This is a genomic window from Streptomyces sp. NPDC085937, assembly GCF_044540535.1.
In the GTDB taxonomy this organism is placed as follows: domain Bacteria; phylum Actinomycetota; class Actinomycetes; order Streptomycetales; family Streptomycetaceae; genus Streptomyces.
The window spans coordinates 1-93392 of sequence record NZ_JBITSH010000022.1; the positions used below are offsets into that span (position 1 = coordinate 1).

The 93392-nt window shown below is 72.9% G+C and carries 79 protein-coding genes and 6 pseudogenes; 38 read left to right on the top strand and 47 right to left on the bottom strand.

Translation table 11 applies throughout. The features are described 5' to 3' along the window. The 6 genes and pseudogenes from ACIF8S_RS31215 to ACIF8S_RS31240 all read right to left on the bottom strand — a co-directional run. A pseudogene (locus ACIF8S_RS31215) lies at positions 1–227 on the bottom strand (ABC transporter permease); the annotation flags it as partial. 93 nt (positions 228–320) lie between these two features. Continuing rightward, entirely contained in the window at positions 321–1193 is an 873-nt protein-coding gene (locus tag ACIF8S_RS31220; protein ID WP_400003774.1) for a glycosyltransferase family 2 protein, read from the bottom strand. An 8-nt stretch (positions 1194–1201) separates the two neighbouring features. Further along, entirely contained in the window at positions 1202–1981 is a 780-nt protein-coding gene (locus tag ACIF8S_RS31225; protein WP_215215677.1) for a CDP-alcohol phosphatidyltransferase family protein, read from the bottom strand. Next, entirely contained in the window at positions 1959–3020 is a 1062-nt protein-coding gene (locus ACIF8S_RS31230; RefSeq protein ID WP_400003656.1) for an iron-containing alcohol dehydrogenase family protein, read from the bottom strand. The genes ACIF8S_RS31225 and ACIF8S_RS31230 overlap by 23 nt, the downstream gene beginning before the upstream one ends. Further along, a complete protein-coding gene (locus ACIF8S_RS31235) occupies positions 3008–3760 on the bottom strand; it encodes a sugar phosphate nucleotidyltransferase (RefSeq protein ID WP_400003658.1) in 753 nt (250 codons plus the stop codon). Before ACIF8S_RS31235 ends, ACIF8S_RS31230 begins: the two co-directional genes overlap by 13 nt. Next, positions 3757–5577 (bottom strand): DUF5941 domain-containing protein, encoded by a 1821-nt coding sequence (locus ACIF8S_RS31240; protein ID WP_400003660.1) that lies wholly within the window; start codon positions 5575–5577, stop codon positions 3757–3759. The genes ACIF8S_RS31235 and ACIF8S_RS31240 overlap by 4 nt, the downstream gene beginning before the upstream one ends. A 241-nt stretch (positions 5578–5818) precedes the next feature. Between ACIF8S_RS31240 and galE the strand changes: the two genes are divergently transcribed. The 3 genes from galE to idi all read left to right on the top strand — a co-directional run bounded on the left by galE (position 5819) and on the right by idi (position 8799). Next, positions 5819–6790: a UDP-glucose 4-epimerase GalE gene (galE, locus tag ACIF8S_RS31245; RefSeq protein WP_400003662.1), complete on the top strand. Its 972-nt coding sequence runs from the start codon at positions 5819–5821 to the stop codon at positions 6788–6790. Positions 6791–6920: 130 nt separating this feature from the next. Then, positions 6921–7859 carry a cation diffusion facilitator family transporter gene (locus ACIF8S_RS31250; RefSeq protein WP_400003664.1) on the top strand — a complete coding sequence of 313 codons (939 nt, stop codon included), beginning with the start codon at positions 6921–6923 and terminating at the stop codon, positions 7857–7859. Between the two features lie 346 nt (positions 7860–8205). Beyond that, positions 8206–8799: an isopentenyl-diphosphate Delta-isomerase gene (idi, locus tag ACIF8S_RS31255; protein WP_400003666.1), complete on the top strand. Its 594-nt coding sequence runs from the start codon at positions 8206–8208 to the stop codon at positions 8797–8799. A gap of 60 nt (positions 8800–8859) precedes the next feature. Here the strand turns inward: idi and ACIF8S_RS31260 are convergent, their stop codons facing one another. Together ACIF8S_RS31260 and ACIF8S_RS31265 are read right to left on the bottom strand one after the other, a co-directional pair. Further along, positions 8860–9321 carry an ATP-binding protein gene (locus ACIF8S_RS31260; protein WP_349791980.1) on the bottom strand — a complete coding sequence of 154 codons (462 nt, stop codon included), beginning with the start codon at positions 9319–9321 and terminating at the stop codon, positions 8860–8862. Positions 9322–9506: 185 nt separating this feature from the next. Beyond that, the gene (locus ACIF8S_RS31265; protein WP_400003668.1) at positions 9507–10097 is read right to left on the bottom strand and encodes an HdeD family acid-resistance protein; all 591 of its coding nucleotides are present in this window, start codon (positions 10095–10097) and stop codon (positions 9507–9509) included. A gap of 119 nt (positions 10098–10216) precedes the next feature. Between ACIF8S_RS31265 and ACIF8S_RS31270 the strand changes: the two genes are divergently transcribed. The 4 genes from ACIF8S_RS31270 (at position 10217) to ACIF8S_RS31285 (ending at position 14472) form a co-directional block, all read left to right on the top strand. Further along, the gene (locus ACIF8S_RS31270) at positions 10217–10972 is read left to right on the top strand and encodes an enoyl-CoA hydratase/isomerase family protein (RefSeq protein ID WP_400003670.1); all 756 of its coding nucleotides are present in this window, start codon (positions 10217–10219) and stop codon (positions 10970–10972) included. A gap of 242 nt (positions 10973–11214) precedes the next feature. After that, positions 11215–11346 (top strand): LPFR motif small protein, encoded by a 132-nt coding sequence (locus ACIF8S_RS31275; protein WP_252542052.1) that lies wholly within the window; start codon positions 11215–11217, stop codon positions 11344–11346. A gap of 106 nt (positions 11347–11452) precedes the next feature. Continuing rightward, positions 11453–13828, top strand: a complete 2376-nt coding sequence (locus tag ACIF8S_RS31280; protein ID WP_400003672.1) for a Tex family protein — start codon at positions 11453–11455, stop codon at positions 13826–13828. Between the two features lie 86 nt (positions 13829–13914). Next, positions 13915–14472 (top strand): putative glycolipid-binding domain-containing protein, encoded by a 558-nt coding sequence (locus ACIF8S_RS31285; RefSeq protein ID WP_400003674.1) that lies wholly within the window; start codon positions 13915–13917, stop codon positions 14470–14472. A 40-nt stretch (positions 14473–14512) separates the two neighbouring features. Here ACIF8S_RS31285 and ACIF8S_RS31290 read toward each other — a convergent pair whose 3' ends face one another. Next, on the bottom strand, positions 14513–16153 hold the full coding sequence (locus ACIF8S_RS31290) for an ABC-F family ATP-binding cassette domain-containing protein (RefSeq protein ID WP_400003676.1): 1641 nt from the start codon (positions 16151–16153) through the stop codon (positions 14513–14515). 51 nt (positions 16154–16204) lie between these two features. Then, the gene (locus tag ACIF8S_RS31295) at positions 16205–17227 is read right to left on the bottom strand and encodes an oxidoreductase (RefSeq protein ID WP_400003678.1); all 1023 of its coding nucleotides are present in this window, start codon (positions 17225–17227) and stop codon (positions 16205–16207) included. Positions 17228–17293: 66 nt separating this feature from the next. On the opposite strand from ACIF8S_RS31295, the gene ACIF8S_RS31300 reads away from it, so the two are divergent. Continuing rightward, positions 17294–18247 (top strand): FAD-dependent oxidoreductase, encoded by a 954-nt coding sequence (locus tag ACIF8S_RS31300; RefSeq protein WP_400003680.1) that lies wholly within the window; start codon positions 17294–17296, stop codon positions 18245–18247. A gap of 47 nt (positions 18248–18294) precedes the next feature. On the opposite strand, the gene ACIF8S_RS31305 is transcribed toward ACIF8S_RS31300, so the two are convergent. The 5 genes and pseudogenes from ACIF8S_RS31305 to ACIF8S_RS31325 form a co-directional block, all read right to left on the bottom strand. Beyond that, positions 18295–20016 (bottom strand): BCCT family transporter, encoded by a 1722-nt coding sequence (locus ACIF8S_RS31305; protein WP_400003682.1) that lies wholly within the window; start codon positions 20014–20016, stop codon positions 18295–18297. An 82-nt stretch (positions 20017–20098) separates the two neighbouring features. After that, on the bottom strand, positions 20099–21385 hold the full coding sequence (locus ACIF8S_RS31310; protein WP_400003684.1) for a M14 family metallocarboxypeptidase: 1287 nt from the start codon (positions 21383–21385) through the stop codon (positions 20099–20101). After that, on the bottom strand, positions 21382–23337 hold the full coding sequence (locus tag ACIF8S_RS31315) for a Xaa-Pro dipeptidyl-peptidase (protein ID WP_400003686.1): 1956 nt from the start codon (positions 23335–23337) through the stop codon (positions 21382–21384). The genes ACIF8S_RS31310 and ACIF8S_RS31315 overlap by 4 nt, the downstream gene beginning before the upstream one ends. Before the next feature lie 98 nt (positions 23338–23435). After that, a pseudogene (locus tag ACIF8S_RS31320) lies at positions 23436–23549 on the bottom strand (Appr-1-p processing protein); the annotation flags it as partial. 59 nt (positions 23550–23608) lie between these two features. Continuing rightward, entirely contained in the window at positions 23609–25048 is a 1440-nt protein-coding gene (locus tag ACIF8S_RS31325; protein WP_400003688.1) for an amino acid permease, read from the bottom strand. 250 nt (positions 25049–25298) lie between these two features. Between ACIF8S_RS31325 and ACIF8S_RS31330 the strand changes: the two genes are divergently transcribed. Further along, on the top strand, positions 25299–26015 hold the full coding sequence (locus ACIF8S_RS31330) for a MerR family transcriptional regulator (RefSeq protein ID WP_400003690.1): 717 nt from the start codon (positions 25299–25301) through the stop codon (positions 26013–26015). Positions 26016–26054: 39 nt separating this feature from the next. Here ACIF8S_RS31330 and ACIF8S_RS31335 read toward each other — a convergent pair whose 3' ends face one another. From ACIF8S_RS31335 to ACIF8S_RS31350, 4 genes and pseudogenes are all read right to left on the bottom strand, one after another. Continuing rightward, the gene (locus ACIF8S_RS31335; RefSeq protein WP_400003692.1) at positions 26055–28235 is read right to left on the bottom strand and encodes a 3-hydroxyacyl-CoA dehydrogenase NAD-binding domain-containing protein; all 2181 of its coding nucleotides are present in this window, start codon (positions 28233–28235) and stop codon (positions 26055–26057) included. Positions 28236–28269: 34 nt separating this feature from the next. Beyond that, positions 28270–29484, bottom strand: coding sequence for an acetyl-CoA C-acetyltransferase (locus ACIF8S_RS31340; RefSeq protein ID WP_400003693.1), 1215 nt, complete (start codon positions 29482–29484; stop codon positions 28270–28272). 15 nt (positions 29485–29499) lie between these two features. Further along, positions 29500–30642 carry a CaiB/BaiF CoA transferase family protein gene (locus tag ACIF8S_RS31345; protein ID WP_400003695.1) on the bottom strand — a complete coding sequence of 381 codons (1143 nt, stop codon included), beginning with the start codon at positions 30640–30642 and terminating at the stop codon, positions 29500–29502. A gap of 247 nt (positions 30643–30889) precedes the next feature. After that, positions 30890–31270, bottom strand: a pseudogene (locus tag ACIF8S_RS31350) (MmcQ/YjbR family DNA-binding protein); the annotation flags it as partial. Positions 31271–31360: 90 nt separating this feature from the next. Here ACIF8S_RS31350 and ACIF8S_RS31355 point away from each other — a divergent pair. Further along, entirely contained in the window at positions 31361–32539 is a 1179-nt protein-coding gene (locus tag ACIF8S_RS31355; protein WP_400003698.1) for a saccharopine dehydrogenase family protein, read from the top strand. Positions 32540–32569: 30 nt separating this feature from the next. Here the strand turns inward: ACIF8S_RS31355 and mmpA are convergent, their stop codons facing one another. The 4 genes from mmpA to ACIF8S_RS31375 form a co-directional block, all read right to left on the bottom strand. Further along, on the bottom strand, positions 32570–32752 hold the full coding sequence (gene mmpA / locus ACIF8S_RS31360; RefSeq protein WP_400003700.1) for a morphogenic membrane protein MmpA: 183 nt from the start codon (positions 32750–32752) through the stop codon (positions 32570–32572). 12 nt (positions 32753–32764) lie between these two features. After that, complete coding sequence (locus ACIF8S_RS31365) at positions 32765–33469, bottom strand: endonuclease V (protein ID WP_400003701.1); 705 nt, start codon at positions 33467–33469, stop codon at positions 32765–32767. A 79-nt stretch (positions 33470–33548) separates the two neighbouring features. Then, positions 33549–33872, bottom strand: a complete 324-nt coding sequence (locus ACIF8S_RS31370; protein ID WP_024888125.1) for a hypothetical protein — start codon at positions 33870–33872, stop codon at positions 33549–33551. 92 nt (positions 33873–33964) lie between these two features. After that, positions 33965–35020: a WD40/YVTN/BNR-like repeat-containing protein gene (locus tag ACIF8S_RS31375; RefSeq protein ID WP_400003703.1), complete on the bottom strand. Its 1056-nt coding sequence runs from the start codon at positions 35018–35020 to the stop codon at positions 33965–33967. 343 nt (positions 35021–35363) lie between these two features. Between ACIF8S_RS31375 and ACIF8S_RS31380 the strand changes: the two genes are divergently transcribed. Next, complete coding sequence (locus tag ACIF8S_RS31380) at positions 35364–35777, top strand: SsgA family sporulation/cell division regulator (RefSeq protein ID WP_400003705.1); 414 nt, start codon at positions 35364–35366, stop codon at positions 35775–35777. Between the two features lie 99 nt (positions 35778–35876). Here the strand turns inward: ACIF8S_RS31380 and ACIF8S_RS31385 are convergent, their stop codons facing one another. After that, a complete protein-coding gene (locus tag ACIF8S_RS31385) occupies positions 35877–36512 on the bottom strand; it encodes a GPP34 family phosphoprotein (RefSeq protein WP_400003707.1) in 636 nt (211 codons plus the stop codon). Positions 36513–36836: 324 nt separating this feature from the next. Here ACIF8S_RS31385 and ACIF8S_RS31390 point away from each other — a divergent pair, with 324 nt between their 5' ends. From ACIF8S_RS31390 to ACIF8S_RS31400, 3 genes are all read left to right on the top strand, one after another. Continuing rightward, a complete protein-coding gene (locus ACIF8S_RS31390; RefSeq protein ID WP_400003709.1) occupies positions 36837–38462 on the top strand; it encodes an ABC-F family ATP-binding cassette domain-containing protein in 1626 nt (541 codons plus the stop codon). A gap of 228 nt (positions 38463–38690) precedes the next feature. Beyond that, complete coding sequence (ddaH, locus tag ACIF8S_RS31395) at positions 38691–39467, top strand: dimethylargininase (RefSeq protein WP_400003711.1); 777 nt, start codon at positions 38691–38693, stop codon at positions 39465–39467. Positions 39468–39678: 211 nt separating this feature from the next. Beyond that, the gene (locus ACIF8S_RS31400; protein WP_349792029.1) at positions 39679–40653 is read left to right on the top strand and encodes an acyl-ACP desaturase; all 975 of its coding nucleotides are present in this window, start codon (positions 39679–39681) and stop codon (positions 40651–40653) included. Between the two features lie 18 nt (positions 40654–40671). On the opposite strand, the gene ACIF8S_RS31405 is transcribed toward ACIF8S_RS31400, so the two are convergent. The 4 genes from ACIF8S_RS31405 to ACIF8S_RS31420 all read right to left on the bottom strand — a co-directional run bounded on the left by ACIF8S_RS31405 (position 40672) and on the right by ACIF8S_RS31420 (position 44083). Continuing rightward, on the bottom strand, positions 40672–40920 hold the full coding sequence (locus ACIF8S_RS31405; protein WP_024888134.1) for a WhiB family transcriptional regulator: 249 nt from the start codon (positions 40918–40920) through the stop codon (positions 40672–40674). 144 nt (positions 40921–41064) lie between these two features. After that, positions 41065–41859 carry a VOC family protein gene (locus ACIF8S_RS31410; RefSeq protein WP_400003713.1) on the bottom strand — a complete coding sequence of 265 codons (795 nt, stop codon included), beginning with the start codon at positions 41857–41859 and terminating at the stop codon, positions 41065–41067. Between the two features lie 109 nt (positions 41860–41968). Further along, positions 41969–43009, bottom strand: coding sequence for a LacI family DNA-binding transcriptional regulator (locus ACIF8S_RS31415; RefSeq protein WP_400003714.1), 1041 nt, complete (start codon positions 43007–43009; stop codon positions 41969–41971). A gap of 87 nt (positions 43010–43096) precedes the next feature. Further along, entirely contained in the window at positions 43097–44083 is a 987-nt protein-coding gene (locus ACIF8S_RS31420) for a multicopper oxidase domain-containing protein (protein WP_400003715.1), read from the bottom strand. Between the two features lie 201 nt (positions 44084–44284). On the opposite strand from ACIF8S_RS31420, the gene ACIF8S_RS31425 reads away from it, so the two are divergent. Together ACIF8S_RS31425 and ACIF8S_RS31430 are read left to right on the top strand one after the other, a co-directional pair. After that, on the top strand, positions 44285–46792 hold the full coding sequence (locus tag ACIF8S_RS31425) for a ThuA domain-containing protein (protein WP_400003717.1): 2508 nt from the start codon (positions 44285–44287) through the stop codon (positions 46790–46792). Positions 46793–46806: 14 nt separating this feature from the next. Next, on the top strand, positions 46807–48993 hold the full coding sequence (locus ACIF8S_RS31430) for an OmpL47-type beta-barrel domain-containing protein (RefSeq protein WP_400003776.1): 2187 nt from the start codon (positions 46807–46809) through the stop codon (positions 48991–48993). Positions 48994–49020: 27 nt separating this feature from the next. Here the strand turns inward: ACIF8S_RS31430 and ligD are convergent, their stop codons facing one another. Beyond that, a complete protein-coding gene (gene ligD, locus ACIF8S_RS31435; RefSeq protein ID WP_024888140.1) occupies positions 49021–50043 on the bottom strand; it encodes a non-homologous end-joining DNA ligase in 1023 nt (340 codons plus the stop codon). Positions 50044–50364: 321 nt separating this feature from the next. On the opposite strand from ligD, the gene ACIF8S_RS31440 reads away from it, so the two are divergent. Then, positions 50365–51432 (top strand): ATP-dependent DNA ligase, encoded by a 1068-nt coding sequence (locus ACIF8S_RS31440; protein ID WP_400003719.1) that lies wholly within the window; start codon positions 50365–50367, stop codon positions 51430–51432. Positions 51433–51448: 16 nt separating this feature from the next. Here the strand turns inward: ACIF8S_RS31440 and ACIF8S_RS31445 are convergent, their stop codons facing one another. Next, positions 51449–52639 carry a zinc-dependent alcohol dehydrogenase gene (locus ACIF8S_RS31445; protein WP_349792041.1) on the bottom strand — a complete coding sequence of 397 codons (1191 nt, stop codon included), beginning with the start codon at positions 52637–52639 and terminating at the stop codon, positions 51449–51451. A gap of 200 nt (positions 52640–52839) precedes the next feature. Between ACIF8S_RS31445 and ACIF8S_RS31450 the strand changes: the two genes are divergently transcribed. Next, positions 52840–53856, top strand: coding sequence for a DUF3048 domain-containing protein (locus ACIF8S_RS31450; protein ID WP_400003721.1), 1017 nt, complete (start codon positions 52840–52842; stop codon positions 53854–53856). Between the two features lie 188 nt (positions 53857–54044). On the opposite strand, the gene ACIF8S_RS31455 is transcribed toward ACIF8S_RS31450, so the two are convergent. Further along, on the bottom strand, positions 54045–56732 hold the full coding sequence (locus tag ACIF8S_RS31455; RefSeq protein WP_400003722.1) for an ATP-binding protein: 2688 nt from the start codon (positions 56730–56732) through the stop codon (positions 54045–54047). 274 nt (positions 56733–57006) lie between these two features. Between ACIF8S_RS31455 and ACIF8S_RS31460 the strand changes: the two genes are divergently transcribed. Next, positions 57007–57987: a DUF2510 domain-containing protein gene (locus tag ACIF8S_RS31460; protein WP_400003723.1), complete on the top strand. Its 981-nt coding sequence runs from the start codon at positions 57007–57009 to the stop codon at positions 57985–57987. Positions 57988–58131: 144 nt separating this feature from the next. Here ACIF8S_RS31460 and ACIF8S_RS31465 read toward each other — a convergent pair whose 3' ends face one another. After that, a complete protein-coding gene (locus tag ACIF8S_RS31465) occupies positions 58132–58746 on the bottom strand; it encodes a TetR/AcrR family transcriptional regulator C-terminal ligand-binding domain-containing protein (protein WP_400003725.1) in 615 nt (204 codons plus the stop codon). Between the two features lie 246 nt (positions 58747–58992). Between ACIF8S_RS31465 and ACIF8S_RS31470 the strand changes: the two genes are divergently transcribed. Both ACIF8S_RS31470 and ACIF8S_RS31475 read left to right on the top strand, forming a co-directional pair. After that, positions 58993–59784 carry a phosphatase PAP2 family protein gene (locus ACIF8S_RS31470; protein WP_400003726.1) on the top strand — a complete coding sequence of 264 codons (792 nt, stop codon included), beginning with the start codon at positions 58993–58995 and terminating at the stop codon, positions 59782–59784. Continuing rightward, positions 59781–60686, top strand: a pseudogene (locus tag ACIF8S_RS31475) (hypothetical protein); the annotation flags it as partial. The gene ACIF8S_RS31470 and the pseudogene ACIF8S_RS31475, both read left to right, overlap by 4 nt. A gap of 557 nt (positions 60687–61243) precedes the next feature. Here ACIF8S_RS31475 and ACIF8S_RS31480 read toward each other — a convergent pair. The 3 genes from ACIF8S_RS31480 to ACIF8S_RS31490 form a co-directional block, all read right to left on the bottom strand. Continuing rightward, positions 61244–62119, bottom strand: a complete 876-nt coding sequence (locus tag ACIF8S_RS31480; RefSeq protein WP_400003727.1) for a glutathione S-transferase C-terminal domain-containing protein — start codon at positions 62117–62119, stop codon at positions 61244–61246. A gap of 123 nt (positions 62120–62242) precedes the next feature. Next, positions 62243–62392 carry a putative leader peptide gene (locus ACIF8S_RS31485; RefSeq protein WP_400003729.1) on the bottom strand — a complete coding sequence of 50 codons (150 nt, stop codon included), beginning with the start codon at positions 62390–62392 and terminating at the stop codon, positions 62243–62245. A gap of 154 nt (positions 62393–62546) precedes the next feature. Next, a complete protein-coding gene (locus tag ACIF8S_RS31490) occupies positions 62547–63827 on the bottom strand; it encodes a sulfite oxidase (protein ID WP_400003731.1) in 1281 nt (426 codons plus the stop codon). A gap of 664 nt (positions 63828–64491) precedes the next feature. Here ACIF8S_RS31490 and ACIF8S_RS31495 point away from each other — a divergent pair. The 8 genes from ACIF8S_RS31495 (at position 64492) to ACIF8S_RS31530 (ending at position 70931) form a co-directional block, all read left to right on the top strand. Beyond that, on the top strand, positions 64492–65061 hold the full coding sequence (locus tag ACIF8S_RS31495) for a winged helix-turn-helix domain-containing protein (protein WP_400003733.1): 570 nt from the start codon (positions 64492–64494) through the stop codon (positions 65059–65061). A gap of 13 nt (positions 65062–65074) precedes the next feature. Beyond that, positions 65075–66304, top strand: a complete 1230-nt coding sequence (locus ACIF8S_RS31500) for an acyl-CoA dehydrogenase family protein (protein WP_400003735.1) — start codon at positions 65075–65077, stop codon at positions 66302–66304. A 40-nt stretch (positions 66305–66344) separates the two neighbouring features. Then, entirely contained in the window at positions 66345–67127 is a 783-nt protein-coding gene (locus ACIF8S_RS31505; protein ID WP_400003737.1) for a TSUP family transporter, read from the top strand. Between the two features lie 65 nt (positions 67128–67192). Next, positions 67193–67651, top strand: a complete 459-nt coding sequence (locus ACIF8S_RS31510; protein WP_400003739.1) for an RrF2 family transcriptional regulator — start codon at positions 67193–67195, stop codon at positions 67649–67651. Between the two features lie 139 nt (positions 67652–67790). Next, positions 67791–67892, top strand: coding sequence for a putative leader peptide (locus tag ACIF8S_RS31515; RefSeq protein ID WP_400003741.1), 102 nt, complete (start codon positions 67791–67793; stop codon positions 67890–67892). A 198-nt stretch (positions 67893–68090) separates the two neighbouring features. Beyond that, on the top strand, positions 68091–69197 hold the full coding sequence (locus tag ACIF8S_RS31520) for an aliphatic sulfonate ABC transporter substrate-binding protein (protein WP_400003742.1): 1107 nt from the start codon (positions 68091–68093) through the stop codon (positions 69195–69197). A gap of 38 nt (positions 69198–69235) precedes the next feature. Next, complete coding sequence (locus ACIF8S_RS31525) at positions 69236–70033, top strand: ABC transporter ATP-binding protein (protein WP_400003744.1); 798 nt, start codon at positions 69236–69238, stop codon at positions 70031–70033. After that, positions 70020–70931: an ABC transporter permease gene (locus ACIF8S_RS31530; protein WP_400003745.1), complete on the top strand. Its 912-nt coding sequence runs from the start codon at positions 70020–70022 to the stop codon at positions 70929–70931. The genes ACIF8S_RS31525 and ACIF8S_RS31530 overlap by 14 nt, the downstream gene beginning before the upstream one ends. A 22-nt stretch (positions 70932–70953) precedes the next feature. Here the strand turns inward: ACIF8S_RS31530 and ACIF8S_RS31535 are convergent, their stop codons facing one another. The 8 genes from ACIF8S_RS31535 to ACIF8S_RS31570 form a co-directional block, all read right to left on the bottom strand. After that, a complete protein-coding gene (locus tag ACIF8S_RS31535; RefSeq protein ID WP_400003747.1) occupies positions 70954–73116 on the bottom strand; it encodes a discoidin domain-containing protein in 2163 nt (720 codons plus the stop codon). Positions 73117–73163: 47 nt separating this feature from the next. After that, the gene (locus tag ACIF8S_RS31540) at positions 73164–74741 is read right to left on the bottom strand and encodes a glycoside hydrolase family 13 protein (protein WP_400003749.1); all 1578 of its coding nucleotides are present in this window, start codon (positions 74739–74741) and stop codon (positions 73164–73166) included. 39 nt (positions 74742–74780) lie between these two features. Beyond that, the gene (locus ACIF8S_RS31545) at positions 74781–75647 is read right to left on the bottom strand and encodes a carbohydrate ABC transporter permease (RefSeq protein ID WP_400003751.1); all 867 of its coding nucleotides are present in this window, start codon (positions 75645–75647) and stop codon (positions 74781–74783) included. Beyond that, positions 75644–76594 (bottom strand): carbohydrate ABC transporter permease, encoded by a 951-nt coding sequence (locus ACIF8S_RS31550; protein ID WP_400003753.1) that lies wholly within the window; start codon positions 76592–76594, stop codon positions 75644–75646. The genes ACIF8S_RS31545 and ACIF8S_RS31550 overlap by 4 nt, the downstream gene beginning before the upstream one ends. Before the next feature lie 3 nt (positions 76595–76597). Next, entirely contained in the window at positions 76598–77941 is a 1344-nt protein-coding gene (locus tag ACIF8S_RS31555) for an ABC transporter substrate-binding protein (RefSeq protein WP_400003755.1), read from the bottom strand. Between the two features lie 136 nt (positions 77942–78077). Next, positions 78078–79076: a LacI family DNA-binding transcriptional regulator gene (locus ACIF8S_RS31560; RefSeq protein ID WP_199785306.1), complete on the bottom strand. Its 999-nt coding sequence runs from the start codon at positions 79074–79076 to the stop codon at positions 78078–78080. A 41-nt stretch (positions 79077–79117) separates the two neighbouring features. Then, positions 79118–79894 (bottom strand): GntR family transcriptional regulator, encoded by a 777-nt coding sequence (locus tag ACIF8S_RS31565; protein WP_400003756.1) that lies wholly within the window; start codon positions 79892–79894, stop codon positions 79118–79120. 49 nt (positions 79895–79943) lie between these two features. Further along, on the bottom strand, positions 79944–80603 hold the full coding sequence (locus tag ACIF8S_RS31570; protein ID WP_400003758.1) for a hypothetical protein: 660 nt from the start codon (positions 80601–80603) through the stop codon (positions 79944–79946). 223 nt (positions 80604–80826) lie between these two features. On the opposite strand from ACIF8S_RS31570, the gene ACIF8S_RS31575 reads away from it, so the two are divergent. From ACIF8S_RS31575 to ACIF8S_RS31585, 3 genes are all read left to right on the top strand, one after another. Further along, positions 80827–81477: a helix-turn-helix domain-containing protein gene (locus ACIF8S_RS31575; RefSeq protein ID WP_400003759.1), complete on the top strand. Its 651-nt coding sequence runs from the start codon at positions 80827–80829 to the stop codon at positions 81475–81477. Between the two features lie 31 nt (positions 81478–81508). Beyond that, positions 81509–82048 carry a toxin-antitoxin system, toxin component gene (locus ACIF8S_RS31580; RefSeq protein ID WP_400003761.1) on the top strand — a complete coding sequence of 180 codons (540 nt, stop codon included), beginning with the start codon at positions 81509–81511 and terminating at the stop codon, positions 82046–82048. Between the two features lie 149 nt (positions 82049–82197). Next, entirely contained in the window at positions 82198–82437 is a 240-nt protein-coding gene (locus ACIF8S_RS31585; RefSeq protein WP_349792086.1) for a hypothetical protein, read from the top strand. A gap of 259 nt (positions 82438–82696) precedes the next feature. On the opposite strand, the gene ACIF8S_RS31590 is transcribed toward ACIF8S_RS31585, so the two are convergent. Both ACIF8S_RS31590 and ACIF8S_RS31595 read right to left on the bottom strand, forming a co-directional pair. Then, on the bottom strand, positions 82697–83356 hold the full coding sequence (locus ACIF8S_RS31590) for a 4'-phosphopantetheinyl transferase (protein ID WP_400003762.1): 660 nt from the start codon (positions 83354–83356) through the stop codon (positions 82697–82699). Further along, the gene (locus tag ACIF8S_RS31595) at positions 83353–84213 is read right to left on the bottom strand and encodes a metallophosphoesterase family protein (RefSeq protein ID WP_400003764.1); all 861 of its coding nucleotides are present in this window, start codon (positions 84211–84213) and stop codon (positions 83353–83355) included. The genes ACIF8S_RS31590 and ACIF8S_RS31595 overlap by 4 nt, the downstream gene beginning before the upstream one ends. 234 nt (positions 84214–84447) lie before the next feature. On the opposite strand from ACIF8S_RS31595, the gene ACIF8S_RS31600 reads away from it, so the two are divergent. Then, positions 84448–85581, top strand: coding sequence for an ATP-grasp domain-containing protein (locus ACIF8S_RS31600; RefSeq protein ID WP_400003765.1), 1134 nt, complete (start codon positions 84448–84450; stop codon positions 85579–85581). Between the two features lie 209 nt (positions 85582–85790). Here ACIF8S_RS31600 and ACIF8S_RS31605 read toward each other — a convergent pair whose 3' ends face one another. After that, entirely contained in the window at positions 85791–87128 is a 1338-nt protein-coding gene (locus tag ACIF8S_RS31605; protein WP_400003767.1) for a 6-phospho-beta-glucosidase, read from the bottom strand. Positions 87129–87713: 585 nt separating this feature from the next. Between ACIF8S_RS31605 and ACIF8S_RS31610 the strand changes: the two are divergent. Next, positions 87714–88707, top strand: a pseudogene (locus tag ACIF8S_RS31610) (glycoside hydrolase family 16 protein); the annotation flags it as partial. Positions 88708–88775: 68 nt separating this feature from the next. Here the strand turns inward: ACIF8S_RS31610 and ACIF8S_RS31615 are convergent. Next, positions 88776–89699 (bottom strand): helix-turn-helix domain-containing protein, encoded by a 924-nt coding sequence (locus tag ACIF8S_RS31615; RefSeq protein WP_400003768.1) that lies wholly within the window; start codon positions 89697–89699, stop codon positions 88776–88778. 263 nt (positions 89700–89962) lie between these two features. Here ACIF8S_RS31615 and ACIF8S_RS31620 point away from each other — a divergent pair, with 263 nt between their 5' ends. The 4 genes and pseudogenes from ACIF8S_RS31620 to ACIF8S_RS31635 all read left to right on the top strand — a co-directional run. Next, entirely contained in the window at positions 89963–90280 is a 318-nt protein-coding gene (locus tag ACIF8S_RS31620; protein ID WP_400003769.1) for a hypothetical protein, read from the top strand. After that, on the top strand, positions 90277–91893 hold the full coding sequence (zwf, locus tag ACIF8S_RS31625; RefSeq protein ID WP_400003771.1) for a glucose-6-phosphate dehydrogenase: 1617 nt from the start codon (positions 90277–90279) through the stop codon (positions 91891–91893). Before ACIF8S_RS31620 ends, zwf begins: the two co-directional genes overlap by 4 nt. Next, positions 91890–92825 (top strand): glucose-6-phosphate dehydrogenase assembly protein OpcA, encoded by a 936-nt coding sequence (gene opcA / locus ACIF8S_RS31630; RefSeq protein ID WP_400003773.1) that lies wholly within the window; start codon positions 91890–91892, stop codon positions 92823–92825. Before zwf ends, opcA begins: the two co-directional genes overlap by 4 nt. Beyond that, a pseudogene (locus tag ACIF8S_RS31635) lies at positions 92818–93392 on the top strand (glucose-6-phosphate isomerase); the annotation flags it as partial. The gene opcA and the pseudogene ACIF8S_RS31635, both read left to right, overlap by 8 nt.

Genomic DNA, 93392 nt, shown 5'->3' on the forward strand with positions numbered 1-93392 from the left:
AGCTGGCCCAGCTTGGCCCTGCTGTACTGGGCGGTGAGCTTGGCCTGCGAGAAGGCCAGGATGAAGTGCCGCCTGCCCCACAGCTGACGGACATACGCGCCGAGAGGCGGCCGGGCACCGCTGACGGACAGCCCGTACTTGGCGGCCAGCTCGGCCGCCGAAAGGCCCTCGTCGGGCGACACGGGCCCGGTCACCGCGACCGTGCCGTCGTGCGTTGTCTCACTCACTGGTGGATAACTTCCGTCCTTGATGTGCGTGGCCCGAGCGGGCCTGCCAGCAGCCTGGACCGGGGTGGGGCCCGGTCCCCGACTCGCAGCTTGTCAGATCACCGGGGGCCGGCCCAGCCGGGTCAGCCGCCACACCGTACGCCACTTCATGGGCCGACGGGGGCCGCAGGGGGTGCTCCACCCCTCGCGGAAGCCGCCGAACCACGCCTTGAGGGCGGGGCCCGAGGGACGGCGCAGCAGGGTCAGCAGCAGCCAGACGCCCAGGTACACCGGGACGAGCGGGGCGGGCAGGTTGCGCCGGGCGAGCCAGACGCGGTTGCGGGCCACCATCCGGTGGTAGACCGCGTGCCGCGAGGGGGCGGTCGTCGGGTGGTACAGCACCATGTCGGACCGGTAGTCGATCATCCAGCCGGCGTCGAGGGCGCGCCAGGCCAGGTCGGTCTCCTCGTGCGCGTAGAAGAACTCGCCGGGCAGACCGCCGACCTCGGCGATGACCTGGGTGCGCACCGCGTTGGCGCCGCCGAGGAAGGTGGTCACGCGGGAGGAGCGCATCGGGTCGGAGGCACGCAACCGCGGCACGTGCCGGCGCTGGGTGACACCGGTGTCCGGGTCGGCGATGCGGAAGCTGATGATGCCGAGCGACGGGTCCTCCGTGAACGCCTTCCGGCACAGCTCGGCGGTGTCGGTGTGGGCGAGCAGGCCGTCGTCGTCGAGGAAGAGCAGGATGTCGACGTCCCGGCCGCTGGGCCCGAAGGCCTCGATGCCGACGTTGCGTCCGCCGGGGATGCCCAGGTTCTCGGGCAGCTCGACGGTCCGTACGCCCTCGGGGACGTCGGGCACGGGTGCGCCGTTGCCGACGACGACGACCTGGACGGGGTCGCCGTCCTGCTTGGCGACCGAGTCGAGCAGGGCACGCAGTTCGTCGGGGCGGTTGCCCATGGTGATGATCACCGCGCCGACCTTCATGCCGGCGCTCACTTCAGCCTGCTGGAGACGAGGATGGACACGAGGTGCAGCACGGTCTGCAGCAGGGCGATGCCGGCCAGGACGGCGGTGCCCAGGCGGGTGAAGAACAGGTCGCCCCGGGCGGAGTCCACGATCGCGAGGACCAGGATCAGCAGGGACGCCTCTATGCCGAGGATCAGCCGGTGGAACTTCAGGGCGGCGGCGGCCCGGCGGGCGAGCGCCATGCCGGAGGAGCGCGGCTCGGCGGCGGACTCCTTCACCGGAGGCAGGCCGTTCTGGTGGCGGGCGACCCCGACCAGGTCGGTCTCCGCCTTCACGAGTATCGCGCCGAGCGCGGCGAGGGTGCCGAGGAAGGCCCACAGCCAGTCGATGCGGCCGGTGCCCCACAGGTCGGCGGCGCGCAGGCCGAGGCCGACCAGCACGGCCGCGTCGGTCAGGTAGGCCCCGACCCGGTCCAGGTAGACCCCGCCGAGCGAGTACTGCTTCCGCCAGCGCGCGATCTCGCCGTCGACACAGTCCAGCAGCAGGTACAGCTGGACCGCGACCACCCCGAGGACCGCGCCCGTGATGCCGGGCACCAGCAGGGCGGGAGCCGCGAGGACGCCGCAGACGGTCATCAGATACGTGAGCTGGTTGGGGGTGACCCGGGTGTTCACCAGGTAGCGGTCCACCCGCAGGGACACCTCACGCATGTAGAGGCGTCCCATCCAGTGCTCACCGCTGCGCCGGTCCTTGACCCCCGCGGGGTGCACGACCGGACGGAGTTCAGCTACCGATGGCCTTGACATAGTCGGCGTAGACGTCCTTGATCTGTTCGGTGGTCAGGGCGAGATGTTCGAGGATGGTGAAGCGGCCGGGGCGGGTCTCGGGGGCGTACTCGACGACGCGGACGAACTCGTCGACGGAGAACCCGATCTCCTCGGGCAGCACCGGCAGCCCGTGCCGGCGCAGGACCCCGGCCATGGCCGCCGACTCCTCGTGCGCGCCGCGCAGGTACATCGCGAAGGCGGCGCCCAGTCCGCACTGCTCGCCGTGGGCGGCGGCGCGCTGCGGGTAGAGCAGGTCGAAGGCGTGGTTGATCTCGTGGCAGGCGCCGGAGGAGGGCCGGGAGTCGCCCGAGACGGACATGGAGATGCCGGTGAGGACCAGCGCCTCGGCCAGTACCTGGAGGAAGCTGTCGTCGTCGACGCCGCCGGGGTGCCGGAGCACGGCCTCGCCGGCCTGGCGGGCCATGGCGGCGGCGAGTCCGTCGACCTTCTCGCCGGTGACGCGGTGGGACAGTTCCCAGTCCGCGACGGCGGAGATGTTGGAGACGACGTCGCCGATGCCGGAGCGCACGAAGCGGACCGGGGCCTCGCGGATGACGTTGAGGTCGATCACGACCGCGATCGGGTTCGGCACGCCGTAGGAGCCGCGGCCGGCGTCGTTGTCGAGGGTCGCCACCGGCGAGCACAGGCCGTCGTGCGCCAGGTTGGTGGCGACCGCGACCAGCGGCAGGCCGACGCGCGCCGAGGCGAACTTGGCGCAGTCGATGATCTTTCCGCCACCGAGGCCGACCACCGCGTCGTAGCGGCCGCCCTGGATGGCGCCCGCCAGCCGGACCGCGTCGTCGATGGTGCCGCCGCCGACCTCGAACCAGTCGGCGCCGGGCAGCGACGGCGCGACGCGGTCGCGCAGCCGGGCGCCGGACCCGCCGCTGACGGCGATGGCGAGCCGGCCGGACTGCGAGATGCGCTCGTCGGCGAGGACGCAGGCCAGGTCGTCGAGGGCGCCGGGGCGGATGTCGACGACGACCGGCGACGGGATGAGCCGGGTCAGTACTGGCACGCGATCTCCCGTCCACGGGCGAGGTCGTCGTGGTTGTCGATCTCGACCCACCGGACGTCACCGATCGGCGCCACGTCGATCCGGAAGCCCCGGTTCACCAGCTCCTGGTAGCCGTCCTCGTAGTACAGCTGGGGATCCCGCTCGAACGTCGTCTTCAGCGCGTCCGCCAGCTCGGCCGCCGCCCCGCCCTCGATCAGCGTCACGCCGATGTACTCACCCGTCGCCTCCGCCGGGTCCATCAGCTTCGTGATCCGCGTCATCCCCTTCTCCGGGTCGACGACGACCTTCATCTCCTCGTCGGCGAGCTTCTTCACCGTGTCCAGCGCCAGGATGATCTTCTTGCCGTCACCCCGCGCGTCCAGCAGCGTCCGCTCCACCGACACCGGGTGCACCGTGTCACCGTTGGCCAGGATCACGCCGTCCTTCAGGGCGTCTCGCGCACACCACAGCGAGTAGGCGTTGTTCCACTCCTCCGCCTTGTCGTTGTCGATCAGCGTCAGCTTCAGCCCGTACGTCGCCTCCAGCGCCGCCCGCCGTTCGTACACGGCCTCCTTGCGGTAGCCGACGACGACACCCACCTCGGTCAGCCCGATCTCCGCGAAGTTCGCCAGCGTGAGGTCGAGGACCGTCGGCTCCCCTTCTATGCCCTCGGGCCCCACCGGCACCAATGCCTTGGGCAGGGTGTCGGTGTACGGGCGCAGACGCCTTCCGGCGCCGGCAGCGAGCACGAGGCCGATCATGCGGGTTCTCCTTCGTCGTGTACGGCGGGCGCGCCACCCTGATGGGCGGCCACCCAGAAGCGGATGCTCTCGGTGAGCACCACGAGAGCCACGGCCACGGCGAGCGCCGTGAGCGCGACGGTGAATCCGGACGCGGTGAGCACGGCCGCCAGCACGGCGACCGCCAGCGTGCGCCCTTCGTGCCCCCCGATCGCCCGCACCAGAAGGCGCGGGGGCGCGCCCGCGTTGCCGCGGATGCGGTAGACCGTGTCGTAGTGATGGTAGGCGACCGCTGACACCAGTCCGTAAGCCGCCGGAAGGGCTCCGTTCACGTCCGCCCGGGCCGCCAGCAGCAGGACCGTGCCGTACTCGGCGGCGCGGAAGAGCGGCGGGACCAGCCAGTCGAGGGGGCCGGTGAGGGGCCGGCGGACGGCGGCGGCCGAGCAGACCACGTAGGCGGCGGCGCCGAGCACGGTCTGCCAGCCGGGGCCCCACACGGCGGCGGTGCCCGTCACCAGGGCCGCGCCGAGGACGGCGGCGACCACGCCGCCGCCGGACCAGGAGACCTTCAGCAGGGTGGCCGCCGGTCCGCTGTCGGCGAGGTCGGCCAGCGCACGCGCCGACCGGACCCTCTCCCGCTCCGGTCCGGCGCCGGCCAGGTCCGCGGCCGGACGGGGCCGCAGCGAGCGCAGGACGCGTCCCGTGGTGGTGTACGCGGCGGCGAAGGCACAGCCCACGAGCAGTGCGTAGAAGGTGATGCGCGGGGTCGTGAAGGCCGTCAGGACGGCGATCAGCGCCCAGCGCTCGCCGATCGGCAGGACGATCATGCGGCGGGCCCAGACGGTCCACCCGACGCGGTCGAGGCGGCCGGACAGGGCGGCGGCGGGGCCGGCCGCGGCGGGTGAGCCGGTCCGGGACTCGGCGAAGGAGAAGTCGACGACGTGCCGGCAGGACTGGAGGATTATGGCGCCGAGCGCCAGGGCCCACACGTCGTCGCCGCCGCGGGCGGCGCCCAGGGCGAGGCCCGCGTAGTAGGCGTACTCCTTGGCCCGGTCGAAGGTCGCGTCGAGCCAGGCGCCCAGCGTGGAGTACCGGAGCGAGTACCGGGCGAGCTGGCCGTCGGCGCAGTCCAGGACGAACGAGGCGAGCAGCAGCACCCCCGCGGCGACGAAACCGGCGCGGGTGCCGGTGGCGGCGCAGCCGGCCGCGACCAGCGCGGTGAGCAGCGAGGCGGTGGTGACCTGATTGGGGGTCAGCCCCCGGCGGGCGCACCAGCGGGCGACGTAGCGCGAGTAGGGGCTGACGCAGTGGGTGGTGAAGAAGCCGTCGCGGGCCTTGACGGCGGAGCGGAGGCGGACGGCCTCCTCGTCCACGGCGGCGACGGCCTGCCGGGCCTCGTTGCGGGCCTGGGGGTCGACGGGCACGAGGGCGACGAGGCTGCCCAGCTCGGGACGGTGCACGTCGGTGTCGAGGGCGGCGACGACCCGGTCCGGGAGGCCCTCCAGGAGGGTGGTGCCGCTGCCCGTCCCCTGGGCGGCGGAGTTCTCCCGGGCCACGGCACGGGTCAGGGTCTGCCGGCCGGGCCCCTGGGCGGTGACGGCGCCCGGGACCGCGGAGACGGGGAAACGGGGGTCGGTCAGGCCGAGGCGCAGGGCGTGCACGTGGCCCACGAACCGGGTGTCCACCAGGGCGACCCGCTGCTCCCCCGGCACCCCGGCGAGCAGCGTCTCGGCCTCGGCCGCGCCGGACGCGGTCCGTACGTCGAAGCCGAGGGAGCGCAGGTCCGCCTCGAGGGGCGAACCGGGGACCGGGGGGCCGGTGAGGATGGCGGTCGGCAACCGAATCTCACTCCCTGGGGGGGCGACGCGTCCACGCCGGTCATGTACATGGTTATGCACCCGTTCGGAGGCATCCGGGCGGCATGTCGGCAGAGGCTATCGGATACACGGAAGCCCGCGTTCACCGACCGTTCGCCGGTCGGATCGACGCGGTTGGCCGACGCCGGTGCCGGGCTCATCATCGTGGATACGGGCCCCGGCTCACAAACCGCGCCGGTCGCTCGCCTTAGGGTGGTCCACCATGACGTGGCTGATCACCGGCGGAGCCGGATACATCGGGGCCCATGTGGTGCGGGCCATGACGGACGCCGGGGAGCGTGTCGTCGTGCTGGACGACCTCTCGGCCGGGGTTCCGGCGCGGCTGCCCGACGGCGTCCCGCTGGTCAAGGGCTCCGCGCTGGACGGTGACCTGTTGACGAAGGCCCTGGCCGAGCACCAGGTGACCGGCGTGCTGCACCTCGCCGCGCGCAAGCAGCCCGGCGAGTCGGTGGCCCAGCCGACCCGGTACTACCGGGAGAACCTGGGCGGCCTCGCCACCCTGCTGGACGCCGTCGCCGAGGCGGGTGTCGCACGCTTCGTCTTCTCCTCGTCCGCGGCCGTGTACGGCGACCCCCACGTGGACCTCATCACCGAGGACACGCCCTGCGTCCCCGTGAACCCCTACGGCGAGACCAAGCTCGCCGGGGAGTGGCTGGTCCGGGCCGCGGGCCGGGCGCACGGCATCGACACGGTGTGCCTGCGCTACTTCAACGTCGCGGGGGCGGCCGTGCCGGAGCTGGCCGACACCGGCGTGTACAACATCGTGCCGATGGTCTTCGACCGGCTCACCCGTGACGAGGCCCCGCGCGTCTTCGGCGACGACTACCCGACCCCGGACGGCACCTGCGTCCGGGACTACATCCACGTGGCCGACCTGGCCGAGGCACACCTCGCGGCGGTCCGCCGGCTGTCCGAGGGCGGGGTGCGGGGCGACCTGACGCTGAACATCGGCCGCGGCGAGGGCGTCTCCGTGCGCGAGCTGATCACGGTCATCGGGGAGGTCACCGGCGACACCCGGAGTGCCGTCGTCGAGCCCCGGCGTCCCGGCGACCCGCCCCGCGCGGTGGCCTCGGCGGCCCTCGCGGCCGAGCGCCTCGGCTGGTCCGCGCGCCGTTCGGTGCGGGAGATGGTCGAGTCCGCCTGGCAGGGCTGGCAGCTTCTGCAGCACGCCTGAGGCGCCTGACCTGCGGATCGTTTCCGCAGGTCAGGGCACATGACAACGGTGTTCAGTGCCGCGTTGCCCCACCCCCCTGCCGCGTAGTTCACTGTGGTCCGGACGGCAGCGACGAAGGGCGGCGGAGGGCATGGGGGCAGGCCACGATCACGGGCACGCGCACGGCGTCCCGGCCGGCGGTACGGCATCCGCGGCCTACCGCGGCAGGCTGCGGGTCGCGCTGGGGATCACGATCGGCGTCATGGTGGTCCAGATCGTCGGCGGTCTGCTCGCCGACTCGCTCGCGCTGGTCGCGGACTCGGCCCACATGGCGACCGACGCCCTGGGCCTGGGGATGGCCCTGCTCGCCATCCATTTCGCGAGCCGCCCGCCCAGCGAGCGGCGCACGTTCGGGCTGGCCCGCGCGGAGATCCTCGCGGCGCTGGCCAACTGCGTGCTGCTGCTCGGCGTGGGCGGCTACGTGCTCTACGAGGCGATCCAGCGGTTCGTCACCCCGGCGGCCACCGAGGGCGGCCTGGCGGCGGTGTTCGGCGCGATCGGCCTGGCCGCCAACCTGGTGTCGCTGTCCCTGCTGATGCGGGGCCAGAAGGAAAGCCTGAACGTGCGCGGCGCCTTCCTGGAGGTGGCGGCGGACGCGCTCGGCTCGGTCACGGTGATCCTGTCGTCCCTGGTGATCGTCACCACCGGCTGGACGGCCGCCGACCCGATCGCCTCTCTGGTGATCGCACTGATGATCGTGCCCCGCACCCTGAAGCTGCTGCGCGAGACCCTCGACGTGCTGCTGGAGGCGGCGCCCAAGGGCGTGGACATGGCGCAGGTGCGGGCGCACATCCTGGACACGCCGGGCGTGGAGGACGTGCACGACCTGCACGCCTGGACGATCACCTCGGGGATGCCCGTGCTCTCCGCGCACGTGGTGGTCAGCGCAGACACCCTGAACGCCATCGGGCACGAGAAGATGCTGCACGAGCTGCAGGGGTGTCTGGGCGACCACTTCGACGTGCAGCACTGCACCTTCCAGCTGGAGCCCAGCGGGCACGCCGAGCACGAGGCGCGCCTGTGCCATTGAGGACGCGTGCGGGAGACCGAAGGCGCGTGCGGGAGATCGACGGCGCGTCCGAGCCGCTGGAGGCGCGTCCGCGCTCTTGAAGGGGCGTGAAAGCTCCCGGACGCGCCAATGCGCCGGGGAACGCAGCCTTCCGCCCCCGTGCCGGCGTCCGCTCCCTTCGACCGGCGCGCGGGACGCGCATGTCCGCCGCCCGGCACGGGCACGATCAGCCCGGGTCCGGTGGCGCCCGGCAGCCGGTACGACCGTCCGTGCCGCCGGGGGCGGGACATGCGGGGGAGGACCGGAGTGCCGGGAGTGCCGGATTCGTGCGGCAGACTTGGGCATGAACACCGAGTGAAGGATGGGTATGCCGATCACACCTGCCACCGCGACGAACAGCCCGTCGAGCGGCACCGCCGAGCCGATTTTGCTGGAACTGGTCGACGAGGACGGCGCGACGATCGGCACCGCGGAGAAGCTCGCCGCCCATCAGCCGCCGGGACGGCTGCACCGGGCGTTCTCGGTGTTCCTGTTCGACGAGCGCGGACGGCTGCTGCTGCAGCAGCGGGCGCTCGGCAAGTACCACTCCCCCGGTGTGTGGTCCAACACCTGCTGCGGCCACCCCTACCCCGGTGAGGCGCCGTTCGCGGCGGCGGCCCGGCGGACGTACGAGGAGCTCGGGGTGTCGCCCTCGCTGATGGCCGAGGCGGGCACGGTCCGCTACAACCACCCGGACCCGGCCTCGGGCCTGGTGGAGCAGGAGTTCAACCACCTCTTCGTCGGCATGGTGCAGGCGCCGGTGCAGCCCGAGGAGCAGGAAGTGGCCGCCACCGTGTTCGTGACGCCGCAGGAGCTGGCGGAGCGGCACGCGAAGGACACCTTCTCGGCCTGGTTCATGACCGTGCTGGACGCGGCCCGCCCGGCGGTACGGGAGCTGACGGGGCCGTCGGCCGGCTGGTGACGGCGGCGCGGTGCCGCGTTCCCGTCCTCTCCGGGCGAGGCGCCGCGCGCCCGGCGCGCGCTAGTAGGTCTGCGCGGGCTTGAGCGGGAGGGCGGCCCAGATGACCTTGCCGCCGGTCGCCGTGTGCTCCACCTCGCAGGCCCCGCCGGCCTCCCGGGCGATCTCCCGTACAAGGAGCAGTCCGCGGCCGCCGAGGCGGCCGTAGTCGTTCTCCAGGGCGGTGGGGCGGTAGGGGTGGTTGTCCTCCACGGACACCCGGACCCACTCGGCGCCCACCGCGACCTCGACGGCGAGCATCGGGGACAGCAGCGCCGCGTGTTTCACGGCGTTGGTGACCAGCTCGGAGACGATCAGCAGCAGTCCCTGCACCACGTCGTCCGCGACCGGCACCCCCTGCCGCAGCAGCAGGTCCCGCACGGCGTGCCGGGCCTGTGGCACCGAGGCGTCCACGGCAGGGGCGGTGAACCGCCAGACACCTTCGTACGGCAGCGGGTCGCCACCCTCACGCTCGATTGTCACCACACGTCGAGTGTTGGGACCGAGTGCCTCCGACCCTCCCCGCTGAACACAAGTCAGCGGATATCGAACGTTTCCGACCGTTCACGCTCGGCGCGGTCGGGTGCAGGATCGTTCCGGCCCGGTTCGTGCCGGGTTTGGGGCACTCTTCCGTCCGTACCGGGCCGAGGGCGCCGTCGGCCCGCGTACGGCTAGCGGCCGGCGACCATGCCGACGACGCGGCGGCCGCCGTAGCCGGTGGCGATCAGACCCAGCCCGTCGAACAGCAGGGACAGCGAGAAGAACGTACCGATGACGTACTGGCTGCTGCTCGGCCAGGTGGCCAGCACCAGGATGCCGAGGAGCAGCCCGAAGGCGCCCTGCACCAGGGTCCAGCCGAACTGCGGACCGCGTACCACCAGGCTGCCGACCAGCCGGAACACCCCGCCGGTGAGGAACAGCAGTGCCGCGAACATGGTCAGCGCCTCGGCCGCCGCCTCCGGGGTCTTGATGACCACCACCCCGGCCGCGATGTTCAGGGCCGCGACGACGACGCCCAGCCAGAAGAAGCTCGTCTGCCGCGCCTGCACCGCGTGCAGCAGTCCGACGAGGCCGCCGACCAGCAGCAGCCAGCCGAACAGCAGCATCGTGGTCAGCGTGGCCACGGCGGTGTACACCAGGCCGATCAGCCCGGCGACGACCAGGATCACTCCCAGCACGGCGATCCAGCCGAAGCCACGGTTCAGCTTGGCCGCGTCACCCTGCCGCCCTGCGGTCCCGGCGGACCTGGCCGACCTGGCCATACCTGCCTCCCGGAGTCGGTCCCCCTTCCCGTCCCCGTGTCCCCCTCCCGCGCCGGTCGTAACCGGTCGCGAGGCGCCCGGCGACGGGGGCCGTGACCGGGGCGGATAGCATCCGGCGCATGGAGCCGCAGCTGCTGCACAGCGTCACCGACCCGGTCGCCACGGTCGTCATCAGCCACCCCGCGAAACGCAACGCGATGACGGCCGCGATGTGGGCGGCCCTGCCGCCGCTGCTCGGTTCCCTGGCCGCCGACCCGCGGGTGCGGGCGCTGGTGCTGACCGGGGACGGCGGCACCTTCTGCGCCGGGGCGGACATCTCCACGCTCCAGGGCTCCCAGCTGGAGGCGCAGCGGCTGGCCGTGGAGGCGGAGGAGGCGCTCGCCGCCTTCCCCAAGCCGACCCTGGCCGCCGTGCGCGGCCACTGCGTGGGCGGCGGCGCGCAGCTGGCGGCTGCCTGCGACCTGCGGTTCGCCGAGGAAGGGACGCGGTTCGGGGTGACCCCGGCGAAGCTCGGCATCGTCTACCCGTCCTCCGCCACCCGGCGGCTGGTGTCGCTGGTGGGTCCGGCCACCGCGAAGTACCTCCTGTTCTCCGGCGAGCTGATCGGCACGGAACGGGCGCTGCGCACCGGCCTGGTGGACGAGGTGCTGCCCGCGGGCGCCCTGGACGCGCGGGTCGCGGAGTTCACCGCGGTGCTGGCGTCCCGCTCGCAGCTGACGCAGGCCGCGGCGAAGGAGTTCGCCGACGGCCGCACCGACCGGGACGACCACTGGCACAAGGTGGCCTCCGCGAGCGACGACACCGCGGAGGGCGTCACGGCGTTCCTGGAGCGCCGGGCGCCACGGTTCACGTGGAGCCCGTCCACGTCGGGCTGAACCCGGCTGACGGGCGCGGAACTCCTCGACGAGGTACGCGGGGGCCTCGTGCGGGAGCCCGCGTGGTGTGCCGCTCGCCCCCCCCCGCGTGCGGCTCCCCTGACGACCGCGAACGACGGGTTTCCCGCCTTCTCCGCCATGCGAGAGCGCGCGGCGTTCTTGCGGCGGGTGCATGTTGAAGCGTGGACGAGGTACCCGCAGGGGGTCCGGCCGGACGGGTCGGAGTACGAAAGGGGAGAAACGTGTTCCGTGCCATCGCAGACGTCCTGCGCCAGATCGGCGGCGCCGTCGCCACCGTCGTGACCCTGCCGTTCCGGGCGCTCGCCCGGCTGTTCGGCGGTGCCTCGTCCTCCGCGCACGGCCGTCGCGCCTGAGTGACGCCCGTGGGGTGTCCGGGCGCGTCGCCGCCCTGATCCCCGATTGTCGTCGTCACCTGCCACAATTGCCGCGCAACCTCAGTGGAGAAGGCGGTACGGGAACGTGACGACACCCTTCGCAGGGTCCATCGAAGGCAGGATCGCCGAGGAACTCGGCGTACGGGAGCGGCAGGTCAAGGCCGCCGTGGAACTGCTCGACGGCGGTTCGACGGTGCCCTTCATCGCCCGCTACCGCAAGGAAGCGACCGAGATGCTCGACGACGCGCAGCTGCGCACGCTCGAGGAGCGGCTGCGCTACCTGCGGGAGCTGGAGGAGCGTCGCACCGCGATCCTCGACTCGGTGCGCGAGCAGGGCAAGCTGACCGAGGAGCTCGAGGCCCGGATCCGGGGCGCGGAGACCAAGGCGCGCCTGGAGGACATCTACCTCCCCTTCAAGCCCAAGCGGCGCACCAAGGCGCAGATCGCCCGCGAGGCCGGGCTGGAGCCGCTGGCGGAGGGGCTGCTCGCCGATCCCGGTGTCGAGCCCCTCGCCGCGGCCGCCGCCTTCGTGGACGCGGAGAAGGGCGTGGCCGATCCGCAGGCCGCGCTGGACGGCGCGCGGGCCATCCTGACCGAGCGGTTCTCCGAGGACGCCGACCTGATCGGCGAGCTGCGCGAGCGCATGTGGGTGCGCGGGCGGCTGGCGGCCAAGGTGCGGGAGGGCAAGGAGGAGGCGGGCGCCAAGTTCGCCGACTACTTCGACTTCGCCGAGCCGTTCACCGCGCTGCCCTCGCACCGGATCCTGGCCATGCTGCGGGGTGAGAAGGAGGAGGTCCTCGACCTCGTCCTGGAGCCCGAGGAGCCCACCGACGGCCCCTCGTCGTACGAGGGCGTCGTCGCGCACCGGTTCGGGATCGCCGACCGTGGGCGTCCGGGCGACAAGTGGCTGCGGGACACCGTGCGCTGGGCCTGGCGGACCCGCATCCTGGTGCACCTGGGCATCGACATCCGGCTCCGGCTGCGCACCGAGGCCGAGGACGAGGCGGTGCGGGTGTTCGCGGCGAACCTGCGCGACCTGCTGCTGGCCGCCCCGGCGGGCACCCGCGCGACGCTCGGCCTGGACCCCGGTTTCCGTACGGGCGTGAAGGTCGCCGTGGTCGACGCGACCGGCAAGGTCGTCGCCACGGACGTGATCCACCCGCACGTCCCGGCGAACCGGTGGGACGAGGCGATCGCCAAGCTGGCCCGGCTGGCGAAGGAGCACGCGGTCGAGCTGATCGCCATCGGCAACGGCACCGCGTCCCGTGAGACCGACAAGCTCGCCGGGGAACTCATCGCCAAGCATCCCGAGCTGAAGCTGACCAAGGTGATGGTGTCCGAGGCGGGCGCCTCCGTGTACTCGGCGTCCGCGTTCGCCTCGCAGGAGCTTCCCGGCATGGACGTGTCGCTGCGCGGCGCGGTGTCCATCGCGCGCCGGCTGCAGGACCCGCTGGCCGAGCTGGTGAAGATCGACCCCAAGTCGATCGGAGTCGGTCAGTACCAGCACGACCTGTCCGAGGTGAAGCTGTCGCGTTCGCTGGACGCGGTGGTGGAGGACTGCGTGAACGGCGTGGGCGTGGACGTCAACACCGCGTCGGCGCCGCTGCTCGCCCGGGTCTCCGGCATCTCCTCCGGGCTGGCCGAGAACATCGTGGCGCACCGCGACTCCAACGGGCCGTTCAAGAGCCGCTCCCAGCTGAAGAAGGTGGCCCGGCTCGGCCCCAAGGCGTACGAGCAGTGCGCGGGCTTCCTGCGCATCCGCGGCGGCGACGACCCGCTGGACGCGTCCAGCGTGCACCCCGAGGCGTACCCGGTGGTGCGGCGGATGGTGAAGACCACCGGCCAGGAGGTCGCCTCGCTGGTCGGCAACACGGCGGTGCTGCGCTCGCTCAGGCCGCAGGAGTTCGTGGACGACACGTTCGGTCTGCCGACGGTGTCGGACATCCTCAAGGAGCTGGAGAAGCCGGGCCGCGACCCGCGTCCGGCGTTCAGGACCGCCGCCTTCAAGGAGGGCGTGGAGAAGATCTCCGACCTGTCCTCCGGGATGGTGCTGGAGGGCGTGGTCACCAACGTCGCCGCGTTCGGCGCGTTCGTCGACGTCGGTGTCCACCAGGACGGCCTGGTGCACGTCTCCGCGATGTCGAAGACGTACGTCAAGGATCCGCGGGACGTTGTCAAGCCGGGCGACATCGTCAAGGTCAAGGTGCTGGACGTCGACATCCCGCGCAAGCGGATCTCGCTGACGCTGCGGCTGGACGACGAGGCCGCGCCGCAGGGCCAGGCGCCCGGCGGCGACCGTGAGCGCAGGCAGCGCGGCGGCCGTCCGCCGCAGCAGCGCCAGGCCCGCGGGGGCGGCGGCGGGGGCGGCGGTTCCCGCCAGGCGTCCGCTCCGGCCAACAGCGCGATGGCCGACGCGCTGCGCCGGGCCGGCCTGGTCGACCCGAAGAGCGGCCGCCGCTGAACCGTACGCCGGGCCCGTGTCCCCCCTTTCCCGGGGACGACACGGGCCCGGTGTGTTTCTCGCGGCCGGCCCGTGCCGCTCGTAGGGTGCCGGCATCGCGGGTCATCACGTGGGAGGTCACGGCGAGCGGCGGGTACGAGACCGCCTGGGCCGAGCTCGACGGGGACGGCCTGCGGGCCCGCGGGCGGGCCGTCGGGACGCTTCCGGAGCCGTACTGGATCACCTACGAGCTCGTGACCGGGGACGCGTACGTCACCCGTCGGCTGACGGTGACGGCCGAGGACGCGTCCGGCGGCCGCTCGCTGGACCTGCGGCACGACGGCCGGGGCGGCTGGACCGCAGACGGGGAGCCGATCGGCGCCCTGGACGGTGCCCTCGACTGCGACCTGGGCCTGTGCCCGCTCACGAACACCATGCCGGTGCCGCGGCACGGCCTGCACCGCGCCCCTGGCGGACGGGAGTTCCTGATGGCGTGGGTGTCCGTGCCCGGCCTGGAGGTCGTGCCGTCGCGGCAGACGTACACGCACCTCGGGCCCCGGCGCGTGCGGTACGCCTCCGGGGACTTCCGCAGCGATCTGATCTTCGACGAGGACGGCTGTGTCGTCGACCACCCGCACCTGGCGCGGCGGGTGGCGGCCCGCTGAGTCCCGTCCGCCGCGGGGCACGGAGGCCGCCCGACGGGCTCTAGTGTTCGGTCACCTTGCCGTCGGTGACGTGCAGGCGGCGGGTGACGTGGACGGCGTCCAGCATCCGCCGGTCGTGGGTGACCAGCAGCAAGGTGCCCCGGTAGGCGTCGAGGGCGGCCTCCAGCTGTTCGATGGCCGGCAGGTCCAGGTGGTTGGTGGGCTCGTCGAGGACCAGGAGGTTGACGCCGCGGCCCTGGAGCAGGGCGAGGGCCGCGCGGGTGCGCTCGCCCGGTGACAGGGTGGCCGCGGGCCGCAGGACGTGGCCGGCCTTGAGGCCGAACTTGGCGAGCAGCGTGCGGATGTCGGCCGGTTCGAGGTCCGGGACCGCCGGGCGGAAGGCGTCCAGCAGGGTTTCCGGTCCGTGGAACAGCGCGCGGGCCTGGTCGACCTCGCCGAGCAGCACGCCCGATCCCAGGGCGGCGTGTCCGGCGTCGAGCGGTACGCGGCCCAGCAGGGCGCCGAGCAGCGTCGACTTGCCCGCGCCGTTCGCGCCGGTCACCGCGACCCGGTCCGCCCAGTCGATCTGCAGCGACACCGGCCCGAGGGTGAAGCCGCTACGGCGCACCTCGGCGTCGCGCAGGGCGGCGACCACCGCGCCGGAGCGCGGGGCGGCCGCGATCTCCATGCGCAGTTCCCACTCCTTGCGCGGCTCGTCGACGACCTCCAGGCGCTCGATCATGCGCTGCGTCTGGCGGGCCTTGGCGGCCTGCTTCTCGCCGGCCTCGCTGCGGAACTTGCGGCCGATCTTGTCGTTGTCGTTGCCCGCCTTGCGGCGCGCGTTCTTCACGCCCTTGTCCATCCAGGCGCGCTGCGTCTGCGCCCGGTCCTGCAGGGCGGCCCGCTTGTCGGCGTACTCCTCGTACTCGTCGCGCGCGTGCCGGCGGGCCACGTCACGCTCCTCCAGGTAGGCCTCGTAGCCGCCCCCGTAGAGGTTGATCTCGTTCTGGGCGAGGTCGAGTTCGAGGACCTTGGTGACCGTGCGGGTGAGGAACTCGCGGTCGTGGCTGACGACGACGGTCCCGGCGCGCAGCCCGCCCACGAACCGTTCCAGGCGTTCCAGCCCGTCGAGGTCGAGGTCGTTGGTCGGCTCGTCGAGCAGGAAGACGTCGTAGCGGGACAGCAGGAGGGAGGCGAGTCCGGCGCGGGCCGCCTGGCCGCCGGAGAGCGCGGTCATCGGCCGGTCGAGGCCGACGTCCAGGCCGAGGTCCGCGGCGACCTCCTCGGCGCGGTCGTCCAGGTCGGCGCCGCCCAGCGCCAGCCAGCGTTCGAGGGCGGTCGCATAGGCGTCGTCCGCGCCGGGGGCGCCGTCGACCAGCGCCTGGGTCGCCTCGTCCATGGCGCGCTGGGCCTCGGTGACGCCGGTGCGGCGGGCGAGGAACGCCCGTACGGTCTCGTCGGGGCGCCGCTCCGGTTCCTGCGGGAGGTGGCCGACGGTGGCGGTGGGCGGGGAGAGGCGCAGCTCGCCCTCCTCGGGGGCGGTCAGGCCGGCGAGCAGGCGCAGCAGGGTGGACTTGCCGGCGCCGTTGGCGCCGACCAGGCCGATCACGTCACCGGGCGCGACGACCAGGTCGAGCCCGGTGAACAGGGAGCGGTCGCCGTGCCCGGCGGCGAGGTTCTTGGCGACGAGGGTGGCAGTCATCAGACCGCCGATAGTAGGGCCTGCCCCGGGCGCCGGGCCGCGAGGGTGCGGTCAGGGGCGGGCCGTTGCGACCAGCACCGTTCCCGCGGTGCGCGCCACGACGTACGCCTCCCCCTTGACCGCCGGGGCGTCCAGCGGGACGCGGTGCCGGCCCGGTGCGAGGACCCCGTCGAAGAGGTCCCGGCTGCGGGCGCGGGAGAGGCGGTCGATCCGGTGGGCGGTGAGCCGGACGCGGCAGGCGGAGACGACCTCGAACTCCGCGGTGGAGCCGGTCACGGTGAGGCCGGTGAGGCGCCGGCGGTCGCCCCGGCCGGCCTCCAGGGCCTGTTCGGTCTGGGCGACCAGCAGCGGTACGACGGGGGCGAGTGCGTCGACGCAGGGCACCTCGGCCCCGGCGCCGGCCAGGACGCGGCGCACGGTGTCGCGTTCGCGGGCGGGGACCGCCCGGCCGAACAGCACGGCGCCGTACGCGCGCAGTTCGTCGGCGGGGACGCCGTCGGCGCTCTGGGTGATGTCGGCGCCGATGCCGATGGTGCGCAGCGCTGCGGCCAGCCGGGCGAGCAGGGCGGCGCGGGCGCCGATGAGCAGGACGCGGCGGCGGCTGCCCGGGAGGTCGCCGTCCAGGAGGGCGGAGAGGGCCGCGCGGTACTCGGGCCCGCGGAAGCGGAACGGGCCCATGCCGTGGTAGCCGTTGCGTTCCAGGTCGGCGTCCTGTGCGGTCTGCCAGGCGAAGTCCCGCCAGATGACGTCCTCGCCGTCGCGCTCGATCACCGCGGTCACGGCGCCGCAGGCGATGTCCTCGCACTCGGGGCAGCCGTAGACGACGTACCGGCCGCCGGGCAGGGGTGCCCCGGTCTCCAGCAGCAGCGCCCGGACCTGAGCGGTGAACAGGGACGGCGGGACGTCGGAGGCGAGCGGGGAGACGGCGTCGAGGTCGGACAGGCGGTACAGCAGCGGGCGTCCGTCGACGACGAAGTCGACGAAGTCGCGGTGCACCTGGTAGTCACCGCCGGCGAGGAGGCCCCCGGCCCGGGTCGCCGGCGCCAGGCCGAAGGTCGCGTACTCGGCAGACATGCCGTGAGTATTCCCACCCGGGAGCGGACCCGAGCACGGCCGGGCACATCCGCTAACGTCCGCCGGATGGGAAGCGAAGCGAACAGCGGTGTCGTGGTGGTCGGCGGCGGGGTCGTCGGGCTGAGCACGGCGGTGGTCCTCGCCGAGCGGGGCGTACGGGTACGGCTGTGGACGCGGGACCCGGTCGAGGGCACCACCTCGGCGGTCGCGGGCGCCCTGTGGTGGCCGTACCGCATCGATCCCCCGGAGTCGGCGCGGGCGTGGGCGCTGCGGTCGCTGGAGGTGTACGAGGAGCTGGCGCTGCGCCCGGAGGCCACGGGCGTACGGATGGTCGAGGGAGTACTCGGCGAGATGCCGATGGACGAGGTGGGCCCGTGGGCCGCCGCGCGGCTGCCGGGGCTGCGTCCGGTGACGGAGGCGGAGTACCCGGGCGGGTGGGGGCTGTGGGCCCGGCTGCCGCTGCTCGACATGGCGGCCCATCTGCCGTATCTGCGCGAACGGTTGACGGCGGCGGGCGGCACGGTGGAGACGCGCGCGGTGACGGACCTGGCGGAGGCGGACGCCCCGGTGGTGGTCAACTGCACGGGCCTGGCCGCCCGGGAGCTGGTGCCGGATGCCTCGGTGCGGCCGGTGCGGGGGCAGTTGGTGGTCGTGGAGAACCCGGGCATCCGCACCTGGATGGTCACCGAGGGCAAGGACGGCTCGATGGCGTACTTCTTCCCGCAGCCCGGCCGGCTGGTGCTGGGCGGGACGGCCGAGGAGGACGTGTGGTCCGACAGTCCGGACCCGGCGGTGGCCGAGGCGATCGTGCGGCGGTGCGCGGCGTTGCGTCCGGAGATCGCCGACGCCCGGGTGCTGGAACATCGGGTGGGCCTGCGCCCCGCGCGGGACGCGGTCCGTCTCGAACGCACCCGGCTGCCCGACGGGCGGACGCTGGTGCACAACTACGGCCACGGCGGCGCGGGCGTCACCGTGGCCTGGGGGTGTGCGCGTCGGGCGGCGGAGCTGGCGACGGAGTGAAGTGCGCGGGGCGGGCTTCCCGTCAGGGTCCGCCCCGCGCGGGCGGGTCAGTGCTTGCCGATGGGGTCGCCCTCGACGTCCGGGCCGCGGCCCGGACCGACGCGCAGTTCGAACTCTCCGTCGTACTTCTTGTGGCCCTCGATGACCGCGAGTTCGACCGCCTCGCTGCCCATCCGGTCGCGCACGATGAGCGGGTCGCGCCGCAGGTCGCGCATGAGGGCCACGCACATGAGGAGCATCACGACGACGAACGGCGCCGCCGCGAGGATGGTGAGGTTCTGCAGACCGGTCAGCGCGTCGCCCTGGCCGCTGCCGACCAGCAGCATGATGGCGGCCACCGCCCCGGTCACCACGCCCCAGAACACCACCGCCCAACGGCTCGGTTCCAGGGAGCCCTTCTGCGACAGGGTGCCCATCACCACGGAGGCCGCGTCGGCGCCGGAGACGAAGAAGATGCCCACGAGGACCATCACCAGCAGGCTGGTGGCGGTGGCGATCGGGTACTCCTGCAGCACCGCGAACAGGCGGCCCTCGGGGGTCGTCTCGTCACCGAGCCGGTTCTGCTCCTGCAGGCGCATGGCCGAGCCGCCGAAGATCGCGAACCAGACGAGGCTGACCGCGCTGGGCACGAGGATGACGCCGCCGATGAACTGACGGATGGTCCGGCCCCGGCTGATGCGGGCGATGAACATGCCGACGAAGGGCGTCCAGGAGATCCACCACGCCCAGTAGAAGACGGTCCAGCTGCCCAGCCAGTCGGCGACGCCCTCGCCGCCGCTGATCTCGGTGCGGCCGGCCAGTTCGGGCAGATCGCCCAGGTAGGCGAAGATCGACGTCGGCACCAGGTCCAGGATGAGGACGGTGGGGCCCGCGACGAACACGAACACCGCGAGGATCACCGCCAGCACCATGTTGATGTTGGACAGCCACTGGATGCCCTTCTCCACGCCGGACACCGCGGAAGCCACGAACGCCACGGTCAGCACCGCGATGATGCTGACCAGCAGTCCGGTGCCGACCTTTTCCAGCCAGCCGAGCTTCTCCACGCCGGAGCCGATCTGCAGCGCGCCCAGGCCGAGGGAGGCCGCGGAGCCGAAAATCGTCGCGATGATGGCGAGCACGTCGATGACCCGGCCGCCGGCGCCGTTCGCGTGCTTCTCGCCGATGAGCGGGGTGAACACGGCGCTGACGGTCTGCCGGCGGCGCCGGCGGAAGGTGCTGTAGGCGATGGCGAGGCCCACCACGGCGTAGATCGCCCACGGGTGGAGCGTCCAGTGGAACAGGGTGGTGGCCATGGCGGTCGCCATGCGGTCCCCGTCGTCGGCCGGGCTGGTGCCGGGCGGGGGCGTCACGAAGTGCGCGAGGGGTTCGCTCACGCCCCAGAACATCAGGCCGATGCCCATGCCGGCGCTGAACATCATGGCGATCCAGGAGACCGTGCGGAACTCCGGCTCCTCGCCCTCGGCGCCGAGGTGGATGCGCCCGTACCGGCTGGCCGCGAGCCACAGCGCGAAGACCACGAAGCCGGAGGCGGCCAGCATGAAGCCCCAGCCGCCGTTGTGCATCAGTCCGCCCAGCATGCTGGCGGACGCGCTCTCCAGGGAGTCCGTCCCGATGGCTCCCCAGAGGACGAAGGCCAGGGTGAGTACGGCGGTGACACCGAACACCACCCGGTCGGTGCTGGGACGCGTCCGCCCGGGCAGGCCCGCCTCGGAGCCGGGCAGCGGGCCTGCCGTGGAGTCCTTGTCGCTGTGGTGGTCCTGCGTCACAGGCGGCACCCTTTCGTCCGAGCCGTCGGGCGGAGATCCCTCCTCCCGATAGGCCCTTACCACCGATGGCGCAAAACTCACCTCATCGGCAAGATGTGACTGCCTGTCCTTCGGCCAGGTGGTAGGCGGCACGGCCGTCCAAGAGCAGCGGGACGAGCGCCCGCAGCGACTGCCGCAGCGGCACGAGCACCCCGTCCCCGTCCTCGCGGACGCGCACGCCGTGCAGCGCCAGCTCGTCGCCCACGTCGGCGTACTGAGCGGCCGTGAGGCGGTAGGCGCAGGGCGGGTCGGCGATCACCTCGGCGGGCTCCGCCGGGTCGTTGTCGGCGCCGCCGAGGTACACCGGACCGCGGTCGGCGTGACCGGCCGCGCGGGCCCGGGTGGTGACCTTCTCGACCGTGGCGCGGTGGTCCCCCGCGAACCGGATCAGGCCGTCCAGCGCGGCGAGGTGGGAGTCCACCCTGCGCCGGTTGTTGAGTGCCTCGTCGGCCTTCTCCGCCTCGGTGAGGGGGTCGACGCGGCTCTCGATGAGCAGGCCCACGCCGTGCTTGACGCCGGACATGTTGCGCAGGATGCGTTCCTGGCCGTCGCCCGCGGTCTGGCGGACCGGGTCGCCGGTGACGGGGTCGGTCCAGATGCCGTAGGTGCCGGTGGAGTACCCGGCGGCCCCGGCGGCGGGACGGACGTGGTCCTCGGACAGGGACCGGGCGGTGTCGTGGACGGCCGGGTCGGTGTTGAGGTTGCGCGGCCAGAGGTCGAACAGGTCCTTGTCGTAGTACGGCGGGGTGGCGCCGTACTCGTGCAGGTCGTAGATCACGTCGGGCCGCCGGTCCCGGATGACGGCGGCCAGGGCGCGGCCCTCGGCGGTCGCGAGGGCGACGTGGTCGCGGTTGATGTCGACGCCGTCGCTGTTGCCCCGGGTGTCGGCGGCCCGGCCGTCGGGGTTGGCGGTGGGGACGACGAGCACCGTGGTGCGCTCCAGGAAGCGCCGGGTCTCCCTGTCCTTGGCGTACGCCAGGTCGCGGATCGTGGTGAGGCACGCCTCGCGGCCGGAGGGTTCGTCGCCGTGCTGGCTGCACACCAGGAGGATGGTGTTCGGGGCCCGGTCCGCGCCGACGCGCACGAGCCGCAGGGGGCGGTCCTGGGCGGTCGTGCCGATGCGGCTGACGTGGACCCGGCCGCTCGCGCGGTCCACGGCCTCGAGGAAGCGCCGTTCCTCGGGCTGGGTGGTCCAGCGGGCCCCGTCGCTCTGTTCGAAGCCGGTGCGCGGCGGGGCGGCGGTGTCGTGGGCCCCGGCCGCGGGCGCGGCGACGAGGGAGGCGGCGAGGCCCGTGAGGGCGGTGGCGGTGAGGACGACGGCGCGTTTCATCGGGTCTCCCCCGGGACGCGGTGGGCGGTGGCGGCGGGCGGGCGGACGCCGTCCGGGACGGCGTGCGGTGTCGTGACGGGTGGTCCGGACGTGGCGCGGACGAAGGCGGCCGTGCCACCGGCGAACGGGACCCGGGCGGTGGTGCGGGCCAGGTCGAGGGTGAGTGACGGGGTGTCGGCCGGCGGGTCGATCAGGCCGCGGTCGGTGCCGGCGACGATCAGTGCGAGCCGGTGGCCGCGCGGGACGACGTGGTCGGTGGCGGCCAGGTCGAGGGTGAGGGTGTAGCGCTTGCCGGGGACCAGGGGTTCGCCCCGGCCGGTGCCGGCGTGTTCGCCGAGGTCGGCCCAGCCGCGGCTGACGACGGTGTGGCCGACGTCGGCGGTCCTCGCGCGGGTCTCCCGGTAGCAGGAGCTGTCGCCCTCGGTGCTCGGTCCCCAGCAGGTGCGCTCGGGCAGGGTGGTGATGCCTTCCCCGGCGTCGGCGTAGTCGCGGATCGTGTCGGGGCCGAGGTCGACCAGGACGGCGGAGAGATGGGCCGTGGGCGTGCTGGGCGTGACGGCGACGGTGACCTCGGAGGAGCCGGCCAGGCGCAGGTCACGGGTGAGCGGGCGGGTGACGAAGCCCGCCTTGTCGGGGGTCTGGGTGTCGATCCGGGCGGCCCAGTCGGTCTCGCTCAGCCTCGGGTCGTCGGTGAAGGACGCGGTGCCGCCGTCCCGGCGCAGACCGAGGGTGCCGACGCCGTCCTGGGTGCCGCGCGCGGGGCGCAGAGTGACGGGGTGCGTGCCGCGCGGGGGCCAGGCGGTGGAGGTGACCCACTGGTCGGGGCCGCGTTCGATGTCGGCGACGGGTTCGCGGTCGATGCCGTTGTCGATGCCCTTGAGTTCGTGGTCGAACCAGCGGTGCAGGGTGCGCACCCACTCCGCGCGGCGGAAGTCGAAGGGGTCGACGTGCCCGGTCTGCGACAGCCAGATCTTGCGCCGTACGCCGTTCTTGCCGAGGGCGTCCCACCAGGGGCCGACGTGCTGCATGCGGACGTTGAGGTCCTGCATGCCGTGCACCAGGAAGACGCTGGCGCGCACCTTCTTCGCGGCGCGGACGTAGTCGCGTTCGGTCCACAGCGGGGTGCGGTCGCCGGTGCGCGGGGCGCCGTCGGTGAGCTTCCGGGCGACCTCGGTGCAGTTCTCGCGGGCCTCGGGGGTCTGGACGTAGCGGGCGAGCCAGTCGGGGCCCGAGTCGTAGAGCGGGGCGCCCTGGGAGAAGTAGTAGTCGTACCAGGTGGAGATGGCGGCGATCGGGACGATGGTCTTCAGTCCCTTGACGCCGGTGGCGGCGACGCCGTTGGCGACGGTGCCGTCCCAGCTCTTGCCGATCATGCCGGTGCTGCCGTCGGTCCAGTCGGCCCGGACCCGTTCGCCTCCGGTACGGCTGCTGTACGCCTTCGCGCGGCCGTTCAGCCAGTCGACGACGGCTTTGGCCGACTGGACGTCGGAGCGGCCGCCGACGTCCACGCAGCCGTCGGAACGGCTGGTGCCGGCGAGGTCGACGCCGACGACGGCGTAGCCGCGCGGCACGAACCAGTTGTCGTAGAACAGCGGCATCCGCACGATGTCGCCGTGTCCGTCGTAGGTCTTGGTCTGGCTCTCGTTGCCCCGCCCGCAGCAGGAGTAGTACGGGCTGGCGTCCATGATGACGGGGACCTTGCGGCCCTTCCGGTCGGCCTCGCGGGGCCGGACGATGTCGACGGCGACCCGGTCGGTGCGTCCGTCGCGGTCCTCGTCGAGGCCGGTGTCCACCCAGACGGCCTCGCGGATCGCGTCGGCGTAGGAGTGGACGGGGCGGCTCTCCCGGGGTGCGGCGTCGGCCGCGGCGGGGGTGAGCAGGGTGGCCGTCAGGGCGGCGGTGGCCGCCGTCGCGAGCGTTCTCCAGGTCGTGGGGCGCGTGCGTATCGGCATGCGCGGGACGGTACCCCGGTGAACTCCGGTGCAGAAGAGGGCGTCTGACGGTGTGTGGGGTCGCGGGGGCGTCAGTCGTGGTCGTACACGGTGACCGGGCCGATCATGTTGGCCACCCACACGTGACGCTCGGCCTGGACGAGCTGCACCGCGCCCAGGCCGAAGTCGTTCGCGGCGCGGTCGGGGTGCCAGGCGCGGTACGCCGCCTCCGGTACCTGGTCTCGGCCATGGCGGCACCGTACCGGCGAGCACCGGTAGTGCCGCCCGTCACCTACCGCCCGGCCGCGACCTTGCGGCGGACGCCGCCGTACCAGCCGGCGACCAGCGCCACGGCGATCAGCGGCACCAGCAGCAGCGTCTTGCGGCCCACCTCCGGGTCGTTCCACATCAGCACGATGACGGACGCCAGGAAGGCGATGGTGACGATCTCGGTGACGGGGCTGCCGGGCAGCCGGAACGCCGGCCGGGTGAGCAGGCCCGCGCGGGCGCGGCGGACGAACACCAGGTGGCAGACCATGATGATCACCCAGGTGCTGATGATGCCGAGGGAGGCGACGTTCAGCACGATCTCGAAGGCCTGGGCCGGGACGAGGAAGTTGAGGCCGACGCCGAGCACGCACACCGCGCAGGTCAGCAGGATGCCGCCGTAGGGCACCTGGCTGCGGTTCATGCGGGCGGTGAACTTCGGCGCGGAGCCCGCCGAGGCCATGGAGCGCAGGATGCGGCCGGTGGAGTACAGGCCGGAGTTCAGCGACGACATGGCGGCCGTGAGCACCACCAGGTTCATCACGTCGCCGGCGGCCGGGACGCCGATCTTCGACAGCACGGTGACGAAGGGGCTCTCGCCGGCCGAGTACATCGAGCCGGGCAGCAGCAGCGCCAGCAGGACGACGGAACCGACGTAGAAGAGGGCGACGCGCCACATGATGGAGTTCACCGCGCGGGGGACGACCTTCTCCGGCTCGGCGGTCTCGCCCGCGGCCACGCCGACGAGTTCCAGGGCCGCGTAGGCGAAGATCACGCCCTGCATGACCAGGACGACGGGCATCACGCCGTGCGGCAGGACTCCGCCGTGGTCGGTGATCATGCCGATGCCGGGGGTGCCGCCGCCCACCTCGTGGCGTGTGGCGAGCAGGAAGACGCCGATCAGCATGAAGGCGACGAGGGTGGCGACCTTGACGATCGCGAACCAGAACTCCATCTCGCCGAAGATCTTCACGGAGATCAGGTTCACGGCCAGCACCACCGCCAGCGCGACCAGTGCGAGCACCCACTGCGGGATGTCTGTGAACGCGCTCCAGTAGTGCGTGTAGAGCGCGATCGCGGTGATGTCGGCGATGCCGGTGGTCGACCAGTTCAGGAAGTACATCCAGCCGGCGACGTACGCGCCCTTCTCGCCGAGGAACTCGCGCGCGTACGACACGAAGGATCCGGACGACGGCCGGTACAGGACCAGCTCGCCCAGGGCGCGGACGACGAAGAAGGCGAAGACGCCGGCGACCAGGTAGGCCAGCGCCAGGGCGGGTCCCGCGTCGCGCAGGCGTCCTCCGGCGCCCAGGAAGAGGCCGGTGCCGATCGCCCCGCCGATGGCGATCATGTTGACGTGGCGGGCCTTGAGGTCCTTGCTGTAGCCGGCGTCGCCCGCGTCCGCGGGCGTTCCGGCCGCGGTGGGGGGTGCGGCCGTTGCCGTGGTGACGGCGTCCTTGCTCACGCGTGGTTCCACTTTCTGGTGCGCCGGGGCTGCTCGCGCCCGGCTGTCCGGTTGGCCTGGGCCGGCGCGCTCGATCACGGCACGGACCGAGGTGGCGCCTTTCCGGATGCGGGCCCGCGCATGCGGTGGTCTGCGTCACAGGGCCGATCCGCTCGGGGTGGGGACGGGAACACCGCAGGGCCGTCGCGCGCCGCGACGGGATCGACAGCGGAGGTGTCACAGCACCGGTGGGACAGCGATACTGCTGCACATGACGACCGAAGCCGAGGCCCTGACGATCGATGAGCTGGCGGCCCGGGCGGGGGTCACCGTGCGCACGGTCCGCTTCTACGGCACGAAGGGCCTGCTGCCGCCTCCGGTGCTCGGTCCCCGGCGGGTCGGCCGCTACGGCCGGGAGCACCTGGCCCGGCTGGAACTGATCGAGGAACTGCAGAGCCGGGGCATGACCCTGGCCGCGATCGAACGCTACCTCGCCCAGCTCCCGCCGGATCTGAGCGTGCGCGACCTGGCCGTGCAGCGCGCGGTGGTGGCGTCCTGGGCGCCGGGCACCGTGGAGACGGTCTCCCGCACGGAGCTGGAGCGCCGGGCGGGGCGTGCGCTGGGCGAGGAGGAGCTGAAGCGGCTGGCGGCGATGGACGTCGTCGAGCGGGCCGGCGGGTCCGGCGGCGGCCCGGACGACGAGGTCTTCCGGGTCGACGCCGGTCTGCTGCGGCTCGGTGTCGAGCTGCTGGACGTGCCGCTGTCGCACGAGTCGGTCCTGGCCGCCCGCGCGGTCCTCACCGAGCACTCCCGCGCGGCCGCCCGCGAGCTGTCGCGGCTGCTGCGCGACGCGGTGGCGGACCAGGGCACGCGGGACGTGCGGTCCCTGTCCGCCCGCATGCATCCGCTCGTGGTGCAGGCGCTGCTCACCACCTTCCAGCGGTCGCTGAAGGAGGAGCTGCGGGAGTGGCTCGACGAGGAGGGGTGACCCGGCGGGGCCGTCCGTCACGGAAGGCCCCGCCGGTGATCAGCGGGCGTCCTTGAACACCTCGCCCTTCTCCGCCTTCTCCACCAGCAGGGCGGGCGGGGTGAACCGATCGCCGTAGCGCTCGGCGAGTTCCCGGGCGCGGGCCACGAAGCCGGGCAGACCGCCGTCGTAGCCGTTGATGTACTGCAGGACGCCGCCGGTCCAGCCGGGGAAGCCGATGCCGAGGATGGAGCCGATGTTGGCGTCGGCGACAGAGGTCAGCACGCCCTCCTCCAGCAGCCGGACGGTGTCCAGCGCCTCGGAGAACAGCATCCGCTCCTGCATGTCGCGGAACGGGACGGTGTGCCCGGGCTTGGTGAAGTGCTCGCGCAGCCCCGGCCACAGCAGGCCGCGCTTGCCCGTCTCGTCGTAGTCGTAGAAGCCGGCGCCGCCGGAGCGGCCGGTGCGGCCGAACTCGTCGACCATGCGGTCCACGACCGCCTCGGCCGGGTGCGGGGTCCAGGTGCCGCCCGCCTCCTCGACCGCCCGCTGGGTCTCGCGGCGGATCTTGCGCGGGAGGGTGAGGGTGAGCTCGTCCATGAGGGCGAGCACCTTGGCCGGGTAACCGGCCTGGGCGGCCGCCTGCTCGACCGACGCGGGCTCGACGCCCTCGCCGACCATCGCCACGCCCTCGTTGATGAAGTGGCCGATGACGCGGGAGGTGAAGAAGCCGCGCGAGTCGTTCACCACGATCGGTGTCTTGCTGATCTGGCGGACCAGGTCGAAGGCGCGGGCGAGTGCCTCGTCGCCGGTGCGCTCCCCCTTGATGATCTCGACGAGCGGCATCTTGTCGACGGGCGAGAAGAAGTGCAGCCCGATGAAGTCCTCCTGCCGCTCGACGCCCTCGGCGAGCGCGGTGATGGGCAGGGTGGAGGTGTTGGAGCAGAGCAGCGCGTCCGGCGCGACGACGTTCTGCACCTCCTGGAACACCTTGTGCTTGAGCGAGGTGTCCTCGAAGACGGCCTCGATGACCGCGTCGCAGCCGGCGAGGTCGGACACCTCGGCGGTGGGCGTGATCCGCGCGAGCAGCGCGTCGGCCTTCTCCCGGCTGGTGCGGCCGCGCGAGACGGCCTTGGCGCACAGCTTCTCGGAGTAGGCCTTGCCCTTGAGCGCGGATTCGAGGGTGACGTCCTTGAGGACGACGTCGATGCCGGCGCGGGCGCAGGAGTAGGCGATGCCGGCGCCCATCATGCCGGCGCCGAGGACGGCCACCTTGGTGACCTTGCGGGCGGGCACGTCCTTGGGACGCCCGGCACCGGAGTTGACGGCCTGGAGGTCGAAGAAGAACGCCTGGATCATGTTCTTCGACGTCTGTCCGGCGGCCAGCTCCACGAAGTAGCGGGCCTCGATGACCTGCGCGGTCTCGAAGTCGACCTGGGCGCCCTCGACGGCGGCGGCCATGATGTTGCGCAGGGCCGGGTAGGGGGCGCCGCCGGTCTGCTTGCGCAGGCTCGCCGGGAAGGCGGGCAGGTTGGCGGCGAACTTCGGATGCGACGGGGTGCCGCCGGGGATGCGGTAGCCGGGGCGGTCCCAGGGCTGCGCCGACTCGGGATGGGCGTCGATGAAGGCGCGGGCCTTGGCGAGCATCTCCTCGCGGGTCTCGGCGACCTCGTCGACCAGGCCGTTCTCCAGGGCGCGGCGCGGGTTGTACTGCGTGCCCTGCAGGAGCACCTTCAGCAGCGCGTCGGTGATGCCGAGCAGGCGCACGGTGCGGACCACTCCGCCGCCGCCGGGCAGCAGGCCGAGGGTGACCTCGGGGCAGCCGATCTTGGAACCGGGGGCGTCCAGCGCGATGCGGTGGTGGCAGGCGAGGGCCAGCTCGTAACCGCCGCCGAGGGCCGCGCCGTTGATGGCGGCGACGACCGGCTTGCCGAGGGTCTCCATACGGCGCAGCCGGCGCTTGAAGGCCAGGCCGCCGTCGAACAGGTCCTGGGCGGTGTCGGGGGTGACGCGGATCAGGTCGCGCAGGTCGCCGCCGGCGAAGAAGGTCTTCTTGGCGGAGGTGAGGATGACGCCGCGAATGGAGTCCTTCTCCGCCTCCAGGCGGTCGGTGATCGCGGCGAAGGAGTCGCGGAACGCCTTGTTGACGGTGTTCGCGGACTGGCTCGGGTCGTCGAGGACGAGGGTGACGACGCCGGTGTCGTCCTGCTCCCAGCGGATGGTGGTGGACTCGCTGCTCATGAGGGTGTGCTCCAGGTGATCCGTCGGGAGGGGGTCAGATGCGCTCGACGATGGTGGCGATGCCCATGCCGCCGCCCACGCAGAGCGTGGCGAGCCCATAGCGCTTGTCCTGGCGCTCCAGTTCGTCGACGAGGGTGCCGAGGATCATCGCGCCGGTGGCGCCGAGCGGGTGGCCCAGGGCGATGGCGCCGCCGTTGACGTTGACCTTGTCCAGCGACAGGCCCATGTCCTTGACGAAGCGGAGCACGACGGCCGCGAACGCCTCGTTGATCTCGACGAGGTCGATGTCGTCGATGGTCAGTCCGGACTTGGCGAGTGCCTTGCGGGTGGCGGGCGCGGGGCCGGTGAGCATGATGGTCGGCTCGGAGCCGGAGACGGCGGCGGAGACGATGCGGGCGCGCGGAGTGAGGCCGTACCGCTCGCCGACCTCCTTGGAGCCGATCGCGACGAGGGCGGCGCCGTCGACGATGCCGGAGGAGTTGCCCGCGTGGTGGACGTGGTCGATCTTCTCCACCCAGTGGTACTCCTGGAGCGCGACGGCGTCGAAACCGCCCAGCTCGCCGATGTCCGCGAAGGACGGCTTGAGCTTCCCGAGCGAGTCGGCGGTGGTGCCGGGGCGCAGGTGCTCGTCGTGGTCGAGGACGACGAGGCCGCTGCGGTCCTTCACCGGGACGACGGACCGCTCGAAGCGGTTCTCCTTCCAGGCGTTGGCGGCGCGCTCCTGGGAGAGCGCGGCGTACTCGTCGACGTCGCGGCGGGAGAAGCCCTCGATGGTGGCGATGAGGTCGGCGCCGATGCCCTGCGGCACGAAGTTGACGTCGAGGTTGGTCATCGGGTCGTTGAACCAGGCGCCGCCGTCCGAGGCCATCGGCACGCGGGACATGGACTCCACGCCGCCCGCGAGGACCAGGTCCTCCCAGCCGGAACGGACCTTCATCGCGGCCATGTTGACCGCTTCGAGCCCGGAGGCGCAGAAGCGGTTCTCCTGGACGCCGGCCACCGTGTCGGGCAGACCGGCGGCGATGGCGGCGATGCGGGCGATGTCGGAGCCCTGGTCGCCGACCGGGCCGACGACGCCGAGCACGATGTCGTCGACGGCGGCGGGGTCGAGTCCGGGGAACCGGGCGCGGATCTCGTGGATCAGGCCGACGACCAGGTCGATGGGCTTGGTGCCGTGCAGGGCGCCGTTGGCCTTGCCGCGCCCGCGCGGGGTGCGGATCGCGTCGTACACATACGCTTCGGTGCTCACGAGGAGGCCTTTCGCTTAAGGGTTCGAGGGCGGGGACACCAGGCCGGGTACGTCCCAGTCGCGGGCCACGTCCTCGGTGTCGGCGCCCGGCCGGGCGGGCCCGGTGCGGACGGTGGTGGGCGTCGCGGAGAACCGCGGTGCCGGGGCGGGCTGGGTGATGCCCGCGTGGTCGGTGAAGGTGCCGCGGGCGGCGAGGTGCGGGTGGTGCGGGGCCTCGCGCAGCGACAGCACCGGCGCCACGCACGCGTCGGTGCCCTCGAACAGGGTTGTCCAGGCGTCGCGGGTGCGGGAGGCGAACCGCTCGGCGACCCGGGTGCGCAGTTCGGGCCAGCGGGTGACGTCGGCGTGCGCCCCGGCGAGGTCGTCCAGGTCCATGAGGCGCAGGAACTCGGCGTAGAAGCGCGGCTCCAGGGCGCCGACGGCCATGTGCCCGCCGTCGGCGGTCCCGTAGGTGCCGTAGTAGGGGCAGCCGCCGTCGAGGAGGTTGGCGCCGCGGCGGTCCTGCCAGGCGCCGGCGGCGAGCATGCCGTGGATCATCGAGGTGAGGTGGGCGGTGCCGTCCACGATGGCGGCGTCGACGACCTGTCCGGTGCCGGTGGCGCGGGCGTGGTGGAGGGCGGCGAGGACGCCCACGACCAGGTAGAGGGAGCCGCCCGCGTAGTCGCCGAGGAGGTTGGCGGGGGCGACCGGGGGCCTGCCGGGCTCGCCGGTCATGCCGAGGGCGCCGGTGACGGCGATGTAGCCGATGTCGTGTCCGGCGCGGTCGGCGAGGGGGCCTTCCTGGCCCCAGCCGGTCATCCGGCCGTAGACCAGGCGGGGGTTGCGGGCCCGGCAGTCCTCGGGGCCGACGCCGAGGCGTTCGGCGACGCCGGGGCGGTATCCCTCGATGAGGACGTCGGCGCGTCCGGCGAGGTCGAGGACCTGCTGCACGCCGTCGGACGTCTTGAGGTCGACGACCACCGAGCGCTTGTTGCGGTTCGTGATGTCGCGGGCGGGGTCGATGCCGAGTCCGGGGCCGCCGGGCCGGTCGACGCGTACGACGTCGGCGCCGAGGTCGGCGAGGAGCATGGCCGCGAACGGGCCGGGGCCGATGCCGGCCAGCTCGACCACGCGCACGCCGGTGAGCGGGCCGTTCCCCGGCGCCGTCGCCTCCGTCATCGAGCCCCCATCGGCTGTGACACTCCTGGTGTAACACCTGCGATGTTAGGAACACCGTCCACCCGGCACAAGGGCGGGCGAGCAAGCGCTTGGCCACTCTACGGTCGTGACCCCCGCCCCGGCGTCGGCCGGGGTCGCCTCAGCGGGCCTCGACGCGCGCCGTCCGCGCCTTGGGTCCCGCCGTCCGCGCCTTGGGCTCCCGCGCCTGCGCCTGAGGCTCCGGCGCCTGTGCCCGGGGCCGCGCCGTCCGCGCGTCCAGCTCCGCCGCCCGCCGCTTCGTCGCGACCGTGCGGTAGCTCTCCTCCACCCAGTCGCACAGCAGCTCGGCCGCCGGGGCGCCCGCGGGCTCCAGCGGGACGCGCACCCAGCCGGCCCGGCCCAGGCCGTACCCGGCGGGCTCGGCGCCGGGACAGGCGAGCGCGTGGGCGTGCGCGGTCTCGTCGGTGAGCTTCACGGTCACCGCGACCGGATGGCCGCCGTCACCGCCGCCACCGAGGAAGACGAACACCTTCTTGTCGACCTTGGCGACGGTGTCGCCCCAGGGATGCTCCTCGGTGGCCCCGGGCAGACCAAGTGCCCAGTCGCGCACTTTCTCCCACTTCCTCAGGGCGTTGCGTGGCACGGCCATCGCTTTCCTCCGGGCTCGTCGTCGGGCTCCGCACCCTTCACGCTAGCCTCGGCCACCGACAGCGGCGCGGCTGCACGACCAAGGGGTGTCATGAGCAGGCTGAGCAGGACGGACCGTCCGTACGACATCGTGCTCTTCGGGGCGACCGGTTTCGCGGGGACGCTGACCGCGGAGTACCTGGCCGCGCACGCGCCGGAGGGGCTGCGCTGGGCGGTCGCCGGCCGCAGCGGGCGGAAGCTGGAGGAGCTGCGGGAGCGGCTGCCGGGCGGCGAGAAGGTGGGCGTGCTGCGGGCGGACGTGTCCGACCCGGCCTCGCTGCGCGCCCTCGCCGAGCAGGCACGCGTGGTGGCCACCACCGTGGGGCCGTACGTGGAGTACGGCGAGGAGCTCGTCGCCGCCTGCGCGGACACCGGAGCGGACTACGTCGACCTGACGGGTGAACCGGAGTTCGTGGACCTGATGTACGTCCGGCACGACGCCCGCGCGCGGGAGACCGGGGCGCGGCTGGTGCACGCCTGCGGTTTCGACTCGGTGCCGCACGACCTGGGCGTGTACTACACGGTGCGGCAGCTGCCGGAGGGCGTGCCGCTGACGGTCGACGGGTACGTCACCGCCGACGCGGCCTTCTCGGGCGGCACGTTCGCCTCGGCCATGAACCAGTTCGCCCGGCCGGGCCGGCTGCGGGCCGCCGCCCGGGACCGCCGGCGTCACGAACCCCGGCTGGTGGGCCGCCGTACCTCCGCCCCGACGGGCACCCCGCGCTACGCGCCCGAGGTCGACGCCTGGGCGCTGCCCCTGCCGACGCTCGACGGCCAGGTCGTGCGCCGCTCGGCCAAGGCGCTGGCCCGGTACGGCCCCGACTTCCGCTACCGGCACTACGCCGCCGTGCGCAGTCTGCCGGTCGCCCTGGGCGGGGTGGCCGCGGTCGGCGCGCTGGTCACGGCGGCCCAGATCCCGCCGCTGCGCCGCGCGTTGTCCGGCCGGCTGAAGCCCGGCGAGGGGCCGAGCGCCGAGAAGCGGGCGCGCAGCTGGTTCACGGTCCGCTTCGTCGGCGAGGGCGGCGGACGGCGGGTCTGCACGGAGGTGTCGGGCGGCGACCCGGGTTACGACGAGACGGCGAAGATGCTGGCCGAGAGCGCCCTGTGCCTGGCGCTCGACGACCTTCCCCCGACGTCGGGCCAGGTCACGACGGCGGTGGCGATGGGCGACACACTGATCACCCGCCTCCAGGCGGCGGGCATCCGCTTCCGGGTGGCGGCGGTGCGCTGACGGCCGCCGAGTCCCTGGCGGGTGCCGGGGTCAGAGCTGCCAGGCGATCAGGGTGCAGATCATGCCCGTCACCCAGCCAAGACCCGCCAGGATGGCGAGGGTCAGGCCCAGCGTGACGGCTCGGCCCGTGGGGCGTGCGGGCGGGCGGCGGGGTCCGGCGGTGCGGTGTGTCGGCATGGCGATCACCCTGCCGCCGGGCGGGAGTTCGGACATCCGTACGCGTACTCACTCCCGTGTGAGTGCCGGTGCGGCCTCGCGCAGGGTGCGGCGGCAGAGGGCGTCCGCCCTGCGGGTCGTCTCGGGGAGGCGGTAGGCGGGGGTCAGGGCGAGCGTGTGGGCGCAGGCGTTGTCCAGGCTCACCCGGTGGCCGACCGACACGAACACCGGCTTGACGCCGGCCCTGGTGCGCAGGGCGCGGCCGACCTCCTCGGAGCCGGACAGCAGCGGGGACGTGCTGCCGCGTGGGGCGGCGGGTTCGTCGTAGCTGAAGGTGAAGGGGTTCTTGGCAACGCCGATCGTGGGCAGCCCGGTGAGGACCCCCAGGTGGCTGGCGAGGCCGAAACGGCGGGGGTGGGCGAGGCCGTAGCCGTCGCAGACCACCAGACCGGGCTCGCAGGGCAGGGCGTCGAGGGCGGCCAGCACGGTGGGGATCTCACGGAAGGCCAGCAGCCCGGGGACGTACGGGAAGGAGATCCGGCCGACGGCCGTGGACTCGGCGACGACGTCCAGGGTGGCCGCGTCCAACACGACGGCCGCCGCGGCGACGACGTCCCGCACGTCGTCGTAGGCCACGTCGACCCCGGTGACCCGTCCGGTGCCGGGCGGCGGCCCCGCTTCGTCGCGCACCACCCGCTCGCGCAGGGCGTCCTGGACCGCGCGGGCCTCTTCCTCGGTGACGGGCCGGCCGGCCGGTGTGCGTACGGTCGTCATGGTGCCCAGAGCTTACGGGGCGGGGCGCTCCGCGCGGAGGGGGGCCTGCCGGCCCGCGGCCCTCCGCGCGGAGGGGGAGTCACTTGCCGAGCGCCCGCTGCAGCTGGCTCTTGTTCATGCTCGAACGGCCCTCGACGTTCCGCTTCTTGGCCTCTTCGTACAGCTGGTCGCGGGTGGGGCCCTGGGAGCCCTTGCCGGACCGCTGGCCACCGCGCTTGCCGGACGACATGTCCTGCGTCGACGTCCTGCTGGCGGTCTTGGACTCGCCGGACCGGGCGCGTTCCTTGTTCACCGTCCGGGCGGCGATCTCCTCGGCGCGCCCGGTGCTCTCGCCCCGGTCCTTCGCGCTCTCCTTGATGTGCTCGTACTGACGCTCCCGCTTGGGGCTGGAACCGCGTGGCATGTCCGCTCACTTTCTCTCGCGCTTCGCGAGCGCTCGGTCGCGTACAGCGGTCGGGTACCCCGGCCGGCGGGATGTAGGGCCCTCGGCCCGGGTCACTGCTCCAGTCGGGCGACCCGCCCCCGCTCCCCCGCCGCCCAGCAGGACCGGTCGGGCGCGCAGTCGACGGTGTCGTACGAGCCGGTGTCGACGGTCCGCCAGGTGCGGCCGCCGTCGGTGGTCAGGTCGGTGCCGGTGGGGCCGACGGCGAGGGCGTCGGTGCGGCTGTGCGGGAGCCAGGCGACTCCGGAGCGGTAGGCGGGCGGGGAGCCGGCGGCGGGCCGCCAGGTGCGGCCGCCGTCCGAGGTGCGCGCGGCGGCGTCGGGCGAGGCCTGGCCGGGGTTGAAGTCGCCGCCCACGGCGAGACCGTGGTGGCGGTCGCGGAAGGCGAGGGCGAAGACGCCGCGCGCCGGGTCGCCGGCCGGGATCGTCGTGTCGGTGACCGTCCAGGTGCGGCCGCGGTCGGCGGAGTGCAGCACGCGCGCACGGGCCGCTCCGCCGGTGGCCAGCCAGACGTCCTTCGGCCCGGACGACACGAGGCACTGGCCGCTCGCCGCGAAGCCGGCCTCGCCGTCGAGCGCCGGGGGCATGCCCGTGTCGGGGAGCACCGCCCAGGAGCGGCCGCCGTCGCGGGTCGACAGGATGCGGAACTTCCCGTCCACGGGGTCGCTCATGGCGAGTCCGTGGCGGGGGTCGAAGAAGGTGAGGCAGTCGTAGAAGGCGCGGGGGTCGGGGTTGCGGAAGGCTTCCGTCCAGGTCGCCCCGCCGTCGTCGGTGCGGTAGACCCGGGAGTCCTCGCCCTCCCCGATGGCCAGCACCACGGCCCGCCGCGCGTCGAACGCCTCGATGTCCCGGAACTGCAGCGCCTCCGCGCCGGGCGGCGAGACGTCCCGCCAGGTCCGGCCGCCGTCCGTGGTGCGCAGCACGGTGCCGAGGGTCCCGGCCGCCCAGGCGGTGGTCCGGCTGACGGCGGCCAGGCCGCGGAACCGGACGTCCGGTGCGCCGGTGTCCTTGAGCGACCACTGCGGGGTGCCGCCCTTCGGGCCGTGCGCCTGTGCCGGTACGGCCGTGAGGGCGGCCAGGGCCGCCGCGCACACGGCGGCCGCCGTCACCCGGCGGAGGTGGCGTCCCGCCCGCCCTGTCCGTGCCGTCCGACTCGTCCGTCCCGTCGGTCCCGTACGTCGCGTGCTTCCCGAGCGCCTCATGGCGGGGGAAGCTAGTCCACCGGCCCGGTGCCGTCCAGAGCGCCTCGACCCGGGGGCCTCCTCGCGGCGCCCCGCCCAAGTGGCCCGGGAATCACGGGAGGAGAGACGTGTCACTCGGGGGCATGAAGGCGGTGACAGAGGTCACTCGCTCTCCATGCGCACGGAATGGCCGATTCCAGCGTCTCTTCCTGTAGCCCGACCGACACGATCCGCCCGGAAGCCCGCCCAGCCGTCACGAGGGAGCAAGGCGTTGTCCACCGTCATCGAGCAGCCCGTAGAGGCCCGCCTGGTCGCCGCCGCCCCGCGGATGGCCGACATCCCCGCCACGCTGCACTACGACGGCGACGACCCGTTCGCCGTCCGCATGACCTTCCCCGCTCCCTCGACGCTCGAAGGCGTCGACGTGTGCTGGACGTTCGCCCGTGACCTGCTCGCCGCGGGCATGGAGGCCCCGGAGGGCCAAGGCGACGTACGGGTGCGCCCGTACGGCTACGACCGCACGGTGCTGGAGTTCCACGCCCCGGAGGGGACGGCCGTGGTGCACGTCCGGTCGGGCGAACTGCGCCGCTTCCTGGAGGCGACGAGCGAACTGGTCCCGGCCGGCCTCGAACACCTCCGCCTCGACCTGGACCACGACCTGGCGGAACTGATGCGGGACGCGTGAACGGTTCCGCGGGGCGGGAGCGCCCCGCGGGAACGGAGGGTGCGCGCAGAAGGAGGGGGGCCGGGAGCCGGCCCCCCCTCAGGGAAGTGACCGAGGCTTTCAGCGCCCCCTGGACAGCGAGGCCGTCGGGGCCGTGTCGCGCAGGGCCGTACGGAGTTCGTCGAGGACGGCGGCGAAGGCCGGGGACGTCTCCGAGGCGCGGGCGGACAGGAAGTCCGTGGGCGGCGTGTCGTCGGCGCCGAGCGGAAGACCGGCCGCGGTCGCCAGGGTCAGGGCGGTCGCGGTCGTCCAGGAGACCTCCTCCGCTCCGGCGGTGCCGGACAGGATCCGCCGGGCTTGCTCGCGCAGGGCGTCCGAGCGGGCGGTGTCGGCCAGGACGTGGTCCACGGACGGGAAGACGCCAAGGATCCGGTGCTTCTCGGCCCGCACGACGCCTTCGGCCACCAGGTGCTCGCGGACCGCGTCCAGGGTGTACCGCGCGTGCAGCGTCACCCAGGTGCGCCAGCGGTGCGGGAAGGACTCGCTGACCAGCTCCAGGAGCCCGTCCAGCGCCGGGTCGCCGGTGCGCGAGTCGAGGTCGCGCGGGGTCGTGATGCCCTCGTCGTCGACGAGCAGCCCGCGCCGGGCGAGGTCGGCGAGCGCTCCGGCCCGCACCACGGGGGCCGCCCGGGTGGGGTCGGTGTCCCAGGTCAGCAGGCACAGGCGGGCCGGCAGGGAGAGCGGGCCGTTGGCCACGGGGCCTCCTCGGTGCGGGGACGCAAGGTGCGTCGATGGGTGAAAAACGCGTTGACGGCCGGTGCGGCCGCCCCTAACGTTTCTCTCGGTTCTGTTGCCGTCGATGGGAGAAGGACGTTGCTCGTCTGAGGTTCTGAGACACCGCGTCACACCGTTCTCAGGTGTGTGCGCAGCGTGCGACCTCGGCGTTCGAGCCGTCCTCGCGGACCCTCCGCGACAGGGCTTTTCTTATGCCACGGATCCCTTCCCGGCTGCCGGTCGTCGTCCCGCGGTGTCTCGATACGCGTGTGCCCCTGATCGCCCTCAGCAACCGCGGAGGCCCGCATGTCCGCTTCTCTCACCTGTATCTCCCTCTCCTTCATCTGGCCCGACGGCACCGTCGTCTTCGAGGACCTCGACGTGGCCTTCGGCCCCGGCCGCACCGGTCTCGTCGGCGTCAACGGGTCGGGCAAGTCCACCCTGCTGAAGCTGATCGCCGGCGAGCTCACCCCGACGGACGGCTCCGTCCGGGTGGCCGGCGAGGTCGGCTGGCTGCCGCAGAACGTCACGCTGGACACCGCGCTGAAGGTCGACGAGGCCCTCGGCATCGCCGGCAAGCGCGCCGCGCTGCACGCCATCGAGGCGGGCGACGTGGCCGAGGAGCACTTCGAGACCGTCGGCGACGACTGGGACGTGGAGGAACGCGCCCTGGCCACGCTCGGCGAGCTCGGCCTCGGCCACATCGGCCTCGACCGCACCGTCGGCGAGGTGTCGGGCGGCGAGTCGGTGCTGCTGCGGCTGGCGGCGCTGCTGCTACGCCGTCCCGACGTGCTGCTGCTCGACGAGCCCACCAACAACCTCGATCTGTACGCCCGTCGGCGGCTCTACGCGGCCGTCGAGAGCTGGCCCGGCGTCATGGTCGTGGTCAGTCACGACCGGGACCTGCTCGACCTGGTCGACCAGATCGCGGACCTGCGCGCGGGCGGGATCACCTGGTACGGCGGCAACTTCACCGCGTACGAGGAGGCCCTGGCCGTCGAGCAGGAGGCGGCCGAGCGCATGGTGCGGGTCGCCGAGGCCGATCTGCGCAAGCAGAAGCGCGAACTGGCCGACGCGCAGGTCAAGCTGGCCCGCCGCAAGCGGTACGGCCAGAAGATGTGGGAGCAGAAACGCGAGCCGAAGATTGTCATGGGTGCGCGCAAGCGGGCGGCGCAGGAGTCCGCCGGGAAGCACCGCATCATGCACGAGGAGAAGCTCGCCGAGGCCAAGGAGCGGCTCGACGACGCGGTGGAGGCGGTGCGGGACGACGACGTGATCCGGGTCGACCTGCCGTTCACCGCCGTGCCGCCGGGCCGGGAGGTCCTCACCCTCATGGACCTGGAGCTGGCGTACGGCGCCCGGGTGACCGGCGGATTCGACCTGCGGGGCCCCGAGCGGGTGGCGCTGATCGGGCGCAACGGCGCGGGCAAGACGACGCTGCTGCGGACGATCGCCGGGGAGCTGGAGCCGGTCTCCGGCGAGACCCGGGCGCACGTGCCGCTGCGCTTCCTGCCGCAGCGGCTCGACGTCCTCGACCCGGGGCTGAGCGTCGCCGAGAACGTGGCGCGGTTCGCCCCGGGCGCCACCAACAACCGGATCAGGGCGCGGCTCGCCCGCTTCCTGTTCCGGGGCGGCCGTGCCGACCAGCGGGCGGACACCCTGTCCGGCGGCGAACGCTTCCGCGCGACCCTCGCCGCGCTGATGCTGGCGGAGCCGGCGCCGCAGCTGCTGATGCTGGACGAGCCGACGAACAACCTGGACATGGCGAGCGTCCGGCAGCTGACCACGGCCCTGGAGTCGTACGAGGGGGCGCTGGTCGTGGCCAGTCACGACCTGCCGTTCCTGGAGTCGCTCGGCATCACCCGCTGGCTGCTGATGGAAGGAGGAGAGCTGAGGGAAATCACGCCGGAGGCGGTCGGGTTTCCCGCCTAGCGTCGGCGGCATGACCCGGCCGGACGACTACCTCACCCTCACCGGGGAGCAACTGCGGCGGGCCGTCGGCCGAGGCCCGGCCTGCCGTGGCCCATCTCATCGCGGCCGGGGGTGGTCCCCGTACGGCGGGGGCCTGCATGATGGCTGCGCCGGGGCCCCGCGGGCGCCCGGCCCGTACGGGCTCCCGAGCCCCGCCCACCCGCACCGTCCGATCCGAAAGGCGTACCCGTGCCCAGCAGGAAGGCCCTCGTCCGCCGTCCCGCCCCCTGCCTCGCAGAGGGGCTGGTGACCCACGTCGAACGGGACGAGGTCGACGTCGACCTCGCCGTGCGGCAGTGGGAGGGGTACACGGAGGCGCTGCGGACGCACGGCTGGGAGACCGTCGAGGTGGCCCCGGCCGACGACTGCCCGGACTCCGTGTTCGTGGAGGACACGGTGGTGATGTTCCGCAACGTGGCGCTGATCGCCCGTTCCGGCGCGGAGTCCCGGCGGGCGGAGACCTTCGGGGTCGAGGAGGCCGTGGCGTCTCTGGGCTGCTCGGTGAACTGGGTGTGGGAACCGGGCACGCTGGACGGCGGCGACGTCCTGAAGGTCGGCGACACGGTGTACGTGGGCCGGGGCGGGCGCACCAACGCGGCCGGCGTGCAGCAGGTGCGGGCCGCGTTCGAGCCGCTCGGGGCGCGGGTGGTCGCGGTGCCGGTGGCCAAGGTGCTGCACCTGAAGTCGGCGGTCACCGCCCTGCCCGACGGGACGGTCGTCGGGCACATCCCGCACATGGACGCGCCGTCGCTGTTCCCCCGTTTCCTGCCGGTGCCGGAGCCGTCCGGGGCGCACGTGGTGTGTCTCGGCGGCGACAAGCTGCTGATGGCGGCGAGCGCGCCGAAGACCGCCGAGCTGTTCGCGGACCTCGGGTACGAGCCGGTGCCGGTGGAGATCGGTGAGTTCGAGAAACTTGAGGGCTGCGTGACGTGTCTGTCGGTGCGTCTGCGGGACCTGTATGCCTGACCGGCGGCCGCCTCACCCGGACGGCGCAACGACCTCTGCCATCCGGCGTACGCGCCAGGGCGAACGTCCAGGTGAACCCCGCTGATCAGCGGCCTTTACGGGCTCTTAACCTACGGCTACGTAACCTACGGCTACGTAGCCTACGATTCCGTAGGTTACCCGGCACCGCTCGCCGGCACGTCCGTATGTCCCCGTCCCCCTGGAGTTACCCGTGACGACCACTCCTGCCCACCTCGGCAGCCCTTCCGTCTGGACCGACGCGCGGCTGCTGTACGCCTTGGAGGAAGTGGTGGAGACGGAGCTGAACCGGCATCTGAAGGTCGCGAAGGACTGGATGCCGCACGAGTACGTGCCGTGGAGCGACGGCCGCAACTTCCCCGGTTTCTTCGAGGACGGCGAGGCCTGGGAGAAGGGGCAGTCGAAGGTCACCGAGGTCGGCCGGATCGCCCTCGTGGTCAACCTGCTGACGGAGGACAACCTCCCCAGCTACCACCACGAGATCGCCTCGCTGTTCGGCCGGGACGGCGCCTGGGGCACCTGGGTGCACCGCTGGACCGCCGAGGAGGGCCGGCACGGCATCGTGATGCGGGACTACCTGCTCGCCTCGCGCGCCGTCGACCCGGACAAGCTCGAAGAGTTCCGCATGTCGCACATGAGCGAGGGCTTCGAGTCGGACAACCGGCACTCGATGCTGCACTCGGTCGCCTACGTCGCGTTCCAGGAGCTGGCCACCCGCATCTCGCACCGCAACACCGGTCACCAGTCCGGCGACCCGGTCTGCGACCGCATGCTGGCGCGCATCGCGACCGACGAGAACCTGCACATGGTGTTCTACCGCAACCTGCTGAAGGCGGCCTTCGAGCTCGCCCCGGACCTGACCATGCAGGCGGTCCGCGACGTGGTGGTGAACTTCCGCATGCCCGGTCACGGCATCCCCGGCTTCGAGCGGGCGGCCGCGCAGATGGCCATCGGCGAGGTCTACAACCTGCGTATCCACCACGACGACGTGCTCCAGCCGGTGCTGCGCCACCTGAAGGTCATGCAGATCGACGGGCTGGGTCCGGAGGGCGCCAAGGCGCAGGAGGAACTGGGTCTGTTCCTCGGCGGTCTCGACTCCGAGGCGAGCAAGTTCGACGAGAAGCTGGCCGCGCGCAAGGCGCGCATGGCGGCCCGCGCCGCCGGCTGACCCCTCACCGGGCGCCGGTCACCGCCGTCCGGCACGCCGCAGCTCGAGGCGTTCCTTCTCCGAGAGCCCGCCCCAGACGCCGAAGCGCATGTCGTGGGTCAGGGCGTACTCCAGGCAGGTCGCGCGGATCGGGCACAGGCCGCAGATGCGCTTGGCCTCACGGACCGAGCTGCCGGGTTCGGGGAAGAAGAAGTCTCCCCCCGTCTGCGCGCACAGCGCCTCCTCCTGCCAGGTCAGGTCGGGTGGCGTCAACGTGTCGGTGTGCATGGCCGGAAGCGTGCCCGAGGGTGAAAAACGTTCGATCAACGCGGCATCAACGCCCGGGCCCCGGTGCGGGCCCGCCCGGTCCGGCGGGGGCGGGCTCGATGATGACGTCGGTCGGCCCGGCGCGCACGGCGGCGCGCCGGGCCGTCAGGTCTCGCGGGGGTCGCCCCGGAGCACCGCGAGGCGGGCGCCGTAGGGGTCCTCCAGGCGGGCCATCCGGCCCACGCCGGGGACCGAGGTGGGGGGCATCCGCACCCGGCCACCCAGTTCGGCCGCCCGGTCGGCCACGGCGTCCGGGTCCTCGGCTCCGATGTACGGCAGCCAGTGCGGCCGGCCCTCGGCCGCCTCGACGGGGTCGTCGGCCAGCGGCACCATCCCGCCGAACGTGCCCTCCTCCCCCGTCTCCCGGGAGCTGACGGCGGTGTAGACACCGCCCGGGAAGGTCACGGCGGCGGTCTCCCAGCCGAGGACCGCGTGGTAGAAGGCGGCGGCCCGCGCGATGTCCGGGGTGTACAGCTCGGCCCAGCACAGGCAGCCGGTCTCCCCCGCCGCCTCCAGGCCCGCGCGCCGGCCGGGCTGCCAGACGCCGAAGGCGGCGCCCATCTGGTCGGCGAGCAGCGCCGACCTGCCCTGCTCCCCGACGGCGGCCGGCGGCACGGGAACGCTGCCCCGCGCCGCGCGGACCGCCTCGGCGGTGGCGTCGGCGTCCGGACTGCGGAAGTACACGGTCCAGGCCGCCGCGCCTTGGTCACCGCCGAGCGGGGCGCAGCCCGCGACGATCCGGCCCGCGCGCTCGAAGAAGCCGTACCCTCCGCCGTCGGACCCCGCGGAGCGGTACGTCCAGCCGAACAGGGCGCGGTAGAAGGACGCGGCGCCTTCCGCGTCGGGCGTGCCGACGTCGATCCAGCAGGGTGCGCCGTCGACGAAGCGGGTGGTGAGCATGGTGCCTCCTTCGAGGAGTCCCGACGCCTGCTCCGCCGAGTCTTCCACTCCCCACCGACAATCGCCGGTACGGCACCCGGACGGGCCGCGGCCGATCGGGGCGGGGCGGTCAGGCGGACGCCCTGCGGACCAGGGTGGTCGGCAGCACCACCCCGGACGGTCCGGCGCCCGCGGCCCCGTCCGGCGCGGTGGTGCGGTCCAGGTCGCGCAGCAGCAGGCGGGCCATCAGGCGGCCCATCTCCTCGATGTCCTGACGGACCGTGGTGAGCGGCGGCTCGGCCTGCTCGGCGATCGGCAGCATGTCGTCGAAGCCGACCACCGCGACGTCCTCGGGCACCCGCCGTCCGTGTTCGCGCAGCGCCCGCAGGGCGCCGGCCGCCATGAGGTCGTTGCCCGCGAACACGGCGTCGAGGTCGGGGCGGTGGCGCAGCAGTTCCCGCATCGCCCGCTCGCCGCTGGCGGCGGTGAAGTCGCCCTCCACGACGAGGCGGGGGTCGGGGTCGGCCATGACGTCCCGGAAGCCGTCGAGCCGGTCCACCGCCGAGGTCTGGTCGAGGGCGCCGGTGATGTGGGCGACGCTGCGGCGGCCGAGTCCGAGCAGATGGCGTACGGCGTCGCGGGCGCCGCCCCGGTTGTCGGTGTCGACGTAACGGACGGCGTCGCCGCCGCCGTTCCAGTGCGGCCGGCCGCCGAACACGGCCGGCAGTCCGGCCCGCTGGATCAGTCCGGGCAGCGGGTCGTCGATGTGCAGGGAGAACACCAGGGCGCCGTCGACGTGGCCGCCGGCCAGGTAGCGGCCGACGCGCGCGTGGTCGTCGCGGTCCTCGGTGAGCAGCAGCACCAGCTGGTTGTCGTGGGCGGTCAGCTCCTTGCTGATGCCGCGCAGCTGCCGGGCGAAGAAGGGGTCGGCGAAGACCCGGGTCTCGGGTTCGGCCACGATGACGGCGACGGCGTCGTGGCGCCGGGTGACCAGGCTGCGGGCGGCCTGGTTGGGGACGTAGCCGAGTTCGTCCACCGCGCGCCGGACCCGCTCGGCCAGGGGTTCGCGGACCCCGTCGAAGCCGTTGACCACGCGGGACACCGTGGCCCGGGAGACCCCTGCCCGTGCGGCCACGGCCTCCAGCGTCGGTCGTGGCGCTGTCTCGCTCACTTCGGGGCTCCTCCCTGCGGTTGGCCGAAAGGATAGCCCTGGCCGGCCCGGCCGCCGAGAGCGCTCTCGGATCACCCGGGCCGCCCGTCAGTGCTCGTGCGCCGGCTCCTTCGTCCCGGTGGCGGTGTGGGCGTGTTCGTGGGGGTCGTAGCCGGGAATGGTGCCGTCCGGCTTCTTCACCAGGAACAGGCCGACCATGCCCATGTCGGAGTGGCTCTGGACGTGGCAGTGGTACATCCAGGCGCCCGCTCCCACCCCCTCCCCCGCGATCACCTGGAAGCCGAAGGAGTCGGCGGGGCCGCAGATCTTGGTGTCGACGACCCGGGTGGGGTCGTCGGGGCCGGTGAGCATGCCGGTGCGGTTGTCGGCCCAGCGGTGCCCGTGCATGTGGAAGGTGTGGTAGTACTCGCCGTGCGTGATCATGACGATCTCGACCCGGTCGCCCACGGTGGCCTCGAAGTCGGGGCCCGTGTGCGCCGGCTTGTTGTTGATCGTCATGTCGTTGAAGACGATGGTGTGCGTGGCGTCGGGGAGGATGTCGCCCTTGCGGCGCACGATCACGGGGCCGTACAGGCCGTTCCGGATGCCGCCGGTGCCGTGCACGGTGCCGACGACGTGGTCGTGGTAGTGCCAGTATCCGGCGCTGCCCGCCCGCCAGGTGCCGTCCGCGCGCCGCCCGGGGGCGTGGGTGCGCCAGGTGTAGGTGCGGCTGCCGCCGGGCTCGACGGCGCTCTTGTTCTGCTGGGTGCCGTCGCTGGAGATCTCGTAGTCGACGCCGTGGACGTGCAGGCTGACCGGCACGTCCATGGTGTTCTCGAACTCGATGTGCAGCGTGTCGCCCTCGTTGAGCTCGATCGGCGGGCCGGGGATCGTCGCCCTGCCCTTCTCGAAGCCGTAGCCCATCTGTCCGCCGGCGAGGCGCTCGGCGTACATCTTGATCCTGCGTACCTCGCCCCCGGCCGGCGCGGTTCTCGCCGTCGCGGTCGCGCTTACCGCCTCGGGCCCCACCGACAACGATGTCGCCACGGCCGCGCCGCCCAGAAGTACCCGTCGGTTGAAACCGCGTCTGTCCATGCCGAACTCCCCATGTGGCTGTCATGAACCTGTGAAACCGTAGCGGCGACCCCAGCGTTTATCCACACTCAGGACAAAGTTCGTTTCTTTGCTGCGATAGGTATTGGCGTGTGACGCAAAGAGGTCTAGCTTCCTTGACGCTGCTGTCGCGACCGAGGAGGGGTGGGTGGCCACGTGCGGTCCACATCGCATCACGAACCCATGGGATTAAGAGGGTTGGACACGTCCAGCACCTCGAACGCGCGAAGGACGAGAACCGGGCGACGCGCCTGGGCGGCCACCGTCGCCGCCACTGTCGTCGCCGCCGGCCTGCTGTCGGGTCCCGCCGCCAGCGCCCGCCCGGCCCCGGATCCGTCCCTGACAACGATGTCCATCACCTCGCCCCCGGGCGGCGCGAACGTACGGGTGCTGCTGTTCTACGGCTCCGCGGCCGGCGGTGAGGAGTCGCCGCTGGTGAACGCCGGGATCGCGGCGATCGAGCGGATCGGGCAGACCGGGCCGGAGGACCAGCGCTTCACGGTCACCGCCACCGGCGACGCCTCGGTCTTCACCAACGACAAGAAGCTGAGCCGGTTCAACACGATCGTGTTCCTCACCGGCGGCGGTGACGTCCTCGACCCGGAGCAGGAGGCGGGCCTGGAGGCGTACATGGAGGCCGGCGGCGGTTTCGTCGGCCTGCACGACGCGGCCCGCGCGGAGCCCTACTCGGACTGGTTCACCGGTCTGATCGGCGCCCGGCCGGCCGCGGGAGCGGCCACGGTGCAGCGCGCGACCGTCGAGGTCGGCGACCGGGCGCACCCGGCGACCAAGAGCCTGCCGATGGAATGGAAGCGCCCCGACAAGTGGCTCAACTGGGTGAAGAACCCGTCCGGCGACGTCCACACCGTCGCCCGGGTGCGCGAGGCCACCTACAAGCCGGGCGCCGGTGCCAACGGCTGGGACCACCCGGTCAGCTGGTGCCGTGACTACGACGGCGGACGCTCCTTCTACACCGGCATGGGCGGCACGGTGTCGTCGTACGACGAGACCGACTTCCGCGAGCACCTGCGCGGCGCCCTGCTGTGGACCACCCGCCTGGTCCGGGCCGACTGCAAGGCGACCATCACCGGCAACTACAAGGCGGAGCGGCTCACGCAGCCCAACCAGCCCGGGCAGAACGACCAGATCGGCGAACCGCACGGCCTGGTCACCGCGCCCGACGGCCGCGTGTTCTACATCGGCCGGGGCGGCGCCGACGCCTCGCAGCCCGTGGTCACCGACTGGAACGACCCCGATGTCGGCAAGGGCACGGGCGAGATCCACGTCTACGACCCGGAGACCGAGAAGGTCACCCTCGCCGGGGCGCTCACCGTCTTCGGCAACAAGGGCGGCGGCGACGAGCTGGTCAAGGTCGAGGAGGGCCTGCTCGGCATCGAACTGGACCCCGGGTTCGCCCGGAACGGGTGGGTGTACCTGCACTGGACGCCTCACTCGGGAATCGACCGGGACAAGCGCATGGCCGAGCGGCGGGTCTCCCGCTTCACCCTCGACCACGCCACGAACAAGCTGGACCTGAGCAGCGAGAAGGTGCTGCTGGAGTGGCCGGTGCAGATCCACAGCTGCTGCCACGCGGGTGGCGGGATGGCCTGGGACTCCAAGGGCAACCTGTACATCGCCACCGGTGACAACAACTCCAGCGGCTTCAGCGACGGTTACTCCGGCAACAACCCCCAGCCCAACTACAAGGGCGTGTCCTTCGCCGACGCGCGCCGCACCGCGGGCAACACCAACAACCTCAACGGCAAGATCCTGCGCATCCACCCGGAGCCGGACGGCACGTACACCCTCCCCGAGGGCAACCTGTTCACCGGCAGGGAGACCGACGAGGGCGGCGGCAAGACCCGCGGCGAGATCTACGTGATGGGCGTGCGCAACCCGGCGCGGATCTCGGTCGACCAGGAGACCGACGTCCTCTACGCCGGCTGGGTCGGCCCGGACGCCGGCGCCCCGTCGACGACCTGGGGACCGGCGAAGTACGACACGTTCGCCGTCATCACGAAGGCGTCCAACCGCGGCTGGCCGTACTGCATGGGCAACAAGCAGCCCTACCGGGACCGCAATCTGCCCGACCCGTCCAAGCCGCTGGGCTGGTACGACTGCGACCACCCGAAGAACGAGTCGCCGAACAACGACGGTCTGGTCAACCTGCCGCCGGTCACCGGCAACAACATCTGGTACTCCCCGCAGGGCGGCGGACCGGACTTCCCGCGCGACGAGAACGGCGTCCCGTCCTACAAGCAGGACGAGGCGACGTACCGGCTGCCCTGGCTCAAGGGCGGCGGGCAGGCAGCGATGAACGGCCCGGTCTACCGCTACGACGACGCGAACAGCAGTGACGTCAAGTGGCCCGCGTACTGGGACGGCAAGTGGTTCGTCGGCGACTTCTACGACGCCGACCAGCCGCGCAACGCGGTGCTGATGGATCCGAGGACCCAAGGAGACGGCGGACTGCCGGTCCACTCGGAGTCCCTGAAGAAGATCGTGCCCATCGGCAACGACGGCATCAAGAACCTGATGGGCTGGACGTTCGGTCCGGACGGCGCGCTCTATGTGCTGGACTACGGGCGCGGGTTCTTCACCTCCGACGCCAAGTCCGCGCTGTGGCGGGTCACCTACACGGGCGGCGGGCCGACCCCGGCCGCCGGTCAGCTGGCGAGGGGGACGCGGTGATACGACGACCAGGAGTGTGGGCCGTACTGCTGGCCTGCCTGATGACGGTGCTCGGCCTGCAGGCGCTCCCCGCGGCGGGACAGCCGAAGGCCGACACCGGCCGCGCGGCGGCACAGGTGCTGACCTGGACCGCGGGCGACAGCATCACCGAGTACACGTCCGCGCCGGCCACCGCGGCGGCCGGTCCGGCGACGATCGTCTTCGAGAACAGCGCGGCCACCGGCAACACCACCGGCATGCCGCACACCCTGACGTTCGTCACCTCCGACCCGGAGTACAACAGCGACGTCCAGCTGAACATCCTGGCCAACCCGGCCGACGCACAGGGCGGTCGGCACACCGCGGAGGTGACGCTCACCCCGGGCCGCTACTTCTATCACTGCACCATCCCCGGCCACGGGGAGATGAAGGGCGTCCTGACGGTCACCGAGGGCGGCGGCGAGGACACCACCGCCCCCGAGGCCACGGCCGAGGTCGCCGGCACGCGGAACGGCCAGGGCGAGTACGTCGGCTCCGCGAGCGTCACCCTCGCGGCCACGGACGAGGGTTCGGGCGTCGACCGGATCGAGTACGCGCTCGGTGACGACGACGTCTGGCAGCCGTACACCGCCCCGGTGGTGGTCGACCAGGTCGGCACACACACCGTCCGCTACCGCGCACTGGACAAGGCGGGCAACGTGTCGGAGGAGCGGAGCGTCGAGTTCACCGTCGTCGCGCCGCCCACCGACGACACCACGGCGCCGGAGACCTCGGCGACCGTGGACGGCGAGAAGAACGCCGACGGTCACTACATCGACATGGCGACGGTGACCGTCACCGCGTCCGACACCGGCTCCGGCGTCAACACCATCGAGTACGCCATCGGCGCGGACGGTGCCTGGCAGACCTACGGCGGTCCGGTGATGGTGCACGAGGCGGGCACGCACGCCGTCCGCTACCGGGCCACCGACAAGGCGGGCAACGCGGCGGCGGAGAAGAGCGTGGAGTTCACCGTCGTCGCCGCTCCCCCGCAGGACACCACCCCGCCCGCCACCGGCGTCACCGTGCAGGGCACGAAGAACTCCGACGGCGCCTACGTCGGCCGCGCCACCGTCACGGTCAGCGCGGACGACGGGCACGACGGGTCCGGTGTGGCACGCGTCGAGTACTCCCTCGACGCCGGGCCGTACCTGGCCTACACGGCGCCCGTGGTCGTGGACCGGGCGGGCCGGCACACGGTGGCCTACCGGGCCACCGACCAGGCCGGAAACACCTCCGAGCCGCTCACGGTGAGCTTCACGGTGGTGTCCGGCGGGGTGCCCGCGCCCCCCTGCCCCGAGTACGACGAGCGGTTGACGGTGATCGTCGGGACGGTCGACTCGGGCGTGCCCAACCGCGTCACCAACAACCGGTGCCGGATCGGCGAGCTGATCGAGGACGAGAAGGAGTGGACCTCGCAGGCGCTGTTCCTGAAGCACGTCACCACCGTGCTGGACGCGCTGCGGAAGGAAGGCGTCGTCGACAAGCGGGAGTACCGGGCGGTCAACAAGGCGGCCAAGCAGTCCGGCATCGGCACGCCCGGCCAGACCGAGGGCTACCGCACGATCCTCGACGGCACCCCGGAGTCGTTCGCCAAGTGGGAGCAGGTGGGCGGTGGTTCGTTCGCGCTGAACCCGGACGGATCGATCACCTCGGGCACCGCCCGGGACGGGCTCGGCATGCTGTGGTTCCCCGGGCGCACGTACGGCGACTTCTCGCTGAAGCTCCAGTGGCGTGACGACGCGCCGGGCACCGCCAACGCCAACGGCGGTGTGTTCGTGCGGTTCCCGCAGATCCACGACCACCCCGAGGAGTCCCGGCCGGAGTGGGCCGCGATCAAGTTCGGCCACGAGATCCAGGTGTTCGACTCACCCACCGGCGACATGTACAAGACGGGCTCGGTCTACGGCTTCGACCGGGTGGGCCTGGCCGGTGCCGGTGTGACGCAGAAGGGCACCTGGAACGACTACGAGATCCGGGTGGTGGACCAGCACTACGAGGTCTACCGCAACGGCGTGCTGATCAACGAGTTCGACAACATCGGCGGCCAGGACTTCACCCCGCCGCGCTCGGACGACCCGGGCACGGACGGGCGGCGGTTCGCCTCCGGTTACCTCGGGCTGCAGGTGCACAGCACGACGGACGTCATCTCCTACCGCGACGTCCGGATCAAGGAGTTGTAGCCCGCGCGAAGTCGGCGGGGAGCCGGGTCAGGAGGTCGTGGGTTTCGGCTTCCTGGCCCGGCTCGGCTGCACCCGGCTGGGCTCCCCGGGCATCTTCGGGTACTCGGGCGGATAGGGCAGGTCGCCGAGGCCGTGGTCCTGCTCGTCGCGCCGGGCGAGTTCCAGCAGGGGTTCCAGGGAGAAGGCGTGGTCGTCCATGTCCGCGTGCACGTCGCCGAGTTCGGCGAAGCGCGCGGGCATGGTCGTGATGTCGAAGTCCTGCGGGTGGGCGACGCCGACCTCGTCCCAGCGCAGCGGTGCGGAGACGGGAGCGTGCGGGCGGGGCCGCACCGAGTAGGCGGAGGCGATGGTGCGGTCGCGGGCGGTCTGGTTGTAGTCGACGAAGATGCGCTCCCCGCGCTCCTCCTTCCACCACTTGATGGTGACCTGCTCGGGCATCCGGCGTTCCATCTCGCGGCCCACGGCGATGGCGGCGCGGCGGACCTGGGTGAAGGTCCAGCGGGGTTCGATCGGCACGAAGACGTGCAGGCCCCGGCCGCCGGAGGTCTTGGGCCAGCCGCGCAGTCCGTACTCGCCGAGGACGGCGCGCAGTTCGTGGGCCGCGCGGGCGGCGTCGTCGTAGTCGGTGCCGGGCTGGGGGTCGAGGTCGATGCGCAGTTCGTCGGGGTGGTCGACGTCCGTGCGGCGCACCGGCCAGGGATGGAAGACGAGCGTGCCGTACTGGGCCGCCCACACCACGGCGGCCTCCTCGGTGGGGCACATCTCGTCGGCGCTTCGGCCGCTGGGGAAGGTGATGTGCGCGGTGGGAATCCAGTCCGGCATGCTCTTGGGCGCGCGCTTCTGGTAGAACCACTCGCCCGTGATGCCGTCGGGGTAGCGCTGCAGGGTGGTGGGCCGGTCACGGAGGGCGCGCAGGATGCCGGGGGCGACGGCCTGGTAGTAGCGGGCGACGTCCAGCTTGGTGTAGCCACGCTCCGGGAAGAAGACCTTGTCCGGGCTGGACAGCCGTACGGTCCGGCCGCCGACCTCCAGTTCCACCGCATCACCCATGCGGCCACGGTAGGCGCGGGCGCCGCTCCCCGCACACCGGCCGCACCCGCCGCGGCGGCCGCACGCCCCCAGGGGCGCGGGGAACTGCGCGACCAGCCCCCGCCGGGCCGCACTCGGCGTACGACAACGCGGGGAACCCCGTTAGCCGCAGGTACGGCGCTGACGGCGAGGCCCGCCGAGAGGGTGACGCCTGCGCCCACCCGTGCCGCCCCTGGGGGTACCTCCCAGGCCCTTGAGGCACTGGGGGAAGCACGAATGCCCGCAGGCTGCGGGAGCCTTCCTCGAAGCGCGGAGCACCGCCGGCGTCCTTACAGTCGTGCCATGGACCTCCCGGTGATGCCGCCCGTCAAGCCGATGCTCGCCAAGTCGGTGGCGAGGATCCCGCCGGACATGCAGTACGAGGCGAAGTGGGACGGCTTCCGGGCGATCGTGTTCCGTGACGGCGACGAGGTGGAGCTGGGCAGCCGCACCGGCAAGCCGCTCACCCGGTACTTCCCCGAGCTGGTCGAGGCGCTGCGGGAGCGGCTGCCCGGGCGGTGCGTGGTGGACGGGGAGATCGTCATCGCCCGGGACGGGCACCTCGACTTCGACGCGCTGACCGAACGCATCCATCCGGCGGACTCCCGGGTGCGGACGCTCGCCGAGCGGACCCCGGCCTCCTTCGTCGCCTTCGACCTGCTGGCGCTGGCGGACGAGTCGCTGCTGGACGTGCCGCTGACCGACCGCCGGGAGCTGCTCGTACGGGCGCTGCGCGACGTCACCCCGCCGGTGCACGTGGCGCCGGCGACCACCGACATCGAGGTGGCCCGGGGCTGGTTCGAGCAGTACGAGGGCGCCGGTCTGGACGGTGTGATCGCCAAGCCGCCGAACCTGCGCTACCACCAGGACGAGCGGGCCATGTTCAAGATCAAGCACGAGCGCACGGCGGACGTGGTGGTCGCCGGGTACCGGCTGCACAAGAGCGGGCCGGTGGTCGGGTCGCTGCTGCTCGGCCTGTACGACCGGAGCGGCGCCCTCCAGCACGTCGGGGTGTCGGCCGCGTTCAGCATGAAGCGGCGGGCGGAGCTGATCGAGGAGCTGGAGCCGCTGCGGATGGACGACGTGTCGGACCACCCGTGGGGGGCCTGGGCGGACGAGGCGGCGCACGCCTCGGCGCGGCTGCCCGGGGCGCCCAGCCGCTGGTCGGGGAAGAAGGACCTGTCGTGGGTACCGCTCAGACCGGAGCGGGTGGCCGAGGTCGCCTACGACCACATGGAGAACGGGCAGCGCTTCCGGCACACCGCCCGTTTCCGCCGGTGGCGCCCCGACCGCACCCCGGAGAGCTGCACGTACGGGCAGCTGGAGGAGCCCGTGCGCTACGACCTCGCGGAGATCCTCGGCGGGCCGTGATCCCCGGCGGCCCGGGTCATGGCTTGATCAGCACCTTGACCGAGCCGTCCCGCTTGTTCTGGAACATGTCGTACGCCTGCGGTGCCTCGTCGAGCGGTACGCGGTGGGTGGCGAAGTCGTCGACGCCGAGCGGGTCCTCGTCGGTGAGGAACGGGATGATCTCGTCGCTCCAGCGGCGCACGTTCGCCTGCCCCATGCGCATCTGGATCTGCTTGTCGAACAGGGTCAGCATGGGCATCGGGTCGGCCATGCCGCCGTAGACGCCGCTGATCGAGATGGTGCCGCCGCGGCGCACCAGGTCGATGGCGGTGTAGAGGGCGGCGAGCCGGTCGACGCTGAAGCGTTCGGCCATCGGTCCGCTGATCTTGCGGGGGAGCATCGCCGAGGCGTTCTGCACCATGCGGGCCGCCGCGCTGCCGTGTGCCTCGGTGCCGACGGCGTCGATCACCGCGTCGGGGCCGCGGCCGTCGGTCTGGTCGCGGATCGCCGCGACGAGTTCCTTCTCGTCGTCGAAGGAGCGCAGGTCGAAGGTCTCCACGCCGCGTTCCTTCGCCCGGCGCAGCCGTTCGGGGACGAGGTCCACGCCGAACACCCGTCCGGCGCCCTTGGCCTGGGCGACCCGGCAGGCCATGTCACCGATCGGGCCGAGGCCGAGCACGGCGACGCTGCCGCCCTTGGGGACGTCCGCGTAGGCGACGGCCTGCCAGGCGGTCGGCAGGACGTCGGAGAGGTAGACGAAGCGGTCGTCCGCCGGGCCCTCGGGCACCTTGATCGGGCCGTACTGGGCCTGCGGCACCCGCAGGTACTCGGCCTGCGCGCCGGGGACCGCGCCGTACAGCCGGGTGTAGCCGAACAGGGCGGCGCCCATGCCCTCGGAGCTGACCTGGGTGGTCTCGCACTGGGTGGGCAGCCCGGTCAGGCACATCCAGCAGTTGCCGCAGGCGATCTGGAAGGGCACCACGACCCGGTCGCCGACCTGGAGGTCGGGGACCGCCGCGCCGACCTCCTCCACGATGCCCATCGGCTCGTGCCCGAGGATGTCGCCCGGGGTCATGAACGGGGTGAGCACCTCGTACAGGTGGAGGTCGGATCCGCACAGTCCGGTGGAGGTGACGCGGATGATCGCGTCCGTCGGCTCCTCGATCCTGGGATCCGGCACGTTCTCGATCCGTACGTCCCGCTTCCCCTGCCAGGTCAAAGCCTTCATCGCCGCCTGCTCCCTCCGTGCCGACCGGTGTGTGACGCCGTACGCGCCCGTGTGTCGCTCGTGCGGTCGGCTCCGGGTACCCGAGTGGCCGGACGCCGAACCGCCGATCGCTGGGCCGATCGGCGGAACCCACCGCGCGGGACGCCGTCTGACCGGACAGGGGCGGAGACGATCGGAAAAGCGCACAATCGAAACAGCGGATGACACGAGGATGGCCGGTGGCGACGGTGGGCACAGAACGAGGGACGCGCCGGCGGCGCGGCGGCAGGAGGGCCGGAGTGCTCGTCGCCGCCCTGCTGGCGGCAGGTCTGGCGGCGGGCTGCACGTCGGGCGGGTCCGGTGACGACGGACGCGGCTCACCCCAGGAGTCGCCGACCGCGACGGGTCCGGACGGCCGGCCGCTGCCTCCCGTCCTCGCCGTGAAGATCGACAACGCGCCCGAGGCCCGGCCCCAGACGGGTCTCGACGAGGCCGACGTGGTGTACGTCGAGCAGGTGGAGGGCGGGCTGAGCCGGCTGATGGCCGTGTACGCCACAGAGCTCCCCGAGTCGGTCGGCCCGGTGCGCAGCGCCCGCGAGTCCGACCTGGAACTGCTGCGCCAGTTCGACCAGCCGCTGCTCGCCTTCTCCGGGGCCCAGAGCAAGCTGCTGCCGCTGATCGACCGGGCGCCGCTCACGCCCGTGGAGCCCGGGTCGGAGGACGACGCCTTCACCCGGGACTCCGCACGCGCGGCACCGCACAACCTTTACGTCCGCCCGCACCGGCTGCTGGACGACGCGCCCGGCGAGGACGCGCTGTCCACCGGCTTCCGGCACGGCCCGGCGCCCGCGGGCGGCACGCCCGAGGACGAGGTCACCGTGCGCTTCCCGGCGGCCCGCTTCACCTTCACCTGGTCGGACGCCGACCGGGCCTGGAAGGTGTCGATGGACGGCACCCCCGCGACCGACAGCGACGGCGACCGGCTGACGGCGTCCACGGTGGTCGTGCAGGACGTGACCGTGCGCCGCTCGGGTTTCCGGGACTTCCTCGGCAACAACACCCCGTACACCGAGACGGTCGGCTCGGGGAAGGCCACCGTGCTGCGTGACGGGCGTGCCTACCCGGCCGCCTGGGACCGGGCGGCCGCCGAGGACGGCACGTCGTTCACCACCGGGGACGGCGAGCCGCTGAACTTCGCGTCCGGTCCGGTGTGGGTGGTGTTGGCATCGGGACGCTGAGCGAGCGCGCTCACCGGGTGACGGACGTCCGCTCCGGGTCGCTCGGGGTCCCCCGGCGCGAGGAGCGTGCTGGTGGCGCACGGCCACCACGACGATCCGGCCCTCTACGCAGGGGCGGCCCGGCGGCCGACTCGGCCTGCACCACGGCCCGTCGGGCGCCGGCGGGGAAGGACGCGAGGGATGGACGGTTACCGGAGGCCGGCGTACGTGGCCAGTTCGGTGCGGGCCTGTTCCACCAGGCCGTCCGCGCCGCAGGAGCGGGCCAGTGCCAGGCCCCGCTCCAGGTCGGGCACGGAGCGGGCGAGGGTGCCGTGCTCGATGCGGGCCGCGGCGTGTTCGTACTGGCAGGGCGAGGACTCCAGGTAGGTGACCGCCCGGGCGGCGAGCCGCACCGCGCGCTGGCCGGTCTCCAGGGCGGCGGCGACCCGCAGGGCCTCCCCTATCGCGGTGTCGGTGCCGAGGCGTTCGGCGCGGCGGCGTACGTCGACGGCGAGCCGGGCCGCCCGGGCGGGGTCCTCGGCGGCGAGCGCGCGGGCGAGGTCGGCGGCGCCGAAGACGTGCACCGGGTTCTGGTGGCCGCGCGCGGCGGCGGCCTTCTCCGCCGCCTCCAGTTCGTTGACGCCGTCCTTGGTGCGGCCCACGGCCAGCAGCAGCCTGCCGCGCACCGAGCGCGGGTCGGGCAGTACGACGGTGGACGGGTAGGGCGGCGCGAAGCCGTGCCGTTCCGCCACGGCCCATGCCTCGTCGACGTGGCCGCGGGCGAGCAGGGTGTCGACCAGGTTGCAGGTGGCCGTCCAGTACAACGGCAGTCCGCGGCCGACGCGTTCGGCGTGGCGCAGCGATTCGCGCAGGGAGGTCTCCGCGGCCTCCAGCCGGCCCCGCCTGCGGTGCGCGAGACCCACGTAGGCGTGGGCGAGGACCAGGTGGCCGCCGCTCCAGCCCGCCGTGTCGTAGGCCTGCAGGGCCTCGCTGAAGAAGCTCTCGGCGCGGTCGAGGCGGTCGGTGTAGGCGTAGCTGCTGGCCAGCATCAGCAGCAGTTCGACGCCCCACTCGGAGTCGGTCCAGCCGAGGCCCGGTGCGAGCCGGCCGTTGACCAGGGCTCGGTCACAGATCTCGACGATCTCCTCGGCGTTCTCCCCGCGCATCATGCCGTCGAAGCCGCGCAGGATCAGCAGCGCGCGCTCGGAGTTGTCGCGGCCGGTGCAGGTGGCGGCGAGCTCGGCCAGGCGTTCGGAGCGGCCCGGTGTGATGGTCTCGCCCGCGTGCACCCCTTCCCACATGAACTGCACGGCCTGGAGCCGCATCCGGGCGGGTCCGGCGGGCAGCCGGGCGGCCTCCGCCTCGACGGTGCGGACGGCCTCCTCCATCTGGTCGTTGTGGAGCAGGGCCTGGGAGAGGCGGATCACGGCGTCCAGCCGGCGGTCGCCGTCCAGGCCGGGCATGCCGAGGGCGGTGCGCAGATGGCCGATGGTGCGGGCGGGTGCGGTCAGGAAGGTGGCGCTGCCCAGTTCGTACAGGACGTGCGCGTGCACCTCGGGCCGGGGCGGCTCCTCCAGGGCGCGCTCCAGGCAGCGGCGGGCGGCGTCCGGGGCGCCGACGGCGAGGTGCTCGCGGGCTGCCTCACGCAACTGCCAGACGAGTTCCTCGTCGTCGTCCGGGTGCACTTCGAGGAGGTGGCGGGCGGCCGCTGCGGCGCCGCGCCCGGAGTCGGTGACGATCCGGGCGGCGATGCCGTGCATGGCCCGGCGCAGGGCGTCGGGGATGGAGTTGTAGACGGCGGTGGCGATCAGCGGGTGCACGAACTCCAGCTCGGCCTGCCCGGTGCGGCCGGCGGCGGCCGGGTCGGGGACGGTGAGGATGCGGGCGCTGCGCAGACGTTCGGCGCAGCGGACGGCGTCGTCGGGGACGAGGGTGGCGAGCCGGGCCACCAGGTCGACGGTGATGCCGTCGCCGAGGATCGCGGCGGCCCAGGCGAACCGGGTGGCGTCTATGCCGAGTTCCTCCAGGCGGGCGACGAGGCCGCCGCCGCGGGCGGAGCGGTTGAGTTCGCGCAGCTCGCCCGCGTGCGCCTCGACCGGCTCCAGCTCGCTGTCCTGGACCTTGGCGAGGAGTTCGACGGTCTCGTAGGGGTTGCCGCCGGTGACGGCCCACACCTCGCGGCAGAACGCGGCGTCGGCGTTCTCCCCCAGGGTGGCGCGGGTGAGTCCGGCCGCCGCCTCGGGGGTGAGGGCGCTGAGGTTGGTGACCGGGCGGTCGGCCGCGGCGGCGACCGCGTCCAGGTGACGGGCGCTGACGCCGGAGATCTCGCCGGGCCTGCGGGCCACCACCACGAGCACGGACAGGTCGGCGAGGCGCTCGGCGAAGGCGGCGAGCCAGTACAGGGTCTCCTGGTCGGCCCAGTGGGCGTCGTCGACGAGGAGGACCAGCGGCCAGTCCCGGCGCGCGAGCCGGCGCACGGCGGCGACCAGACCCTCGCACACGCCCTGCGGGTCGGCGTGCCCGTCGCCCGGGTCCGTGATGCCGAGGGCGGGGCCGGCTATGCCGTACCAGTCGCCGAGGTACTCGCGGGCCTCCTCGGGCAGCAGCGACACCAGTGCGGGCTGCAGGAGTTGGCGCACCACGTTGAACGGCACCGTGCGCAGGGTCTCGCCGCCGCGGGCGGACCAGACGGTGCAGCCGCGCCGTTCGGCGATGCGCCGGGTCTCGGCGAGCAGGGCGGTCTTGCCGAGTCCCGCCTCGCCGCGCAGCACCATCAGCGTGCCCGGCGAGGAGCGGTCGGCGCACAGGACGTCGACGGCCTCCGCGATGGCGGCGAGTTCCTCGTCCCGCTCCCACAGGGCGGCCGAGGGTGCCGCCGGGGGCCGTACCTCCGTCATCCCGCTACCTCCCCGAGTCGCCCGAATGACGTACGGGACCCGAGCGTAGTCCTCCGTCCGGCCGAGCGGAGCCCGCTCGACGCACGTGTTGCCGTGACGAGTGACACCGGGTACGGGGAGTCGACGCGGGCAGCCTCTCACCAGGGACCCGTCGGTCAACAGCTGTTCCCGGACGGCCCGTTGACGCGGGCGGCGCCGAACGGGTAAGGGGGCGGCGCCGGGCGCGCGGGGACTCTCTCATCCGGCTTTCACCGTCGCCTCATACGGTGGGGGCATGACGCAGGTGACTCCTCCCGGGTGGTATCCCGACCCCGGGCAGACGCAAGACGGACCGGCCACCGAGCGCTGGTGGGACGGCGCGGCCTGGACGGACCGGATCCGGCCGGCGGCCCGTGACGACGCGGCGGACGAGACCACCGCCTGGGCTCCGCCGGGGCCGGGGGCCGAGGCCACCGCGGGGTATCCCCCCTACCCGGCGTACCCGGCCGCGCCGCCGCCCGGGCGGGGGCGCGGGGTGCGCACCGGGATAGCCGTCGTGGTGGCCGCCGCCGTCCTGGCGAGCATCGGTGTCGGCGTGTACGCGCTGACCGACGACGGCGGGGACCGGACCACCTCCACCTCGCAGCAGCGCGGACAGGACGGCGACCGGGGCGCGCCGCCCGAGGGTGCCCCGGACGGCCCCGAGGGCGACGAGCCGGGGGCGGACGGCGACGAGCCGCCGCGGGTCGAGAGCGGGTCGGTGACCGACGCGCTGAGCGGGATCAGCCTGCCCGTCCCCGAGGGCTGGTACGGCGAGGAGCTCCAGGTGGGCGCGGCGGTGACGTCGAAGGACACCTACGACTGCCCCGGCGACACGTCGAGCACCTGCACGAAGGGCGGGGCGTACTCGGCGCCGGCCGTGGCGCTGGGCACCCGCGGTGCCGGCGCCGAGGAGGTCGCCAAGGCGGACATCGCGGCGAACGCCGAGGAGAGCTACGGCGGCGACTCGTACGGGCGGATCGCCTCGCACGACGTCCTCGCCTCCAAGGCGGTGACGGTGGCCGGGCAGAAGGGGTACCTGGTCCGCTGGAAGGCGGTCACCAGCAAGGGCTCCGACGGCTACGTGCAGTCCCTCGCCTTCCCGTCCCCGGCCCAACCGCGGCAGATCGTCGTGGTGCGTTGCGGCGTCGACACCGATCAGGGGCAGAAGGTCCTCGACGAGATCACCGAGGGCATCGCGGTGTCGAAGGGCGGCGGCAGCGGCCAGGACGTCTGACCGTCCCTCACAACGACGGCCGGGTGGGGCACCCCTCCGCTCAAGAGGTGTCCCACCCGGCCGGGTGGCGCCGCCCCCGTCCCCACGGTGCGGCGCGTCTCGGGCCTCCGTCCGGTCGTCCCCTTGACCGGCGGGGCCCGGGTCTCATTCCAGCCCGAGGGCCGGCAGCACGGCGGCTTCGACGAAGCGCACCACGTACTCCGGGTCGGCGTTGCGGCCCTCCAGCATGGGCCGGACCCGCAGCACCCCGAAGATCTGCGCCGGGATGTACTCCAGCGCCGCGTTGTCCGCGGCGACCTCGCCGCGCTCGACCCCGCGCCCGAGGATCTCCCGCAGCGCGGCGATCTCCGGGTCGACCAGCGCCTCCCGCAGCGCCTGCGCCAGCTCCCGGTCCTGGACGACCGCGTGGCCGAGGGCCTGGAGCAGCGTGGCGTCCTTCGGTGACCACTCCCCCGCGCGGCGGGCCGTCTCCCGCAGGTCCCCGGCGAGGCTGCCGGTGTCGATCCGGGCGAACCGCGCCTGCCGGCTGGAGCGCAGGGCGGCGGCGACGAACTGCGGCTTGGTCCGCCACTGCCGGTAGAGCGTCGACTTGCTGCAGCGTGTGCTGGCGGCGACGCCCTCCATGGTGACCGCGTCGTAGCCGCACTCGCGGATCTGGTTCAGCACGGCGTCGAAGAACTCCCGCTCACGCTCGGGCGTGATCTTGGAGCGGCGCGAGGTTCCGACCGGTCCGGGCCGGTCCGCGTCCTGCGACGTCATCGGCTCCCTCTCCCTCGACGGAGTGTGTCGTGCCTCGGGGTGTGTCGTACGTCGGGGTGTGTCGTACGCGATCGGAACACGAGTGTACCGGTACGCGAACGTATCGGTACACTGGCGTATCGGTACTCAGCCGTATCGGTACGTTCGCGTCTCGATACGGTCGGCACCGATGAGCTGGACCCGGTCCCCGAGTCAGCAGCTCCGACTGCACCAGACAGCACCACCGTCAGCGAAGGGGCCGGGGGAATGCACGCGCGCGAGGAGTCCGAACCGCCGGAACCGGGTACCCGCGGGCGCCCGCCCGTGATCCGTGAACTGCTGCTGGTGGCGGGGTTGTTCCTCGTCTACAAGCTCGGCCGGCAGCTGGCGGCGGGCCACACCGCCGAAGCCTTCCGCAACGGCCGTGAGGTCTGGGACCTGGAGCGCGCCCTCGGCCTGCCCGGCGAGGGGGCCCTCCAGTCCCCGCTGCTGCACGGCGACACCCTCGCGCAGATCGCGAACACCTACTACGCGGCCGTGCACTTCCCCGCCACGGTGGCCTTCCTGGTGTGGCTCTATCTGCGCCGGCCCGGCCACTACGTCTGGGCCCGGCGGGTGCTGGCGGCGCTCACCGCGGCGGCGCTGGCGCTGCACCTGACGTATCCGCTGGCGCCGCCGCGCATGCTCCCGGCCACCGGTCTCGTGGACACCGCGCGGCTGTACGGGCCGTCGGTCTACGGCCCGCCGGGCGCGGACCAGGTGTCGAACCAGTTCGCCGCGATGCCCTCGCTGCACTTCGGCTGGGCGCTGATGGTGGCCGTCGGACTGATCGCCGCCACCCGGTCGGTGTGGCGGTGGCTGTGGCTGCTGCACCCGCTGCTGACCCTGCTGGTGATCGTGGGCACCGCCAACCACTTCTGGCTGGACGCGCTCGCGGCGGCGGCGCTGCTGGGCCTCGCCCTCGCGGTGCTGCGCCGTCCGCGGCCCGTCCTCGCCGCGACCCGGATCCGGCCCCGCCGGCCGGTACGCCGCCACTCCTTGGTGGGAGCGGGCCGATGAGCGCCCTGTTGGTGGCCGTTCTGCTGTCCCTCGTCTCCGCCGTCGCCTACGCCGTCGCCGCCGTGGCCCAGGTCCGGCTGGCCTCGCGCAGCGCCGGCGCCGGCGCCTTGCGGCTGCTGGGCAGCGGCGCCTGGTGGGGCGCGGTCACGCTGAACGCCCTGGCCGCGCTGCTGCACGTCGTCGCCCTCAAGTACGGCCCGCTGACCGTGGTGCAGCCGCTCGGCGCGCTCACCCTGGTCGCCGCGGTGCCGCTGGGGGCGCGGATGGCGGGGCGGCGGGTGAGCGTCGCTGAGTGGCGGGGCACGGCCCTCACCCTGGCCGGACTCGCGGCGATCCTGGCCACGGCGTCCGGTCCCGCGCCCGACGACGTGCTGAGCGTGCCGGAGGCGCTGGCCGTCGCGGGCGGTACGACGTCGTTGATCGGCCTGCTGTCCTGGCCGGGCACCCGGCCAGGCCTGCGTCACGCGACCGCGTCCGGCATCGCGTCGGGGGTCGCGTCCGCGCTGACCCAGACGGTGACGGTCGCGGCGACCGACCGGACCGGACCGCTCCTCGACGTCCGCGTGATCGGCGTGGCCCTGCTGGTGGCCGTGTTCGCGGCGGGCGGCCTGCTGCTCGCCCAGACCGCCTACCGGGGCGGCCTCGGAGCGCCGCTCGCGGTGGTCACCCTGGCCAACCCCCTCGCGGCGGCGGTCATCGGCCTCGGCCTCCTCGGCGAACAGCTGCGCGGCGGCGCGACGGGCATCCTTCTGGGGCTGACCGGGGCGGGGTTCGCTTCGTGGGGAGTGGTGGTGCTGTCACGTGTGACCCAGGAGCCGGCGGACCGGGCCGAGGCGGCTGCCGCTGACACGGCGGGCCCGCAGACGGCGGTCGCGGCGGATGCGTGGACGGCGGCCCCGGCCGACTCGCGGGTGACGGCGCCCGGACGGACGCCGGCGGCCGGCTCGGTGGACGTGCGGAAGCGGGAGTCGGCAGGAGCGCGGGTCGGTGTGGCGGTGGGGTCGCGGGTGCCGGGTGCCGCGGCGGCGCAGGTGCGGGAGTCGGCTCGGGTTGTGGTGGGTGCGCAGGCGTCCGAGGCCGTGAGGGTGCAGGCGCCGGGTCCCGGGGGGACGGGAGCGACAGTCGCCGTGCGGCGGGCGCGGGAGTCGGCGGCCGGTGCCGCCGACGGGACGGGACGACGGTTTCCGCGTCGGCGGGTCGGGCGGCCGTCGGGGCGCGCGGTCACCGCCCCCGTGGTCGGTCCGGCCGGTGATCTGCCCGGCTCGGGCGAACCGGCACCGTCTTCCCCCGAGCCGGCCGAAGGCGGGGTCCGGAGGCGGGACCGCCGTCGGCTGCGGGGCGGGCGGCGGATGCGGCACGCGTGCCGGGGGCGGGACGCCGGGCGGCGCCGGGCCGCCTGAAGGGCCGGGCCGCCGAGGGTCCGGGCCCCGGCCGGCGCGGCGACCCCGGCCGACCGGTGTCAGCCGGACCTGCGCGTCGGCTCCGCCGCCTCCAGACAGACGTACGCCGCCCAGTCCATGATCGGCACCGCCGCGCCGGCCGCCTCCGTGCCCCGGCAGTGGGCGTGGTGCCTGCGGGCGATGCCGTCCAGGTCGAGGTGGCGGCCGAAGGCGGGGTGTGCGGTCAGTCGCCGGGCGTACGCCCACAGACGCGGGTGTTCGGTGATCCGGTGCACCGCCGCCGCGTCGAGGTGGTGACGGTGCACGGTGTCCAGCTGCACCAGCGTCACCCACAGCCGGACGTCGGCGAGCGTGAGGTCGTCGCCGAGGACGTACCGCCGGGAGGTGAGCCGCAGCTCCAGCACGTCCAGCGCCCGCAGCAGGGTGGCCGACGCGGTGTCACGCTCCGCCCGGTCGCCGCCGTGCAGGCCGGCCCGCTGGGCGGTCGCGTCCACGCCCCGCTCGCAGAGCCGTTCGACGGCCGCCAGGGCCTCGTCGGTGCCCCGCGGGTACAGCGCGGGTCCGTGACCGCCGAACCGCCGGGCCAGGTCGCGCAGGATGTCGGGGGCGTGGGTGCTGACGATCGTGCCGGTCCAGTTGTCGTGGAGGACCGGCGCCAGCGCAGGGCCCGGGTACAGGTGCGCACCGGCCTCGTACAGCGGCCGCAGCGCCCGGTGTCCGCCGTCGGGCGTGTCGGGCACGGCGGGCAGCGGCGTCACGGGAAGGACGTCGTCGAGGCCGAGCAGGCTGTGGGTGACCGCGATCTGCAGACAGTGCGGGCAGGCGGGCGAAAGGTGGAGCCGGTAGCGGTACGGAGCGGCGTAGTACCCGCTGTGCGGGTCGTCGCCGATCCGGCCCCGGAACGGCGGCACGGCGGTCGGGGATGTGGCGGACATGCGTCTCCCAGGGTGCTCGGTGACGGGGCGTACGGGCGTGGCGTGGCGCACGCGGGGGCCGTCGGGCCCGGCCGGGATGCGGTGTCGGAGCGTGAGGGCGGGAAGGGCGCGAGGAAAGGGGGCTCAGCGGCGCGCGGGGGCGGTGTCGTCCGGGGCGCCCGTCGCGCCGCACACCCGCACGAGGTCGATGTGGCGACGGGACGTCAGCAGGGGCAGCTGCCCGAGGGCGACACGCACGGTGTCCCCGCCGAGGTCCGGAGCAGCATGACCCATCGCGATTCCCTACTGATTCACTAGGATTCCCGTACAGGAGTCTCGGGGCGGACACCGCCCGCGTCAAGAGGGCCGCAGGCCCCCGCACCGGACGTCTCAACACGTGAGAGGGGGTGCGGGGGCCCGCATCGGGAAGGCGCGCGCGGCGCGCGGGTCAGACCACGGTCACCTCGTGCCGTACCACCGCGTCGAACAGGTAGCCCTCGGTGTTGAACACGGAGACGTCCGGCTGGGTGCGGCCGGCCGTGTCGGTGGCGCGGGCCAGCAGCTGGGTCGTCCCCCGGGTGCGGGGCTTCCAGTCGACGGACCACCGAGTCCAGGTGTCGGGACGCGGCCGTTCGTCCAGCCGGGCCGGCCGCCAGCTCGCCCCGCCGTCGGTACTGACGTCGACCCGCGCGACGGGACCGGCTCCCGACCACGAGCGGCCGCGCAGCACCTGGCTCCGGCCCGCCGGGAACGTGGCGCCGCTCGCCAGTTCGAAGGCACTCTTGAGGGTCTGCCGGGTCAGCGGCGCGCTGCCGCCCTCGGGGTGGGCGGGGCCGAACAGCCGGTAGAAGGTGGTGTTCCAGGGCGAGAAGAGCGGCTGCCGGGACACCTCGATGTCGCCGACCCACTTGATCGACGCGATCCCCACCCAGGAGGGCACCAGCACCCGCACCGGGTGGCCGTGGTCCGGTGGCAGCGGCTCGCCGTTCATCTCGTAGGCGAGCAGGACGTCGTGCAGCGCCTTGGACAGCGGCAGCGGCCGGCGCACCCGGCCGAGGTTCTCCCCGCCGCTGACGTACTCGGCGTCCAGTCCGCGCGGCTGCACGTCCACGGCGTACGGCGACAGGCCCGCCCGGCGCAGGACGGTCGACAGGGGCACGCCCCGCCAGCGGGCGACACCGATCGCGCCCTGTGTCCAGGCCGTGCCGCCGACCGTCTCACCCTGCTGGGTGGTGTAGCCGCTGCGTCCGTTGCCGGCGCACTCGACGAACGCGGTGCGGGTGACGGACGGCAGCCTGCGCAGGTCGTCGTACCCGAACTCGATCGCCCTGTCCTCGGCGGGCCCGCCTCGCAGCCCGCTCCCCCACAGCCGCAGCCGCCAGTCGTGCGCCCGAAGGGCGGGCGTGGCCGTGTGGTTGCGTACGAAGAACAGGTCGTTGGGGGTGTGGTGGCCGGTTCCGCGCAGGGCCTCCCAGCGGGTCTCGGCGTTGGTGCCGCGGCGGACGAACTTCTCGGGCGGCAGCGGCTTGACGATGGTGTCGCCGGCGGCGGCGTGGGCCGGCGCGGACAGGGGCTGCGCGCCGGCGGCACCGGTGGCGGCGAGCAGGGTGAGCAGACGGCGTCGGCTCACCCCGTCCGCCCTCGCCTCCCCGGCGAGCCACTGGCGCAGCCGGTGCCGGTCGTAGGCGGTTTCGTCGGGGTGGGAGGAAGACGCGGCGGATGTGGGCATGGCGGGGTCCTGGTCGTCGTAGGGCCGGGAGGTGACGGGGCGTGGCGGGCCGGAGCAGCGGGAGGCGCCCGCCGAGTCCGGCGGACCGGCGGGAGCAGGTGACGGCCCAGCCCGGCGGACCGGCGGGAGCAGGCGTCCGCCGACCCCGACGCAACGGCGGGAGCGGCAGGGACGAGGGATGCGGGAGCGCGCCGGTTCAGCCGGGGAGCCGACAGAGCGCCGAGGCCACGCGGACCAGGTCCACGGTGCGGCGGCGCGTCAGGGGTTCCAGCGGTGGCATGGCGGGATGCAAACACGCACCGTTCGACAGTGTCAACGGACCGTCAGGTCCACTCGGCCGCCGCTCGGACCGGACTCGGGGTCCCGGGGAGCGGGCTCGTCCGCTCAGCATGTGAGACGTTCCCCCCTTTTCCTACAGAATTACTAGGGAAAGCTTGACGGTGTCCTCGGGGGGTGCGCAGCATGAGGACCATGTCCCTCACGCAGCTACGACTCGTACGTCGTCGGCATGTCGACTTCGGTCACGTCGTCAGCGCCGCCTGCTGTCGCGCGTAAGGCACGGCCCGCACCGCCGCCCGTGCCCTCCGGCCCACCCCTCCCCGGCCGCACGCACCACCCCCCGCGTCCACCGGGGCCCCGACACCTTCTCCGAGGGACCACCGCCATGACCACGGCTCTTCCGCACCCGACCGCCCCGCTCCGCGCCTCGCTGCCCGACGCGCGCCACCTCCACCTGGTGGCCGACGCCGTGCGGCAGGACGTCGAGGAGACCGCGTCCGCCCCGCTCGTCGGCTACCTCCTGCTGGTCCCCCGGGGCACCGACCCCACCGAACTCTTCGTCAAGGACCGGCCGCGTCCGGAGTTCCGCCTCGTGGCCGCCGACGACGCGACGCCCGTGCGGCAGCCGGCCGACGACGCCGTCCGCGTCGACACCGCTCGCCGCGTCGCCGAGGTCGACGGACGCGAACTCGACCTGACATACCTGGAGTTCGAGCTGCTGGCGCACCTGGTGCGGCGCCCCCACCTGGTGCAGTCGCGGGAGCGGCTGGTCGCGGCCGTCTGGGGCTACGACCACGTCGGCGACGGCCGGACGGTGGACGTCCACGTCGCGCGGCTGCGCCGCAAGCTGGGCGCGGCGCACCGGCGCCGCATCGTCACCGTCCGGAGCATCGGCTACAAGTACGTCCCCGATCAGCAGGAAAGCCCCCACGCCGCATCCCGCGGCCGATCCTGAGGAGAGCACCGCCATGTGCCCTGCCGCCGCGCCGACCCGCCCCGCACCCCCGGCCGAACCCGCCCCGACCGGACGGGCGCACTGGCTGCGTGTGGCGCGCGAGGCGGCGGACGACCTGGCCACGGACACCGTGATCAGGGAACAGGCAGGCAAGGCACCCCTCGACGAGGTGTCCCGGCTGCGGGAGGCGGGGCTGCTGACCCTGCCGGCGCCGGCCGGGCCGGGCGGGGGCGGCGCGGACTGGGCCACGGCGTACGCGGTCGTCCGGGAGATCTCCACGGCCGACGGCGCCATAGGGCAGCTCCTCGGCTCGCACTACTTCCTGTCATGGAGCGCCCGGTTCTTCGCGGACCCCGAGGTGGCCCTGCGGACGGCGGAGCGTTCCGCGGCCGAGCAGTGGTGCTGGGGCGGCGGGTTCGCCCCGCAGGAGCCGCCGCTGACGCTGTCCCGGACGTCCCGGGGCCTCGTGCTCGGCGGCCGTCAGAGCTACCCGACCGGGGTGCTGGTGGCCGACCGCGTCGCCGTGCGCGCGGTGCGCGGGGACACGGGTGAGCCGCTGGCCGTCGTGGTGGACCCGGCCCGCCCGGGTGTCGTGGTCGACGCGGCCGGTGACACCTTCGGGCAGCGGCTCGCGGCCGGCGGCAGCGTGGAGTTCGACGACGTGCCGGTGGGCGGCGACGACATCCTCGGCTCGCTGTCCGCGGACGAGGACCACCTGGTCCCCCGGGCCGCCCTGGCCGCGCCCGTCGGCCGGCTCTTCTCCGCGCAGTTGCTGCTCGGCATGGCCGAAGGGGTGCTGGCAGAGGTGCGTGACTACAGCAGGGCCGGCCACCGGCCCTGGCAGCCCGTCCCGTCGGCCGGTTCGCCCGACGACCCGCAGGTGCTGACCGCGTACGGCGAGCTCACCGTCCTCACCCGCTCCGCGTCCGCGCTGTGCGACCAGGCGCTGGACGCCGTACGGCACGGGCTGGAGCGCGGCGAGGAGCTGACCTACGACGAGTACGCGGACGTGTCCGCGCTGGTGTCCATGGCCGAGACCGCGGCCTCCCGGGCGGCGCAGGAGTCGACCACCCGCGCGCTGGACATCATCGGTCCGCGCTCCGCGTCCGCCCGGCTGGGCTTCGACCGCTTCTGGCGCAACGCCCGCACGCATACGCTGTACGAGCCCGTCGCCCACCGGCTGCGCGACGTCGGGGACTACTTCCTCAACGGCGCCCACCCTCCGTTCGTGCTGCCCGCCTGACCCCCCCGGGTGAGCCGGGGGCCCTGCTCCAGGACGTCTCGTGAACTGGTCCACCGGACTCGCCGGGCTGGCCGCGGGCCTGGTCATCTCGGTGATGACCACGCCGGCGGGCGTGTCGGGCGCGGTGTTCCTGCTGCCGGTGCAGCTGAGCGTGCTCGGCGTGCCGAGTCCGGCGGTCACCCCCACCAATCTGCTGTTCAACGTGGTGGCCGGGCCGGGGGCGCTGCTGCGGCACCACCGGGCGGGGCTGCTGCGCGACCCGCTGACCCGCCGTCTGGTGAGCGGCACCCTGCCCGGTGTGGCGGCCGGCGCAGCCGTACGGGTGTTCGCGGTCCCGGGGGCCACCGTGTTCCGGCTGCTGATCGCCGTGCTGCTGGTGCCGCTGGGCCTCTGGCTCGTGCGGCGCACCCTCCGCCCCTCCCGTCCGGTGGCGGAGGCGGAGCCCTCGCCGCGGACGGTGACCGGACTGGCCCTGGCGGTCGGGGTGGTCGGCGGGATCTACGGCATCGGCGGCGGCTCACTGCTCGGGCCCCTGCTGGTGGGGCGGGGCATGTCCGTGGCGCGGGTGGCGCCGGCCGCGCTGGCCTCGACGTTCGTCACCTCCGTGGCCGGCGCCGCCGTGTTCGCCCTGCTGTCCCTGGCGGGCACGGGCGACGTGGCGCCGGACTGGTACCTCGGCCTGGCCTGCGGGCTCGGGGGCCTGGCCGGCGGGTACCTGGGGGCCGTTCTGCAGCCGCGGCTGCCCGAGACCGGCCTGCGCCTGCTGCTGGGCGGGCTGGCCACCGCCGTGGGCACCCTGTACGCAGTGCAGGCGCTCGGCTGACGTCCCGGCCGCGCGCGGCGGACGGCGGGTGGAGTGCGGCGGAGGCCGTACGGGATAATGACCGCATGCGGATCTCAGCCAGGGCGGACTACGCGGTACGTGCCGCGCTGCAACTCGCGTCGTCCGGGGACGACGGGCCGCTCAAGGCCGAGGCGATCGCCGACGCGCAGGAGATTCCGCACAAGTTCCTCGAGAGCATCCTGAACGACATGCGCCGGGGCGGCCTCGTGGTCAGCCAGCGCGGCGGCAACGGCGGGTACCGGCTGGCGAAGCCCGCGGACTCGATCAGCATCGCCGACGTCATCCGCGTCGTGGAGGGGCCGCTGGTCTCGGTGCGCGGTGTCCGTCCGCCGGAGCTGTCCTATACGGGTCCCGCCGAGTCGCTGCTCCCGCTGTGGATCGCGCTGCGGTCCAATGTGCGCCAGATCCTGGAAGGCGTGTCCCTCGCCGATGTGGCGTCCGCGCAGCTTCCCGCCGGGGTCGCCGAGTTGGCGGACGCTCCCACGGCCTGGGTGAACCCCTGACCCAGCCGTCCGACCAGGAGTTTCTCGCCATGTGAGAAGCCGGCGTCCGTCATATGAGCTGCCTCTTGGGGTGGGGACTGCTTTCTGCCACGATCCCTATCAGCCAGGTAGGAAAACTAGGGTTCCGTAGGGGGAGGCCATGACCACGCGTCCGTACGCCGTCGTCGCGCTGCTCCTGCTGACCTCCCGCCGCCACATCGACTTCGGCCGCACGTCCAGCGCCATCTGTCGGCCGGCCTGAGGCCGCGCCGGTACCGCATCCGCGACCGGCTCCGCCCCTCCACCCGCTCCCTGCGCCCGCACCGGCACCCGCACACCGAACCCGCGCCCGCCTCCCCCGTCCGGAGGCCGGCCCGACGGTCGCGCGGGCGCACGCCCCTGGGCCCACGCCCGTACGCCGGCAACGTCCCGATCCTTCTTCCTCCGAGAGGACACCTCCGTGTCTGCCGCACGACCGCTCACCATCCTGCGCACCGTCGCCGCCGCAGCGGCCCTCCCGCTCCTGCTCACCGCCTGCGGCTACGGATCCGACGCCGCCGACGACGCCCCGAAGGCGGAGGTCGCGGCCGGCGCCGAGAAGCTGTCCGCCTCCGAGGTGAAGATCGGCTACTTCCCCAACCTCACGCACGCCACCGCCCTGGTCGGCGTCCAGGAGGGCCTGCTCCAGAAGGAGCTGGGCGGCACCAAGATCAAGGCGTCGACGTTCAACGCCGGGCCGTCCGAGATCGAGGCGCTGAACGCCGGGTCCATCGACATCGGCTGGATCGGCCCCTCGCCGTCCATCAACGGCTACACCAAGTCCCAGGGCAAGAACCTGCGCATCATCAGCGGTTCCGCGTCCGGCGGCGTGAAGCTCGTGGTGAACCCGGACAAGATCAAGACCCTGGACGACCTCAAGGGCAAGAAGATCGCCACCCCGCAGCTCGGCAACACCCAGGACGTCGCGTTCCTGCACTGGATCGCCGAGAAGGGCTGGAAGGTCGACGCGCAGAGCGGCAAGGGTGACGTCTCCGTCGTCCGCAGCGACAACAAGATCACCCCGGACGCCTACAAGTCCGGCTCCCTCGACGGCGCCTGGGTGCCCGAGCCCACCGCGTCCAAGCTCGTCGCGGACGGCGCGAAGGTGTTGCTCGACGAGTCCGACATCTGGCCGGACAAGAAGTTCGTGATCACCAACATCATCGTGTCGCAGACCTTCCTGAAGGAGCACCCGGACGTCGTCGAGGCCGTGCTGCGCGGCTCGGTGAAGACCAACGAGTGGATCAACGCCCATCCGGACCAGGCCAAGGCCTCCGCGAACAAGGCGCTGGAGAAGCTGTCCGGCAAGGCCCTGCCGGCCGAGGTGATCGACCCGGCGTGGAAGTCCATCGCCTTCCTCGACGACCCGCTGGCCTCGACCCTCGACGCCCAGGCGGAGCACGCGGTGTCGGCCGGTCTGCTGGAGAAGCCCGACCTGAAGGGCATCTACGACCTCGCGCCGCTCAACAAGGTCCTCAGGGCCGAGGGCAGGCCCGCGGTCGACGACGCCGGGCTCGGCGTCCGCTGACGACCCCGCACCCGACGAGACCCCAGGAGGTGACGACCATGGCCACCACGATGGCCGGGACGGCCGAGGACATCAAGGCGGCGCGGTACGCCGCACGGGTCGAGCACGTCTCGAAGTCCTTTCCCGCACCGGGCACGCCCGGCGGACGGCAGCTCGTGCTGGACGACATCACCCTCGATGTCGCCCCCGGCGAGTTCGTCACCCTCCTGGGTGCCTCCGGCTGCGGCAAGTCCACCCTGCTCAACCTGGTCGCGGGACTGGACCGGCCGTCCGCCGGCACCATCGGCACCGACGGCAGGCCGGCCCTGATGTTCCAGGAGCACGCCCTGTTCCCGTGGCTGACCGCGGGCAAGAACATCGAACTCGCCCTGAAACTGCGCGGGGTGGGCAAGCCGGAGCGCCGTCAGGAGGCGGAGCGGCTGCTGGAGCTGGTGCGCCTGAAGGACGCGCACGGCAAACGGGTGCACGAGCTGTCCGGCGGCATGCGCCAGCGCGTGGCGCTGGCCCGCGCGCTCGCCCAGGACAGCCGGCTGCTGCTGATGGACGAGCCGTTCGCCGCGCTCGACGCCATCACCCGGGACGTCCTGCACGACGAACTCACCCGGATCTGGCGCGAGACGGGCCTGTCGGTGCTGTTCGTCACCCACAACGTGCGCGAGGCGGTGCGGCTCGCCCAGCGCGTCGTGCTGCTGTCGTCGCGGCCGGGCCGCATCGCCCGGCAGTGGACGGTGGACCTGCCGCAGCCGCGCCGCCTCGAGGACGGCGCCGTCGCCGAGCTGTCCGCCGAGATCACCGAAGAACTGCGTGGGGAGATCCGCCGCCATGGCCAGCACTGAGAAGACCGGCCTCACCAAGGACGCCGCCGCACCCCAGGACCCGGACGACCTCGCGGGTCTCGAGGCCGGTCTCGACGCGCTGGACTCCGCTCGGACCGTCCGCACACCGCTGCGCCAGACCCTGCTCCGCAAGGTGCTGCCGCCGGTCACCGCCGTCCTCCTGGTGCTGGTGGTGTGGCAGGTCCTGGTGTGGGCGGAGGTCGCGCCCGCGTACAAACTCGCCTCCCCCTCCGACGTGTGGGCCGAGCTGCGCACCGCCTGGCTGCGGGGGAAGCTGCTCGACTACATCTGGACGTCCGTCTCACGCGGCCTGCTCGGCTTCCTGCTGGCGCTGGCCATCGGCACCCCGCTGGGGCTGCTGGTGGCCCGGGTGAGTTTCGTCCGGGCGGCCATCGGCCCAGTCCTGTCGGGGCTGCAGTCGCTGCCCTCGGTCGCCTGGGTGCCGCCCGCGGTGATCTGGCTGGGCCTGAACGACTCGATGATGTTCGCCGTCATCCTGCTCGGCGCCGTCCCGTCCATCGCCAACGGCCTGGTGGCGGGCATCGACCAGATCCCGCCGCTGTTCCTGCGCGCCGGTCGCACCCTGGGCGCGACCGGGCTGCGCGGGGCCCGGTACATCGTGATGCCCGCCGCGCTCCCCGGTTACCTGGCCGGACTCAAACAGGGCTGGGCGTTCTCCTGGCGCTCGCTGATGGCCGCCGAGATCATCGCCTCCTCCCCCGATCTCGGCGTGGGTCTCGGGCAGTTGCTGGAGAACGGGCGCAACAACAGCAGCATGCCGCAGGTGTTCCTGGCCATCCTGCTGATCCTGCTCGTCGGCATCGCCATCGACCTGCTGATCTTCAGCCCGCTGGAGCGGCGGGTGCTGCGCGGGCGGGGGTTGCTGGTCAGCCGCTGACCCCGCCCGCCTGCCCCGGGGGTCAGGACACGTAGACCTCCACCTCGCCGAACTGGGCGGCCGGCCAGCCGCTGTTGCCGGTGACGTGCAGCCGCAGGTGGCGCAGGGTGCCGTCGACCGGGACGGTCACCGTGTTGCCGGTCGCGGGGTCGAAGCGGTACTCGCGCGCGGCGGCCAGCGTCGTGTACGCGGAGCCGTCCGTGCTGCCCTGCACGGACAGGGTCTGGGTGCGGGCCTGCCACGCGGCCTGCGGCGGCAGCTTCAGCACCACCCGCCGCACGGTCCGGGCGGCGCCGAGGTCGACCGTCAGGGACTGCGGGAAGGCGTGGTTGGCCGACTCCCAGTACGTGTTCGCGTCCCCGTCGACCGCCTTGCCGGGGGTGTACACGTCCTGGGAGCCGGTGGCGGTCGCCGGGCGGCCCAGGGCGAGGTTGCGGTCCGGGTCGGGCTGGGGGTTCTGCTCGCCGGGGCGCGGCCAGCTCGCGCAGTCCGACCAGGTGCTGTTCCACCCGGAGTTGCCGCCGCCGTCGGTGACGGTGAAGATGCCGGAGCCGGCCGGGTAGGGGCAGTTGTAGATCCCGGCCGAGCCGACGCCGGTCGCGGTGACGTTCCGGAAGGTGGCCGCGCCCTGCGTCTCCGCCTGCACGACGACCGTCCCCACCCGGTTCACGGTGGCGCCGTCGACGGTGATGTTCCGCGCCGCGAGACCGCGCCCGCCGCCGGAGACGAACTCGAAGGCGCTGTAAGGGCTGTCGGTGATCGTGGTGTTCGTGATCCGCACCTGCGCGTCGATGGCGCTGTCGTAGGAGTCGACGCGCAGGGCGCCCATCGGGTGGTTCCAGTTGGGGTTCATCGCGCCCGTGCGCACCAGGGTGTTGCCGTCGACGGTGATGGTGCCGGACAGCGGGTGGAAGGGGTCGAGGAACTTCTGGTTGGAGATCGCGATGCCGCTGCCGAGGGCGTTGGTGTCGGAGATGAGGTTGTCGCGGACGGTGATGTCGGTGCCGCCGTAGATCGCGATGCCGTTGGCGAGGTTCGGCTGGGTGATCGTGTTGTTCTCGAAGCTGCTGCCGACGTCCGGCGCGTTGAGCGACCACATGGCGAGGGCGTCGTCGCCCTGGTTGCGCAGGAAGTTGTTGCGGACCTTCACACCGCGGGCGTTGCCGTTGAGGTTGAGGCCGTCGGCGGTCATGTCGAGGAAGCGGTTGTTCTCGACGACCAGGTTGTCGTTGTTCCCGGTCAGCCAGAGGCCCACCTTGAGGTGCTGGAGCCACATGCCGGAGACGGTGGAGTTCGGGCCGAGCGAGCCGTTGACGAAGTTGTCGGGGCTGGAGTCGACGCGTTCGGTGACCTCGCCGATGACCGCGAAGTTCCTGATGTGCACGTTACCGGCCGAGGAGCCCTGGTCGACGAAGCGGGAGGTGCGCACCACCGAGTGCCAGTGGCCGGCGCCCTGGAGGGTGACGTTCTGGACGCCGCTCAGCGAGGAGGTCAGCCGGTACTCCCCCGGCGGGATCCACACGGTCCCGCCCTGCGCGGTGGCTATGGCCTCGCGGAACGCCTGGGTGGAGTCGCCCTGCCCGGTCGGGTCGGCGCCCTTGTCGGTCACGGAGACGGAACCGGAGGGGCGGGCGGCTGCGCCGGGCGCCTGCTCGAAGTCGGCCACGTCCACGGTGACAGGGACGTTCGTGGCCTGGAAGGCGACGGTGTCGCCGGCCCGGATGTCCCGGCCGAGCAGCATGCGCGCGTTGGCGTAGAGGTGGTGGGTGCGGGCGCCCGGGATCCACGGGGTGTCGACGTAGCTGTACTTGGAGGTGACGGGCAGGGCCCGGTCGAGCCGCTGCCCGTTGACGTACACGTCGAGCGAGCCGGCCCGGCCGTCGGGGACGCTGTACGCCACGGTCACGGCGTTGGCCGCGCGCGGCACGGTGAACTCCACCCGCTGTCCCGCGTCGAGCCGCACCGCCTGGCGGCCGGACGCCTCGGAGGCGAGGGTGCCCTGTGTGTGATCGGGGCCGATGCGAGCGCCGGTGTGGGTGGCGGACTCGGCCTCGACGGAGGTGAACGGGAGGGTGGCGCCGGCCGCGGCGTGGGCGGGCGCGGGGGCGAGGGCGACGAGCAGGCCGGCGGCGAGGGCGACGGCCGTGGCCGCCGCCGGCACGCTTCTGACGGTGGGGGTGGTCATGGTGCTGGTCCCTTCATGGTGGGGGCGGGGAACAGACGGGGCGCGGTTCAGGCGCGCAGCCAGACCGCGGTGTCGCGGGGCAGCCTCCCGGCGGTGTCGAGCGGGCCGCTGGCCAGGAGCAGCGCGGTGTGGGCGGGGAGGCCGACGGACCGGGCGGAGAGGTTGACGACGCACAAGGCGCCGGAGCGGGCGAAGGCGAGCACGCCGTCCGGTGCGGGGAGCCAGGTCAGGGGCTCGTCGCCGAACCCGGGCCGCAGGCGGATCGCCTCGCGGTAGAGGCTGAGCACGGAGCCGGGGTCGTGGGCCTGCCGGTCGGCCGCGTACGCGGGCCAGCCGGCGGGCTGCGGCAGCCAGGGCTCGCCGCCGAACCCGGCGTGCGGGGCGTCGGCGGTCCAGGGCAGTGGCACCCTGCATCCGTCGCGTCCGGGGTCGGTGCCGCCGGAGCGGGCGTGCATGGGGTCCTCGATGCGGTCGAGCGGGATGTCGGCCTCGGGCAGCCCCAGTTCCTCGCCCTGGTAGACGTAGACCGCGCCGGGCAGGGCGAGGGACAGCAGGGCGGCCGCCCGGGCGCGGCGGGTGCCCAGAGTCAGGTCGGTGGGGGTGCCGAAGGCCTTGGTGGCGAAGTCGAAACCGGTGTCGGCGCGGCCGTAGCGGGTGACGGTGCGGGTGACGTCGTGGTTGCACAGCACCCAGGTGGCGGGGGCGCCGATCGGGGCGTGCTCGGCCAGCGTCTCGTCGATGGAGGCGCGCAGCCGGGGGGCGTCCCAGGGGCAGGTCATGAAGGAGAAGTTGAACGCGGTGTGCAGTTCGTCGGGGCGCAGATAGCGGGCGAAGCGTTCGGTGTCGGGGAGCCAGACCTCGCCGACGAAGACGGCTCCGTACTCGTCGGCGACGGCCCGCCAGGCGCGGTAGACGTCGTGGAGCTCGTCGCGGTCGACGTAGGGGTGCGGGTCGCGGCCCTCGGTGAAGTCGGGCAGCTCGGGGTCCTTGGCGAGCAGCGCGGCGGAGTCGATGCGGACGCCGGCGACGCCCCGCTCGAACCAGAAGCGCAGGATGTCCTCGTGCTCCTGGCGGACGGCGGGGTGCGCCCAGTTGAGGTCGGGCTGCTCGGGGGCGAACAGGTGCAGGTACCAGTCACCGTCGGGCAGCCTGGTCCAGGCGGGGCCGCCGAACTCGGACTGCCAGTCGTTGGGCGGGAGTTCGCCGTGGGCGCCACGGCCGGGGCGGAAGTGGAACAGTTCCCGTTCGGGGCCGCCCGCGAGGGCCGCACGGAACCAGGGGTGCTGGTCGGAGACGTGGTTGGGGACGATGTCGACGATGGTGCGGATGCCCAGTTCCCGTGCCTCGGCGATGAGTTTCTCCGCCTCGGCCAGGGTGCCGAAGGCGGGGTCGATCGCGCGGTAGTCGGCGACGTCGTAGCCGCCGTCCTTCATCGGGGACCGGTACCAGGGGTTGAACCACAGGGCGTCGATGCCCAGTTCGGCGAGGTACGGCAGCCGGGCGCGGACGCCGGCCAGGTCGCCGGTGCCGTCGCCGTCACCGTCGGCGAAGCTGCGGACGTACACCTGGTAGATGACGGCGGAGCGCCACCAGGCGTCGGCGGTGGCAGGGGTGGGCTGTCCCACGTGGGTGCCTTTCTCTCTTCTGTGGACGGGGGTGCGGCGTCAGCCCTTGGTGCTGCCCGCGCTGATCCCGGCGATGATGTGCCGCTGGAAGACGAGGAACAGCGCGACCATGGGGATGCTGGCGATCACCATCGCGGCGATCAGCACGGTCAGCTGGATGTTCTGCGACAGCTGCACCAGGGCCACGCTGATGGGCTGCTTGTCGGTGTCGGAGAACACCATCAGCGGCCACAGGAAGTCCTGCCAGACGGCGACCAGCGCGAAGATCGACACCACGCCGAGCACCGGTCGGGACATGGGCAGCACGATCGACCACAGGGTGCGCAGCTTGCCCGCGCCGTCGATCTCGGCGGCCTCCAGGACGTCCCTGGGCAGTTGGTCGAAGAACCGCTTGAGCAGGTACAGGTTGAAGGCGTTGGCGACGGCCGGCAGCCAGATGGCGAGCGGGTCGTTGAGCAGGCCGAGGTCCGCGACGGTCAGGTACTTCGGTACGACCAGGGCCTGGGCGGGGACCATCAGCGTGGCTAGGATGCCGCCGAGGATCAGGGTGCCGAAGGCGGGGCGGAGCTTGGACAGGGCGTAGGCGGCGGCCGTGCAGAACACCAACTGGAAGATCCAGGCGCCGGCTGCCTGCACCACCGTGTTCCACAGGTGCGTGGGCAGCTGCATCAGCTCCCAGGCGTCCGCGTACCCGGTGGTGCTCCAGCTCTCGGGGACGAGGGTGGGAGGGGTGCGGGCCACCTCGTCCGGTGACTTCATCGCGCCGGTCGCCATCCAGTACACGGGGAACAGGAACGCCAGGGCGAACAACAGGACGACTCCGGTGAAGACGGTCCAGTAGACGGCCCTGCCGCGCGGTCGGGCCAGGACCGCCGGGGAGACCAGGGTGCGGGTGCCGCTGCTCATGCGGCCTCCTCTCCGGAGCGGGTGAGGCGGAGGTAGACGGCGGAGAACGCGCCGAGCAGGGCGAGCAGCATCACGCTGAGCGCGCAGGCGCCGCCGAAGTCGTTGTAGAGGAAGGCGTACTTGTAGATGAGGTAGAGCACGGTGACGGTGGCGTTCTCCGGGCCGCCTCCGGTGATCACGAACGGTTCGGTGAACACCTGCATGGTGGCGATGATCTGCAGCAGCATCAGCATGAGGATCACGAACCGGGTCTGCGGGACCGTGACGTGCCGGACGCGTTGGAGCAGGTTCGCGCCGTCGAGCTCGGCGGCCTCGTACAGCTCGCCGGGGATGGACTGGAGCGCGGCGAGGTAGATGAGCACGGTGCCGCCCATGTTGGCCCAGGTGGCGACGATCACCAGGGACACCAGGGCCGTGTCGGCGCCGTTGGACCAGTTCGAGGTGGGCAGGTGCAGGAAGCGCAGCGCCTCGTTGGCGAGGCCGGCGCCCGGGTCGTAGAACCACTTCCACAGCAGGGCGCTCACCACGGGCGGGATCATGACCGGCAGGTAGACGACGACCCGGAAGAACGCCTTGGCGTGCCGGAGTTCGTTGAGCACGAGGGCGAGCACGAAGGGGATCGCGAAGCCGATCAGCAGGGCCAGAAGGGTGAAGGTGAGCGTGTTGCGCCAGGCGGCGGCGAACTCGGGGTCCTGCCAGACGCGGGTGAAGTTGGCGGTGCCGACCCATTCGGGGTCGGAGCCGGGCGTGTACTTCTGGAAGGCGATCACGACGGCGCGGATCGCGGGGTACCAGGAGAACAGCGCGAAGCAGATCAGTCCGCCGAGGAGGAAGCCGTACGCGCGCAGGTGGTCGGTGAGGCGGCGCCGCCTCCGGACCCCCGCCGGGGACGGCGCCTTCACCGGCCGGACCCGCACGGCGGGCGGCCGTTCGACCGTCTTCGTCACCGGTCAGCTCCGTGCCAGGATGCCGTCGATCTTGCCGGTGGCGTCCTCGAGCAGCTGGTCGATGTCCGCGTCCTCCTTGGTGAGGACGGCGGAGACCACGCCGTCGAGGACGGAGTAGAGCTGCTGGGCGTGCGGCGGCTCGATCTTCATCTCGAGCTTCTGGTTGCCGTCCAGGAAGGCCTGGTAGTTCTCCACCGGGACGTTGGCGTTGGCCTTCTTGGCCTGCTGGTCCCTGGCGTCGGCCGCGCCGCTGAACAGACGGGGTTCGGGCAGGCCGACGGGGGCGTCGTTCTGCTTGGCGCGGGCGTAGTCGCCGAGGAAGCCGTCACCGGGGGTGAGGAACATGTGGTCGAGCCACTTGAGGCCGGCCCTGATCTGCTCCGGGGTGGCCTTCTTGCTGAACATGTAGCCGTCGCCGCCGACGAGGGTGGCCTTGCCGCCGGGCATGGGGGCGATGGCGATGTCCTCGTACGCGGCGCCCTTCTCCTTGACGAGGATCGGGATGTTGTCGGGGGCGGCGAGGTACATGCCGAGCTTGCCGGAACCCATCATCTGCTGGGCGTCGTTGATGACGAGCAGCTGCTTGCTGCCCATCGACTCGTCCGTCCACCGCATGTCGTGGAGGGTTCGCAGGACGGCGCGTCCCTCGGGGGTGTCGACGGTTGCCTTCTTGCCGTCGGCGCTCACCACGTCGCCGCCCTGGGAGTAGAGCTCGGCGGTGAAGTGCCAGCCGCCCTGGTTCTGGGCGCTGTAGTCGGCGTAGCCGACGGTGCCGTCGCCGAGCGCGGCGATCCTCTTCGCGGCGGTGCGGACCTCGTCCCAGGTGGCGGGCGGGTCATCGGGGTCGAGGCCGGCCTTCTCGAACAGGGCCCGGTTGTAGATCAGGCCCATCGAGTAGCCGGTGCGCGGAATGCCGTAGATCTTGCCGTCGACGGTGTAGATGTCGCGCAGCTGCTGCTGGATGGTGTCGTAGCTCTTCAACTCCTTCACGTACGGGGTGAGATCGGCGGCCTGGTTGATGTCGACGACGTGCCGGGCGTCGGTGAAGTACGTGTAGAAGACGTCCTCCATCTGCCCGCCGGCGAGCTTGGCGTCGAAGGTCTTGGGGTCCTGGCAGGGGAACGCGTCGTGCGGGACGACGTCGATGTCCGGGTTCTTCTTCTCGAAGGCGGCGACGTCCTCCTCGAAGAACTGGCGGTCGACCTTGGCGCTCTTGGGCGGCATGCAGTTGACGGTGATGCGCGTCTTGCCGTCGGCGGCCTCGTCGCCGCCGGAGCCGCAGGCCGTCAGCGTGAGCGCGCCGACGCTCAGCGCGACGAGGGTACGGCGGATCCCGGTGCTTCTCATCGGTGGACCCCTTAAGGGACAGGAGCGAGTGAACCCCTCGGAACAGGAGCGGTGGGCGGGGCACACTCAAGCACCGACGACATCGGTCCGCAAGATGTCGCGCAGACTTTGAAATTATTCGACAGCTGAGGGCGTCTCAGGTGCGGGGCGCCTGCGCTGTCGAGCCGCGCACCACCAACTCCGGTTCGAACAGGAGCTCTTCAGGGGCCACCGTGCTGCCGCTGATCTGCGCGTTCAGCAGTTCCACCACCGCCCTGCCCATCGCCTCGATGGGCTGCCGGACCGTGGTGAGCGGGGGTTCGGTGCAGTTCATCAGCGCGGAGTCGTCGTAGCCGACGACGGAGATCTGCCCGGGCACGTCGAGCCCCTTGCGCCGCGCGGCGCGCACCACTCCGAGGGCGAGAGGGTCGCTGGCGCAGATGAAGCCGGTGACGCCCCGGTCGATGAGCCGGGTGGCGGCGGCGTGGCCGCCCTCGATGGAGAACATGGCGCGGGCCACGTGCTCCTCGGGCACCTCGCCGGCCACCGCCCGCGCGGCCGCCAGTTTGCGCGCCGAGGGCACGTGGTCGCCGGGGCCGAGCACCAGACCGATGCGCTCGTGCCCCAGCGAGGCGAGGTGGCGCCAGGCCTGCTCCACCGCCACGGCGTCGTCGCAGGACACGGCGGGGAAGCCGAGGTGCTCGATGGCCGCGTTGACGAGGACGACGGGGATGTTGCGCTCGGCGAGCTGCCGGTAGTGGTCGTGCGGCGCGTCGGCTTGGGCGTAGAGACCGCCGGCGAACACCACGCCGGACACCTGCTGTTGCAGCAGCAGGGTGACGTAGTCCGCCTCGGAGACCCCGCCCCGGGTCTGGGTGCACAGCACCGGCGTGAGACCGAGCTGGGCCAGCGCGCCGCCGATGACCTCGGCGAAGGCGGGGAAGATCGGGTTCTGCAGCTCGGGCAGGACCAGGCCGACCAGCCGGGCGCGCTCGCCGCGCAGCTGGGTCGGGCGCTCGTAGCCGAGCACGTCGAGGGCGGAGAGCACCGCCTGCCGGGTGGCCTCGGAGACTCCCGGCTTGCCGTTGAGCACCCGGCTGACCGTGGCCTCGCTGACCCCGACCTTCTTCGCCACCACAGCAAGTCGTCGCGTCATGGCCGCAAGCGTAGCGCAAGATACGCAAGCTCTTTGCATATTCACGCAAAATCCGCAGTCAGGCGCTGCCCAACTCCCCTCACATGACCGAGATGACGTGTCATCACCGCGCGTACGGCCTCGGTGTCACGGGCGAGCAGTGCGTCGAGGAGTTCGAGGTGCTCCTCCGCCGACGCCCGCAGCCTCCCCTGTTCCGCCAGCGCGGTCAGTCCGTAGAGCCGGGAGCGGTGGCGCAGGTCGCGGGCCACCTCGACGAGGTGCCCGTTGCCGGCGAGCGCCAGCAGACCGAGGTGGAAGCGCCGGTCGGCGTCGACGTACGCGATGAGGTCGCCGGCCGCGGCGGCGGCGACGATCTCCTCGGCGAGCGGCCGGAGTCCGGCGAGCGCGACCGGGTCGGCCGTGCCGGCCAGCGCGGCCGTCGTGGCGATCTCGACGAGGGCGCGCACGTGCGTGTACTCGTCCAGCTGTCGTTCGGAGACGGCAGTGACCCGGTACCCCTTGTTGGGCACCACGTCGACCAGCCCCTCCTTGGCGAGGTCGAGCAGCGCCTCGCGCACCGGGGTGGCGGAGACGCCGAAGCGGGCGGCGAGCCCCGGCGCCGAGTACACCTCGCCGGGGCGCAGTTCACCGGCGATCAGCGCGGCCCGCGGGGCGTCCGCGACCCGTTCGCGGTAACTGGGCCCGCGTCCGCCGAGCGCGGGCAGGGCGGGACCGCCGGCGGTGACGTCCAGACCGGCGCGAGCCGCGTACAGGGCGCAGGCGGCGCCCGTCATCCCGGCGCCCACCACCACGACATCGCAGGTCAGCGACTCGCTCACGCCATTGCGCGGGAACAGGGCGGAAACGGGCGGCCGTTGGACGGACGGGTCAGTCGGCGGCGGGGACCACGCGCAGATGGCCGGCGGCCCGGCGGGCCCTGCGGTCCCGGCCGGTGGCACGGGGCGCCTCTCGCAGGACGAACGTCAGCCGGCGGCACTCCATCTCCTCGAGGACGGAGGCGGTCTCCACGACGAGGCGGCAGTCCGTGGCACCCCACCGCGGGTCCGGGTGCAGCAACGGCCGTACGGCGCCGTCGTGCCGGGCGGCCCGCTCACCCACGGCGCGCAGCCAGTGCGGCACGCCCTGACGGTAGGCGGCGTCCATGATCGGGTCCTGGGCGATGTCGCGCCGTACGGCGTGCAGCACGGGGTCGTGGGGGTGGCGCTCGGCCGTCGCCGCGTGGTCTGCCAGCATGGGCAGGCACCAGCTCGCCTCGTGGTCGCCCAGGACGGTCGCGGCGTCCGGGTGGAAGAGGACGAACCGCTGGAAGTTGACGCCGGGGTGGGCCGTCGGATGCGGCTCCACGCCCTGGAAAAGTGTCCGGAAAGCGCCGTTGGTGAGCAGCACGTCCCAGCGGTGGTCCACCACCAGCGAGGGGAAGGGAACGGCGTCCAGCAGGACGGCGTAGTCCTGCAGATAGGCCTGGGCCTCGGACGTTCCGGGGCCGGGCCGCGGTGCCGGCCGCTGCCCTCCTGCCTGATATGCCATCGGGAGGTCACCCCTCTTGCCTGTGCGGCCCTGACGCGGCGCCCCGATCCTGCTGCGCCGGGATATGACGTGTCAACTATCGTGGCATTCCGCGACGGTTGACGGCCGGAATTGGCCACAGTTGTGGCGACACCTGGATGGGAGTTCGAAACACCGGCTAGTCTCCGTGAAGTTCACGGCAATCGCTTGTGAGAAGCCTGTGAGAGACGTAGGAGATCTTTCGGTGACGGGTGGCTTCGAGGGACCGGGCACCGCGCCGACGAACGCGCTGTCGGCCGTCGTCGCCCGCGTCACCGCACTCGCCGACCGGCTCGGCGTGGCGCACACCGAGGTCTTCGACGTGGACCGGCTGTCCGTGGCGTCCGGTGTGCCGGAGCCCGTGGTCAAGGCGCTGCTGAGCGGCCGGCCCGCGGGTGAGCCCGATGTGCAGGCACGGTTCCTGCAGCGGCTGGACCTGCTGCGCCGTACCCGGCTGAAGCCGAACGGACGCAAGTACACGCAACAGGAGATCGCCGACGGGGCGGGCATGTCCCGGCAACAGGCCGGCGCGCTGATCAACGGCGACCGGCGGCCCACCATGGAGCACTGCGACGCCCTCCAGCGGTTCTTCCGGGTGCACGCCGGTTTTCTCACCGCCGAGGACCCGGAGGCGCTGGCGAACGCCCTCCAGCACACCGAGCAGGAGCTGCTGCAGAAGCTGGCCGAGCGGGAGTCCGCCGCGACGGCCGACGATCCGCTGGAGCGGCTGCTGCAGGACCACGGGGTGCGGGGCATCGCCTGGCGGGCCGCGCAGCTGCCCACCGACCAGCACCGCGACAAGGTCGCGGAATGGCTGGACATGCTCCTGGAGAGCGTCCAGCGGCCCAAGTCGTGACCCGGGGAGAACTGTGGGCATCGGTAGGAAAATGCGCCGTCTGTGCGGCGAGTTGGTCACGGAGCTGACGCTTCCCGTCCCGGCGCGGCCCGCCGATCTGTACGCCGCCCTGTGCGAGGCGATGAGCCGGCGGCGCGGGCGGCCCGTGCTGTTCCGCACGGCCGTCTTCCCGCCGGGGACCGCGAGCGGGCTCTGGCTCGACATGGCGGACCAGGACCTCGTGGTGGTCGAGGAACGCACGGCGCCCGACCACCAGTTGGTGATCCTCGGCCATGAGCTGTGGCACATGAAGGCGGGCCACTGCGGCCACCATGTCGCCGGCGCCGAGGTCGCCACCCGTTTATTCGGTGAGGCCATGGACGACGAGGCCCTGCGGGCGACCGTGCTGCGGGTCGCCGCCCGCACCCGGTTCGACCAGGCGGACGAGAAGGATGCCGAGGCGTTCGGTCTGCTGCTCGCCAGCAAGTGCCGTACGTGGCTGGACGGTTCCTCGCTGCGGGGGCCGGTGCAGCGGGATCACCTCGCGGGGCGGATCGGGGCTTCGCTCGGGTACCTCGGGCCGCAGAACTGAGTCCCTCCGGGCGGGTCGCGGGTTGTGCGGCGGGGTAACGAGGGTGCGGCTCGGGGTGATTGTCAGTGGTGGGCGGCAAGCTGGTGGAGCGCCCCTGTTCGTGCCGGGGGCGTGGGGACCGACGACCACGACACGGGGAGAGCCGAGCGATGCCCACCGCCGTACTGACCGACCGCGAGCGCACCGCCGTCCAGGCCTATCTCAGACTGCTGCACACGGTGCGGGCCGCCTTCGACGAGGGCCGGTCCGCGCCGCCGGGGCCGGCTGTGCTGCCGGTCGTGCCGCCTTCCGTCCTCGCGGAGGCGGAGGTGGCGCTGGAGCGGGCGGGGTTGGCGGGGAACGAGGAGTCGTTCTTCCGTCTGGTGCGGGAGTGGTGTCCCGAGGGGTAGGCGCCGCCGGGGCGGCACGCTTTTCATCGGGCGGTGCGCCGGGGGTGGGCCTGGGCCTGGGGGGCGGCCTGGCGGCTGCGGGGTGGTGGGGGCTGGGCGCGCAGTTCCCCGCGCCCCTTGGGGGCGCCTCGCCACTCCGCGTGTGGGAGGTGGCCGGTGTGGGGCGGCCCGAACGGGGGGGTGTCCGCGGGTGCGGGGGCGTGGGGGGCTGGGCGCGCAGTTCCCCGCGCCCCTTTGGGGGCGGCAGTGAGGCCGGCGTTCATGTGGGGGGGACGGGGACTGCTGTGGCCAGGAGGGTGGGGTGGGTGGTCCAGTGGCCGGTGAAGTGGGTCAGGCGGCGGCCTGAGACCACGGGGCCGGGGACCAGAAGCGCCGCGTGGAAGGTGCCGTCGAGGTGGATCGTGATGTCCGCCTGCGAGAAGTCCAGCCACTTCCCCGTGAGCGGGAACCACGCCTTGTAGACGGACTCCTTGGCGCTGAACAGCAGCCTGTCCCAGTGCACGTCCGGTCGCTGGGCGGTCAGGCGTGCGATCCGCTGCGCCTCCTGGGGCAGGGACACCGTCGCCAGCACGCCCTCGGGCAGCGGGCCGTGGGCCTCCGCGTCGATACCGACGGACGCCAGGTCGCCGGCGCGGACCAGCGCGGCCGCGCAATAGCCCTCGCAGTGGGTCATGCTGCCGACCAGCCCGTCGGGCCAGACGGGTGCGCCCCGCTCACCGGAGACCACGGCCCGCTCCGGCACGCCGAGCTTCTCCATCGCGCGCCGGGCGCAGGACCGCACGGCGGTGAACTCGCGGCGGCGCTTGAGGACCGCCCGGCTGATCATCGCCTCCTCCTCGGGGAACAGCGGGGCGTCGATGCCCTCGTCACCGTAGGCCTCGACGACGGCCGCCGTCGGCGGGAGCAGTTCCCCGATCACCGGGCCCGCTCCTCGGCGGGCAGGATCCGGCGCAGCCGCCCCGGCGGCTCCTGCCGTTTGCGCCACTCGCGCGGGTATCCCACCGAGACCTCCTCGAAGCGGACGCCGTCCTGCGAGGTCGTCCGGGGGATGTGCAGATGGCCGTAGACGGCCGTGTGCACGGGGTACGTACGGTGCCAGTCGTCCGTCAGCACGGTGCCGCACCACATGGCGAACTCCGGGTACCACAGCACCTCGGTCGGATGGCGGTGCAGCGGCCAGTGGGTGACGGGGATCAGGGGCAGACCGTCCGGGAGTTCCGCGAGCCGCCGTTCGGTCTCGGTGACCCGGGCCCGGCACCACTCCTCGCGGCTCGGGTACGGGTCGGGGTGCAGCAGGTGCTCGTCGGTGCAGACCACCCCGGTGCCGTGCGCGTACTCCAGCCCTTCCTCCTTGGTGGTGCACCCGGGCGGCAGGAACGTGTAGTCGTACAGCAGGAAGAGGGGGGCGACGGCCACCGGTCCGCCGGGCCCCTCCCACACCGGGTACGGGTCCTCGGGCGTGACGACGCCGAGTTCACGGCACTGCTCGACCAGATGGTCGTAGCGGGCGACTCCGCGCAGGGTGACCGCGTCACTCGGGTGGGTCCACAGCTCGTGGTTGCCGGGCGTCCAGATCACGCGGGCGAACCGCCCGGCGAGGGTCTTGAGCGCCCAGCGGACGTCCTCGACCGTCTCCGCGACGTCACCGGCCACCAGCAGCCAGTCCTCGTCGGACTCGGGCCGCATGCCCTCGACCAGGTCGCGGTTCTCGGCATAGCCGATGTGCAGATCGCTGATGGCCCACACCTGTGCGCCGCCACCACCCGTCGCCATCACCGTCGCCCTTTCAGCAGCCGCCGGACCTCGACCACGAGATCACATCCGCCCCGCCGGAACAACCGCGCACCGGCCGCCGTACGTGGTATCAGGACGCACCATCCAGGTCGTATGATCTGCCCGACACCACCGCCATGGACACGTCCCTCACGAACGGCGGTTCGGTGACCCTCCCTACGTCATGCCCGGGCACGGGCCGCTTCGCCCTGCCCGCACCCCCGAAAGGCGGCCCGCATGGTCTCTCGCGTACGCGTCTGGCTCAACCGCACGTACGCGGAGAACGTGTTCTTCATGGATCAGCTGCGGCGAAATCCCGACGACCGGGCCGTCGAGATCCATGCCACCCACGGCGACCCCGACTCCCCCGTGCTCGCCGCGGCCGACACCGCCGAGCTGGAGCCGGAGGGTCTGTCCCCCGCGGCGTACGTCGAGTACGCGCTCACCCAGTGCGAGCGGCGCGGTATCGACGTGTTCGTGCCCCGGCTGCACCAGGCGGCCGTCGTCGCGCACCGGGCCGAGTTCGAGGCGGCCGGCACGGCGCTGCTGGCGCCACCGCCCCAGGCGGTCGCCGTGTTCGAGGACAAGGTGGTCGCCTACCAGGCGGTCCAGGCGATCGGTGTGCCGGTGCCACCGTGGTGGCGGGTCCGCGACGCGGACGAACTCGTCGTGGCCGTGGAGGAGTTGGAGCGTCTCGGGTACCGGGCCTGCTTCAAGCCCGCGGCCGGCGCGGGCGGGGTCGGTTTCCGGGTGATCACCCGCGAGCCCTTCTCGCTCGCCCAGCTGAACGGCTTCCCCAGCCCCCACGTGCCGCTCGACCTGGTGCTGGATGCCCTGGGGCGGGCCGAGGAGCCGGTCGACTGGCTGGTGATGCCGCGCCTGGAACAGCCCGAGGTGTCGGTGGACTGCCTGACCGGCCCGGACAACCGTGTCCGGCTGGCCGTCGGCCGTACCAAGACCGGGCGGCGCCGGGGCTTCACGCTGCACGAGCGGTGGCTGGAGCCGGCCCGGCGGATCGCGGAGGGCTTCGGGCTGCACCACCTGTCCAACATCCAGTTCCGGATGCTGGGTGACCGTCCGGTGCTGATGGACGTCAACACCCGTCCGGCGGGCGGGCTGCACCAGCTGTCGCTGTGCGGGGTGAACGCGCCCTGGGCCGCGGTGCGGCTGGCGCTCGGCGACGACCCGGGGGAGATCACCCCGCCGTTCCTGGGCCACGACTACACGGTCGTGTCGGGTCCGCGTCCGCTGCTGTCCGTGACGGTGCCCCGGCAGCGGACCGGGTCGCCCGCGGCCCCGGGCACGCTGGACGCCCTGCCGGCCCCCGCGGCACCGGCCGAGCCGAGGACGGCGTCCGGCGCGCTGCCGTAGACGGACGGCGAGGGCCGGCGCGGGCGCTCCGGAAGTTCCTCGAAGAAAATTTCCGCCAGGGTGTATCAGGCCCCGGTCTTCGTGCTCTTGATGAGGAACGGCGACTGGGGAAGCCGCCGGGGGGAGCACGGGGGACCGGGGGGGAGCTCGGGTCGGTCGGCCGCTGTCACGGGGGGCGACCGGCCGGCCCGAGGCCCGTCTCCCCCGCGTCAGCCGAGGTAGGCGAGGCCGGGATGGACGGCGGTGTAGCCGTCGACGAGCCGGCGGGCCACGCTGACGGAATCCACCAGCGGATGCAGGGCGAACGCCTTGACGGCCGTGGCGCGGGACCCCGACCGGGCGGCCTCGAGCACCTCCCGTTCCACGGCCTTGACGGCGCACACCAGTCCGGTGGCGTGGTCGGGCAGCGGATCGACGGAGACGGGGTGGGCGCCGCTCGCGTCCACCAGGCAGGGCACCTCGATCACGGCCTCCGCGTCCAGCGGCGACAGCGTGCTTCCGTTGCGGACGTTGAGGATCAGGGTGGTGCGCTCGTCCCGGGCGATCGCCCGCATCAGCGCGAGCGCCACCTTTTCGTAGCCGCCGGACAGGTCGTCCGCCTCCCGTTCGCCCGCGCCCGCCGCCTCCCGGTTCTCGCTCATGTAGGTGGCCTCGCGCTCGGCGCGGGTACGGTCCCACAGGTCCAGGGCGGAGACGTCCGGATCGCCGGCGCCGGCGTAGAAGCTGCCCTGCTGGTCGCGCAGGAAGGCGCCACGGGTCCGCTCCGCCTGCTGGTACGCCCGCACGGCCTCGCGGTTGAAGTAGTAGTAGTGCAGGTACTCGTTGGGGACGGCGCCCAGGGAACGCAGCCAGTCGGCGCCGAAGAGCCGGCCCTCCTCGAACGAGCCGAGCAGGGCGGAGTCGCCGAGCAGGCGGGGCAGTTGGTCCCGGCCCGCCACCCGCAGACCGCGCACCCAGCCGAGATGGTTGAGGCCGACGTAGTCGATCCACGCCTCCTGCGGACGCGCGCCGAGCACCCGGGCGATGCGGCGGCCGAGGCCGACGGGTGAGTCGCAGATGCCGATGACGCGGTCGCCGAGATGCCGGGACATGGCCTCGGTGACCAGGCCCGCCGGATTGGTGAAGTTGATGACCCAGGCGTCGGGGGCGAGGCGGGCCACCCGACGGGCGATGTCGACGGCGACGGGGACCGTGCGCAGACCGTAGGCGATGCCGCCCGCGCCGACCGTCTCCTGTCCCAGCACCCCCTCGGCGAGGGCGACCCGCTCGTCGTGCGCCCTGCCCTCCGGACCGCCGACGCGGATCGCGGAGAAGACGAAGTCCGCGCCGCGCAGGGCCTCGTCGAGGTCGATGGTCGTGGTCACCTCGGGGGCGTCGGGAACGGCGGCCGCCTGCTCGGCCAGCACGCGGGCGATCGCGCGCAGCCGGCCGGCGTCCACGTCGTGCAGGACGACCCGGGTCACCCTGCCCTCGGCGTGGTCGGTGAGCAGCGCGCCGTACACGAGCGGCACGCGGAAGCCACCGCCACCGAGAATCGTCAGCCTCACATCCGCACCTTTCCGCAGCTCCGACCCCCTCCCGACCCTACTCGCGCCCCACCCACCCCTCACACCACGACAAGCGCAGCACACGGCGCCCAACGGGGCACGGCTCAGCACACAGCACCCCAAAGGGGCGCGGGGAACCGCGCACCCAGCCCCCAGCCCCCACCACCCGCACCCGCACCCGCACCCGCACCCGCACCCGCAACGCGACAAACACACCCCACGCCCCGCAAGAAGCGCAACACACAGCACCCCAAAGGGGCGCGGGGAACCGCGCACCCGGCCCCCACCACCCCGCACCCACGAGAACCCGCACGCCCCCATCCCTCCCCACACCTCCCCGAGGGGCCGCCCGGGAGTTCGGCTCCCGAGCACCCCCCGGGTGCGGCTCCACCCGCCCCGCTTCCCCCTATTCGCACGCTTTCGAGAGCTGAACTCCCGGACGGGACATGCCCTTTCGGGTCTACACCTCTTGACGCCGACGACACCCCGGAGCACATTGGCGTGACCGTGAGAGCGCTCTCACAAGCGGTTCGGGGCGCTCGGAGCACGGACCCCCACAGCACCCCGCACCGAGAGGTTCCCCCCATGACCGTCACCTCCGGCACCGCCCGGTCCTCCCACAAACGCCGGCGCCTGCGCCGCACGCTGGTCGCCGTAGCCGGCGTGCTGGCGCTCGGGGCGGGCGCCGCCACCCTCACCGGTCCCTCCGCCAGCGCCTCCGTACCGCCCCCGCCGTCGGGCTGGACCCAGGTTTTCGCCGACGACTTCGAGGGCGCCGAGGGCAGCGGCGTCAACACCGACAACTGGCGGTACGCGACCGGCACCGGCTACCCGGGCGGCCCCGCCAACTGGGGCACCGGCGAGATCGAGACGATGACGTCCAGCCCGGACAACGTCTCGCTCGACGGCAGCGGCAACCTCCGCATCACGCCGCGCCGCGACGGCGCGGGCGCCTGGACGTCGGGGCGCGTCGAGACCAACCGCGACGACTTCCAGCCCCCGGCCGGCGGCACACTGCGGGTCGAGGCCCGCATCCAGGTGCCGAACGTCACCGGTGACGCCGCCAAGGGCTACTGGCCCGCGTTCTGGATGCTCGGCGCCCCCTACCGGGGCGACTACTGGAACTGGCCCGCCGTCGGCGAGCTGGACATCATGGAGAACACCCAGGGCATGAACACGGTGTTCGCCACGATGCACTGCGGAACCTCCCCGGGCGGCCCGTGCAACGAGACCGGCGGCATCGGCGGCGAGACCACCTGTCAGGGCACGACCTGCCAGGCCGGCTTCCACACCTACCGGATGGAGTGGGACCGCTCCCCGGACGTGGAGGAGATCCGTTTCTCCCTCGACGACGACACCTTCCACACCGTCCGGGAGGACCAGGTCGACGCGACGACCTGGGCGAACGCCACGGACCACGGCTTCTTCGTCATCCTCAACGTGGCCATGGGCGGCGGCTTCCCCGACGCGTTCGGCGGCGGCCCCGACGCGGGCACCGAGCCCGGCCACTCGATGCTCGTGGACTACGTGCAGGTGCTGACCTCCTCCTGACCCGACGGCCCCACCCCCCACACCCGGCCCTCCTGGCCGGCGACGAGGGCCCCACGCCACCCCGCGTGGGGCCCTCGTCGGTACCCGCCCCGTCGCTCAGCGGTGTTCCGCGCGGAACGCGGCCGGGGCGGTCCCGGTGTGCTGCTGGAAGAACTTGGAGAAGTTCGCCGGGTCCGGGAACCCGACGGCGGCCCCCACCCGCCCTATGGGCAGATCGGTGTGCGCGAGGAGCCGCTTGGCCTCCAGCACCACCCGTTTGTCGATGAACGCCTTGGGCGTCTCCCCCGTGGCGGCACCCACCGCCCGTGCCAGGGTGCGCCGGGAGTAGCCGAGGGCGTCGGCGTACGCGCTGACGCTGTGGTTGGTGGCGAAGTCCCGCTCCACCGCCTCCCGGAACAGGATGAAGGTGCTGTCGTCGGCCGGCCGGGCCGATTCGCCCGCACCGGCGGTGAGATGGGCCAGCCGCAGCAGGAACGCGGTGAGGGAGTGGCGGAGCACGGCCGTGTGCAGACTCAACGGCAGGGTGGCCGTGTCCTCGTACTCACGGCGCAGTTGGTCCGACGCGGCCTTGAGGGCGGCGAACTGCGCGGGGCCGGGGCGCGTCAGCGGCGGGCGGTCGTAGCGGTAGAGACCGGTGGCCTCGACGGTGGCACGGGGCAGGAAGCCGGGCTGCATGGTCAGGACGGTTCCGCGGTACTCGCTCCCCCGGGAGAAGCGGTGGACCTGCCCCGGGCGGATCCACAGCACATCGCCCGCCGTGGCCTCGTACTCGGTGAAGTCGATCATGTGACGGAGCGGTCCGCCGTCGAGCAGCATCACGATGTGGAACTCGATGCGGTGCACCCGGTCCGGCGGCGCGTCGGCACGCCAGGTGCGGTCGGGGCCCATCGGGGCGATCCGCATGCCGACACCGCACACGCTCCGCTCGACCGGGAAGGGGAAGCTTCTGATTCCGCCGCCGTCGCCGACGCCCGCCTTCCGGGCGCCGCCGTCACTCCCCTGGGCGAATCTGCCCGCCATGTCTCCCATGTCCGTCACACGTCCGTCGGGCACCCCTCGTGGGCGTGCCCGGTGTCCCACTTTCACCACAGGCTGGCACACCGGAACCTTCTTGTGAATAAGTCAGACTTTTACTTTTGAACACGCTGCAGAGTTCTTTACGTCCGGGACGAGGACCACGTGGAGACGAGCACACGCACGGCCGGCCGGCCCGGCCGGACCCGGCGGGGAATCACCGGCCGCCGTACGCGGTTGACGCGACCGCGAGAAAGAAGATGATCACCGTGACCTGTGCGGCACGCGAAGAGGTGTTCGATCCGGGCGGCGGGTCCGTGGCCGGCGCACCGCGGCCCCCGTGGACGCCCACCGGGGTGAAGGACCCCGCGGACGAGGACACCCTGTATGGGAAGGACCACGTCGGGCCCGGCGGTCGCGCCCGGGCGCGGCTCGCCCCGTCCCCCACGGGGCGGCCCGGCGGGGCGTACGACGAGGTGGTGCGGCAACTGGAGAACGAGGGCATCGCGAGGTTCGTGGACGCCGGGCCCCGGCCGCTCGACGCGGTGACGGCGGCGTCCGACAGCAAGGGAGTTGACGCGGAATGACCGACGAGACCACCGAACCGGCGGTGGACGCCCCGCAGGCGGAGCACGGCGAGCGGGCGGACACCGCGGCCGCCCTCACCGCGCCCCCGCCCGGCTGGGCGAACCCGCTGCGCGACCCCCGGGACCGCCGGCTGCCCCGGATCGCGGGCCCCTCCGGTCTGGTCATCTTCGGGGTGACCGGCGACCTGTCCCGCAGGAAGCTGATGCCGGCCGTGTACGACCTCGCCAACCGGGGGCTGCTGCCGCCGGGCTTCTCCCTGGTGGGCTTCGCCCGCCGCGACTGGGAGGACCAGGACTTCGCCGAGGTGGTGCACGACGCGGTCAAGGAGCACGCGCGCACCCCGTTCCGTGAGGAGGTCTGGCAGCAGCTGTCCGAGGGCATGCGCTTCGTCCCCGGCGACTTCGACGACGACCACGCCTTCGACCAGCTGCGGAAGGCGGTCGACGAACTGGACACCTCCCGGGGCACCAGCGGCAACTACGCCTTCTACCTCTCCGTGCCGCCGAAGTTCTTCCCCAAGGTGGTCCAGCAGCTCAAGAAGCACGGACTCGCCGACGCCCCCGAGGGTTCCTGGCGGCGCGCGGTCATCGAGAAGCCGTTCGGGCACGACCTGAGGTCCGCCCAGGACCTGAACGCCATCGTCCATGAGGTGTTCGACCCCGAGCAGGTCTTCCGCATCGACCACTACCTGGGCAAGGAGACCGTCCAGAACATCCTGGCGCTGCGCTTCGCCAACACCATGTTCGAGCCGATCTGGAACCGGTCCTTCGTGGACCACGTGCAGATCACCATGGCCGAGGACATCGGCATCGGCGGCCGGGCCGGCTACTACGACGGCATCGGCGCCGCCCGCGACGTCATCCAGAACCACCTGCTCCAGCTGCTGGCCCTCACCGCGATGGAGGAACCCGCCTCCTTCGACGCGGCGTCGCTGCTGACCGAGAAGCTGAAGGTGTTCCGGGCCGTGCGCCTCCCCGACGACCTGGGCCGGCACACCGTACGCGGGCAGTACGCGGCGGCCTGGCAGGGTGGCGCCAAGGTGCGCGGCTACCTGGAGGAGGAGGGCATCGACCAGTCCTCCAAGACCGACACGTACGCGGCGATCAAGCTCGGGGTGGACAACCGCCGCTGGGCGGGTGTGCCCTTCTACCTGCGCACCGGCAAGCGCCTCGGCCGCCGGGTCACCGAGATCGCCGTGGTCTTCCAGCGGGCGCCGCACTCCCCCTTCGACACCTCGGCGACCGAGGAGCTCGGCCAGAACGCCGTCGTGATCCGGGTGCAGCCGGACGAGGGCATGACCGTGCGGTTCGGCTCCAAGGTGCCGGGCACCTCGATGGAGCTGCGGGACGTGACCATGGACTTCGCCTACGGCGAGTCGTTCACCGAGTCCAGCCCCGAGGCCTACGAACGGCTCATCCTGGACGTCCTCCTGGGGGACGCCAACCTGTTCCCCCGTCACCAGGAAGTGGAAGAGTCCTGGAAGATCCTCGATCCGATCGAGGAGTACTGGGCGTCGCACGGTCGGCCGGCGCAGTACACCTCGGGCAGCTGGGGACCCGCGGAAGCCGACGAGATGCTCGCACGAGACGGACGGAGCTGGCGCAGGCCATGAAGATCGACCTGACCGACACCACGGCAAGCAAGATCAACAAGGCGTTGGTGCAGGGCCGCCGCGCCATCGGCACACCGGCCGTGGGCATGGTCCTGACGATGGTGATCGTCACGGACGAGGAGAACGCCTACGACTCGTTCAAGGCGGCCGAGGAGGCCTCGCACGAGCACCCCTCGCGCACCCTGGTGGTGATCAAGCGGCACGCCCGCAACCCGCGCGAGCGCACCCGGTCGCGGCTGGACGCCGAGGTCCGTGTGGGCTCGGAGGCCGGCACCGGGGAGACCGTGGTGCTGCGCACCTACGGCGAGGTGTCCGAGCACGCCGACTCGGTGGTGCTGCCGCTGCTGCTGCCCGACGCCCCGGTGGTGGTGTGGTGGCCGGCGGACGCGCCCGACAACCCCTCCCAGGACCCGCTGGGCGCGCTCGGCCAGCGCCGGATCACCGACCTGTACGCGGTGGAGAACCCGATGGAGGCGCTGCGCGCCCGGCAGCGCGCCTACGCGCCCGGCGACACCGACCTCGCCTGGACCCGGCTGACCCTGTGGCGCTCCATGCTGGCCGCGGCCCTCGACCAGGCCCGGACCACCGTCACGTCGGCGACCGTCGAGGCCGAGGCCGACAACCCGGCCGCCGAGCTGCTGGCGCGCTGGCTGGAGGCCCGGCTGCGGGTCTCCGTCGACCGGGTGGTGACCGCCGGCCCGGTGGTCACGGCGGTCCGGCTGGGCACCGAGGGCGGCGAGATCGTCATCGACCGCCCCGAGGGCCCCCTGGCCACGCTCACCCTGCCCGGACAGCCCCCGCGCCGGCTGGCGCTGAAGGTCCGTTCCACCTCCGAACTCATCGCCGAGGAGCTCAGGCGCCTCGACGCGGACGAGATGTACGCCGTCGCCCTGCGCGGCGAGGCCACCGAGGAGACCCCCGCCCATGTCTGACGTCCCCGAACCGACCCGTCGCCCCGAGTGGGCCGCCCTGGAGCAGCACCGCGCGGATGCGCTCCCGGGCCTGCGCGAACTGTTCGCCGACGACCCGTCCCGCGCGGAGCGGTACGTCGTGCGCGTGGGCGACCTGCGCATCGACTACTCCAAGCATCTGGTGACCGACGAGACGCTGCGGCTGCTGCGTGAACTGGCCGCGGCCACCGATGTGTCCGGGCTGCGGGACGCGATGTTCCGCGGGGAGCGGATCAACACCACCGAGGACCGGGCGGTGCTGCACACCGCGCTGCGGGCGCCGCGGGACGCGGTGATCGAGGTGGACGGGGAGAACGTCGTCCCGGCCGTGCACGCGGTCCTCGACCGGATGGCCGGCTTCGCGGACCGGGTCCGCTCCGGTGAGTGGACCGGTCACACGGGCCGGCGTATCCGCAACGTCGTCAACATCGGCATCGGCGGCTCGGACCTCGGTCCGGCGATGGCGTACGAGGCGCTGCGCGCCTTCACCGCTCGGGAGTTGACGTTCCGGTTCGTCTCCAACGTGGACGGCGCGGACCTGCACGAGGC

What these genes read in the sequence shown, in the direction of transcription:
- ACIF8S_RS31220 (WP_400003774.1), bottom strand. Translation starts at nt 1,193, where the DNA reads ATGAAGGTCGGCGCGGTGATCATCACCATGGGCAACCGCCCCGACGAA.
- ACIF8S_RS31225 (WP_215215677.1), bottom strand. Translation starts at nt 1,981, where the DNA reads ATGTCAAGGCCATCGGTAGCTGAACTCCGTCCGGTCGTGCACCCCGCG.
- ACIF8S_RS31235 (WP_400003658.1), bottom strand. Translation starts at nt 3,760, where the DNA reads ATGATCGGCCTCGTGCTCGCTGCCGGCGCCGGAAGGCGTCTGCGCCCG.
- galE (WP_400003662.1), top strand. Translation starts at nt 5,819, where the DNA reads ATGACGTGGCTGATCACCGGCGGAGCCGGATACATCGGGGCCCATGTG.
- ACIF8S_RS31250 (WP_400003664.1), top strand. Translation starts at nt 6,921, where the DNA reads ATGGGGGCAGGCCACGATCACGGGCACGCGCACGGCGTCCCGGCCGGC.
- idi (WP_400003666.1), top strand. Translation starts at nt 8,206, where the DNA reads ATGCCGATCACACCTGCCACCGCGACGAACAGCCCGTCGAGCGGCACC.
- ACIF8S_RS31265 (WP_400003668.1), bottom strand. Translation starts at nt 10,097, where the DNA reads ATGGCCAGGTCGGCCAGGTCCGCCGGGACCGCAGGGCGGCAGGGTGAC.
- ACIF8S_RS31270 (WP_400003670.1), top strand. Translation starts at nt 10,217, where the DNA reads ATGGAGCCGCAGCTGCTGCACAGCGTCACCGACCCGGTCGCCACGGTC.
- ACIF8S_RS31290 (WP_400003676.1), bottom strand. Translation starts at nt 16,153, where the DNA reads ATGACTGCCACCCTCGTCGCCAAGAACCTCGCCGCCGGGCACGGCGAC.
- ACIF8S_RS31295 (WP_400003678.1), bottom strand. Translation starts at nt 17,227, where the DNA reads ATGTCTGCCGAGTACGCGACCTTCGGCCTGGCGCCGGCGACCCGGGCC.
- ACIF8S_RS31300 (WP_400003680.1), top strand. Translation starts at nt 17,294, where the DNA reads ATGGGAAGCGAAGCGAACAGCGGTGTCGTGGTGGTCGGCGGCGGGGTC.
- ACIF8S_RS31310 (WP_400003684.1), bottom strand. Translation starts at nt 21,385, where the DNA reads ATGAAACGCGCCGTCGTCCTCACCGCCACCGCCCTCACGGGCCTCGCC.
- ACIF8S_RS31315 (WP_400003686.1), bottom strand. Translation starts at nt 23,337, where the DNA reads ATGCCGATACGCACGCGCCCCACGACCTGGAGAACGCTCGCGACGGCG.
- ACIF8S_RS31330 (WP_400003690.1), top strand. Translation starts at nt 25,299, where the DNA reads ATGACGACCGAAGCCGAGGCCCTGACGATCGATGAGCTGGCGGCCCGG.
- ACIF8S_RS31335 (WP_400003692.1), bottom strand. Translation starts at nt 28,235, where the DNA reads ATGAGCAGCGAGTCCACCACCATCCGCTGGGAGCAGGACGACACCGGC.
- ACIF8S_RS31345 (WP_400003695.1), bottom strand. Translation starts at nt 30,642, where the DNA reads ATGACGGAGGCGACGGCGCCGGGGAACGGCCCGCTCACCGGCGTGCGC.
- ACIF8S_RS31355 (WP_400003698.1), top strand. Translation starts at nt 31,361, where the DNA reads ATGAGCAGGCTGAGCAGGACGGACCGTCCGTACGACATCGTGCTCTTC.
- mmpA (WP_400003700.1), bottom strand. Translation starts at nt 32,752, where the DNA reads ATGTCCGAACTCCCGCCCGGCGGCAGGGTGATCGCCATGCCGACACAC.
- ACIF8S_RS31365 (WP_400003701.1), bottom strand. Translation starts at nt 33,469, where the DNA reads ATGACGACCGTACGCACACCGGCCGGCCGGCCCGTCACCGAGGAAGAG.
- ACIF8S_RS31370 (WP_024888125.1), bottom strand. Translation starts at nt 33,872, where the DNA reads ATGCCACGCGGTTCCAGCCCCAAGCGGGAGCGTCAGTACGAGCACATC.
- ACIF8S_RS31390 (WP_400003709.1), top strand. Translation starts at nt 36,837, where the DNA reads ATGTCCGCTTCTCTCACCTGTATCTCCCTCTCCTTCATCTGGCCCGAC.
- ACIF8S_RS31405 (WP_024888134.1), bottom strand. Translation starts at nt 40,920, where the DNA reads ATGCACACCGACACGTTGACGCCACCCGACCTGACCTGGCAGGAGGAG.
- ACIF8S_RS31410 (WP_400003713.1), bottom strand. Translation starts at nt 41,859, where the DNA reads ATGCTCACCACCCGCTTCGTCGACGGCGCACCCTGCTGGATCGACGTC.
- ACIF8S_RS31420 (WP_400003715.1), bottom strand. Translation starts at nt 44,083, where the DNA reads ATGGACAGACGCGGTTTCAACCGACGGGTACTTCTGGGCGGCGCGGCC.
- ACIF8S_RS31425 (WP_400003717.1), top strand. Translation starts at nt 44,285, where the DNA reads ATGGGATTAAGAGGGTTGGACACGTCCAGCACCTCGAACGCGCGAAGG.
- ligD (WP_024888140.1), bottom strand. Translation starts at nt 50,043, where the DNA reads ATGGGTGATGCGGTGGAACTGGAGGTCGGCGGCCGGACCGTACGGCTG.
- ACIF8S_RS31440 (WP_400003719.1), top strand. Translation starts at nt 50,365, where the DNA reads ATGGACCTCCCGGTGATGCCGCCCGTCAAGCCGATGCTCGCCAAGTCG.
- ACIF8S_RS31445 (WP_349792041.1), bottom strand. Translation starts at nt 52,639, where the DNA reads ATGAAGGCTTTGACCTGGCAGGGGAAGCGGGACGTACGGATCGAGAAC.
- ACIF8S_RS31450 (WP_400003721.1), top strand. Translation starts at nt 52,840, where the DNA reads ATGACACGAGGATGGCCGGTGGCGACGGTGGGCACAGAACGAGGGACG.
- ACIF8S_RS31455 (WP_400003722.1), bottom strand. Translation starts at nt 56,732, where the DNA reads ATGACGGAGGTACGGCCCCCGGCGGCACCCTCGGCCGCCCTGTGGGAG.
- ACIF8S_RS31460 (WP_400003723.1), top strand. Translation starts at nt 57,007, where the DNA reads ATGACGCAGGTGACTCCTCCCGGGTGGTATCCCGACCCCGGGCAGACG.
- ACIF8S_RS31465 (WP_400003725.1), bottom strand. Translation starts at nt 58,746, where the DNA reads ATGACGTCGCAGGACGCGGACCGGCCCGGACCGGTCGGAACCTCGCGC.
- ACIF8S_RS31470 (WP_400003726.1), top strand. Translation starts at nt 58,993, where the DNA reads ATGCACGCGCGCGAGGAGTCCGAACCGCCGGAACCGGGTACCCGCGGG.
- ACIF8S_RS31480 (WP_400003727.1), bottom strand. Translation starts at nt 62,119, where the DNA reads ATGTCCGCCACATCCCCGACCGCCGTGCCGCCGTTCCGGGGCCGGATC.
- ACIF8S_RS31485 (WP_400003729.1), bottom strand. Translation starts at nt 62,392, where the DNA reads ATGGGTCATGCTGCTCCGGACCTCGGCGGGGACACCGTGCGTGTCGCC.
- ACIF8S_RS31490 (WP_400003731.1), bottom strand. Translation starts at nt 63,827, where the DNA reads ATGCCCACATCCGCCGCGTCTTCCTCCCACCCCGACGAAACCGCCTAC.
- ACIF8S_RS31495 (WP_400003733.1), top strand. Translation starts at nt 64,492, where the DNA reads ATGACCACGGCTCTTCCGCACCCGACCGCCCCGCTCCGCGCCTCGCTG.
- ACIF8S_RS31500 (WP_400003735.1), top strand. Translation starts at nt 65,075, where the DNA reads ATGTGCCCTGCCGCCGCGCCGACCCGCCCCGCACCCCCGGCCGAACCC.
- ACIF8S_RS31510 (WP_400003739.1), top strand. Translation starts at nt 67,193, where the DNA reads ATGCGGATCTCAGCCAGGGCGGACTACGCGGTACGTGCCGCGCTGCAA.
- ACIF8S_RS31515 (WP_400003741.1), top strand. Translation starts at nt 67,791, where the DNA reads ATGACCACGCGTCCGTACGCCGTCGTCGCGCTGCTCCTGCTGACCTCC.
- ACIF8S_RS31525 (WP_400003744.1), top strand. Translation starts at nt 69,236, where the DNA reads ATGGCCACCACGATGGCCGGGACGGCCGAGGACATCAAGGCGGCGCGG.
- ACIF8S_RS31530 (WP_400003745.1), top strand. Translation starts at nt 70,020, where the DNA reads ATGGCCAGCACTGAGAAGACCGGCCTCACCAAGGACGCCGCCGCACCC.
- ACIF8S_RS31535 (WP_400003747.1), bottom strand. Translation starts at nt 73,116, where the DNA reads ATGACCACCCCCACCGTCAGAAGCGTGCCGGCGGCGGCCACGGCCGTC.
- ACIF8S_RS31545 (WP_400003751.1), bottom strand. Translation starts at nt 75,647, where the DNA reads ATGAGCAGCGGCACCCGCACCCTGGTCTCCCCGGCGGTCCTGGCCCGA.
- ACIF8S_RS31555 (WP_400003755.1), bottom strand. Translation starts at nt 77,941, where the DNA reads ATGAGAAGCACCGGGATCCGCCGTACCCTCGTCGCGCTGAGCGTCGGC.
- ACIF8S_RS31560 (WP_199785306.1), bottom strand. Translation starts at nt 79,076, where the DNA reads ATGACGCGACGACTTGCTGTGGTGGCGAAGAAGGTCGGGGTCAGCGAG.
- ACIF8S_RS31570 (WP_400003758.1), bottom strand. Translation starts at nt 80,603, where the DNA reads ATGGCATATCAGGCAGGAGGGCAGCGGCCGGCACCGCGGCCCGGCCCC.
- ACIF8S_RS31580 (WP_400003761.1), top strand. Translation starts at nt 81,509, where the DNA reads ATGCGCCGTCTGTGCGGCGAGTTGGTCACGGAGCTGACGCTTCCCGTC.
- ACIF8S_RS31585 (WP_349792086.1), top strand. Translation starts at nt 82,198, where the DNA reads ATGCCCACCGCCGTACTGACCGACCGCGAGCGCACCGCCGTCCAGGCC.
- ACIF8S_RS31600 (WP_400003765.1), top strand. Translation starts at nt 84,448, where the DNA reads ATGGTCTCTCGCGTACGCGTCTGGCTCAACCGCACGTACGCGGAGAAC.
- ACIF8S_RS31615 (WP_400003768.1), bottom strand. Translation starts at nt 89,699, where the DNA reads ATGGCGGGCAGATTCGCCCAGGGGAGTGACGGCGGCGCCCGGAAGGCG.
- zwf (WP_400003771.1), top strand. Translation starts at nt 90,277, where the DNA reads ATGACCGACGAGACCACCGAACCGGCGGTGGACGCCCCGCAGGCGGAG.
- opcA (WP_400003773.1), top strand. Translation starts at nt 91,890, where the DNA reads ATGAAGATCGACCTGACCGACACCACGGCAAGCAAGATCAACAAGGCG.